The sequence below is a fragment of the Halobacterium sp. NMX12-1 genome (assembly GCF_040435975.1).
Lineage (GTDB): Archaea > Halobacteriota > Halobacteria > Halobacteriales > Halobacteriaceae > Halobacterium > Halobacterium hubeiense.
In genome coordinates, this window is sequence record NZ_CP159204.1 from 2228169 (window position 1) to 2332365 (window position 104197).

Annotated in this window: 133 protein-coding genes and 3 tRNA genes (1 of these 136 running past the window's edge); 68 read left to right on the forward strand and 68 right to left on the reverse strand. The window is 68.7% G+C overall.

The genetic code is table 11. The annotated features are described in order from the left end of the window. Positions 1–3: 3 nt before the first annotated feature. Entirely contained in the window at positions 4–486 is a 483-nt protein-coding gene (locus tag ABSL23_RS13490) for a DUF309 domain-containing protein (RefSeq protein ID WP_059057151.1), read from the reverse strand. A gap of 101 nt (positions 487–587) precedes the next feature. On the opposite strand from ABSL23_RS13490, the gene ABSL23_RS13495 reads away from it, so the two are divergent. After that, a complete protein-coding gene (locus tag ABSL23_RS13495) occupies positions 588–1424 on the forward strand; it encodes a succinylglutamate desuccinylase/aspartoacylase family protein (RefSeq protein ID WP_353634117.1) in 837 nt (278 codons plus the stop codon). Here the strand turns inward: ABSL23_RS13495 and ABSL23_RS13500 are convergent. Next, positions 1367–1813, reverse strand: a complete 447-nt coding sequence (locus ABSL23_RS13500) for a UPF0179 family protein (protein ID WP_353634118.1) — start codon at positions 1811–1813, stop codon at positions 1367–1369. The genes ABSL23_RS13495 and ABSL23_RS13500 overlap by 58 nt on opposite strands. A gap of 449 nt (positions 1814–2262) precedes the next feature. Here ABSL23_RS13500 and ABSL23_RS13505 point away from each other — a divergent pair, with 449 nt between their 5' ends. Beyond that, complete coding sequence (locus ABSL23_RS13505) at positions 2263–2724, forward strand: ATP-binding protein (protein WP_353634119.1); 462 nt, start codon at positions 2263–2265, stop codon at positions 2722–2724. Between the two features lies 1 nt (position 2725). On the opposite strand, the gene ABSL23_RS13510 is transcribed toward ABSL23_RS13505, so the two are convergent. Next, positions 2726–3109, reverse strand: a complete 384-nt coding sequence (locus tag ABSL23_RS13510; protein WP_353634120.1) for a DUF5820 family protein — start codon at positions 3107–3109, stop codon at positions 2726–2728. A gap of 193 nt (positions 3110–3302) precedes the next feature. Continuing rightward, on the reverse strand, positions 3303–3665 hold the full coding sequence (locus ABSL23_RS13515) for a helix-turn-helix domain-containing protein (protein WP_059057155.1): 363 nt from the start codon (positions 3663–3665) through the stop codon (positions 3303–3305). A gap of 142 nt (positions 3666–3807) precedes the next feature. On the opposite strand from ABSL23_RS13515, the gene ABSL23_RS13520 reads away from it, so the two are divergent. Both ABSL23_RS13520 and msrB read left to right on the forward strand, forming a co-directional pair. Beyond that, positions 3808–4443, forward strand: coding sequence for a dienelactone hydrolase family protein (locus ABSL23_RS13520; RefSeq protein WP_353634121.1), 636 nt, complete (start codon positions 3808–3810; stop codon positions 4441–4443). Positions 4444–4487: 44 nt separating this feature from the next. Next, the gene (gene msrB / locus ABSL23_RS13525; RefSeq protein ID WP_353634122.1) at positions 4488–4925 is read left to right on the forward strand and encodes a peptide-methionine (R)-S-oxide reductase MsrB; all 438 of its coding nucleotides are present in this window, start codon (positions 4488–4490) and stop codon (positions 4923–4925) included. Here the strand turns inward: msrB and ABSL23_RS13530 are convergent. Continuing rightward, the gene (locus ABSL23_RS13530; RefSeq protein WP_353634123.1) at positions 4922–5320 is read right to left on the reverse strand and encodes a MoaD/ThiS family protein; all 399 of its coding nucleotides are present in this window, start codon (positions 5318–5320) and stop codon (positions 4922–4924) included. The two genes, msrB and ABSL23_RS13530, sit on opposite strands and share 4 nt — an antisense overlap. A 100-nt stretch (positions 5321–5420) precedes the next feature. Between ABSL23_RS13530 and ABSL23_RS13535 the strand changes: the two genes are divergently transcribed. Further along, positions 5421–5780 carry a hypothetical protein gene (locus tag ABSL23_RS13535; protein ID WP_059057159.1) on the forward strand — a complete coding sequence of 120 codons (360 nt, stop codon included), beginning with the start codon at positions 5421–5423 and terminating at the stop codon, positions 5778–5780. Here the strand turns inward: ABSL23_RS13535 and ABSL23_RS13540 are convergent. From ABSL23_RS13540 to ABSL23_RS13550, 3 genes are read right to left on the reverse strand one after another with little or no spacing between them, the layout of a single operon-like run. Beyond that, positions 5777–6043, reverse strand: a complete 267-nt coding sequence (locus tag ABSL23_RS13540; protein WP_059057160.1) for a hypothetical protein — start codon at positions 6041–6043, stop codon at positions 5777–5779. The two genes, ABSL23_RS13535 and ABSL23_RS13540, sit on opposite strands and share 4 nt — an antisense overlap. Further along, positions 6040–6324 carry a ubiquitin-like small modifier protein 1 gene (locus ABSL23_RS13545; protein WP_059057161.1) on the reverse strand — a complete coding sequence of 95 codons (285 nt, stop codon included), beginning with the start codon at positions 6322–6324 and terminating at the stop codon, positions 6040–6042. Before ABSL23_RS13545 ends, ABSL23_RS13540 begins: the two co-directional genes overlap by 4 nt. Beyond that, on the reverse strand, positions 6321–6707 hold the full coding sequence (locus ABSL23_RS13550) for a hypothetical protein (RefSeq protein ID WP_353634124.1): 387 nt from the start codon (positions 6705–6707) through the stop codon (positions 6321–6323). Before ABSL23_RS13550 ends, ABSL23_RS13545 begins: the two co-directional genes overlap by 4 nt. A gap of 173 nt (positions 6708–6880) precedes the next feature. On the opposite strand from ABSL23_RS13550, the gene ABSL23_RS13555 reads away from it, so the two are divergent. The 3 genes from ABSL23_RS13555 to ABSL23_RS13565 all read left to right on the forward strand — a co-directional run bounded on the left by ABSL23_RS13555 (position 6881) and on the right by ABSL23_RS13565 (position 11250). Continuing rightward, positions 6881–8812 (forward strand): aldehyde ferredoxin oxidoreductase family protein, encoded by a 1932-nt coding sequence (locus ABSL23_RS13555; protein WP_353634125.1) that lies wholly within the window; start codon positions 6881–6883, stop codon positions 8810–8812. A 187-nt stretch (positions 8813–8999) separates the two neighbouring features. Further along, on the forward strand, positions 9000–10799 hold the full coding sequence (locus ABSL23_RS13560) for a DEAD/DEAH box helicase (RefSeq protein WP_353634126.1): 1800 nt from the start codon (positions 9000–9002) through the stop codon (positions 10797–10799). 52 nt (positions 10800–10851) lie between these two features. Continuing rightward, entirely contained in the window at positions 10852–11250 is a 399-nt protein-coding gene (locus tag ABSL23_RS13565; RefSeq protein WP_353634127.1) for a thioesterase family protein, read from the forward strand. Here the strand turns inward: ABSL23_RS13565 and ABSL23_RS13570 are convergent, their stop codons facing one another. The 7 genes from ABSL23_RS13570 to ABSL23_RS13600 form a co-directional block, all read right to left on the reverse strand. Next, positions 11251–11991, reverse strand: a complete 741-nt coding sequence (locus ABSL23_RS13570; RefSeq protein ID WP_059057166.1) for a DICT sensory domain-containing protein — start codon at positions 11989–11991, stop codon at positions 11251–11253. A gap of 61 nt (positions 11992–12052) precedes the next feature. Then, positions 12053–14113, reverse strand: coding sequence for a bifunctional UDP-sugar hydrolase/5'-nucleotidase (locus ABSL23_RS13575; RefSeq protein WP_353634128.1), 2061 nt, complete (start codon positions 14111–14113; stop codon positions 12053–12055). Positions 14114–14218: 105 nt separating this feature from the next. Then, complete coding sequence (locus tag ABSL23_RS13580; RefSeq protein WP_353635385.1) at positions 14219–15076, reverse strand: DMT family transporter; 858 nt, start codon at positions 15074–15076, stop codon at positions 14219–14221. 94 nt (positions 15077–15170) lie between these two features. Further along, a complete protein-coding gene (locus ABSL23_RS13585; RefSeq protein ID WP_353634129.1) occupies positions 15171–15644 on the reverse strand; it encodes an SRPBCC family protein in 474 nt (157 codons plus the stop codon). 46 nt (positions 15645–15690) lie between these two features. Further along, on the reverse strand, positions 15691–16119 hold the full coding sequence (lrpA1, locus tag ABSL23_RS13590) for an HTH-type transcriptional regulator LrpA1 (RefSeq protein ID WP_059057169.1): 429 nt from the start codon (positions 16117–16119) through the stop codon (positions 15691–15693). Positions 16120–16260: 141 nt separating this feature from the next. Then, the gene (locus tag ABSL23_RS13595; RefSeq protein WP_059057170.1) at positions 16261–17199 is read right to left on the reverse strand and encodes a thiamine pyrophosphate-dependent enzyme; all 939 of its coding nucleotides are present in this window, start codon (positions 17197–17199) and stop codon (positions 16261–16263) included. Positions 17200–17202: 3 nt separating this feature from the next. Then, positions 17203–19089, reverse strand: coding sequence for a 2-oxoacid:acceptor oxidoreductase subunit alpha (locus ABSL23_RS13600; RefSeq protein WP_353634130.1), 1887 nt, complete (start codon positions 19087–19089; stop codon positions 17203–17205). A gap of 209 nt (positions 19090–19298) precedes the next feature. Here ABSL23_RS13600 and ABSL23_RS13605 point away from each other — a divergent pair, with 209 nt between their 5' ends. From ABSL23_RS13605 to ABSL23_RS13615, 3 genes are all read left to right on the forward strand, one after another. Continuing rightward, positions 19299–20678 (forward strand): PKD domain-containing protein, encoded by a 1380-nt coding sequence (locus ABSL23_RS13605; RefSeq protein WP_353634131.1) that lies wholly within the window; start codon positions 19299–19301, stop codon positions 20676–20678. A 326-nt stretch (positions 20679–21004) separates the two neighbouring features. Next, positions 21005–22570 carry a hypothetical protein gene (locus ABSL23_RS13610; RefSeq protein WP_353634132.1) on the forward strand — a complete coding sequence of 522 codons (1566 nt, stop codon included), beginning with the start codon at positions 21005–21007 and terminating at the stop codon, positions 22568–22570. Next, entirely contained in the window at positions 22560–23492 is a 933-nt protein-coding gene (locus ABSL23_RS13615; RefSeq protein ID WP_353634133.1) for a hypothetical protein, read from the forward strand. The genes ABSL23_RS13610 and ABSL23_RS13615 overlap by 11 nt, the downstream gene beginning before the upstream one ends. Here ABSL23_RS13615 and ABSL23_RS13620 read toward each other — a convergent pair. Continuing rightward, complete coding sequence (locus ABSL23_RS13620; protein ID WP_353634134.1) at positions 23489–23704, reverse strand: hypothetical protein; 216 nt, start codon at positions 23702–23704, stop codon at positions 23489–23491. The two genes, ABSL23_RS13615 and ABSL23_RS13620, sit on opposite strands and share 4 nt — an antisense overlap. A gap of 9 nt (positions 23705–23713) precedes the next feature. After that, on the reverse strand, positions 23714–24757 hold the full coding sequence (locus tag ABSL23_RS13625; RefSeq protein ID WP_353634135.1) for an Mrp/NBP35 family ATP-binding protein: 1044 nt from the start codon (positions 24755–24757) through the stop codon (positions 23714–23716). 152 nt (positions 24758–24909) lie between these two features. On the opposite strand from ABSL23_RS13625, the gene moaA reads away from it, so the two are divergent. From moaA to rpsB, 14 genes are all read left to right on the forward strand, one after another. Continuing rightward, on the forward strand, positions 24910–25899 hold the full coding sequence (moaA, locus tag ABSL23_RS13630; protein ID WP_059057176.1) for a GTP 3',8-cyclase MoaA: 990 nt from the start codon (positions 24910–24912) through the stop codon (positions 25897–25899). Positions 25900–26056: 157 nt separating this feature from the next. Next, a tRNA-Ser gene (locus ABSL23_RS13635) sits at positions 26057–26139 on the forward strand. Positions 26140–26161: 22 nt separating this feature from the next. Continuing rightward, positions 26162–26671, forward strand: coding sequence for a 30S ribosomal protein S13 (locus ABSL23_RS13640; RefSeq protein ID WP_059057177.1), 510 nt, complete (start codon positions 26162–26164; stop codon positions 26669–26671). After that, complete coding sequence (locus ABSL23_RS13645; RefSeq protein ID WP_059057178.1) at positions 26671–27183, forward strand: 30S ribosomal protein S4; 513 nt, start codon at positions 26671–26673, stop codon at positions 27181–27183. The genes ABSL23_RS13640 and ABSL23_RS13645 overlap by 1 nt, the downstream gene beginning before the upstream one ends. A 6-nt stretch (positions 27184–27189) precedes the next feature. Then, complete coding sequence (locus tag ABSL23_RS13650) at positions 27190–27573, forward strand: 30S ribosomal protein S11 (protein ID WP_058983656.1); 384 nt, start codon at positions 27190–27192, stop codon at positions 27571–27573. Positions 27574–27576: 3 nt separating this feature from the next. Next, on the forward strand, positions 27577–28320 hold the full coding sequence (locus tag ABSL23_RS13655) for a DNA-directed RNA polymerase subunit D (protein ID WP_059057179.1): 744 nt from the start codon (positions 27577–27579) through the stop codon (positions 28318–28320). A 125-nt stretch (positions 28321–28445) separates the two neighbouring features. Further along, positions 28446–28530 (forward strand) — tRNA-Leu (locus ABSL23_RS13660). Between the two features lie 33 nt (positions 28531–28563). Next, positions 28564–28917 carry a 50S ribosomal protein L18e gene (locus ABSL23_RS13665; protein ID WP_059057180.1) on the forward strand — a complete coding sequence of 118 codons (354 nt, stop codon included), beginning with the start codon at positions 28564–28566 and terminating at the stop codon, positions 28915–28917. Next, positions 28914–29351, forward strand: a complete 438-nt coding sequence (locus ABSL23_RS13670; protein WP_353634136.1) for a 50S ribosomal protein L13 — start codon at positions 28914–28916, stop codon at positions 29349–29351. The genes ABSL23_RS13665 and ABSL23_RS13670 overlap by 4 nt, the downstream gene beginning before the upstream one ends. Next, entirely contained in the window at positions 29345–29743 is a 399-nt protein-coding gene (locus ABSL23_RS13675; RefSeq protein ID WP_059057182.1) for a 30S ribosomal protein S9, read from the forward strand. The genes ABSL23_RS13670 and ABSL23_RS13675 overlap by 7 nt, the downstream gene beginning before the upstream one ends. A gap of 12 nt (positions 29744–29755) precedes the next feature. After that, positions 29756–29956: a DNA-directed RNA polymerase subunit N gene (locus tag ABSL23_RS13680; RefSeq protein WP_058983661.1), complete on the forward strand. Its 201-nt coding sequence runs from the start codon at positions 29756–29758 to the stop codon at positions 29954–29956. Beyond that, entirely contained in the window at positions 29956–30135 is a 180-nt protein-coding gene (locus ABSL23_RS13685; protein WP_058983662.1) for a DNA-directed RNA polymerase subunit K, read from the forward strand. The genes ABSL23_RS13680 and ABSL23_RS13685 overlap by 1 nt, the downstream gene beginning before the upstream one ends. Before the next feature lies 1 nt (position 30136). After that, complete coding sequence (gene eno, locus ABSL23_RS13690; RefSeq protein ID WP_059057183.1) at positions 30137–31333, forward strand: phosphopyruvate hydratase; 1197 nt, start codon at positions 30137–30139, stop codon at positions 31331–31333. Further along, on the forward strand, positions 31330–32073 hold the full coding sequence (gene rpsB, locus ABSL23_RS13695; protein ID WP_059057184.1) for a 30S ribosomal protein S2: 744 nt from the start codon (positions 31330–31332) through the stop codon (positions 32071–32073). Before eno ends, rpsB begins: the two co-directional genes overlap by 4 nt. Before the next feature lie 54 nt (positions 32074–32127). Here the strand turns inward: rpsB and ABSL23_RS13700 are convergent, their stop codons facing one another. Further along, entirely contained in the window at positions 32128–32940 is an 813-nt protein-coding gene (locus tag ABSL23_RS13700; protein WP_353634137.1) for a VOC family protein, read from the reverse strand. Positions 32941–33025: 85 nt separating this feature from the next. Here ABSL23_RS13700 and mvk point away from each other — a divergent pair, with 85 nt between their 5' ends. Continuing rightward, positions 33026–34012 (forward strand): mevalonate kinase, encoded by a 987-nt coding sequence (gene mvk, locus ABSL23_RS13705; RefSeq protein ID WP_059057186.1) that lies wholly within the window; start codon positions 33026–33028, stop codon positions 34010–34012. Further along, positions 34009–34746, forward strand: a complete 738-nt coding sequence (locus ABSL23_RS13710) for an isopentenyl phosphate kinase (protein WP_353634138.1) — start codon at positions 34009–34011, stop codon at positions 34744–34746. Before mvk ends, ABSL23_RS13710 begins: the two co-directional genes overlap by 4 nt. Positions 34747–34748: 2 nt before the next feature. Here ABSL23_RS13710 and ABSL23_RS13715 read toward each other — a convergent pair whose 3' ends face one another. After that, positions 34749–34937, reverse strand: a complete 189-nt coding sequence (locus ABSL23_RS13715; protein ID WP_059058247.1) for an HVO_2922 family protein — start codon at positions 34935–34937, stop codon at positions 34749–34751. A gap of 224 nt (positions 34938–35161) precedes the next feature. On the opposite strand from ABSL23_RS13715, the gene ABSL23_RS13720 reads away from it, so the two are divergent. The 4 genes from ABSL23_RS13720 (at position 35162) to ABSL23_RS13735 (ending at position 39895) form a co-directional block, all read left to right on the forward strand. Continuing rightward, on the forward strand, positions 35162–36508 hold the full coding sequence (locus ABSL23_RS13720) for a ribonuclease J (protein ID WP_353634139.1): 1347 nt from the start codon (positions 35162–35164) through the stop codon (positions 36506–36508). Beyond that, positions 36509–37555, forward strand: a complete 1047-nt coding sequence (locus tag ABSL23_RS13725) for a polyprenyl synthetase family protein (protein ID WP_353634140.1) — start codon at positions 36509–36511, stop codon at positions 37553–37555. Between the two features lie 164 nt (positions 37556–37719). Then, complete coding sequence (locus ABSL23_RS13730) at positions 37720–38088, forward strand: zinc ribbon domain-containing protein (RefSeq protein WP_353634141.1); 369 nt, start codon at positions 37720–37722, stop codon at positions 38086–38088. A 49-nt stretch (positions 38089–38137) separates the two neighbouring features. Continuing rightward, entirely contained in the window at positions 38138–39895 is a 1758-nt protein-coding gene (locus ABSL23_RS13735) for a glutamate--tRNA ligase (protein WP_353634142.1), read from the forward strand. Here the strand turns inward: ABSL23_RS13735 and ABSL23_RS13740 are convergent. Continuing rightward, positions 39892–40365: a DUF456 family protein gene (locus ABSL23_RS13740; protein WP_353634143.1), complete on the reverse strand. Its 474-nt coding sequence runs from the start codon at positions 40363–40365 to the stop codon at positions 39892–39894. The two genes, ABSL23_RS13735 and ABSL23_RS13740, sit on opposite strands and share 4 nt — an antisense overlap. Before the next feature lie 23 nt (positions 40366–40388). Beyond that, positions 40389–42623, reverse strand: a complete 2235-nt coding sequence (tmcA, locus tag ABSL23_RS13745; protein ID WP_353634144.1) for a tRNA(Met) cytidine acetyltransferase TmcA — start codon at positions 42621–42623, stop codon at positions 40389–40391. 221 nt (positions 42624–42844) lie between these two features. Here tmcA and rpl7ae point away from each other — a divergent pair, with 221 nt between their 5' ends. Genes rpl7ae through ndk form a run of 4 tightly spaced genes read left to right on the forward strand, consistent with a single transcriptional unit; the run spans position 42845 to position 44105 of the window. Further along, the gene (gene rpl7ae, locus ABSL23_RS13750; protein WP_059057194.1) at positions 42845–43207 is read left to right on the forward strand and encodes a 50S ribosomal protein L7Ae; all 363 of its coding nucleotides are present in this window, start codon (positions 42845–42847) and stop codon (positions 43205–43207) included. 6 nt (positions 43208–43213) lie between these two features. Then, positions 43214–43441, forward strand: coding sequence for a 30S ribosomal protein S28e (locus ABSL23_RS13755; RefSeq protein WP_058983677.1), 228 nt, complete (start codon positions 43214–43216; stop codon positions 43439–43441). Continuing rightward, entirely contained in the window at positions 43441–43626 is a 186-nt protein-coding gene (locus tag ABSL23_RS13760; protein WP_059057195.1) for a 50S ribosomal protein L24e, read from the forward strand. Before ABSL23_RS13755 ends, ABSL23_RS13760 begins: the two co-directional genes overlap by 1 nt. Further along, positions 43623–44105 carry a nucleoside-diphosphate kinase gene (gene ndk / locus ABSL23_RS13765; protein WP_059057196.1) on the forward strand — a complete coding sequence of 161 codons (483 nt, stop codon included), beginning with the start codon at positions 43623–43625 and terminating at the stop codon, positions 44103–44105. Before ABSL23_RS13760 ends, ndk begins: the two co-directional genes overlap by 4 nt. Before the next feature lie 64 nt (positions 44106–44169). Here ndk and ABSL23_RS13770 read toward each other — a convergent pair whose 3' ends face one another. Together ABSL23_RS13770 and ABSL23_RS13775 are read right to left on the reverse strand one after the other, a co-directional pair. Next, complete coding sequence (locus tag ABSL23_RS13770) at positions 44170–45606, reverse strand: APC family permease (protein WP_353634145.1); 1437 nt, start codon at positions 45604–45606, stop codon at positions 44170–44172. Beyond that, the gene (locus ABSL23_RS13775) at positions 45603–45725 is read right to left on the reverse strand and encodes a hypothetical protein (protein WP_353634146.1); all 123 of its coding nucleotides are present in this window, start codon (positions 45723–45725) and stop codon (positions 45603–45605) included. Before ABSL23_RS13775 ends, ABSL23_RS13770 begins: the two co-directional genes overlap by 4 nt. 89 nt (positions 45726–45814) lie before the next feature. Between ABSL23_RS13775 and ABSL23_RS13780 the strand changes: the two genes are divergently transcribed. Further along, complete coding sequence (locus ABSL23_RS13780) at positions 45815–46087, forward strand: hypothetical protein (RefSeq protein ID WP_353634147.1); 273 nt, start codon at positions 45815–45817, stop codon at positions 46085–46087. 9 nt (positions 46088–46096) lie between these two features. On the opposite strand, the gene ABSL23_RS13785 is transcribed toward ABSL23_RS13780, so the two are convergent. Genes ABSL23_RS13785 through ABSL23_RS13820 form a run of 8 tightly spaced genes read right to left on the reverse strand, consistent with a single transcriptional unit; the run spans position 46097 to position 52127 of the window. Next, the gene (locus ABSL23_RS13785; RefSeq protein WP_059057199.1) at positions 46097–47158 is read right to left on the reverse strand and encodes a methionine synthase; all 1062 of its coding nucleotides are present in this window, start codon (positions 47156–47158) and stop codon (positions 46097–46099) included. Continuing rightward, positions 47155–48144 (reverse strand): 5-methyltetrahydropteroyltriglutamate--homocysteine methyltransferase, encoded by a 990-nt coding sequence (locus tag ABSL23_RS13790; RefSeq protein ID WP_353634148.1) that lies wholly within the window; start codon positions 48142–48144, stop codon positions 47155–47157. The genes ABSL23_RS13785 and ABSL23_RS13790 overlap by 4 nt, the downstream gene beginning before the upstream one ends. A gap of 54 nt (positions 48145–48198) precedes the next feature. Beyond that, complete coding sequence (locus ABSL23_RS13795) at positions 48199–48780, reverse strand: HemK2/MTQ2 family protein methyltransferase (RefSeq protein ID WP_353634149.1); 582 nt, start codon at positions 48778–48780, stop codon at positions 48199–48201. Then, on the reverse strand, positions 48773–49963 hold the full coding sequence (locus ABSL23_RS13800; protein WP_353634150.1) for a mechanosensitive ion channel family protein: 1191 nt from the start codon (positions 49961–49963) through the stop codon (positions 48773–48775). Before ABSL23_RS13800 ends, ABSL23_RS13795 begins: the two co-directional genes overlap by 8 nt. Continuing rightward, on the reverse strand, positions 49960–50799 hold the full coding sequence (locus ABSL23_RS13805) for a 16S ribosomal RNA methyltransferase A (RefSeq protein WP_353634151.1): 840 nt from the start codon (positions 50797–50799) through the stop codon (positions 49960–49962). The genes ABSL23_RS13800 and ABSL23_RS13805 overlap by 4 nt, the downstream gene beginning before the upstream one ends. Before the next feature lie 49 nt (positions 50800–50848). After that, entirely contained in the window at positions 50849–51412 is a 564-nt protein-coding gene (locus ABSL23_RS13810) for a DUF655 domain-containing protein (RefSeq protein WP_353634152.1), read from the reverse strand. A 51-nt stretch (positions 51413–51463) separates the two neighbouring features. Continuing rightward, positions 51464–51823 carry an RNA polymerase Rpb4 family protein gene (locus ABSL23_RS13815; protein ID WP_059057204.1) on the reverse strand — a complete coding sequence of 120 codons (360 nt, stop codon included), beginning with the start codon at positions 51821–51823 and terminating at the stop codon, positions 51464–51466. Between the two features lies 1 nt (position 51824). Continuing rightward, positions 51825–52127 (reverse strand): 50S ribosomal protein L21e, encoded by a 303-nt coding sequence (locus ABSL23_RS13820; RefSeq protein WP_059057205.1) that lies wholly within the window; start codon positions 52125–52127, stop codon positions 51825–51827. 286 nt (positions 52128–52413) lie between these two features. On the opposite strand from ABSL23_RS13820, the gene ABSL23_RS13825 reads away from it, so the two are divergent. Beyond that, positions 52414–52962 carry a hypothetical protein gene (locus ABSL23_RS13825; protein ID WP_353634153.1) on the forward strand — a complete coding sequence of 183 codons (549 nt, stop codon included), beginning with the start codon at positions 52414–52416 and terminating at the stop codon, positions 52960–52962. Here ABSL23_RS13825 and ABSL23_RS13830 read toward each other — a convergent pair. The 4 genes from ABSL23_RS13830 to ABSL23_RS13845 are packed head-to-tail and all read right to left on the reverse strand — an operon-like array spanning position 52959 to position 54727. Beyond that, entirely contained in the window at positions 52959–53111 is a 153-nt protein-coding gene (locus ABSL23_RS13830; protein WP_353634154.1) for a hypothetical protein, read from the reverse strand. The two genes, ABSL23_RS13825 and ABSL23_RS13830, sit on opposite strands and share 4 nt — an antisense overlap. A gap of 59 nt (positions 53112–53170) precedes the next feature. Next, entirely contained in the window at positions 53171–53401 is a 231-nt protein-coding gene (locus tag ABSL23_RS13835; RefSeq protein ID WP_353634155.1) for a hypothetical protein, read from the reverse strand. Positions 53402–53432: 31 nt separating this feature from the next. Beyond that, positions 53433–54404 (reverse strand): zinc-dependent metalloprotease, encoded by a 972-nt coding sequence (locus ABSL23_RS13840; protein WP_353634156.1) that lies wholly within the window; start codon positions 54402–54404, stop codon positions 53433–53435. Positions 54405–54451: 47 nt separating this feature from the next. Continuing rightward, positions 54452–54727, reverse strand: a complete 276-nt coding sequence (locus tag ABSL23_RS13845) for a hypothetical protein (protein ID WP_353634157.1) — start codon at positions 54725–54727, stop codon at positions 54452–54454. A gap of 91 nt (positions 54728–54818) precedes the next feature. Between ABSL23_RS13845 and ABSL23_RS13850 the strand changes: the two genes are divergently transcribed. The 5 genes from ABSL23_RS13850 (at position 54819) to ABSL23_RS13870 (ending at position 58814) form a co-directional block, all read left to right on the forward strand. Further along, entirely contained in the window at positions 54819–55877 is a 1059-nt protein-coding gene (locus ABSL23_RS13850) for a M20/M25/M40 family metallo-hydrolase (protein ID WP_353634158.1), read from the forward strand. Positions 55878–55962: 85 nt separating this feature from the next. Further along, positions 55963–56145 carry an LSM domain-containing protein gene (locus ABSL23_RS13855; protein ID WP_058983693.1) on the forward strand — a complete coding sequence of 61 codons (183 nt, stop codon included), beginning with the start codon at positions 55963–55965 and terminating at the stop codon, positions 56143–56145. Beyond that, a complete protein-coding gene (locus ABSL23_RS13860; protein WP_059057211.1) occupies positions 56142–56318 on the forward strand; it encodes a 50S ribosomal protein L37e in 177 nt (58 codons plus the stop codon). The genes ABSL23_RS13855 and ABSL23_RS13860 overlap by 4 nt, the downstream gene beginning before the upstream one ends. Before the next feature lie 234 nt (positions 56319–56552). After that, the gene (gene purF, locus ABSL23_RS13865; RefSeq protein WP_059057212.1) at positions 56553–58022 is read left to right on the forward strand and encodes an amidophosphoribosyltransferase; all 1470 of its coding nucleotides are present in this window, start codon (positions 56553–56555) and stop codon (positions 58020–58022) included. Positions 58023–58061: 39 nt separating this feature from the next. Continuing rightward, entirely contained in the window at positions 58062–58814 is a 753-nt protein-coding gene (locus ABSL23_RS13870) for a hypothetical protein (protein ID WP_353634159.1), read from the forward strand. Here ABSL23_RS13870 and ABSL23_RS13875 read toward each other — a convergent pair. Beyond that, the gene (locus tag ABSL23_RS13875; RefSeq protein ID WP_353634160.1) at positions 58808–59371 is read right to left on the reverse strand and encodes a DUF420 domain-containing protein; all 564 of its coding nucleotides are present in this window, start codon (positions 59369–59371) and stop codon (positions 58808–58810) included. The two genes, ABSL23_RS13870 and ABSL23_RS13875, sit on opposite strands and share 7 nt — an antisense overlap. Before the next feature lie 121 nt (positions 59372–59492). Here ABSL23_RS13875 and ABSL23_RS13880 point away from each other — a divergent pair. Next, positions 59493–59577 (forward strand) — tRNA-Leu (locus ABSL23_RS13880). Between the two features lie 416 nt (positions 59578–59993). Here the strand turns inward: ABSL23_RS13880 and ABSL23_RS13885 are convergent. The 6 genes from ABSL23_RS13885 to ABSL23_RS13910 form a co-directional block, all read right to left on the reverse strand. Continuing rightward, positions 59994–60194: a hypothetical protein gene (locus ABSL23_RS13885; protein WP_353634161.1), complete on the reverse strand. Its 201-nt coding sequence runs from the start codon at positions 60192–60194 to the stop codon at positions 59994–59996. Beyond that, positions 60178–60600, reverse strand: a complete 423-nt coding sequence (locus tag ABSL23_RS13890) for a winged helix-turn-helix domain-containing protein (protein ID WP_353634162.1) — start codon at positions 60598–60600, stop codon at positions 60178–60180. The genes ABSL23_RS13885 and ABSL23_RS13890 overlap by 17 nt, the downstream gene beginning before the upstream one ends. 102 nt (positions 60601–60702) lie before the next feature. Then, positions 60703–61350, reverse strand: a complete 648-nt coding sequence (locus tag ABSL23_RS13895; RefSeq protein WP_353634163.1) for a helix-turn-helix domain-containing protein — start codon at positions 61348–61350, stop codon at positions 60703–60705. 79 nt (positions 61351–61429) lie between these two features. Then, the gene (locus ABSL23_RS13900; RefSeq protein ID WP_059057217.1) at positions 61430–61885 is read right to left on the reverse strand and encodes a pyridoxamine 5'-phosphate oxidase family protein; all 456 of its coding nucleotides are present in this window, start codon (positions 61883–61885) and stop codon (positions 61430–61432) included. Between the two features lie 120 nt (positions 61886–62005). After that, complete coding sequence (locus tag ABSL23_RS13905) at positions 62006–62164, reverse strand: hypothetical protein (RefSeq protein ID WP_353634164.1); 159 nt, start codon at positions 62162–62164, stop codon at positions 62006–62008. A gap of 85 nt (positions 62165–62249) precedes the next feature. Then, positions 62250–63512, reverse strand: coding sequence for a hypothetical protein (locus ABSL23_RS13910; protein WP_353634165.1), 1263 nt, complete (start codon positions 63510–63512; stop codon positions 62250–62252). Between the two features lie 106 nt (positions 63513–63618). On the opposite strand from ABSL23_RS13910, the gene ABSL23_RS13915 reads away from it, so the two are divergent. The 4 genes from ABSL23_RS13915 to ABSL23_RS13930 all read left to right on the forward strand — a co-directional run bounded on the left by ABSL23_RS13915 (position 63619) and on the right by ABSL23_RS13930 (position 66194). After that, on the forward strand, positions 63619–64113 hold the full coding sequence (locus ABSL23_RS13915; RefSeq protein ID WP_059057219.1) for a multiprotein-bridging factor 1 family protein: 495 nt from the start codon (positions 63619–63621) through the stop codon (positions 64111–64113). A gap of 69 nt (positions 64114–64182) precedes the next feature. Further along, positions 64183–65307: an acyl-CoA dehydrogenase family protein gene (locus ABSL23_RS13920; RefSeq protein ID WP_353634166.1), complete on the forward strand. Its 1125-nt coding sequence runs from the start codon at positions 64183–64185 to the stop codon at positions 65305–65307. 42 nt (positions 65308–65349) lie between these two features. After that, positions 65350–65634: a hypothetical protein gene (locus tag ABSL23_RS13925; RefSeq protein ID WP_353634167.1), complete on the forward strand. Its 285-nt coding sequence runs from the start codon at positions 65350–65352 to the stop codon at positions 65632–65634. A 41-nt stretch (positions 65635–65675) separates the two neighbouring features. Beyond that, positions 65676–66194 (forward strand): HAD-IA family hydrolase, encoded by a 519-nt coding sequence (locus ABSL23_RS13930; RefSeq protein WP_353634168.1) that lies wholly within the window; start codon positions 65676–65678, stop codon positions 66192–66194. Here the strand turns inward: ABSL23_RS13930 and ABSL23_RS13935 are convergent, their stop codons facing one another. Further along, the gene (locus ABSL23_RS13935) at positions 66195–66431 is read right to left on the reverse strand and encodes a DUF5822 domain-containing protein (RefSeq protein ID WP_353634169.1); all 237 of its coding nucleotides are present in this window, start codon (positions 66429–66431) and stop codon (positions 66195–66197) included. A 91-nt stretch (positions 66432–66522) separates the two neighbouring features. Here ABSL23_RS13935 and panB point away from each other — a divergent pair, with 91 nt between their 5' ends. Continuing rightward, positions 66523–67335 carry a 3-methyl-2-oxobutanoate hydroxymethyltransferase gene (gene panB / locus ABSL23_RS13940; protein ID WP_353634170.1) on the forward strand — a complete coding sequence of 271 codons (813 nt, stop codon included), beginning with the start codon at positions 66523–66525 and terminating at the stop codon, positions 67333–67335. Here panB and ABSL23_RS13945 read toward each other — a convergent pair. After that, entirely contained in the window at positions 67332–68120 is a 789-nt protein-coding gene (locus ABSL23_RS13945) for an alpha/beta hydrolase (RefSeq protein ID WP_353634171.1), read from the reverse strand. The genes panB and ABSL23_RS13945 overlap by 4 nt on opposite strands. 139 nt (positions 68121–68259) lie before the next feature. Between ABSL23_RS13945 and ABSL23_RS13950 the strand changes: the two genes are divergently transcribed. Both ABSL23_RS13950 and ABSL23_RS13955 read left to right on the forward strand, forming a co-directional pair. After that, positions 68260–68511 carry a hypothetical protein gene (locus ABSL23_RS13950; protein WP_059057225.1) on the forward strand — a complete coding sequence of 84 codons (252 nt, stop codon included), beginning with the start codon at positions 68260–68262 and terminating at the stop codon, positions 68509–68511. Continuing rightward, positions 68508–70781 (forward strand): CDC48 family AAA ATPase, encoded by a 2274-nt coding sequence (locus tag ABSL23_RS13955; protein ID WP_353634172.1) that lies wholly within the window; start codon positions 68508–68510, stop codon positions 70779–70781. Before ABSL23_RS13950 ends, ABSL23_RS13955 begins: the two co-directional genes overlap by 4 nt. A 175-nt stretch (positions 70782–70956) precedes the next feature. Here the strand turns inward: ABSL23_RS13955 and ABSL23_RS13960 are convergent, their stop codons facing one another. The 5 genes from ABSL23_RS13960 to ABSL23_RS13980 form a co-directional block, all read right to left on the reverse strand. Next, on the reverse strand, positions 70957–71373 hold the full coding sequence (locus ABSL23_RS13960; protein ID WP_353634173.1) for a hypothetical protein: 417 nt from the start codon (positions 71371–71373) through the stop codon (positions 70957–70959). Further along, entirely contained in the window at positions 71373–72227 is an 855-nt protein-coding gene (locus tag ABSL23_RS13965) for a hypothetical protein (RefSeq protein ID WP_353634174.1), read from the reverse strand. Before ABSL23_RS13965 ends, ABSL23_RS13960 begins: the two co-directional genes overlap by 1 nt. Continuing rightward, positions 72224–73399 carry a DNA primase small subunit PriS gene (gene priS / locus ABSL23_RS13970; RefSeq protein ID WP_353634175.1) on the reverse strand — a complete coding sequence of 392 codons (1176 nt, stop codon included), beginning with the start codon at positions 73397–73399 and terminating at the stop codon, positions 72224–72226. The genes ABSL23_RS13965 and priS overlap by 4 nt, the downstream gene beginning before the upstream one ends. Positions 73400–73518: 119 nt before the next feature. After that, positions 73519–73767, reverse strand: coding sequence for a hypothetical protein (locus ABSL23_RS13975; protein ID WP_353634176.1), 249 nt, complete (start codon positions 73765–73767; stop codon positions 73519–73521). A gap of 73 nt (positions 73768–73840) precedes the next feature. Then, positions 73841–74323 (reverse strand): N-acetyltransferase, encoded by a 483-nt coding sequence (locus ABSL23_RS13980; protein WP_059057231.1) that lies wholly within the window; start codon positions 74321–74323, stop codon positions 73841–73843. An 87-nt stretch (positions 74324–74410) separates the two neighbouring features. On the opposite strand from ABSL23_RS13980, the gene ABSL23_RS13985 reads away from it, so the two are divergent. From ABSL23_RS13985 to ABSL23_RS14000, 4 genes are read left to right on the forward strand one after another with little or no spacing between them, the layout of a single operon-like run. Then, positions 74411–75175, forward strand: coding sequence for a DUF502 domain-containing protein (locus tag ABSL23_RS13985; RefSeq protein WP_353634177.1), 765 nt, complete (start codon positions 74411–74413; stop codon positions 75173–75175). Then, entirely contained in the window at positions 75172–75588 is a 417-nt protein-coding gene (locus ABSL23_RS13990) for an archease (RefSeq protein WP_353634178.1), read from the forward strand. The genes ABSL23_RS13985 and ABSL23_RS13990 overlap by 4 nt, the downstream gene beginning before the upstream one ends. A gap of 46 nt (positions 75589–75634) precedes the next feature. Next, a complete protein-coding gene (locus ABSL23_RS13995; RefSeq protein ID WP_353634179.1) occupies positions 75635–76654 on the forward strand; it encodes a DoxX family protein in 1020 nt (339 codons plus the stop codon). Between the two features lie 45 nt (positions 76655–76699). After that, positions 76700–78199 (forward strand): RtcB family protein, encoded by a 1500-nt coding sequence (locus ABSL23_RS14000; protein ID WP_353634180.1) that lies wholly within the window; start codon positions 76700–76702, stop codon positions 78197–78199. On the opposite strand, the gene ABSL23_RS14005 is transcribed toward ABSL23_RS14000, so the two are convergent. Further along, positions 78200–78577 (reverse strand): hypothetical protein, encoded by a 378-nt coding sequence (locus ABSL23_RS14005; protein ID WP_353634181.1) that lies wholly within the window; start codon positions 78575–78577, stop codon positions 78200–78202. It abuts the gene before it with no gap. Between the two features lie 84 nt (positions 78578–78661). Here ABSL23_RS14005 and ABSL23_RS14010 point away from each other — a divergent pair, with 84 nt between their 5' ends. Next, a complete protein-coding gene (locus ABSL23_RS14010) occupies positions 78662–79108 on the forward strand; it encodes a hypothetical protein (RefSeq protein ID WP_353634182.1) in 447 nt (148 codons plus the stop codon). A 60-nt stretch (positions 79109–79168) separates the two neighbouring features. Further along, the gene (locus tag ABSL23_RS14015; protein WP_353634183.1) at positions 79169–80020 is read left to right on the forward strand and encodes a translation initiation factor eIF-2B; all 852 of its coding nucleotides are present in this window, start codon (positions 79169–79171) and stop codon (positions 80018–80020) included. A 6-nt stretch (positions 80021–80026) separates the two neighbouring features. Here the strand turns inward: ABSL23_RS14015 and ABSL23_RS14020 are convergent, their stop codons facing one another. The 4 genes from ABSL23_RS14020 to ABSL23_RS14035 all read right to left on the reverse strand — a co-directional run bounded on the left by ABSL23_RS14020 (position 80027) and on the right by ABSL23_RS14035 (position 83564). Then, positions 80027–80224, reverse strand: coding sequence for a hypothetical protein (locus tag ABSL23_RS14020; RefSeq protein WP_353634184.1), 198 nt, complete (start codon positions 80222–80224; stop codon positions 80027–80029). Between the two features lie 60 nt (positions 80225–80284). Beyond that, positions 80285–81343 (reverse strand): TrmB family transcriptional regulator, encoded by a 1059-nt coding sequence (locus tag ABSL23_RS14025; protein ID WP_353634185.1) that lies wholly within the window; start codon positions 81341–81343, stop codon positions 80285–80287. Between the two features lie 76 nt (positions 81344–81419). Continuing rightward, complete coding sequence (locus ABSL23_RS14030; protein WP_353634186.1) at positions 81420–82178, reverse strand: PAC2 family protein; 759 nt, start codon at positions 82176–82178, stop codon at positions 81420–81422. A 39-nt stretch (positions 82179–82217) separates the two neighbouring features. Beyond that, on the reverse strand, positions 82218–83564 hold the full coding sequence (locus ABSL23_RS14035; protein ID WP_353634187.1) for a 5'-nucleotidase C-terminal domain-containing protein: 1347 nt from the start codon (positions 83562–83564) through the stop codon (positions 82218–82220). 107 nt (positions 83565–83671) lie between these two features. Here ABSL23_RS14035 and ABSL23_RS14040 point away from each other — a divergent pair, with 107 nt between their 5' ends. Together ABSL23_RS14040 and ABSL23_RS14045 are read left to right on the forward strand one after the other, a co-directional pair. Further along, positions 83672–83908, forward strand: coding sequence for a DUF5816 domain-containing protein (locus tag ABSL23_RS14040; RefSeq protein ID WP_059057243.1), 237 nt, complete (start codon positions 83672–83674; stop codon positions 83906–83908). A gap of 119 nt (positions 83909–84027) precedes the next feature. Further along, positions 84028–84336 (forward strand): hypothetical protein, encoded by a 309-nt coding sequence (locus ABSL23_RS14045; protein WP_058983725.1) that lies wholly within the window; start codon positions 84028–84030, stop codon positions 84334–84336. 80 nt (positions 84337–84416) lie between these two features. On the opposite strand, the gene ABSL23_RS14050 is transcribed toward ABSL23_RS14045, so the two are convergent. Both ABSL23_RS14050 and ABSL23_RS14055 read right to left on the reverse strand, forming a co-directional pair. Then, a complete protein-coding gene (locus ABSL23_RS14050; protein ID WP_353634188.1) occupies positions 84417–84824 on the reverse strand; it encodes a hypothetical protein in 408 nt (135 codons plus the stop codon). A 61-nt stretch (positions 84825–84885) separates the two neighbouring features. Continuing rightward, on the reverse strand, positions 84886–86076 hold the full coding sequence (locus tag ABSL23_RS14055) for an alanine--glyoxylate aminotransferase family protein (protein ID WP_353634189.1): 1191 nt from the start codon (positions 86074–86076) through the stop codon (positions 84886–84888). An 87-nt stretch (positions 86077–86163) separates the two neighbouring features. Here ABSL23_RS14055 and ABSL23_RS14060 point away from each other — a divergent pair, with 87 nt between their 5' ends. From ABSL23_RS14060 to ABSL23_RS14080, 5 genes are read left to right on the forward strand one after another with little or no spacing between them, the layout of a single operon-like run. Further along, the gene (locus ABSL23_RS14060; protein ID WP_059057246.1) at positions 86164–86715 is read left to right on the forward strand and encodes a mechanosensitive ion channel domain-containing protein; all 552 of its coding nucleotides are present in this window, start codon (positions 86164–86166) and stop codon (positions 86713–86715) included. Positions 86716–86769: 54 nt separating this feature from the next. Next, a complete protein-coding gene (locus ABSL23_RS14065; RefSeq protein ID WP_059057247.1) occupies positions 86770–87699 on the forward strand; it encodes a metal-dependent hydrolase in 930 nt (309 codons plus the stop codon). Positions 87700–87751: 52 nt separating this feature from the next. Beyond that, on the forward strand, positions 87752–88396 hold the full coding sequence (locus ABSL23_RS14070; protein ID WP_353634190.1) for a hypothetical protein: 645 nt from the start codon (positions 87752–87754) through the stop codon (positions 88394–88396). Then, the gene (locus ABSL23_RS14075; protein ID WP_353634191.1) at positions 88393–89058 is read left to right on the forward strand and encodes a hypothetical protein; all 666 of its coding nucleotides are present in this window, start codon (positions 88393–88395) and stop codon (positions 89056–89058) included. Before ABSL23_RS14070 ends, ABSL23_RS14075 begins: the two co-directional genes overlap by 4 nt. A 50-nt stretch (positions 89059–89108) precedes the next feature. Then, complete coding sequence (locus ABSL23_RS14080; RefSeq protein WP_353634192.1) at positions 89109–89309, forward strand: dodecin; 201 nt, start codon at positions 89109–89111, stop codon at positions 89307–89309. Here ABSL23_RS14080 and ABSL23_RS14085 read toward each other — a convergent pair. From ABSL23_RS14085 to hisD, 4 genes are all read right to left on the reverse strand, one after another. Beyond that, positions 89306–89671, reverse strand: coding sequence for an iron-sulfur cluster assembly accessory protein (locus tag ABSL23_RS14085; protein WP_059057251.1), 366 nt, complete (start codon positions 89669–89671; stop codon positions 89306–89308). The genes ABSL23_RS14080 and ABSL23_RS14085 overlap by 4 nt on opposite strands. Positions 89672–89737: 66 nt before the next feature. Continuing rightward, on the reverse strand, positions 89738–90424 hold the full coding sequence (locus tag ABSL23_RS14090; RefSeq protein ID WP_353634193.1) for a hypothetical protein: 687 nt from the start codon (positions 90422–90424) through the stop codon (positions 89738–89740). Continuing rightward, positions 90421–91647 carry a PQQ-binding-like beta-propeller repeat protein gene (locus ABSL23_RS14095; protein WP_353634194.1) on the reverse strand — a complete coding sequence of 409 codons (1227 nt, stop codon included), beginning with the start codon at positions 91645–91647 and terminating at the stop codon, positions 90421–90423. Before ABSL23_RS14095 ends, ABSL23_RS14090 begins: the two co-directional genes overlap by 4 nt. Positions 91648–91686: 39 nt before the next feature. Beyond that, complete coding sequence (hisD, locus tag ABSL23_RS14100; protein ID WP_353634195.1) at positions 91687–92964, reverse strand: histidinol dehydrogenase; 1278 nt, start codon at positions 92962–92964, stop codon at positions 91687–91689. Between the two features lie 140 nt (positions 92965–93104). Between hisD and ABSL23_RS14105 the strand changes: the two genes are divergently transcribed. Next, positions 93105–94391, forward strand: coding sequence for a methyl-accepting chemotaxis protein (locus ABSL23_RS14105; RefSeq protein ID WP_353634196.1), 1287 nt, complete (start codon positions 93105–93107; stop codon positions 94389–94391). Here the strand turns inward: ABSL23_RS14105 and ABSL23_RS14110 are convergent, their stop codons facing one another. The 4 genes from ABSL23_RS14110 to ABSL23_RS14125 form a co-directional block, all read right to left on the reverse strand. Then, a complete protein-coding gene (locus ABSL23_RS14110) occupies positions 94392–95882 on the reverse strand; it encodes a M23 family metallopeptidase (RefSeq protein ID WP_353634197.1) in 1491 nt (496 codons plus the stop codon). It lies immediately after the preceding gene. A gap of 224 nt (positions 95883–96106) precedes the next feature. Continuing rightward, positions 96107–96766: a hypothetical protein gene (locus ABSL23_RS14115; protein WP_353634198.1), complete on the reverse strand. Its 660-nt coding sequence runs from the start codon at positions 96764–96766 to the stop codon at positions 96107–96109. Positions 96767–96807: 41 nt separating this feature from the next. Next, entirely contained in the window at positions 96808–98733 is a 1926-nt protein-coding gene (locus tag ABSL23_RS14120) for a cation-translocating P-type ATPase (RefSeq protein WP_353634199.1), read from the reverse strand. A gap of 11 nt (positions 98734–98744) precedes the next feature. Then, positions 98745–98957: a heavy metal-associated domain-containing protein gene (locus ABSL23_RS14125; RefSeq protein WP_059057257.1), complete on the reverse strand. Its 213-nt coding sequence runs from the start codon at positions 98955–98957 to the stop codon at positions 98745–98747. Between the two features lie 186 nt (positions 98958–99143). On the opposite strand from ABSL23_RS14125, the gene ABSL23_RS14130 reads away from it, so the two are divergent. The 3 genes from ABSL23_RS14130 to ABSL23_RS14140 all read left to right on the forward strand — a co-directional run bounded on the left by ABSL23_RS14130 (position 99144) and on the right by ABSL23_RS14140 (position 100444). Continuing rightward, positions 99144–99668, forward strand: coding sequence for a helix-turn-helix domain-containing protein (locus tag ABSL23_RS14130; RefSeq protein WP_353634200.1), 525 nt, complete (start codon positions 99144–99146; stop codon positions 99666–99668). Positions 99669–99829: 161 nt separating this feature from the next. Further along, on the forward strand, positions 99830–100117 hold the full coding sequence (locus ABSL23_RS14135) for a hypothetical protein (protein WP_353634201.1): 288 nt from the start codon (positions 99830–99832) through the stop codon (positions 100115–100117). A gap of 3 nt (positions 100118–100120) precedes the next feature. After that, positions 100121–100444, forward strand: a complete 324-nt coding sequence (locus tag ABSL23_RS14140; RefSeq protein ID WP_353634202.1) for a hypothetical protein — start codon at positions 100121–100123, stop codon at positions 100442–100444. A 440-nt stretch (positions 100445–100884) separates the two neighbouring features. On the opposite strand, the gene ABSL23_RS14145 is transcribed toward ABSL23_RS14140, so the two are convergent. Continuing rightward, positions 100885–101112, reverse strand: coding sequence for a hypothetical protein (locus ABSL23_RS14145; protein WP_059057266.1), 228 nt, complete (start codon positions 101110–101112; stop codon positions 100885–100887). A 101-nt stretch (positions 101113–101213) separates the two neighbouring features. Between ABSL23_RS14145 and ABSL23_RS14150 the strand changes: the two genes are divergently transcribed. Continuing rightward, the gene (locus tag ABSL23_RS14150; RefSeq protein WP_353634203.1) at positions 101214–102161 is read left to right on the forward strand and encodes a D-2-hydroxyacid dehydrogenase; all 948 of its coding nucleotides are present in this window, start codon (positions 101214–101216) and stop codon (positions 102159–102161) included. Here the strand turns inward: ABSL23_RS14150 and ABSL23_RS14155 are convergent. The 3 genes from ABSL23_RS14155 to ABSL23_RS14165 all read right to left on the reverse strand — a co-directional run. Then, positions 102158–102970: a hypothetical protein gene (locus ABSL23_RS14155; protein ID WP_353634204.1), complete on the reverse strand. Its 813-nt coding sequence runs from the start codon at positions 102968–102970 to the stop codon at positions 102158–102160. The genes ABSL23_RS14150 and ABSL23_RS14155 overlap by 4 nt on opposite strands. A 45-nt stretch (positions 102971–103015) precedes the next feature. Beyond that, complete coding sequence (gene asd, locus ABSL23_RS14160; RefSeq protein ID WP_353634205.1) at positions 103016–104047, reverse strand: aspartate-semialdehyde dehydrogenase; 1032 nt, start codon at positions 104045–104047, stop codon at positions 103016–103018. A gap of 81 nt (positions 104048–104128) precedes the next feature. Beyond that, positions 104129–104197: the end of a 30S ribosomal protein S17e gene (locus ABSL23_RS14165; RefSeq protein WP_059057270.1), read on the reverse strand. 111 nt of this gene lie beyond the right edge of the window; only the last 69 of its 180 coding nucleotides appear in the window; the start codon falls outside the window, past its right edge; it ends in the stop codon at positions 104129–104131.

A 104197-nucleotide genomic window follows, 5' to 3' on the forward strand; every position in this document is an offset into this window, starting at 1 on the left:
GAGTCACTCCAGTTGCTCGACGTACTCGTAGTCCGCGGGGTACGCGGTCGGCGCGGCGTCGTCCACGCGGATGCCCCAGCCGTCGAGCGCGCTCGGGTCGTCGAGCGCCGCGCGCAGCGTCGCGCGCACGTCGTCGACGTCCACGCCGTAGTAGTCGCCGGGCACGCCGTCGAGGTACTGGAGGGCCGTCCGGAAGAGGCTCCGCATCCCGTCGTCGTTCTCGAAGTCGTAGTGCTTGTACGCGCCCGCCGCCACCTGCACCATTCCGTGAAGGAATGCCGACTCCGTGGTGCCGCTGCCGTAGTTGTACCACTCGTCCTCGAAGCAGTCGTGGGACTCGTGGAACTCCCCGCTGTTGTAGAGGCGGACGCCGTGCTCGGTCGCGCGCCGCAGCGTCGCGTGCTCCCACACCCGGCGGTCCGCCAGCCAGCCGGTCGGGTTCCCCAGCGGCGGCGCGACGCTCGGGTCGCGGGTGTGGTCGTCCATCACGCGGTGGTTCGGGCTGGCGGGCCGTAGTCCCGTCGGTGGGCGCGCCACGATAGCCGCAACGGCAACCCCTATGCGTCCGCGTCCGCTACGACGTGACGATGCGAGTCGAACAGCTAGGCGACGGCGAACCCGAAGTCGCAATCGTCGGGAGCGTCCACGGCGACGAGCCCTGCGGCGCGCGTGCGGTCCAGCGACTGCTCGACGCCGACCTCGACGTGCTCGAACCGGTGAAACTCGTCGTCGCCAACGAGCGCGCGCTCGAAGCGAACGTCCGCTACCTCGACGCCGACCTCAACCGCTCGTTCGGCGAGGACGTCCCCGAGGACGCCCACGAGGTCGAACTCGCCCACCGCCTCGCCGACGAGATTCGTGGGTGTACGGTGCTGTCGCTGCACTCCACGCAGTCCCACGCCGACCCGTTCGCCATCACCGCGGGCTTCGACGGCTCGATTTCGGACATCGTCCCCCGGCTCCCGGTCGTCGCGACCGTGGACACGCAGGGCTTCGGCGAGGGCCGGCTGTTCGCGTCCGACGCGGACATCATCGAGGCCGAAGCCGGCCTCCAAGGGACGGAGACGGCCGCGGAGAACGCGTTCCGCCTCGCGCGCGAGTTCCTCACCGCGGTCGGCGCGCTCCCCGGGAGCGCGGTCGAACGCGAGATTCCCGTCTTCGAGATGGGCGAGTCGATTCCCAAACCCCCGGCCGACGAGTACGAGGTGTTCGTCGAGAACTTCGAGCGCGTCGAGCGCGGCGAGACGTTCGCCGCCGCCGACGGCCACGAACTCGTCGCCGACGACCCCTTCTATCCCGTCCTCCTCTCGCCGTACGGCTACGCCGGCCAGTTCGGCTACCGCGGCCAGCACCGCGGCACCGTCGGTCAGTCCTCGGACGGCGCGAACTCCACGAGCGTCAACTCCCTGTCCAGCGCGCAGTAGTCGTGGGGCGGGTCGCCGACTATCTCCTGAATCTGGTACTCCTCGTCGAACGCGGCACCGGCGGGTTCGCAGTACTCGTGGCTCGGGCACTCGGTGTGCGGGCACGGCCCCGCTAGCTTCCCCTTGCTCCCGGCGTACGCGCCCTTCGACGGCACGTTCGCCTTCACGGACGTCGGCTCCACGTCCACCGCGACCACGCCCTCGTCGTGGACCGCGCAGTCGAGTACCTGCCCGCCCTCCCGGACCTCGCTGACCTCGTAGCGCACGCCCTCTTCGAGTGTCAGGCACTGCTTGCGGTACGGGCACCCCTCGCAGGCCGACGACTCCCCGCGGTAGACGAACTCGGTGCCCGGCTCCGCGAGCCGCGACCCGAGCAACGTGATAGACATGCCCGGGGATTCGGCTCGCGCGTGGTTAAGCCCCTCGCCAGCAGGACGAGCAGGAAACGTTTGGCGTGAACGTACTCGACGCGATACGGCGGCCCCAGAAGACACCACCTCGAAAGCCCCGGGTCGCTCGACTCGTGCGCCTCGCTGCGCGCCTCGTTCGCTTCGCTCTCTCGGTGCTTGCTTCGGCGTACTTCGCCGAGCGACCCGCCCCTTTCAGTCCGCCCGTAGCCGGTTGGCCAGCCGGTAATTGGGTGGACTGAAAGGGGCGGGCCGGTCGGCTGCTCCCGGACGAAGCAAGCACGCGAGCACAGCGAGCGCGCGCAGCGAGTCCCGGAGCACCGAGCGGCCCGGGGCTTTCGAGGTAGTGTTGTCGGCCACTCCTGCGAACGCTCGCACGAAGACTAGACCTAGCCCGAACAGCTACCCGACCGAGCACCGACAGCCTAGGTGTGATACTAGTCGTGTGCGGGCCGCCGGGCGCGGGGAACACCACAGTCACACTAGGCCTAAATCGACACCTCGAAGCCGACCGCTACGACTTTCGGGTGATTCACACGGACGACCTCTCGACGCCGGTGTACGACCACTTGTTCGAGCGCGTCGCCGAATCCCCCGAAGCGAACTGGCTGCTCGACGGGACGTTCTACGAGGCGCAGTGGCAACAGCGAATCCGGGAGTTCCCGGACGTGAACGTGATTCTGGTGACCGCGGACCGGGACACCTGCATCCGCCGGAACCACGAGCGAGACGGCGTCTCGGAGCGCGCGGTGAAGGTGATTTACGACGAGTTCGACTGGCCGGACGCCGACTTCACCGTGGACACCGACGTCCTGCGCGTGGAGACCGCGGTGGACCTCGCGTACGAGCGCGTGCAGTCGTGGCTCGTGGAGGCCGATACAGTCGAGAAGTGAGTCAGCCCGTGAGCTCGTCGAGCTCGTCGAGGTAGTCGTCCCGGGGGAGCTGGTAGGCGTCCCGGTAGTCGACGTCGCCCGCGTCGAAGCGCGCCGCGAGGTCGATTGCGCCGGCGTCGGCGGCGTCCCGGGTTTCGTAGCGGGCGTCGGCGTCCTTCACGCGGACTTCGGGTTCGAGGCGGAGGGAGACGAACCAGCTGTCGGGCGCGGAGTGCGAGCGGCGCTTGCGCTCGGTGGGCGGGCGGCGCGCGACGCGAATCGTCGGGAGGCAGGGCGCGGGGAACTGCTGGGTGTCGAAGACGTCGGGCCGGTAGACGAGAATCGCGCCGTCCTCGTCGTCGTTCCACACCCGCCAGCCCTCGGGGAGGTCGTCGAACGCGGTCATGGGCGTCCTACCCCGCGAGCGCCGTAAGGTCTGCCGGTTCGCGGCAACGGAGCCGCAGGTGAAAGTGGAGCCGCTCGGAGTCGTGGTTGATCCAGCTCTTGCAGGCCGCAGAAGCGTAGAAATGGCGGGATTTACGTCGCAACTCAGGTCGTTTCACTTTCACTCCGCACCCCCGCCGTTCGCGGTCGCGGAGTCAGGAGTCGGCCAGCGTCGCCGCGGCTTCGACGCTGTCGGCGTCGTCGCCGAGCCACTCCTCGGCCCACTGTTCGATGGCGTCGAAGACCGGGAACAGCGACTCGCCTTTCGCGGTCAGCGAGTAGTACGTCGCCACCGGGGACTCCTCTTCGAGGCGGCGGTCGACGAACCCCATCTCCTGGAGGTCGTCGAGCACCCGGGAGAGCGTCCGCGAGCTGGCGTCCGTCGAGCGCTTGAGTTCGTTGAAGCGCTTCTCGCCGTCCTGGAGGTCGTGGAGCACGATGAGCCGCCACTGGGAGCCGATCTGCTCCAGCGAGTCGATGACGCTGCAGGCCTCCTCGCTGTATCGCTCGTCTGCCATGCTCGACCGTACGCAGCGGGCGCCCATAGTGGTTCCGACTGGAATCAGGTGTCAGAGTGACACTGCCGGGGGTGACGCCACCGTCACCGGCTGGCCCCGAGGTTAGCTGAACGGTTTACGTGTGGGCGACCTAGCGGGTGGTATGACTGACGCCGACCCCCACGCCGGACAGCCAGTCGAGTCCCGCGGCCCAGCCCTCGAAGACGCCGACAGCGCCGTCATCCTCCTGCACGGCCGCGGCGCTCGCGCGCAGGGAATGCTCGGATTCGCCGACGACCTCCCCAGCGAGGGCACCGCGTTCGTCGCGCCGCAGGCCGCCCGCGCGACGTGGTACCCGAACAGCTTCCTCGAACCGACCGAGGAGAACGAGCCGTGGTTCAGCTCCGCGCTCGGCCTCGTCAACGACGTCTTCGAGGACGTCACCGAGCACGTGCCCGCCGAGCGCGTCGCCCTCCTCGGGTTCTCGCAGGGCGCGTGTCTCGGCAGCGAGTTCCTCGCGCGCAACCCCCGCGAGTACGGCGGGTTCGTCGCGTTCTCCGGCGGCCTCCACGGCCCCGAGGGGACGACGTACGACTACGACGGCGACCTCGACGGCACCCCGGTCTTCCTCGGATGCAGCGACCGCGACCCCCACATCCCCGAGGAGCGCGTCCACGAGACCCGCGACGCCTTCGAGGCGATGGACGCCGACGTCACCGAGCGCATCTACGAGGGGATGGGCCACACCGTCAATCAGGACGAACTGGAGCACGCCGCCGACATCGTCGGCGGGCTGTAGCCGCGACCTGTACGTTTACCCGCGGCCGGCCGCTACCAGTGAGTATGAGCGACGCCAGTGACAGCGCCGATACCGGCAGTGCGGACGCCAGCGACCTCCCCGAGACGGAGGCGGAGTGGCGCGAGCGACTCGGCGACGCCGAGTACGAGATTCTGCGGAACGCCGGCACCGAGCGCCCCTACTCGGGGGAGCACGTCGACCGCGACGAGGACGGCGCGTACCGGTGTGCGGGCTGTGGCGAACTGCTGTTCGACGCGGACACGAAGTTCGACGCGCACTGCGGGTGGCCGAGCTTCTGGGACGCCGCCGACAGCGACGCCGTCGAGCGCCGCCCCGACCACAGCAACGGCATGGAGCGCACGGAAGTCGTCTGCGCGACCTGCGGCGGCCACCTCGGGCACGTCTTCCAGGACGGCCCCGAACCCACGGGAGAACGGTTCTGCATCAACTCCGCGGCGCTGGACTTCGACCCCGAGGACTAGAAGCAGTACGAGAACGGATACGTGAGCGCGACGCGGTCGCCGTCCTCCAGTTCGGTGGCGAACCCGTCGAGCAGTTCGTTGAACCGGCCGTTCACGAGCACGCGAGCGTACGCGCGAGTGCGCTCGCCCTCGGGGTTGCGCTCCCAGCGCCCCGGTGGGTCCCCGGGGTAGTTCGCCCACGTCGCGGCCGTCTCCTCCTCCTCGCTCTCCGCGAGCAGCATGTCTTCGAGGCCGTACTTCTCGAAGAACGCGTCGAGGAACTCCCCGAGCGTGTCGCCCTCGAAGGTGAACTCTATCTCGTGCGTCCCGAGTTCGCGGCGGACGTGCCCGGTCGCGCCGACCTCCACCGTCGTCTGGGTCGTGGCTTCGGCTCGGTCGCTGTGCTGGACGCTCATACTGACGCGTTCTCCCTTCACGCCGGTAAGCCACGTCCCGAACGTGTTCGCGCTTCCGGGACTGAAACGCCTATGGCGCTCCCGGGCGACGCTGGAAGTGATGGACGAGGACCGCGAGTTCGCGCTCGAATCCCGGCTCACGAACCACGGCTGCTACCTCCGCGAGGTCGCCGTCGACGACGACACCTACTTCGTCACCTACCAGTCTGCCGCCGCCGACGCGAACGGCGAGATTCCCCACCAGCAGGTCGGCGACGTCGTCAACGACTTCCGGAAGCTGTTCGACCGCCGCGACTGGCCGGTGCGCAGCGTCGAAGCGACAGTGACTGACCTCGACGACGACCCGCTGGGCAGTTGGCGCGCCGAGAAGTCGTGGTTCGTCGCGCTCGCCGACGGCGACCTCACCGAGGTCGAGTTCTCCCGACGCCTGATTGACAGCCTCGAAACGGTCGAACGTTAGCCGCCCGCGCGCATCGCCTTCCGGCGGAAGTCCTCGATTAGCTCGTCGAAGGCGTCCTCCCCGAACGCCTCGTCGGCCTCGAAGGCGACCGTGACCTCCGTGAGTTCCATCGACGGCCCGATGGCGACCTTCTCCGCGGACAGCTCCGCGCGCCAGCCGTCGCCCTCGACGGTGTGGTCGTCGACGGCCGTGCCGCCGAGGCTCTCGAGGTAGTTGCGCGCGAGCCGCACCGAGATGCCGCGGAACTCCTTCTCGCGTCTCATCGGTGCCCGCCCGCCACCGGCGGGAAGATGCTCAACTGGTCGCCGTCCTCCAGTGCCGTCTCCATGCCGTCGAGGTGGAGCACCTCCCGCCCGCTCTTGAGGACGTTGATGTGGGGGCGCAGGTCGTCGTTCTCCACGAGCTGGCCCTCCAGTCCCTCGTACTCGGCTTCGAGTTCGCGGAGCACGTCGCCGACGGTCGTGCCCGCGTCGTACTCGCGCTCGACGACCTTCGTGCCGACGGCCTGCCGGAACGTCGCGAAGAAGCGCAGTTCGACGTTCATGCGCTCCCGAACCTGATGCCGTCCTCGACGAGGCGCTGGTTGCGCTCGCGGTCCAGCGCCGCGCCGAGCTCGTCGTGGTCGTAGAGCTGGGCGACCAGCTCCGCGTAGAGGTTCCGCCACGAGATGGCGTAAATCGGGGACTGGCCCCACGCGCGAAGCTCCGGGATGAACTCGTCGAAGCGCTCCAGCCGGGACTCCAGTCGCTCGACGGCGTCGACGACGTACGACACCGCCTCCTCGTCGGAGTCCGCGGCCTCGATGGCGTCGTTGATGCGGCGCTCCCAGCCGGCGACAGCCTGCTGCATGTCCTTGCGCGTGTCCTCGCTGTCGGCGGGCAGCGAGTCGAGAATCGGTTCCGGGACGCCGAGTGACACCGTTTCCATGGTTCGTCGTGGCGCGCCGACGAGCATAAATCCCCCGCTGGTTCCGACGACTGCCGGAACCGAGAGTCGGAGACGGCGGTCGGGTCGATGCCGCAATTGTAACCGGTACCGTTCACGCTGTCGTGGGAATCACTATGACGCAACAGTCCGTATGTAACGATAGAGCACTAACTATGACCGACCTAGGTGGGTATCAGGACAACGTCGCTCGCGTGGACCTCAGCGCCGGCGACATCGACTACGAGAGCATCGACGACGAGGACGCCCGCGAGTACATCGGCGGGCGCGGCCTCGGCGTGAAGTACGTCTTCGAGAACGGCCCCGACGTCGAGCCGCTCTCCGAGGAGAACCTGCTGGCGTTCATGACTGGGCCGCTGACGGGCACGCAGACCCCGATGAGCGGCCGAATCGCGGTGGTCACGAAGTCCCCGCTGACGGGCACCGTCACCGACTCCCACCACGGCGGGTGGAGCGGCGCGCGCCTCAAGTGGGCGGGCTTCGACGGCCTGCTGTTCGAGGGGAAAGCCGACGACCCCGTCTACGCGGTCGTCGAGGACGGCGAACTCGAACTCCGCGACGCCAGCCACCTCTGGGGGCAGGGCATCCACGGCACGCTCGACGACCTCGAAGAAGAGGTCGAGGGGTCGTACGGCAAGAACCTCTCCGCGATGGCCATCGGACCGGGCGGCGAGAACGAAGTCCGATACGGCTGCATCATCAACGAGGACGACCGCGCCTCCGGCCGCGGCGGCACCGGCGCCGTCATGGGCTCGAAGAACCTCAAGGCGGTCGTCGTCAAGGCCGGCACGGACATGCCCAAGCCCGCCGACCGCGAGACGTTCATGGAGGGCCACAAGGCCGCGATGCAGGCGATTCAGGAGTCCGACGTCACCGCGCCCAACGAGGGCGGCCTCTCCGTCTACGGGACGAACGTGCTGATGAACCTCACCGAGGAGATGGAGGGCCTCCCCACGCGGAACGGCCGGTTCACGTCCACGACGACGGAAGCCGACGCCGAACCCGACGAGCCCAACATCGACTCGGAGAAGGTCTCCGGGGAGAACGTCGAGGAGAACATCCTCGTCGACGACCCGACGTGTCACTCCTGTCCGGTCGCCTGCAAGAAGGAAGTCGAGGTCGACGTCAACCACAAGGGAGAGGACCTCAACGTCCGCATGGAGTCCTACGAGTACGAGCCCGCGTGGGCGCTCGGTCCGAACTCCATGAACGACGACCGCGACATGATCGCGGTCATGATGGACCGCTGTAACGACCTCGGCATCGACAGCATCGAGACCGGGAACCTCCTCGCGTTCGCGATGGAAGCCACCGAGAAGGGCTACATCGACGGCGAGGGCATCGACTGGGGGGACCTCGACGCGATGACCGAGATGATCGAGAAGATCGGCGAGCGCGAGGGCGACCTCGCGAACACCCTCGCGGAGGGGCAGAAGCGCGCCGCCGAGGAGCTCGGCGCCCACGACTGCCGCCTCGACGTGAAGGGGCAGTCCATCGCGGCCTACGACCCGCGCGGCCTGAAGGGCATGGGCATCGGGTACGCGACCTCGAACCGCGGCGGCTGCCACCTCCGCGGGTACACGCCCGCCGCCGAGATTCTCGGCGTCCCGGAGAAAGTCGACCCCACGGACTGGGAGGGGAAGGGCGAACTCACCGCCACCTTCCAGGACCTCCACGCCATCTCGGACTCCTTCGACATCTGCAAGTTCAACGCGTTCGCGGAGGGCGTCCAGGAGTACATCGCCCAGTACAACGGCATGACCGGCCGCGACGTCGGCGAGGAGGACCTCCTCGAAGTCGGCGAGCGCATCTACAACCTCGAACGGTACTACAACAACCTCGCCGGGTTCGACGGCGACGACGACACGCTCCCGGACCGCTTCGTGGAGGGCGCCGAGGACGCGGTGCCCGCGGGCGGCGGCATCGAGGGCGAGCTCTGCGAGCTCGACAAGATGAAAGACGAGTACTACCGCGACCGCGGCTGGGTCGACGGCGTCGTCCCCGACGAGAAGCTCGACGACCTCGGCATCGACTTCGGCCCCGGCACGGGCGTCTCCGCGGGCGGTGCGGCCTCGGCGGACGACTAACACTCTACCCGACTTTCACGTTCTTTTGCTGTCCGACCTACCGACGTAGCGACGAGTGCTCAACGGCCGTTCCCTGGTGGATTGAAAGGGCGAGGGCTTTCAGGTGTCCGAGTAGCAGATGAACTAATCGAAGACGCCGACACCTAGACCCGAAACCCGTTTTTTCGCGCGCGCCGTACCTCGCGTAGTGACTGACATCTCCAAGGAGGCGTTCCACGACGCGCTGGAAGCCGTGGGTCGCCCGGTCGCGACCGCCGCGCAGGTCGCTCGGGAACTGGACTGCACGCAGGCGGCGGCCGCGGAGGCGCTGGCGGAACTCGCCGAGTCGGGCGACGTGGAGCGCGCGGACGTGGAGAACGACCCCGTGGTGTGGTACCCGCGGGACTGGCTGGAACTCACCGACCGCGAGCGCGTGGTGCCGTTCCCGGACCGACGGGAAATCGTCGTCGACCAGCCCGCGCAGTTCACGCGCGCGCAGCTGTCGCGGTTCGCGCACCTCGCGGACACGACGCGCTCGGGGAGCTACCGGTACGTGGTGCGCGAGGAGGACGTGTGGGCGGCGCCGTTCGAGAGCCTGGACGACCTCCTCGACGCGATGGACCGCGTGCTCCCGCGGGACTGCCCCGGCCTCAAGGACTGGGTCGAAGAGCAGTGGACGCGCGCGACGCGGTTCCGCCTCGTCACCCACGAGGACGGCTACGTCGTCCTCGAAGCGAAGACCGAGAGCCTGCTCGGGAACGTCGCCGACCAGCACCTCGCCGACGACGTGATTCGCGCGCCCATCTCGGACACGGAGGCGTGGGTCGCCGAGAACAAGGTCGCCGAATTGAAGCGCACGCTCTACGAGGCCGGCTACCCCGTCCAGGACGAGCGCGACCTCGAATCCGGGGAGCCGCTGGACGTCGACCTCGACCTCGACCTCCGGGACTACCAGCAGGACTGGGTCGAGCGGTTCGTGGACGCGAGTTCGGGCGTGCTCGTCGGGCCGCCGGGGTCGGGGAAGACCGTCGCCGCGATGGGCGTGCTCGAAGCCGTCGGCGGCGAGACGCTGATTCTGGTGCCGAGCCGCGAACTCGCGGCGCAGTGGCGCGAGGAACTGCTCGCGCACACGAGCCTCGAACGCGACCAAATCGGGGAGTACCACGGCGGCACGAAGAACGTGCGCCCGGTCACCATCGCGACCTACCAGACCGCGGGGATGGACCGCCACCGCCACGTCTTCGACGACCGCGAGTGGGGGCTGGTCGTCTACGACGAGGTCCACCACATCCCCGCGGAGGTCGCGCGCCGGTCGGCGGACCTCCAGAGCAAGCACCGCCTCGGGCTCACGGCGACGCCCGTCCGCGAGGACGACAAGGAGGAAGACATCTACACGCTCGTCGGGCCGCCCATCGGCACGGACTGGGACGCGCTGTTCGACGCGGGCTACGTCGCCGAACCGACCGTCGAGATTCGGTACGTGCCGTGGCGCGACGACGACGCCCGCTACGAGTACGCCGCCGAGAGCGGGCACACGCGCCGCCGGCTCGCCGCCGAGAACCCCGCGAAAGACGAGGAAGTGAAGCACTTGCTCCGCCAGCACGCCGACAAGCAGGCGCTCGTGTTCGTGGACTACCTCGAACAGGGCGAACGGCTCGCCGAAGCCATCGACGCGCCGTTCGTCAGCGGGGAGACGCGGCACGCCGAACGCGAGGCGCTGTTCGACCGATTCCGCACGGGCGCGCTGGACGCGCTGGTCGTCTCCCGCATCGGCGACGAGGGCATCGACCTGCCGGACGCCGAGCTCGCCGTCGTCGCCTCGGGACTTGGCGGGAGCCGCCGGCAGGGCGCCCAGCGCGCCGGCCGGACGATGCGGCCGGGCGGCCAGTCGCTTCTGTTCGTGCTGGCGACCCGCGGCACCGAGGAGGAGGACGACGCCCGCAGCCGGATGCGCCACCTCGCCGCGAAGGGCGTCCGCGTCACGGAGTCCGGGAGCGAACAGGCCTGAGCGGACTGCCCCAACCCCGGCCATTAAGCCGCCGGCAGGCGCACTCCCGACGATGACCGAGTTCCCGTTCGCGACCGCCGTCGACGTGCGCTACCAGGACCACGACACGCTCGGACACGTCAACAACGCCGTCTACGTGACGTACATGGAGGAAGCCCGGGTGGCGTACCTCTCGGAGTACGCGGGGCTGGCGATGGACGACATCTCGATGGTGGTCGCGCACCTCGACGTGGACTTCCGGCGGACCGTCGAGTACGCCGACGAGGTGGAAGTCGCGGTCGGCGTCACGGACGTCGGCGGGTCGAGTTTCACGATGGCCTACGAGGTCCGCGACGGCGAGACGGTCGCCGTCGAGGGCGAGTCCGTGCAGGTCACCCTCGACCCGGAAACCGGGGAGAGCCAGCCGGTCCCCGACGAGTGGCGCGACTCCTTCGAGCCGGTCGAGGGCTGACTACGCGGGCCCCGTCGCGGGGAACGCCCGGAGGCGGGCGAGAATCGCATCGACGATTTCTGCGTCGTACGTCCAGAACCCGTAGAACTGTCCCCGTTCGTGTTCTTCGGCCAGCAGCGCGCGCTTGTCGTCGTCGGCGTCGGCGTCCAGCACGACGAACCACGTGTCCGTGATTTCGTCGTCCTCGGAGGCGTGAATCGCGTGGGCGTCCGTCGGCACGTCCCAGTTCGGGCGCCCGTAGATGTGCGTCTCGACGCCCGCGGCCGCGAGCCGCTCGTAGAGCCGGTACTGCGGCCGCAGATTCGACAGTCGCTGGAAGCCCGCGTGCAGGACGCCGCCGAGCTGGTGGGCGCTGGACTCGATTTCGCGGGACGCGACGACCATCCGGTCGCGGCCGTAGTCGGTGAACACCGACTGGTCGATGTGGCGGAACAGCTCCGGGTACTCGATTTCGTCGGGGGCGGAGACGTCGATGAGCGGGGAGTCGGGTCGCACCACCCGGTACAGCGACTGCAGCGACGACGACGCGAGGAACTCTTGGCCGTCGTGGAGCACGACGAAGTTCCGCGGGATGCCGTCGTCGGTGGCGGCGCGCCGCAGGTCCACCGACTGCACGTCGAAGTACGATTGGATGTCTCGCAGCACGGACCGCGGCACGTCGACGTTGTACAGCGTCAGCGTGAGCGCGCGCTCGTCGACGCGGTCGATGATGTCCGGCAACGAGGGTGCGTCGTCAGCCATCACTACGTACGTTGTCCGTGTCGGTCCCGCCGTATAAATCGGGTGGCGGTGCGGGCGCCGCTCAGTGGCGGCGCGTCGCGAGCAGCGCGGCCGCCAGCACCGCGAGCAGCGCGGCGCCGGCGCCGAAGCCGGGCGACGTGCCGCCGGTCTCGTCGCTGGCGGTCGTCGCCGCAGTCGTCGCGGCCTCCGTCGTCGCTGTCGCAGTAGCCGTCGCGGTGGTCTGCTGGGCGACGTTCGCGTTTACCTCCGCGTTCAGCACGGAGGACTCGAAGTACGGCCGCTCGTTGCCCTCGATGCTGTAGTGGCCGTACACCTCGACGTCGCCGCTCTCAGCGAGCGTCCGCAGGTCGGCGTCCGCGAACGTCGCGGTGACCGTGCCGTCCTCGACGGACGCGTCGGTCGCGTTCACGCGCTCGTTGCGGCTGTTCAGCGCGTAGAGGCTGTCCGCCTCGACGCTCGTGGCGTTGTCCGCGGTCGGCGCGTCGAAGGAGACGGAGACGTCGCCCTCGCCGTCGAGTTCGACGCTCCCCGCGTCGGTCTCGTAGTCGATGCGGCGGATGCGGTCCTCGCCCTCGGGCGAGACGGACCCCTGACTCTCGACGTAGTTGTAGACGACCTCGCCGTACATCGTGTAATCGACGTTCGTGCGGGTCACGTTCGCCAGCGGCGAGCCGTCCCAGCCCGCCATGTAGGAGTTCACCGTGACCGTGTACGTCGCCTCGGGTTCGAGCGGCTCGCCGTTCACGTACGTCGAGCGAATCTGGTCGTCGGTGCGCTCGTGGCCGAGCCACTCGTAGGTGACGCCGCTGACCTGCAGTTGGGCCTCGGCGTCGTACTGCTGGCCGGTGTCGCTCTCCGCGGTGACGACCTGACTCTGGAGGACTTGCTCCAGCTGCGCGCCGGTCAGCTCCACCGTCACGAGGTGGTTGTTAAACGGCAGCACGCTGAACACGTCGCCCGCGGTGAGGTTGCCGGGGCCGTACTGGGCGTCCGAGCGGATGCCGCCGGCGTTCGTGATGGCGACGTCAGCGCCGGACTTCCACCGGAACGCGTCGGTGATGAGGTTCCCGAAGTTCGTCTCGTCGTGGTAGTTCGAGGAGAACCGCGCGTCCAGCTGGACGTCGGTCTGTCCGGCGACCTGCGAGAGCTGTTCGCCGCGGGCCGTCTCGATGACCTCCGAGACGTTCTCGTCTTTGGTGACGTTCTCCGTGGTCGGAATCAGGCGGCCGTTCCAGTCGGTGACCTCGCCGCCCTGCACGGTGAGGTTGAGTTCACCGAGGAACGCCGCGCGCCCCGCGGCCTCGCTGATGACCACGCCGTCGGTCGCCTGCGGCGGGTACTCGATTTCGTCGTCCCCGACCAGCACGGCGTCGACGTTCTCGGTGCTGTTCGCGAACTGCTCGGCGACCGGGACGCCGAAGTGGCCCAGCGCCACGACCACGTCGGCGTTCTCCTCCTCTTTCAGCTGGGTCGCGTACTCCGAGCCGACCTCGGAGTAGTTCTGGAGCTCGTAGCCCTGCTCGGCGAAGTCGACGGCCGTCTTGGACTTGATTTTCTCGTCGACGAGCCCCATCACGCCGACGCGCACACCGTCCTTCTCGACGACGGTGTACGGCTCCGTGCCGGGCACGTGCTCGCCGGTCTCGCTGTCGACGACGTTCGCGAGCAGCCACGGGAACTCGGAGGCGTCCGAGAAGTTCTCGACCGCGTCGAACCCGAAGTCGAGGTCGTGGTTCCCGATGCCTTCGGCGTCCGGGTCAAGTTCGTTCAGCACGTCCACGGGCGTCCGCCACTGGGAGATGGGCGACAGCGAGTGCGGGCTTACCTCGTCGCCGGCCCCGAACAGCACCGTCGGGTTGTCGTGGGCGGCGCGGCGCTGCTCGACGAGCGTCGCGAGCCGCGGCATCGTGCCGTTCTGTGCAATCGCTGTCTGGATGTCGTTGTACGACAGAATCGTGACCGTGGTGCCGTTGTCCTGTGTCGCGTTCGCCTCGGCGTCGACGCCACCGACTGCGGGTGCGTCGGCCGCCGCGGTCGAAGCGTCCGTGGGGGCTGCTGCGGCCGGCGCTGTCGCCGCCACCAGCAGGACACAGACAACGAGCGCGGTGTGTACGCGTCCCATGCAGGTCAGCCAACCGAAACCACCCACAAAAGCGTTACTCGTTCGTGCTCAAATCACGCGAACTCGACCGTAATCTAGGGAGAACTATACACGTCTATGGATTCGTCAGGTGGCGCGGCCGGTCGTCGTCACCGCGATGCCCGCGAGCACGACGACGCCGCCCGCGACCGTGAATACGCCGGGGACCTGCCCGAAGACCGCCAGCGCGAGCAGCGTGCTCCCCACCGGCTCGCCGAGCAGGGAGACGCTCACGACGCTGGACTCGACGTACTTCAGCGCCCAGTTGACGACCGTGTGCCCGAACAGCCCGGGGCCGACCGCCATCCCGACGAACAGCGCCCACTCGTGGACCGGATACTCCACGAGCGGCAGTCCGAGCGCGACCGCCACCGCGAACAACACGACCGTGCAGACGCCGTAGACGGCGAACACGTACGGCGCCAGCGAGAGCCGCTGGCGCACCGACCGCCCCGCGAGCACGTAGCCGGCGCCCGCGACTGCGCCGATGACCGCGAGCGCGTTCCCGAGCGTCGGCGACGGCCCGACCGCGCTCCCCGTGAGGAAGTCGCCCATCGAGAGCAGCACGGAGCCGGCGATAGCGACGAGGATACCGCCGACGATGCGCGCGCCGACCCGCTCGTCCAACAGCAGCCACGCGCCCACCGCGACGAACGCCGGCTGCGTCTGGACGAGCGTCGTCGACGCCGCGATGCTCGTGAACTCGATGGACGCGAACCACGACGCGAAGTGCACCGCCAGCAGCACGCCCGCCGCGCTCACGACCAGCCAGTCACTCCCGGAGACGGCCGCGTACTCGCGGCGCTCCCGGAACGCGAACGGCGCGACGAACGCCGCCGTGAACAACACCCGGTAGCCCGCCTTCAACACGCGGGGCGCGTCGCTGAGTTCCACGAGGATGGCGCTCGTGCTCACCGCGACAACCGCCACGGCGACGGCGGCCATCGGCGGCACCACGGGGTCGTCGGCGCTCACGGCTGGACGTTGCCGGCCGCCCGAAAAGGAATTGCGCTCGCGGCGAGCTACCCGGCCGTCGGCGCTACCCGTCGAGGATGTCCCGCGTCCGCCGATGGCGGTACCAGAACATCGGCGCGAGCCCGACCCGCGCGAACTCGTCGGCGACGCCGCCGACCGGCGCGCGGTACTCCACGCGGTCCCGAATCAGCGTCCCGTCGCCGTCCGCGTAGAACAGGTGCGTGTGCTCCCACTCCGGGAACGGCCCCTCCTCCATCACGTCCACGAAGTGCGCGGTGTCCTCGCCCTCCTCGCGAGCGGTGATGTGCGAGACCCACGTCTGCCGCGGCCCCACGCCGAACGGCCGCACGGACGCGTGAATCCGCGTCCCCTCGGTGAGGACGTGGGTCTCCGGCTCGTCGTCCGGCCGCTCGATCTCCTCGACGCGCAGGTTCAGCCAGTCCGGCGTCAACGACCGCAGGCCGTCGATGGTGGAGTGGAACGCCCACACGTCGGCAAGCGGCGCGCGAACCCGCAACTCCCGCTCGAAGGTCGCCATACTCTCCGTTGGCGGGGCGCGTGCAAAACTCCAGCGGCGGCCGCGACTACTTGAGGCGCTCCTGCAGGAACGAGGGGTGGGCGGCGGTGACGCCGTCGATGCCGTGAATCTCGTCGCTGATGACTTCCCCGAGCGCGTCCCCGTCGGCGGCGCGGACCTCGGCCATCAGCATGTGGTCGCCGCTGGACGTGTACAGCGCGTGGACCGCGTCTAGCTCCTTCAGGTCCCGGGTCGCCTCCACGTACCGCTCGGAGGCCACGTCGATGCCCACGAGCGCGATGGACTGCCCGGAGAGCTTCTTCGGGTCGACGTCCGCCGAGTAGCCGACGATGACGCCTTCGTCTTCGAGTTTGTCGATGTACTTCCGGACCGTCGGCTTCGAGACGTCCGCGCGGGCGGCGATGTCGGCGTACGACGCCTGCGCGTCCTCCTCGAGCGCGGCGAGGATTCGGTCTTCCGTCGATTCGGTACTCACACCCCCCGTTTTGGTGGCTGTGAAAAAATATCTTCCGAATGAGAAAGTCACGGCGGCGTCGCTCGGAAACGTCGTGGTCGCTGGCCGAACCCGTCGGCTACTCGGCCGGTCGCGCGAAAGAAAGCGGCGTTGAGGCGAACGCTACTTGTGGCGGTCGATGACGTCGTACGAGCGCTCCCACTCGTAGTCGTCGTCGAAGTACCGCTCCGCCAGCGGCTCCTCGGGCATGTCGCCGCGCTCCTGCTTCTCCTCCTGGTAGGAGTTGCGGTCCTCGTCCTTGTAGTAGCGCCCGGTGAGGACGGTGCCCTCGTAGAGGGCGTCCTCGGTCTCGTGCATCAGGTCGGCCGCCTCGCGGCGGTCGGTGATGTCGAAGTCGTAGTCGTCGCTGTCCTGCACGTCGACGTAGGGGACGTACTGCTTGGCGTCCTTGTTCCACGTCGGGCACTGGGTCAGGAAGTCGACGTGGGAGAAGCCGTCGTGCTCGATGGCTTCCACGATGATCTCCTGGGCCTGGTTCGGGTTGACGGCCGCCGTGCGAGCGACGTAGGAGGCGCCCGCCGACAGGCTCATCGAGAGCGGGCGAATCGGGTCCTTCGCCGACCCGTGGGGCTGGGTCTTCGACTTGTGGCCCTTCGGGGACGTCGGCGACGTCTGCCCCTTCGTGAGACCGAAGACCTCGTTGTTGAACACGATGTAGGTCATGTCGTGGTTCTCCCGGGCGGTGTGCATGAAGTGGTTCCCGCCGATGCCGTAGCCGTCACCGTCGCCGCCCGCCGCCACGACCTCGAGGTCGTGGTTCGCGAGCTTCGCGGCGCGGGCCACGGGCAGGGAGCGACCGTGAATCGTGTGGAACCCGTAGCTCTCGAAGTAGCTGTTGAGCTTCCCCGAGCAGCCGATACCGGTGCACAGAAGCACTTCCTCGGGGTCCTTGCCGAGTTCCGCCATCGCACCCTTCAGCGCCTTCAAGACGCCGAAGTCACCGCAGCCAGGACACCACGTCGGCTGCGGCTCGATGCCGGGCGTGAACTCGTCCCGTTCGACCTCCCGTTCCTCTTCGATTGCGCTGAACGCTTTGCTCATGGATTAGTCACCTGCCGCAGGTTCGAGGGTAGTCTGGGCGGTCGGTTCCCCGCCGCCGTCCTGTTCGAGCTCGACCGCTTCGACGATTTCGGCGGGCTCGAACGGGTTGCCGTTGTACTTCAGGAGACTGGAGAGCTTGCCGTCGACGTTCCCGAGCTCCTTCTGGATGAGCCCGCGGAACTGCTTCGTCGAGGACATCTCCACGACGATGGCTTCGTCGACGCTCTCGATGAACTCCCGCACCTCCTCGACCGGGAACGGCGAGAGGTCGCTGACGCCCAGCGCCTTCACGTCGTTCCCGTCGTCGTTCATTCGCGCGACGGCTTCCTCGACGGTGCCCTGCTGGCTGCCCCAGACGATGAGCCCGAAGTCCGCGTCCTCGTCGCCGTAGACGACCTGCTGGTCGCGGTCGTCGAGGTCGTCGCGGATGGCGTCGAGCTTCTGGAGCCGGCGTTCGACCTGCGCGACGCGGTTGTCGGGGTCCTCGGCGATGTGGCCGGTCGGCCAGTGCTCGTTGCCGGACGCGAGGAAGCGGCCGCCGGACTGACCGGGAATCGAGCGCGGGCTGACGCCGTCCTCGACGCCGTCAGTCCGGAACCGCTCGAACTTCCCGGTGTCGTCGTGGGGCGCGTCCTCCAGTTCCGCCTCGGTGAGCGTGCTCCCGAGGTCCGGCTTCGGGTCGCGGTCGAAGAACGACGCGTCCACGTTCCGGTACTCGCCGGAGAGCTTCTGGTCGTAGACGACGATGGCCGGAATCTGGTACTCGTAGGCGATTTCGAACGCCGTCCGCGTCTGCTCGTAGCACTCCTTGGGGTCGCTGGGCCCGAAGGCGACGCGGTGGCTGTCACCCTGACTCGTGTACAGGATGTGCTCGAGGTCGGCCTGCTCGGGCTTCGTCGGCATCCCCGTGGAGGGACCCGCGCGCATCGCTTCCAGCAGGACCAGCGGCGTCTCGGTCATCTCCGCGAGACCGAGCGGCTCGCTCATCAGCGCGAACCCACCACCGGACGACCCGGACATCGACTTCACGCCGGAGTGGCTCGCGCCGACCGCGAGCGCCGCCGCCGCGATTTCGTCCTCGACCTGCTCGGAGATGCCGCCCATGTCCGGCAGGAGGTTCGTCATGATGGTGAACACGTCCGTCCACGGCGTCATCGGGTAGCCGGAGATGAACCGACAGCCGGCGTCGATGGCCGCGTACGCGATGCCGTGGCTGCCGGAGACGAGGACCTGCTCCTCGTCGTGTTCGCCCTCGGGCACCGTCAGGTCGTGGGACTGCTCCATCTCGTTGACCTGTTCGTAGGCGTCGTGGAGGACCTCGAGGTTCTGCTCGAGAATCTCGCCGCCCATCGCGTCCGACATCAGGTCCTCGATGTGCTCGAGGTCCATGTCGATGAGCGCGGCCGTCGCGCCCACGCCCGCGGTGTTGCGCATGACCTCGCGGCCGTGCTCCTTGGCGAGGCTGCGGAGGTCCAGCGGGTAGACGTGCCAGTTGTTCTCCTCGGCGCGCTCCTCGAAGTTCGGGACGTCCCCTACGTCGAGGAGGCCCTCGTCGTAGACGATGACCCCGCCCTCGCGGAGGTCGTCGAGGTTCTCGGAGAGCGGCTTCACTTCCTCGTCGCCGTAGACGGCGTTCTCGCTGGGGTTGCGCGCGAACGAGTCCCCGAGCGCGAGCAGGAAGTTGTAGCCGTCGCCGCGCGACGTTACGTTGCCGTCCCGCGCCCGAATCTCGACGTACGTGTGGCCGCCGCGGATTCGGGACGGGTAGTGTCGATGCGTGAAGACGTCGAGTCCGGACCGCATCAACGCCTTCGCGAAGTTCTGACTCGTGGAGTCGATTCCGTCGCCGGAACCCCCTGCCACTCGCCAGATGAGTTCGTCATCAGTCATAGTGTAACCCTCTGGCCCGTGCTCGGACCGTTAGTAGGGTGTTCGTCGGACCCACACTAAATCGTTTGCCATCCATTAACAATAGAAGATGATTAAGGAATGCTGTAGGCGGTCTCGGGCGACAGCTCACCGAGACTACCGCGATTATAATACTTGAAATTTAGTTGTGAAATTTTATATACTAGGTGGTAAGTTCAACTTCGAGTAGTGTGAGAGTAGCTTGCCTGTTCGCTGCGTGCCTGGTTCTTGCCACCGTAGCGACACCCGGCATCGCCGCATCGAACGAAGCCCCGCTCGCCGACGCGGGCCTCGACCAGAACGTCACGCGAGGAACGACCGTCTACCTGGACGCTGGCGGTTCCCGAGACCCCGACGGCGCCGTCGAACGCTACCGCTGGACCGTCGCCGCCGAATCCGGCGACGCGACGAACGCGACGACAACGCAGTGTCGGCGCTGCCAGCAGACAACCTTCCAAGCGGAAGCGACTGGCACGTACCGCGTCACGCTCGAAGTCACCGACGACGACGGAGCCACGACGACGGACACACTGTACGTCACCGTCGAACCCGGCGACCCGCCCGCAGCGTCGCTCGCCGGACCGACAGAGACCACGACTGGCGACCCCGCACGGTTTACCGCCGACGCCAGCGCCGGCAGCGCGCCGCTGGACCGACTCCGCTGGCGAGTCGACGGCGAACACGTCGCGACCGAGACGGTCTCCGGTGACGCCGAGAGCGCGACACGAACCGTCCACTTCCCGACGCCCGGAACACACACCGTCTCTGTCACCGCCATCGACGCGGACGGCCAGCGGGACAGCACCGAAACGTCCACCTCGGTCGTCGAAGCCGCCGATACAGTCCCGACGGGCGCTAGTCCACCCGAGACTCCGGAAGACGCCGACGTCGTCGGTCCGAAAGTCGTCACCGGTCGCGGAGAACTCACCGCCGAGTACGAACTCACGAACGACGTCTCCGGCACGTGGCACCAAGACGACCGACACGTCGCAACTGGCTCCGGGACCTCGCGTTCGTTCACCGCGGGCGTCCACGAGCTCTACGCCGCAATCGACGGCGGCGTCGCCACGTTCCCGGACGGCAGCCGAACTGTCGTCGCCGACCCCGCGCCCGAACTGACCACCGTCGAAGTCGAGGACAGCAGTGTCGTTCCCGTCACCGTCGACGCCACTGACGACTACGAGAACCTCCACACCGTGACCGTGAACGTGGACGGAGAACCGGCCGAGACACTCACCACGGACGACCTCGGTGGCCGTGTGAACGGAGACAGACTCACCGCGACGACACACCTCGAATCCCTCGAACCCGGCAACCACACAATCACGGTTCGAGCCCGCGACGCCCGCGGACAAACTGACGTCGCCATCCGTACCGTCGAGGTGCCCGGTCCACCAGAAGTCCTGTCCGCCGGATTCGTTCAAGACGGCCCACTCGACCAGTACCATCCGCGAATCGACGAGTCCCGTTACACGGCGACGTACCGCGTGAAAGTAGATTTGAATGGGGTAGATCCGAAGTATATTAAATCACTTATGAGAATAACTGGGGTGGTAGAGACTCAAATATAAGCAAATCAGTTGATGAAAATGGTATTTTAACTCTAGAACAGTCCTCATACCGAGAGAGGATAGCGAATATTGATGCATTCTCCGGAATCCAGTGGCTTGGTGGCGATTATATTAATAAAACAAATAAGTCGATTCAAGTTACACCATCTCCGCCAGAGATCCACCTCGAAACGATCGACCCACAGAGAGAACACGACGCGCTTAGGGGGATCACGTTCGATGCGAGGCGGTCTTTTGATCCGGATGGAACTTCAGTAGAGTACCACTGGTCCGGGCTTGACGCGAGCAAGGAACAGTCGAGAGTAACGCTGTCCGCGAGCAGCATCGTGCGGCTGCAACTAGTCGACCAGCAGCACCAGAAGACGAATTCGTCCTACCTACTGGACTGGTTTGCACCGGAGCTCGCTGACGCGAAGATCGAGGACAACGGTCCGTTCTATCCGAACGAGACTGTCCCCATCACGATTACCTCTGAACGCTATTATCTGACGAAGGAGACGTACAACGAGAGCTTGTCGTTCAACATTCGTCCAGAACACGGTTCCGTAGTCAACCGAACACTCCACAAAGAGAAACCTGGCCGAGTCGACGACCCGGAACCAGAGGGGAGAGGTAGACGCCATCAGTGGAAGATAGAAGTGCCAGCGAAGGCGTTCCGTGACGGAGCAATCAACGTCTCGTCGTATCCGACGGCACACCCCCACGTGGAATACAACATCACGGTACCTCAACCGACAGTCTATGCCTCCGCGTACAGCGAGGTGACCGACATTTCGACGTCGATCTCGTATTTAGTCGAGCGCCCCCGGTACACCGTCAAGCATACGACGAGCGAACAGGTCCGTGACGACCTCCTCGACGCCGGATACGAAGTGCGTCGGGTCGACGACGCAGGTCACGCGTACGGCCTCGAGAAGTACGTGAAGACCGACCCCGTAGAGTACGACGTCGACAGACGGCGGTTCTACGAACCGGAACGACAGCAGTTCTTCTTGGAGTCGAATCCCGAGTGGTCGGCCAATGGAACGACGACCGAGACGCAAACGTGGACGACCATGGAGAGTGAGTGGCGCTCGGATCGAGGCGGTGCTGGTACGTTCACTGGAGACACTCGACGAAAGCAGGTCCGCGACGCCGAGTACCGAACTGAGAAGGAGTTCCGCTACGAGACGACTGAGACGTACGAAACGACGGAAACCTACGAGGACACGTACACGACGACGGAACAAGAGATCAAACTGCAAGAGAAGTGTGGGATGTTCGGGTGCAGAATATACCGGACTACCGTATCGACGACAAAGACGCACACGGTAACTCGGACGAGGGAAGTCACGCGAAGCCGAACCGTCCACAGAACGTACTGGTCGACGCGACCACATAGCCATACCCACGAGTATACTGGCGACATCCGGCGGGTGACCGTCCGTGAACCGGAGTACGAGCGCCAATACGAGTACAAAGTCGAACAGCAGCACTCCGAAACCCGGCGCGTGTACTTGGCCGAACATCGAACGCTCGTCGATCCGGCCTCGTACGAGTGGCAGTCTTGGAAGTCAGTCCAAAGTCAATTCCAAGCGGAGAGTGCCGCTAGATCCGCAAACGTCCGAATCAGCAGTATCGAACCGAGCAAGCGGTGGGCGTTACGAAAACAGGCCGGAACAGGAACGGTACGTACCAGTAGTCCTCGAACCGGAGAACGAGTGTTGAAAACGTTCGGTAGAGGGGACGTCACCCTCACGAAGTACTTCGCGCGAGAGGACACGAAGCAACTACCAGAAATGGAGAGCCGTGAAGTCTATCGGACAGTCGAATACACCGGGGCGGGCATGATTGATACCGCCACGATTAAAGATATATTAATAGAGAAATCAAAAGAAAAGTATGACGAGTAAGAGACTCATTGTTATCATAGCTGTGGCGGGTCTCGTTTTTATGCCGGCAGTTACTGCTTTCGATGGCAATCAATCACAGAACACATGCAAGGGAGCGAAAGAAAACAAAGTAGTTGACAAAGATGAAGACTTTAGTTTCCACATTGAATACAACATTCAATTCTCGGAAGATAACAAGATGGCATGCATAGTGGTAGAAAATAAGGGAGAATTGGAGTTCCCTGCGACATTTACCCTATCCGTTGATGGAGATGGGTTTAGCCCAAAAATGCCTGACCTAGAGGGCGGAGAGTCAAAATCTGTCACGCTAAATACTACAAAATACATTGATGCGACCCGTGATAACCATTCGGTAAATATAGGCGCTGGTGGCAAAGAATCCGCATTTAATTTCACTAAGAAAGTAAACTCAACAAGCCCCAGTAGCTCAACGCCATATGTGGGAGATATACAAATAAACCGGAGTGGGACCCCAACAGAACTCATAGCTACAGTCCACAACCCGGGAAAACGAGCATACGCACTGCACGTACGAGCGGAGACGTTCGAAACGGAGGGGGCATTCGATATCGGTGCTCCACAGCCGGGGAATACGAGTGAGTTCCAGATACCACTCGACGAGGGGCCGAACGAGGTGGTCGCCGGCAAAGTGATGGTCTTCAACGATACCGGCAGTCCGGATGGGAAGTTCGACCAGAAGGAGTTCATGGCGAAGCCCAACGAGACCGCGAGCGCGTGGGACGACCACTTCGAACAGGTTCCAGGTGAGCGGGCGGACGTTAGTTACGACAACGAGACGGCACGGCAGTACCGCGAGGGGTACGTCGACGACGAGGCGCTGTCGCCGCTGGAGCGACGGGCTGGCGCAGTACTCGTCGTCTTCGCGTTGGTCGGCGCGGTTCTGTGGCGGCGGTCGCGCTAGCGCTCGATACCGCCCTGTTCGGATATCTGGAGGATGTTCCGCATGTTGAGGTAGACGTGCTGGGCGTCGACGTCCTCGTCCTCGTCGTAGATGTCGCTGACGCGGTGGACGATGGCGGCGACGCGTTCGGCTTCCTCGCTGTCCTCCTCGCGGAGTTCGTCGGCGACATCGCGGAGCACGTCGCGCTTCTCGGCGTCGTCGTAGTCAGACATGGTGAGTCGTCAGTGCTTGGCGGGTCGGCTGGCGTTGCGGCGGTGAACGAGGCCGACCATGTCTGCGGTTTCGGCGACGAACTCGCGGAGCGCTTCGCCGGTCTGGTTGTCGTCGTCGAGGACGACCGGCGCGCCTTCGTCGCCGCCCTGGCGGACGCTGGGGTCGAGGGGGATGGAGCCGAGGAACGGGAGTTCGTTCTCGTCGGCGAACTCCTGCCCGCCGCCGCTACCGAAGATGTCGTGGGTGCCGCCGCAGTCGGGGCAGACGAACCCGCTCATGTTCTCGGCGATGCCGAGGACGGTGGTGTCGTGGCGGCCGAACATGCGCAGTCCCTTGCGGGCGTCGTCGACGGCGACGTCCTGCGGGGTGGTGACGACGACGGCGCCGGTGAGCGGGACCGTCTGGAGCATGGTGAGCTGGGTGTCGCCGGTGCCCGGCGGGAGGTCGACGACGAGGTAGTCGAGGTTGCCCCACTCGACGTCCTCGACGAGCTGCGTGAGGACCTTGTGGACCATGGGACCGCGCCAGATGACGGGGTCGTCGTCGCCGACCATGAACGCCATGCTCATGAGCTTCATGCCGTGGCGCTCGGGCGGGACGATGGTGTCGCTCTCGGTGGCGCGCGGGTGGTCGTCGGAGTCGACCATCCGGGGGACGTTGGGGCCGTAGATGTCGGCGTCAAAGAGGCCGACGCGGGCGCCGCGGTCGGAGAGGCCGGCCGCGAGGTTGACGGCGACCGTGGACTTGCCGACGCCGCCCTTGCCGGAGGCGACTGCGATGACGTTCTTGACGCCGGGGAGGACGTCGCCGCCGTTGCGGTCGGGGATGGCGGCCGTGAGGTCAGGTTCGAGGCCGGCGTCGGAGAGGACTTCGCGGACGCGGCCGGCGATGTCGGTCTCTGTGGGGGAGTACGGTGCGCCGAGCGCGAGCGAGAGCGTGACTTTGTCGCCGTCGACGTCGAGGTCGTTGACGAGGCCGAGGGAGACGATGTCGTCGTCGAGGGACGGGTCCTCGACGTCGCGGAGGAGGTCCAGCACGTCGTCTTCGTTCATGCCCGCGAGTAGGAGGTGGTGCGCCGATAAGGGTTGTGTCGAACGAACGTGCGGCCGCAACCACACGTACCACCCGTAATGTAACTGCTCGGGGTTACGAAATCCCCGCTTACACCCACGAGTTTAAGCGTCTGTGCGTGCCACGTTTCGGCATGCTCTCGGACTCGTTCGGGCGCGAGGTCTCCGGCGTCCGGGTCTCCCTGACCGACCGCTGTAACTTCGACTGTGTCTACTGTCACAACGAGGGGCTGGGGGACACGCGCGGGCCGATGGACCCACGGGACCACGAGATGAGCGCCGACGACGTGGTCCGGTTCCTCGAAGTCGTCGAGGAGTTCGGCGTCGAGAAGGTCAAACTCACCGGCGGGGAGCCGATGCTCCGCGACGACCTCGAAGAGATAATCCGACGGACGCCCGACTCGATGGAGGTGTCGATGACGACGAACGGGACGTTCCTCCCCGGACGCGCCGAGGACCTCGTGGACGCGGGCCTCGAACGCGTGAACGTCTCGCAGGACGCGCTGGACGCCGAGGACTTCAAGGCGCTCACGAAGAGCGGCGCCTACGAGAAAGTTCTCGAAGGCGTACGCGCGGCCGTGGACGCCGGCCTCGACCCGGTGAAACTGAACATGGTCGTGTTCCGGAAGACGGCGGGCTACGTGCCGGAGATGGTCGACCACGTTGCGGAGAACGACGCGCTCCAGCTCCAGCTCATCGAGTACATGCCCGAAATCGCGGGCCATCCCGAGTGGGCGGTGGACATCGACGACGTCCACGACTGGCTGGAGGAACGCGCGGACCGCGTCGAACACCGCGAGATGCACGACCGACGGCGATACTGGGTGAACGGCGGCATGGTGGAAATCGTCGACCCCGTGGGCAACGAGGAGTTCTGCGCGAACTGCCATCGCGTGCGCGTCACGCACGAGGGCTACCTAAAGGGGTGTCTGAACCGCAACGACGACCTGCGTTCGATGGGCGAGATGACCAAGCCCGAGATTCGAGAGGCGTTCCGGGAGACCGTCGAGAACCGCGTGCCGTACTACGGCGAGTACATGGTCGAGGACGGCGACGGCGGCTGGGAGGTCAACGACGACTACGTGGAAGTGTACGCCGACGGCGGCACCGAACGCACCGACTGACGGGCGGCGGCGCTCCCGTGTGTCGTGGGAGCGGTTGGCGCGCGGGGCCCACGCCCTTTCGTGATGTTTAAGTACGGGCCGCGATTTCTCACGAACGCAGTCACTGTAGGGGCGCCGGGTCCCGAGTCCGAGAGGGCGAAGATACACCCGAAAGCGTGTCGTGGTAGCCTAGCCTGGTCAAGGCGCAGGGTTGCTAACTCTGTGGCGCAAGCCTCCGGGGTTCAAATCCCCGCCACGACGCCTTTCCACAACACATCAAAACATGAGTTCGGAAGAACAAGACGCGGACGAGGACATTCAGTACTTCGTCCGCATCGGGCAGACAGACCTCGACGGCACCAAGACCGTCGAGCGTGCGCTCGCGGAACTCGACGGCGTCGGCCGACGAGTCGCGCGAGTCGTCGCGGAGAACGCGGACGTAGACCGCACCGCGACGATTGGTCGCCTCGAGGACGATGTCATCGACGACATCAAGGCGGCCGTCAACGAGTTCGCGGACCACGCTCCGGAGTGGCTCGCGAACCGTCGGAACGACTTCTACTCCGGCGAGACCCAGCACGTCACCGGCAACGACGTCAACCTGACGCGCGACCAGGACATCAATCGGATGCAGATGATTCGGTCCTACAAGGGCATCCGACACGAGCGCGGACAGAAGGTCCGCGGTCAGCGCACCAAGTCCACCGGTCGTACGGAAGGTACCATCGGCGTCAACGTCGAGGCTATCAAGGAAGAACAGGCAGCAGAAGAAGCAGCGGGTGAGGAAGAATAATGGCGCTCCCAGGCGAGAACACCAAGTTCTACGAGACGCCGAATCACCCGTATCAGGGCGAACGCATCTCCGAGGAGAGCGACCTCGTCTCCCGGTACGGCCTGAAGAACAAGGAGGAACTCTGGCGAGCGCAGTCCGAACTGCGCAACTTCCGCCGCGAGGCGCGTCGCCTGCTCGGCCAGACGGAGACGGTCAGCGGCGAGGAGTTCGTCTCCCGCCTCCAGCGCATCGGCGTGCTCTCCAATCAGGAGAGCCTCGACGACGTCCTCTCGCTCGACGTGACGGACGTCCTCGAACGCCGCCTGCAGACGGTCGTCTACCGCGAGGGCCTCGCGAACACTGTCGGTCAGGCCCGGCAGTTCATCTCCCACGGCCACATCACGGTCGACGGGAGCCGCGTCACCGAGCCCTCCTACACGGTCGAGGTGTCCGAGGAGGACGCCATCGCGTTCGACGAACGAAGCGACCTCACAGACGAACTGCACCCGGCTCGCGCCGGTGCACAGGAGTAACACAACATGGCTGACGACACCAAATGGGGCATCGCGCACATCCACGCCTCGTTCAACAACACCATCATGACGGTCACCGACGAGACGGGCGCCGAGACGCTCGCAAAGTCGAGTGGCGGGACGGTGGTCAAGCAGAACCGTGACGAGGCGTCGCCGTACGCCGCGATGCAGATGGCCGAACAGCTCGCCGAAGACGTCTTAGACCAGGGCATCGACAAGGTGCACGTTCGCGTGCGCGGCCCCGGTGGCAACCTCCAGCGCAGCCCGGGTCCGGGCGCGCAGGCCGCCATCCGAGCGCTCGCTCGCGCCGGTCTCGAAATCGGCCGTATCGAGGACGTGACGCCCGTCCCCCACGACGGGACGCGTCCCCCGAAGAACAGCGGGTACTAAGCAATGAGCACGGACTTCGACGTCGAATTCATCGACCGCGACGACCGGGAAGCCCGGTTCGTCGTTCGCAACATCACGCCGGCGTTCGCGAACGGCATTCGGCGAGCGATCATCGCCGACGTTCCGACGCTGTCCATCGACACCGTCCGGTTCGTCGAGAACTCCAGCGTGATGTTCGACGAACAGCTCGCGCTGCGTCTCGGCCTCGTGCCGCTGACGACGCCCGAGGACTTCGCCGAGGGTGACACGGTCACGCTCGCGCTCGACGTCGAGGGCCCGGGGACGGCGTACTCCGGGGACCTGGTCTGTCAGGACCCCGAAGTGGAGGCCGCCGACGAGAACATCCCCATCATCGAGCTCAAAGACGACCAGCGCCTCGAGCTGGAGGCCGACGCGGAACTCGGCTACGGCCGCGACCACGCCAAACACCAGGGCGGCGTGGCTGTCGGCTACCGACACCTCCAGCGCGTGAACGTCGTCGGCGAACGCGACGAGTACGCCGACGAGGAGCCCCAGATGCTCCGCGGCGTCATCGAGGAGGACGGTGAACTCGTGCCGACCGACGACTTCGACAACGACCTCACGAACCGGTACCCCGGCAAGGAGCTCGAAGTCGAGGACGTCCCCGGCGCGTTCGTCTTCCACGTCGAATCCGACGGCTCGATGCCCGTGACAGAGCTGGTTCTCCGAGCAGTCGACTCCCTGGTCGACCGCGCGGACGAACTCGAACAGGCAGTCCAACTATAACATGATCGCTCCGACCCACACTACCGCGCCGATGCCCACTCCTGCCCCGGGAGCCTCGGGCCCGGCAATCGAAATCGGTAAAAAGGGTCGGGAGCTACGGAGAAGCGAAGCGCCATCGCGGCCGTGCAGGGATAGCCAAGTTAGGTCAAAGGCGCAGCGTTCAGGGCGCTGTCCTGTAGGGGTTCGCAGGTTCAAATCCTGCTCCCTGCACTCGACTTCTCACAACTTTCCAGGAGTACGAGCATGAGTAAGACAAGTCCGAGACTCAGCAGTCTCATCGCCGAACTGAAGTCCGTCGCCCGAGATTCGGGCACGGACGTCTGGCACGACGTCGCTGGCCGGCTGGAGAAGCCGCGCCGCACGCACGCCGAGGTGAACCTGAGTCGCATCGAACGTTACGCGAACGAGGACGAGACCGTCGTCGTCCCCGGCAAGGTGCTGGGGTCCGGCGCGCTTCGAAAGTCCGTCACCGTCGCTGCCGTGGATTTCTCCGGCAGCGCGAAGACGAAAATCGAGCACGCCGACGGCGAGGCCGTCCATCTGGAACAGGCAGTCGAACAGAACCCCGAAGGCTCCGACGTGCGGGTGATTCGATGAGTCTCGCGGAATTCGACGCCGACGTGATCGTCGACGCGCGGGACTGCATCATGGGCCGCGTGGCGAGCAACGTCGCCGAGCGCGCCCTCGACGGCGAGTCGGTCGCCGTCGTCAACGCCGAGCAGGCAGTCATCACCGGCACCAAGGAGGACATCTTCGAGACGTACAACACGCGAGCGGAGCTGGGCTCCGACAGCGGTCCGTACTACCCGAAGCGCCCGGACGGCGTGTTCAAGCGCGCCATCCGCGGCATGCTGCCGTACAAGCAGCAGGACGGCCGCGAGGCGTTCGAGAACGTCCGCGTGTACGTCGGTAACCCGTTCGACGAGGACGGCGAAATCATCGAGGGAACGTCGCTGGACCGACTCTCGACGATTCGCTTCGTCACCGTCGGCGAGGTCTCCAAGGAACTAGGTGCTAACGTCACATGGTAACCAACACGTCCGGTAAGAAGAAGACGGCCGTCGCTCGCGCGACGGTCAGCGACGGAGAGGGTCGCGTCCGAATCAACTCCACGCCCGTCGAACTCGTCGACCCGGAGATGGCGCGCCTGAAGATGCTGGAGCCGTTCCGCATCGCGGGCGACGACCTCCGAGACGACGTGGACGTCGACATCGACGTCTCCGGTGGCGGCTTCGCGGGCCAGGCTGACGCCGTCCGCACCGCCATCGCGCGCGGGCTGGTCGAGCATTACAGCGACGCCGAACTCCGGGACGCGTACCGGGAGTTCGACCGCAGTCTGCTGGTCAACGACGTCCGGCAGTCCGAGTCCAAGAAGTGGGGCGGTCCGGGCGCTCGCGCCCGCTACCAGAAGTCCTACCGCTGAGGTGACCAAATCATGATGGTACCAGTCCGGTGTTTCACGTGCGGTAACGTCGTCGGTGAATACTGGGAGGAGTTCAAGGCACGCGCCGAGACCCACGACGGCGACGAGGACCCAGCTGACGTGCTGGACGACCTCGGCGTGGACCGGCACTGCTGTCGACGCATGATGGTCTCCCACCAGGACCTCGTGGACGTCGTCTCGCCCTACCAGTAATGAGCGACACACAACACTTCAATCGGTACGAGAAGGCCCGCATCATCGGCGCGCGAGCGCTGCAGGTGTCGTACGGGGCGCCCGTGCTGGTCGACACCGACCAGACGGAGCCCATCCTCATCGCGGCCGAGGAGTACGACGCGGACGCGCTCCCGTTCACTGTCCGGAGGGACAACTGAGATGACGCGCATCGAGTCCGTCCGATTCCGGCCGATTCTGGACTCCCGCGGCAACAAGACCGTGGAAGCCGAGGTCGTGACCGAGGACGGCGGGTTCGGCCGTGCGGCGGCGCCATCCGGCGCCAGCACGGGCGAACACGAAGCCGTCGAACTCCCCGTCGAGGAGGCGATTGCGGCAGCACGCGAACACGTCGCGCCGCGCCTCGAAGGCCGGGAGTTCGCCGGCGACCAGCGCGGCGTCGACGCCGCACTGCACGCCGCCGACGGCACGGAGGACTTCTCCGACGTCGGGGCGAACAGCGCCGTCGCCACGAGCATGGCGGCCGCGAAGGCCGCCGCGGACGTGCTCGGTGCGCCGCTGTACCAGCATCTCGGCGGCGCCTTCCGCGGTCGGAACTTCCCCGTGCCGCTGGGGAACGTCGTCGGCGGCGGCGAACACGCCGCCGACGCGACCGCGATTCAGGAGTTCCTCGCTGCCCCCGTCGGCGCGCCGAGCGTCCGACAGGCGGTGTTCGCGAACGCCGCCGTCCACGAGCGCGTGGGCGAACTCCTAGAGGAGCGCGGCGAGGCCGCCGCGAAGGGCGACGAGGGCGCGTGGGCGCCGTCCATCGACGACGCCACCGCGTTCGAAATCGTCGACGAGGCCACCAGCGACGTCGCCGAGGAGTTCGGCTTCGACGTCCAGTTCGGTCTCGACATGGCGGCCGCCGAGCGCTACGAGGACGAGGCGTACGTCTACGGCGACGAGGTTCGCTCCACGGAGGAGCAAATCGAGTACGTCGTCGACCTCGTCGAGGAGTACGACCTCGCGTACGTCGAGGACCCCCTCGACGAGAACGACTTCGCGGCGTTCGCGGCGCTGACCGAGCGCGTCGGCGACGACACGCTCGTCTGCGGGGACGACCTGTTCGTGACGAACGTCGAGCGACTCCGCGACGGCATCGAGGTCGGCGCGGCAAACAGCATCCTCGTGAAGCCCAACCAGATCGGGACGCTCTCCGATGCGTTCGACGCCATCGAGCTGGCGACCCGGAACGGCTACGAGGCCGTGGTCTCCCACCGCAGCGGCGAGACCGAGGACACGACCATCGCACACCTCGCCGTGGCGGCCGACGCCCCGTTCATCAAGACGGGGACGGTCGGCGGCGAGCGAACCGCCAAGCTGAACGAACTCATCCGCATCGCGGACGAAGCATGAGCGAGAACGAATCCGACACAGAGGCCGACCTCGAGGACGCCGCGGAGCAGGCAGCCGAGCCTGCCGCCGAGGCCGCCGAGAGCGACGCCCAGACAGACGAACAGCCCACCGAAGAGGAGCCGGGAGCGGCGGCCACCGAGGACGTCATGTCCGACGAGGAGGCCGACCTGCTCATCCCCGTCGAGGACTACCTCGGCGCCGGTGTCCACATCGGTACCCAGCAGAAGACCAACGACATGGACCGGTTCATCCACCGCGTCCGCACGGACGGCCTCTACGTGCTCGACGTCTCGAAGACGGACGAGCGCATCCGGACGGCCGCCGACTTCCTGGCGAACTACGACCCGGAGCAGATTCTGGTCACGTCGTCGCGCCAGTACGGTCGCTTCCCCGCGGAGAAGTTCGCGGAAGCGGTCGGCGCGCGCGCCCGGACGGGCCGGTTCATCCCCGGCACGCTGACGAACCCGCAGTACGACGGCTACATCGAGCCGGACGTCCTCGTCGTCACCGACCCCATCGGTGACGCGCAGGCCGTCAAGGAAGCCATCACGGTCGGTATCCCCGTGATTGCGATGTGCGACTCCAACAACCAGACGAGCAACGTCGACCTCGTCGTCCCGACGAACAACAAGGGGCGGCGCGCGCTGTCGGTGGTCTACTGGCTGCTCGCCAACGAGACGCTCGACCGCCGCGGCGCCGAGCCGACGTACGCCCTCGAAGACTTCGAGGACGGCCTGTAACGCGGCTTCCGCTTTCGTACCTGTACTTTTCAGAACGCGAGCGAGTAGCGACGGCTACAGCGAGACGACGCCGAGGTGGCCGTCGAGGCCGTCGACGAAGCGCACGCGCCGCCCGAACCACTCGCGGCCGCCGTCGAGGGGGTGGCGGTGGCGCGCGTCGTCGATGTCCGCACTCAGGAGGACGGAGACGGGACCGGGACCGAGCCGGTCGAGGCGGTCGCAGACGCGACCGCTCGCGGGCTCGCAGAGGACGATATCTTGGCCGGGGAAGTGCGCGAGGTCGCCGTAGGTGTCGTCGTAGTCACGCTCCGGTTCGGGGAGCCGGTAGAGCCGCTGGAAGCGCTCGATAGCACTGGTGAGGTCGTCGGTCGCGAGGACGACCCACGAGATGCCCGAGACCGGCGACCCGTAGAGGTTGCTGTCGGGGACGCGGTACTCGCGGGGCGTGCGGTCGCTGACGACGAACGGGAGGAGAGTGTCGTCGCCGCCGAGGAACGCCTGGTCCCACTCCACGAGCGTGCCGTCCGGGCGCTCGCGGCGGCCGTGAATCGGGCCGTGGACCGTGACGTCGTGGTCGATGACGCGCTGGCACTCGGCGTGGACGCTGCCGGTCTCCACGCACCAGTCGCAGGGGCCGGCGACGGGGTCGGCGGCGTCGAAGTACGCGGGCCAGCGGTCGGGGTCCTCGCGCGTGGGCGCGACGAGTTCGAGGTAGGAGCCGTCCGGGAGCACGAGCGCCGCCATCTCCGTGCCCGCATCGGGGTGGGCGCCGCCGTACGTGGGGTCGAAGCCGGCGGCTTCGAATCGCTGTACGAGGGTGTCGAGGTCGCTGGCGGCGAACGGCACGTGGTCGATGACGGGGCGCATAGCCGCTCGTTTGGGAGCCGCACGCAAAAGCCTGCGGCGGGGGCGTTCCGGAACTTCTGTAACGGCGTGGGCCACACCGGGAGATATGACCACGACTTCGAGTGCCCCCGGGAAGGTCTACCTGTTCGGGGAGCACGCCGTCGTCTACGGCGAGCCCGCGGTGCCGTGCGCCATCGAGCGCCGGGCGCGGGTGACCGTGACGGCCCGCGACGACGACCGCGTGCGGGTGTCCGCCGACGACCTCTCGCTGGACGGGTTCACGGTGGAGTACGGCTCCGGGAGCGACGAGCAGCCGGACGTGGACGTGCCGACGCCGCTCATCGAGGCGGCGATGGGGTACGTCGAGGAGTCGCTGGAGCAGGCCCGCGACGCCGCCGACCGGCCCGAAGCGGGCTTCGACGTGGAGATAGAGAGCGAGATTCCGCTCGGCGCGGGGCTGGGGTCGAGCGCGGCGGTCGTCGTCGCGGGCATCGACGCCGCGACGCGCGAACTCGGCGTCGAACTGACGCCGGAGGACGTCGCGGAGCGCGCGTACCGCGTCGAGCACGAAGTGCAGGACGGGCAGGCCTCGCGCGCGGACACGTTCTGTTCGGCGATGGGCGGCGCGGTCCGCGTGGAGGGCGACGACTGCCGGGCCATCGACGCGCCCGACCTGCCGTTCGTCGTCGGCTACGACGGCGCGAGCCACGACACCGGCGAACTCGTGGCGGGCGTGCGGGACCTCCGCGACGAGTACGACTTCGCCGCGGACACCGTCGAGGCAGTCGGCGACCTCGTTCGGGAGGGCGAGCGGGCGCTCGCGGACGGCGACCTCGACACGCTCGGCGAACTGATGGACTTCAACCACGGGCTGCTGTCGGCGCTGGGCGTCTCAGCGCGCTCGCTCGACAACCTCGTGTGGGCGGCCCGGGAAGGCGGCGCGCTCGGCGCGAAACTCACGGGCGCGGGCGGCGGCGGTTGCATCGTCGCGCTCGACGAGGGCGACGGCGTGGAGACCGCACTGTCGCTGGCGCCGGAGTGCGAGCAGTCGTTCCGCGCCGAACTCGCGACGGAGGGCGTGCGCGTCGAATGACGGTCGTCGTCAAACTCGGCGGCAGCGTCGTCACCGAGAAGGACCAGCCCGAGACCGTCGCCGCCGACCGCCTCGCGGACCTCGCGGGCGCGCTCGGGGACGCGAACCTCGACGACCTCGTCGTCGTCCACGGCGGCGGGAGCTTCGGCCACCCGCACGCCGCCGAACACGGCATCTCCAGCAGCGAGGGGAAGCGGGACGCGGCGGCCGTCCGGGACGTCGCGGGCGCGATGGCGGAGCTGAACACGGCGGTCGTCGGCGCGCTCGCGGACGCGGGCGTCCCCGCGGTCCCCGTGCATCCGTTCTCCGTCGGCTACCGGACCGCCGACGGCGACCTCCGGTTCCCGACCGACCAGCTGGCGGCGATGCTCGACGAGGGGTTCGTGCCGGTGCTGCACGGCGACGTGCTCACGCAGGTCGGGGCGGGAGCGACAATCGTCAGCGGCGACGAACTCGTCACGCACGTCGCCAGCGAACTGAATGCCGACCGCGTCGGCCTCTGCTCGACGGTGCCGGGCGTCCTCGACGAGTCCGGGGACGTCGTCCGGGAGATTACGGACTACGAGGACGTCGCGGCGGCACTCGGCGGCAGCAACGCGACCGACGTCACCGGCGGGATGGCCGCGAAAGTCCGCGCGCTGCTGGCGCTGGGCGCGCCCGCGTTCGTGTTCGGTCCCGACGCGCTCTCGGCGTTCCTCGCGGGCGAGGACGCCGGGACGCGCATCGAGGGATAAGGCTACTCGTCGACTTCCTCGACGTCGGCGTCCGGCGCGTTCTCCTTGACGCTGTCCAGCCCCTGTCGGGCCTTCTGTTTCGAGGCGTACCCCTCCCCGGAGTCCGCGATGATGTTGCCGTTGTCGTGGACGAGCCGCCAGCGGTACTGTCCGACCTCGTCCTCGTAGATTTCGAACGTGGCGTCAGCCATGTCGCCGACCACAGCACGCATCGACAAGGAGATTGTGGCCGACGGCACGACGCCGCGGCAATCCCCGCTGTTTTTAACACCGCGGGACGTAGGGCTGCCAAGAGCAGCGTCGCGCGCGTTGACGCGACGGCGGCCGATGGCTGTAAGACGCCGCGGCCGCCGCCGCCAGCGCGCGGCTGTTTCAGACACGACTCCCCACACCGGGGTTTCAGTGCTTCAAAACCATGGAAATCGAAATCGCAACAATCGGCGGATACGAAGAAGTCGGTCGGCAGATGACTGCCGTCCGAGCCGGTGACGACATTGTCATTTTCGACATGGGCCTCAACCTCTCGCAGGTCCTGATTCACGACAACGTCGAGACCGAGAAGATGCACAGCCTCGACCTCATCGACATGGGCGCCATCCCGGACGACCGCGTCATGTCCGACCTCGAGGGCGACGTGCAGGCAATCGTGCCGACGCACGGCCACCTCGACCACATCGGCGCAATCAGCAAGCTCGCACACCGATACGACGCGCCCATCGTCGCGTCGCCGTTCACGCTCGAACTCGTGAAAGGCCAGATCGAGGGCGAGCAGAAGTTCGGCGTGGACAACGACCTCGTGGAGATGGAGTCCGGCGAGACGATGCAGATCGGCGAGGAGTGCGAACTCGAGTTCGTCCACGTCACGCACTCCATCATCGACGCCATCAACCCCGTCCTCCACACGCCGGAGGGCTCGGTCGTCTACGGCCTCGACAAGCGCATCGACCACGACCCGGTTCTGGAAGACCCCATCGACATGGAGCGGTTCCGCGAAATCGGGCGCGAGGGCGAGGGCGTCCTCTGTTACATCGAGGACTGCACCAACGCCGGCCGGAAGGGCCGCACGCCCTCCGAGAGCGTGGCGCGGCGCCACCTCAAGGACGCGATGCAGAGCATGGAGGACTACGACGGCGGCATCATCGCCACGACGTTCTCCAGCCACGTCTCCCGCGTCTCCTCACTGGTGGAGTTCGCGAAGGACATCGGCCGCGAGCCGATTCTGCTCGGTCGCTCGATGGAACAGTACTCGGGCACCGCCGAGCGCATGGGCCGCGTGAACTTCCCGGACGACCTCGGGATGTTCGGCCACCGCAAGAGCGTCGACCGCGCGTTCAAGCGCGTGATGAACGAGGGCAAGGAGAACTTTCTGCCCATCGTCACAGGCCACCAGGGCGAGCCGCGCGCGATGCTCACCCGCATGGGCCGCGGCGAGACGCCGTACGACATCGAGAACGGTGACAAGGTCATCTTCTCGGCGCGCGTCATCCCGGAGCCGACCAACGAGGGCCAGCGCTACCAGAGCGAGCAGCTCCTCCGCATGCAGGGCGCGCGCATCTACGACGACATCCACGTCTCCGGCCACCTCCGCGAGGAAGGCCACTACGAGATGATGCAGGCGCTCCAGCCCCAGCACATCATCCCCGCCCACCAGGACATGAAGGGCTTCGCACCGTACGTCAGCCTCGCGGAGAGTCAGGGGTACAAGGTCGGTCGCGACCTCCACGTGACCTCGAACGGCAACACCATCCAGCTCGTCGAGTAGATGTCCAAGAACGCCCGCGAACAAGCGGTGCTCGGCGCGGTCCGCGAGCGCCGCGAGAAGGTCAACGCCGCTATCGACGAGGACCTCCCGGCGCAGCGCCCCGAGCGCCTCTACGAGGCGGCGCGCTACCTCCTAGAAGCCGGCGGCAAGCGGCTGCGGCCGGCGGTCCTGCTGTTGACCGCGGAGGCGCTGGCGGACGTCGAGCCCGGGAGCACGGACTACCGGGAGTTCCCCGACCTGACGGGCGGCGACGTGGACGTGATGTCGGCGGCGGTCTCCATCGAGGTCATCCAGTCGTTCACGCTCATCCACGACGACATCATGGACGACGACGACCTCCGGCGCGGCGTGCCCGCGGTCCACCGCGAGTACGACACGGAGACGGCGATTCTCGCGGGCGACACGCTCTACTCGAAGGCGTTCGAAATCATGCTCCAGACGGGCGCGCCGCCCGAGCGCGGGATGGGCGCGATGCAGACGCTCGCGGAGACCTGCACCCACATCTGTGAGGGGCAGGCCCTCGACGTCGACTTCGAGACGCGAACCGACGTCCTCCCCGACGAGTACATGGAGATGGTCGAACTGAAGACCGCGGTGCTGTACGCCGCGGCGGCGTCGATTCCCGCGGTCCTGCTGGGCGCCGACGACGACACCGTCGAGGCGCTGTACGACTACGGCGTCAAGGCCGGGCAGGCGTTCCAGATTCACGACGACGTCCTCGACCTCACGGTCCCGTCCGAGCAGCTCGGCAAGCAGCGCGGCTCGGACCTCGTCGAGGGCAAGAAGACCGTCATCAGCCTGCACGCGGCCGAACACGGCGTCGACGTCGAGGACCTGCTGGACGCCGACGACCCCGACGAGGTCACCGACGCCGACGTCGAGGCCGCCGTCGAACAGCTTCGCGATGTCGGCAGCATCGAGTACGCTCGCGAGTGCGCGGACGAACTCGTCGCCGAAGCCAAGGCGCACCTCGACGTCCTCCCCGACAACGAGGCCCACCACCGCCTCGAACAGGTCGCGGACTACCTCGTCGAGCGCGGCTACTGACGTACCTTTTTTGCGCTCGGGGTTCGCCTTCGGCGAACCGCTCGCGCAAAAAATCTACGCTAAAAAAGACCGCGCGGCGAAGCCGCGCGGATGCTGGTGTTTCCCGATTGCGACTCCGATAACGCGCAACAACTGTTATCCCGCGCGCTGTCGCAGTCGTGAACATGAGCACCGACGATTCGAGCGAGACGGCCGAGGAGACGCCGGGCATCGACGAGGTCTACTGCCGGAACTGCGGCGAAATCATCGACGCGCAGGCGGAAATCTGTCCGGAGTGTGGCGTGCGCCAGCGCTCGCCGGACACCGGCGCCGGAAACGACGCCGGCATCGCGGCGGTGGCGTCGCTGCTGATTCCGGGCGCGGGGCAAATCTACCTGGGGCACCTCGGGCGCGGCCTCGGCTTCATCGTGGGGTCGTTCGTCGCCGGCCTGCTGTCCATCTTCCTCGTCGGCATCCCGCTGCTGCTGGGCATCTGGGTGTACGCCATCTACGACGCCTACCACCTCGCCGAGGACCCCGAGCGCGGCGCGTAGTCGGCGCGAATCCCAACGGATTTGCCGCCCTCGGAGTAACACACGGACAATGGACGACGAACTCCGCGAGCGCGTGCGCCGCGAGGCCGAGACCGCGGCGCTGTTCAACGCGCTCAAGCACGGCAGCGACGCCCAGGTCGGCGCCATCATGGGGCCGCTGATGGGCGAGAACCCGGACTTCCGACCGCACGGCGACGAGATTCCCGGCGTGGTCGCGCCCGTCATCGAGGACGTGAACGCGATGGACCGCGAGGAGAAGCGCGAGCGCCTCGCCGAACTCGCGCCCGAGCGCGTCGAGGAACTCGACGCCGAGGACGACGAGGACGACCAGGTGCTGCCGGACCTCCCGAACGCCGACGACTACGACGAGATTCGGATGCGCTGTGCGCCGAACCCGAACGGCCCGTGGCACATCGGCCACGCGCGGATGCCCGCGGTCATCGGGACGTACGCCGAGGAGTACGACGGCGAGTTCATCGTGCGCTTCGACGACACCGACCCCGAGACCAAGCGCCCGCTGCTGTGGGCGTACGACGAGATTCTCGAGGAAATCGAGTACCTGGGCTTCGAACCCGCCGAAGTCTACCGCGCGAGCGACCGCCTGGAGACGTACTACGAGCACGCCCGCGAGCTCATCGAGCTGGGCGGCGCGTACACGTGTAGCTGTCCGGCCGGCGAGTTCTCCGAGCTGAAGAACAGCGGGGAGGCGTGCCCGCACCGCGAGAAGGACGTCGAGACCGTCCGCGAGGAGTTCGCGGCGATGGTGGACGGCGAGTACGACTCCGGCGAGATGGTCCTGCGCGTGAAGACCGACATCGAGCACAAGAACCCCGCGCTCCGGGACTGGGTGGCGTTCCGCATCATCGACACCCCCCACCCGCGCGAGGAGGCCGAACAGTACCGCTGCTGGCCGATGCTGGACTTCCAGTCCGGCGTCGACGACCACCTCACCGGCGTCACGCACATCATCCGCGGCATCGACCTGCAGGATTCCGCGAAGCGCCAGCAGTTCGTCTACGACTACTTCGACTGGGACTACCCCGAGGTCATCCACTGGGGCCACGTGCAGGTCGACGCCTACGACGTCTCGATGTCCACGTCGACCATCCGCGAACTCATCGACGCGGGCGACCTCGACGGCTGGGACGACCCGCGCGCGCCGACGCTCCCGAGCGTGCAGCGCCGCGGCATCCGCGGGGAGGCCATCGTGGACGCGATGGTAGAGCTGGGGACGTCCACGAGCAACGTCGACCTCGCGATGTCCTCTGTCTACTCGAACAACCGCGACCTCGTGGACGACGAGGCGCCCCGGCAGTTCTTCGTCCGCGACGGCTTCGACGACCGCGGCAGCGGCGCCGACGAGGCGTACGCCGCTATCGAGGTGCCCGTGGAGGGCGGTCCGGACAGCGCGAGTCCGCCCGTTCACCCCGAGCACGAGGACCGCGGCGAGCGCGACATCCCCGTTGGAGACGGCGTCCTCATCGAGGAGGACGACCTGCCGGCGGTCGGCGAGCGCGTCTGGCTGAAGGGGTACGGCCCCGTGCGCTACGACGGCGAGCGCCTGGCGTTCCTCGACGCGGACATCGACGTCGTCCGTGAGGAGGGCGTTGACGTCGTCCACTGGGTGCCCGCCGATGACAACGTCCGCGTCCGCCTGCGGACGATGGACGGCGACGTGACGGGCTACGCCGAACCCGGGTTCGCGGACGTCGACGCGGACGAGGTGGTGCAGTTCGTGCGCGTCGGGTTCGCGCGCTGTGACCGCCACGACGCCGACGAGTCGGTGGCGTACTACGCGCACCCCTAGGCGAACTGGAGCCACGCGACGACCGCGAACACGGTCGTCGTCAACACGACCTGCATTCCTGCGGACGCGAGTACCCCGACAGTCGCGTAGCCGGCGCGCCGCGCGCTCCCGGGGAGGTCGTCGCTCGCGCGGAACTCGACGGCGAAAACAGTCGCGGCGACGCCGAGCAGGAGTCCGAGCGGGCCGCCGGGGAGCATGAGGACGAAGCCGACGACGCCCGCCAGCGCCGCGGTCCGCGTGTCCGTCCCACCGGCGCGAGCGCCGACGAAGCCGGCGAGCCAGTCGACGAGCGCGGCGACGACCGCGAGGCCGACGAGCACGGCGAGCAAGAGGAAGCCGGGCTCGCCGGTCGTCCACCAGAAGACGAGCACGCCGGCCAGCGAGAGCAGGCCGCTCGGCAACAGCGGGAGGACACTCCCCGCGACGCCGGCGGCGAGGAGCACGAACGCGACAGCGACCAGCGGGTCCATAGTGGTGGTACGCGAGGGCGTCGTTAGTCTTCGTCGGTGAAGCGCGCGAGTTCCGCCTGTGCGGCGTCGGTGCCGTAGGCCTCCACGAGCGGGCGGAGCGCGTCGCCGAGCGCGCGCATCGCCTGACTCGTGGAGTGGAAGCCGAGACTGTCCTCGACGGCGTCCCACGGCCGCGCCTGCAGGAGTTTCGCGACGAGCAGCCGTTCCTCGCGTGCGTCGAGCAGGTCGGCGTCGCCGGCGACGAGGTGGTGGCGAGCGAGCCGCCGGAACGGCGCGGGGTCGACGCTGTACATCCCGGGGCCGTGGGCCGCGCCGGCGACGACGCGCCACGACGACGCCGAGAGGTCGAGCGTCTGGTCCGCATTGCAGGCGCGGAGCGCGGCGCGCGCGACGTCCGGGTCGAGGTCGTCCAGCGCGTCCGCGAGCACGTCGGGGATGCGGTGGGCGAACCACTGGGCGTGGCGGTCGTGGAGTCGCTCACCGAGGTGCGAGAGCGGGTCCAGCATCACCGCGGAGTACTCGCCGCTGGTGTCGTTGCGGGTGGTCGAGAGGTGGACCGTCGCGTAGCCGTTCGCGCGCCAGAACGACAGTAGTTCGGGCGTCGCGCCGTAGCCGACGCCGAGCCAGTCGGCGTCGCGCTCGAACTCGCGGCGGACCTCGCCGAGCAGTCGCGAGCCCAGTCCCCGCGAGCGGGCGGCGTGGTGGGTGGCGATGCGCATCACGCGGTAGCCCACGGGAATTGCGGCGTCCTCGTCGCGGAGCTGGCTGGTCAGGACGTCCGGTATCATGTTCCCTTTCACGCGCTCGCCCTCGTACATCGCCGCGCGGAGGTCCGCGTCGAGGCCGCCCTCGCGCGCGAGCAGTGCGACGGAGACGACGTGGCCGTCGTGGAGGAGCGCGCGCACCGCGAGGTTCGGGGCGTCGAGCAGGCGCGCGAGGTCGTTCGGCTCGGTGCGGTAGTGGGCGTACACGAGCAGGCCGAACGTCTCCCGGAGCAGATTCTCGTCCGCGAGGAGGTCCTCGGGAGTGAGTGTCTCGTAGGTGACGCGCTCCGTCGTCGCGTCCGCGACGAGCGGGTCGACGGCGGGCCGGGCGTCGAGGCCGAGCGCGCGGAACGCCCAGACCTCGACGGGGTCGCCGGCGGCGTACCGAATCGGCTGTGCGAGCGTCGCGTCGGTGACCTCGTGGTCGGTGTCGGCGAGCCGGTCGCGGAAGCGCACGTCGAACCCGCGGCCCGCGCCCTCGTAGCCGTGGACGGTCGTGGTGAACGCGAGGCGCTCGCAGTCCAGCAGCGATTCGAGCAACCGCACCGGAATCGCCGCGGCCTCGTCGGCGAAGACGGCGTCCGGGTCGTCCGGGAGAGCTGCGGCCTCCGGCGGTTTCGCGAACCGAATCCGTCCGCCCCCGTCCGTCTCGATTGGCTCGTCGTCGGCGGCGAGCGCGTCGAGGTCCGCGAGTAGTTCGCGTGCCCTCGCGAACAGTTCGCTGGCGCTGCGGCGGCCCGGCGCGGTGACGAGCACGTCGAGCCCCTTGCGCGCGAGACACGCGGCCGCGAGGCCGGCCGCACTGGACTTCCCGCGGCCGCGGTCGGCTTCCGCGACGACTGCTGCCGGTGGGTCGCGCAGTTCTTCGAACGCCGCGAGCGCGTCCATCTGGTCGCCCGTGAGACACGCCGCGTACGCCTCGCGGGGGAACGCGCGGTCGGCGGGCGGCTCGGGCTTCGCGTCGGCGACGCGCGGCGCGGGATTCGTCAGGCCGTCGCGGTCGAACGTGTCGGTGTCGGCGTCGTAGATAGCGATGCCAGGGTGGGTTCGGAGCGTCTCGACGAGCCGGCGGCGGAAGCGCCCGGCGACGTCCGCGACGTCGAACGGCGGCACCGCCAGCCCCTCGTCGAAGCCGTCGCGGCGCGCGGGCCACTCGGCCAGCGGCGGCGCGAGCACGAGCAGGAGGCCGCCGCCGTCCACGGCGCCGACGACGCGCCCGAGCGCGTTCGGTCGGCAGTCCTCGTGTGCGTCGAAGACGACGGCGTCCCGCGTGGTGCCGAGGAGTTCGTCGGCGTTCCGCGGGCCGACCTGCTCGCAGGCGAGCGCGTCGCGCGCGGAGACGAGCGTCGTCCCCGTCAGCGGAATCGGGAGCGCGTCGAGGACGCGGTCGGCCGCCGACAGGCACGCCTCGCGGTCGCCCGCGAGGACGAGCACGCGGCGCTCGTTGACGGAGCGAGCCTCTTCGTGGAGCCTTCGCGCGGCCTCGACGACCATCGGTCGTGTTTCGGCGACCCGCGGGAAGGGCGTTTCGTCCCGCGGCACCCGGCGTCGGCCCTGCGCCGGCGTCGCACGGCGACACACATTGAAAGCGCTTTTAACTGAGGGACCCCCAGATGTAGGATACAGTCCACGGGGGTCGATGATGCTCCTAGCCGTCAGGGATTCCGCACCGGCAGGGGAGCGCAAGCCCGTCCGTGGAACTAGGTGAACAATACATGCCAGTGTACGTAGACTACGACGTTCCAGCAGACCTCCAGGAACGAGCCCTCGAATCGCTCGAAGTGGCTCGTGACACGGGTACAGTCAAGAAGGGTACCAACGAGACGACCAAAGCCGTCGAGCGCGGCAACGCGGATCTCGTGTTCGTCGCGGAGGACGTCTCCCCCGAGGAGATCGTGATGCACCTCCCCGAGCTCGCCGAGGAGAAGGGCATCCAGGTCGTCTTCGTCGAGACGCAGGACGAACTCGGCAACGCCGCCGGCCTCGAAGTCGGCAGCGCCGCCGCGGCCGTCACGGACGCCGGTGACGCCGAGGGCGACGTCGAGGACATCTCGACCAAGATCGAGGACCTCCAGTAACCACCCATGAGTGCAGAGGAAACTGAAGAAGAGGGCTCCACGCCCGCCGAAGTCATCGAGGTCGTCGGCAAGACCGGGATGCACGGCGAGGCGATGCAGGTGAAGTGCCGCATTCAAGAGGGCTCCAACCAGGGACGCATCATCACGCGAAACGTCCTCGGTCCCGTCCGCGTGGGCGACGTCCTCCAGCTCAAGGAGACGGCCCGCGAGGCGGACTCCATCGGTGGTCAGTAATGGTCCAGACACGCACCTGTGACTACTGCGGCGACGACATCGAACCCGGCACGGGGACGATGTTCGTCCACAACGACGGCAGCACAACCCACTTCTGCTCCGCGAAGTGCGAGAAGAACGCGGACCTCGGTCGCGAACCGCGCGACGTCGAGTGGACCGAGGAAGAGGCAGAGGTCGAAGAATGAGCCACCACGACGAGCGCACGTTCGTGATGGTCAAGCCCGACGGCGTCCAGCGCGGCCTCATCGGCGACGTCGTCTCGCGGCTCGAGGACAAGGGCCTGAAGATGGTGGGCGGGAAGTTCATGCAGATTAGCGAGGAGCTCGCCCACGAGCACTACGGCGAACACGAGGGCAAGCCGTTCTTCGACGGCCTCGTGGAGTTCATCACGTCCGGCCCCGTCTTCGCGATGGTCTGGGAGGGCGCCGACGCCACCCGTCAGGTTCGCCGGATGATGGGCGCGACGGACCCGCAGGAGGCGGCTCCGGGCACCATCCGCGGCGACTACGGCAACGACCTCGGTCAGAACATCATCCACGGCAGCGACCACGAGGACCCCGGCGCGAACGAGCGCGAAATCGAGCTGTTCTTCGACGAGGACGAACTCGTCGACTACGAGCTCGACGCGGCGACGTGGGTCTACGAGGACGCCGGCGACCACTAACTCCGGCCGTCTCTCTGCCTCTGCGGTCTTTTCCGCGACGCATCACTCGTAGCCGTAGCGCTCGCTACTCCGTTCCGCCCGTCGTCACGCCGAGTTGCTGGAGCACGACGCCGACGGCGACCGCGATGACGCCGAGCGCGAGGCTCTCGACGCGCACGTTCACGAGGAGCGCGAGCGTGCTGAGCGCGCCGATAGCGGGGAGCCACGGCACCAGCGGCACCTCGAAGCGCCGCTGGGCGTCCGGGCGCTTGCGCCGCGAGTAGACGACGGCGACGTTGACGCCGACGAGCCCGGCCAGCAGCATGAAGTCCGCGAAGTGGGTGAGCGCTTCGACCCCGAGCGCGCCGACCAGCGGAACGCCGGCGGGCAGCGGGGACGACTGAGCGAACAGGACGCCGAACGCGAGGAAGAGACCGGCGCCGAGCGCGCCAGTGAGCAGGACCGCGCGGTACGGCGTGTCGAAGCGGCGGTGGCGCTCCGCGAGGTCGCTCGGGAGTTGGTCGCGGCGCGCCATCGCTTGCTTCACCCGGGACCCCGCCATGACGGTGGCGTTGGTCGCGGACACCATCGAGAACAGCGCGCCCGCGACGACGACGTAGAACCCGACGCGGCCGAGGAAGTACCACGCCGCCTGCCCCATGACGAGTTCGCCGTTGGCGGCGAGGAACGACCGGACGTTCGCCGCGCTCGCCAGCTCGGTGTGCTCGACGAGGAACGCCACGAACGCCGGGTCGTTGACCGCGAAGACGACCGACAGGACGACGAGCACGTACAGCGCGACGACGACGCCGATGCTGAGGAAGATGGCCCGCGGGACGGTGCGCTCGGGGTCGCGGATTTCGCCGGCGTTGGTCGCGATAGCTTCGAACCCGAAGAACGTGATGAACACGAGCGCAGCCGTCGACAGCGTCTCCCCAAACGCGGTGGCATGGTCGGCGAACGAGGCGACGACCACGTCCGTCTGCCACGCCCGCAGGCCGCCGTAGACGAACACGACGACGAGCGCGACCTTCAGGACCGTGACGACGATCTGGAAGACGCCGGTCTCCTTCGTCCCGAGGACGTTCAGTGCGACGATGCCGGCGAACACCGCGAGCCCGAGCGCCCAGCCGGGCAGCCACGCGGGCACGCCGAAGATGTCGTAGAGGAACCGCTCGGTCCACCGGGAGAAGCTCACCATGTAGAAGGCGGCGCTGGCGGGGTAGCCGAGGCTCATCGCCCAGCCGACGAGGTACGTCCACTCGCCGTCGAGGGCGTGGTAGACGTACGTGTACGCGCCGCCGTTCTCGGGGTAGACGGTGGCGAACTCGGCGTACGCCAACGCGGTGACCGAGCCGACCAGCGCCGCGAGCACGAACGAGACGACCGCGACCGCGCCGACGTTCGCGACCGCCAGCCCGGAGAGCACGAACACGCCCGCGGCAATCATCGTGCCGACGCCGATGGCGGTCGCCGCGAGCAGTCCGAGTTCGCCGGTCTGGTCGGCGTGCTCGGTGCTCATCTGCCCTTCCGGGCGGGCGGCAGTCGGCCCGGCGGCGCCGCGGGCGTCATCGAGTCGGTTCGGGGGAGCGCGCGCGGTTCGTCGACGGTGCCGGAGTCGGCGGCGCGACGACTCGACATTCACTCGCGGGTTCGACGCACGCGGGCATCAAAGTTGTCGCCGAACCCGACATCCGTGGGTTCTCCCGTGGCGAGCCACAGGGGAGCACATGGACTGCGTCGTCTGTAACAGAACCGGCACGGCGTACCGGCTCGTGGACGAGCCCGCGGAACCGCTGGCCGTCTGCGAGCAGTGCGTCGCCGAGCACCTCGCGGACGCGGCCGACGGCGCGTGCGTCTACTGCGGGACAGCGGGCGGCTACGACCTCGTGGAGGACACGAGCGCGGTCGTGGCGTCCGAGTCGCAGGCCGAGCGCGTCGTCGTGACGCCGGGCGTCGTCTGCCACGACCACGTCGGCACCCTCCGCCGCGAGAACACGTGAGCGCCGGCGTCAGTCGTCGGCGGGCGCGGCGGGGACGTCGATGGAGCCGTCGTCGAGGTCGGCTTCGACGTTGCGCGCGGCCTCGACGAGGTTCGCCATCTTCCCGTAAGCGACCTCCCGCGGGAGCAGTTTCACGCCGCAGTCGGGGCTGACCGTGAGCCGCTCCGGCGGGACGACCTCCAGCCCTTTCCGGATGTTGCGTTCGATTTCTTCGACGGACTCGACTTCGGCGACGTGGGCGTCGACGACGCCGAGCGCGAGGTCCTTCGAGAACTCGGGGTCCGTGAAGACGTCCAGTTGCTCGTAGTCGCCGTTCGCGAGTTCGAGGTCGAACTCGTCCACGGGGAACTCCAGAATCTCGGGGTAGATGCGGGAGTAGTCGCCGTAACAGACGTGCAGGCCGATGCGGACGTCGTCGGGGATGCCCGCGGCGATGCGTTCGAGGCACTCGCCGACGATGGCGTGGTCGTCGGGCGTCGTCGCGAGCGCGGGCTCGTCGATCTGGATGTAGCGCGCGCCCGCGTCCACGAGCTTCTCGATCTCCTCGTTGACGAGGTCCGCGAGGTCGTAGGCGAGTTCGTCGTCGCCGTCGTAGGCCTCGTTGAAGCTCCACGACGCGAGCGTGTACGGGCCCGTAATCGGGACCTTCACGGGGCTGTCCGCGACGCCGGCGGTGAACTCGTACTCGTCGACGAGCCACGACTCGTCGTAGGAGACGTCGCTGACGACGCTGGGCTTGTCGAAGTAGTTGTGGCCCCACACCTTGACGGGGCCGTTGAACTCGTAGCCCTCGATGCGGTCGGCGAAGAACTCCACCATCTCGTTGCGCCGCATCTCGCCGTCCACGACCACGTCGAGGCCGGCGCGCTCGTGCTCCTCGGTGATGAGGCGGGCGGCGTCGTCCTCGGCTTCCGCGAGTTCCTCGTCCCCGAAGTCCGCGTCGGGGTCCTCGTGGAGGTCGTTCGCGCGGTCGAGCCACTTCGGCTTCGGGTACGAGCCGACGACGGTCGTCAGCAGGAAGTGGTCGTTGTCGTGGCCGTCGGGACGGAACTGCTCGCGGTTCGAGCTCATGCTGTCACCTCGCGGGTGGCGTCGGCGAGCGCTTGCAGTTTCTGCTCGAAGCGGTTCACGGGCAGGTAGAACAGCCCGGTGTTCGCGGTGACGTACGCGTCGTCGAACTCGATGGCCTCGGGGACGGACTCCCGGAACCAGTCCACGCGCTCGCGGATGGTCTCCGGGGACTCGACGAGCGTGTTCTGCCCGTCGACGACGCCCAGCGCCACGGAGTCCTTGGTGCCGTACTCGGTGACGTTGTAGAGGTTGTCCTCGTGGTTCGTGACGAAGTCGTAGCCGATGGCGTCCACGCCCGCGTCGAGGAGGTGGGCGTGGACCTTCTCTTCGAGCGCGCCCCAGTAGGTGTGCGCGACGACGTCGGCGTCGGCGGCCTGCGCGACGGTGTCGATGGCGTCGCTGGCGCGCTCGTCCTCGCCCTCGGCGGGCGGGTCCGTGACCAGCGACGGTTCGAGGACGAAGACGGTCTCGACGTCCGGGAACGCCTCGACTTCGCCCGCGAGGAACTCCGCGACGGCGGCGAGGAACTGCTCGTCGTCGCCGTAGTGCTCGTCGGTGGCGAGTTCCGACAGCGAGTACGGGCCGGGGACGACCGCCTGCAAGTCGTCGGTGAGTTCGCTCGCCGCTTCGAGGTCCGCGGCGAGGTCGCCGGAGAACGTCAGTTCGCCCTCCACGATGGGGTCGCGGTAGAAGTTGTTGTTGTCGTAGTAGCGGACGATACCACCAGTTTCGACGTTCTCGTGGACGGTCAGGGGATGGGCGAGCATGTCGTCCCAGCGGCCCTGTCCTTCGACCACGCGGTCGAGGCCGGCGTCGCGCTGGAGGCCGACGAGCTCCTCGCGGACGTCGTCGTAGGCGGCTTCGATTTCGGGGCCCTCGTCGCCGCTGACGAGGTCGTGTTTCTGGTGGCCCTTCAGGTCCGACAACGTCTCCTTGGCGTCGTCGGGGAGGGGGTACAGGCCGGGGGTCGTCGAGATTCGGTTCATGCCCGACGCTACGCAATGCCCCTGTTTAATATTTGCTGTCGAATAATATGCTCTTCAGTTATTCCAGAGCTTGAGGACCGTCAGCGTCTCGAAGGAGTGAGACTCCTCGCGGACCGCCGCCGCGGAGAACCCGCGGTCGCCGGCGTACTCCACGACCTCCTCGACGCCCGTCAGCGTGCTCACGAGCAGGAGGGCGAAGCCCTCGGGCGCGAGCACGCGGCCCACGTCGTCGAGGAACGGCTCCACGACCTCGCGGCCCGTCTCCCCGCCGGAGAGCGCGACCTCCATCCAGTCGTCGCGCGCGGCGTCCTCGTCCCGCGGCAGGTACGGCGGATTGAACAACACCGCGTCGAAGGCGTCCTCGCGGAACGGCGAGACGAGGTCCGCCCGCACCACCGGCACGCCGCGGTCCCGTGCCTGCGCGCACGCGTACGGATTCAAGTCCGAGCCGACCACGCTCGCGCCGACCTCGTCGGCGACCGTCGCCGCCACGTACCCCGACCCGGTGCCGACCTCCAGCACGCGCGCCCGCGAGCCGACCTCCTCCACGGCGGCCTCCGCGAGCAGCAGCGAGTCCTCTGCGGGCTGGTAGACCGTCGTCTCCGTGCCGCGGCGGTCCGCGAGGTTGTCACTCATCCGTCTCGTCCTCCTCGTCGGCGTCGTCCGCGTCTCCCTCGCCTTTACTGTCCTTGCGGACGGCCGACCCCGGCTGGTCGGCGTCCTCCGGCTCGGTCGCCTCCACCGTCGGCTGTTCGCTGACGCGGAAGCCGCCGGTCTCGGCGCGCCCGGAGACCTCCCGCTGCGGGAACGGAATCTTCACGCCCGCCTCGTCGAACGCCGACTTCACCGCGGAGATGACCGCGGTCTGGGCGCGCCACTTCCGGCGCGCGCTCGGCTTGTCTATCCAGAACCGCAGGTCGAGGACGACCGCCGAGTCCCCGAACTCCTTCAACACGACCTGCGGCCGCGGCACCGTCAGGATGTCGTCGACGTCGCCCATCGCGTCTTTCGCCAGCGACATCGCCTCATCGACGTCGGCGGTGTAGTCGATGCCGACCTCCACGTGGATGCGCAGCCGGCCCTTCCGCGACCGATTCACGACCTCGTCGGACCCGACGAGGTCGTTGGGCAACATCACGTACTCGCCGTCGAACGTCTGCAGGCGCGTGTTCACGATGGTGATGTCCGTGACGATGCCGTCCTTGTCGCCGATTTTCACCCAGTCGCCGATTTCGAACGGCCGCGAGAACATCAACACCAGCCCCGCGATGACCGCGCCCAGCGTCTGCCGGGCGGCCATCCCGAGCACGATGCCGGCGAACCCCGCGCCAATGAGCAGGCCGCCGAGCTCGATGCCCCAGAGGTTGAGGACGATGACCAACGCGATGACGTACACCGAAATCTGGATGATGCGGTACGTGATTTCGGCCTGGTGTTCGCTGATGCCCTCCGTGCGCTTGACGAACCGGCTGACCGCGCGGTGGATGACGCCGGTGCCGACGTAGACGCCGACGAGGAACATCACGGAGAGGAACGCGCGGACGAGCATCGTCGCCTGCACCTGGAAGCTCGCGACCGCCGCCCACGCGATCGTCTCCGCGTCCCACGCGACGACCACGACGACGGTCGTCACGACGACGACGGCGAACGCACCGACGGCCGCGGCGACCGTCGATAACCGGGACTCCCGGCGCGCCGATTCGCGCCGCGAGAACAGGACGGCGGCGACGAGAGCGGCCAGCGAGACGACGGTCACCGCGACGCGCTCGACCGTCGAGAGGTCGTTTATCGCGACGTCCACGAACTCCGGCGCGCTCACGGCTCCCGTCCCTCCTGAACGCCGAGCGCGACGTTCGCCAGCGCCGCGAACGTCTCGGGTGCGAGGTCGCCGGGCCGCTTCGAGAGCACGTCCTCCTCGACGGCGTCCACGACCGCGTCGCCGTCGTCCAGCCCGGAGATGTGGACCGTGTTCCGGATGGCGTTGCGCACGGTCTTGCGGCGCTGCGTGAACAGCGCCTTCACGAAGTCGAAGAAGAACTGCTCGTCGGCGACCTCGTAGTCGGGCTCGCGGGGCGTCAGCCGCACCACCGCGCTCTCCACGCGGGGCTGTGGGTCGAACGCCTCCGGCGGGACGGTCTCGACGACCTCGACGTTCGCGTAGTGCTGGGTCGCCACCGAGAGCCGGCCGTAGTCGCTCGTGCCGGGCTCTGCGGCCATCCGCTCGGCGAACTCCAGCTGGTACATCAGCACGGCCGGCTCGCGGTCGGGCAGCAGCCGGAACGTGACCTCGCTGGAGACGCCGTAGGGAAGGTTCGAGACACAGCAGGTGTAGTCGGGGAACTCGACGTCGAGGGCGTCGCCCTGCACGACGACGAGGCGGTCCGCGGCGATTTCCTCGCTGAACTCCTCGCGGAGGAACTGCGCGTACCCGCGGTCGCGCTCGACGGTCGTCACGCGGTCGGCGTGCGCCAGCAGCCGGTCGGTGAGCGCGCCCGTCCCGGCGCCGATTTCGAGGACGTGCGAGCGGTCGAACGCCTCGGCGTACGTCGGAATCCGGTCGAGGACGCGGTCGTCGACGAGGAAGTGCTGGTCGCGGTCTGGGTCGGGGCGGCCAGCGCGACGAATCAGCGCGTCCGGGTCCCGAGAGTCAGTCATTGGCAGGTCTATCCCCCGCCGTTCCCTAAAGGCTACCTTCTGGTGTTGGCTACGCCTGCACGAAGTTCTGGTACTTCAGGTCGTCCTCGCGCATCTCGTCGAGGATGCGCTCGACGATTATCTCCTCGGGGTTGTGGAGGCCGTCGACGCGCTCCTCGACGTCCTCGAAGCTCTCGAATGGGCCGTTGCGCTTGCGCTCGTCGAGGATGTTGTCCCGGAGCTTGTCGCCGATGCCCGGCAGGAGGTTCAGCTGGTGGAGCCGCAGCGAGATGGGCTGGGCGTCGTTGTAGAAGTCCACGAAGCGCTGCTCGTTGGCCTCCACGACGTCCTCGACGACGTAGTCCAGTTCCGACCGCGCGCCGTCCGAGAGGTCGTCGTAGTCGACGACGTGCCCGCGCTGGATGCCCGCCTCGAAGTCGGGGCGGATGCGCACGCGGTCCAGAATCGAGATGTCCGCGTCCGGTTCGAGGCTCAGCTCGTAGAGGACGAACCGGTCAGTGGAGACGGCGTACGCGAGCGGGCCGTCGCCGTAGCCGCCGTTCGAGCGGCCGTGCGCGAGGAAGTCGAGGACGACAGCGTACTCTTCGTCCTCGGTCGAAGACGAATCACTCATACGAACCGGTACGCCCAGCCGACACTTAAACGGTCGGCCACTCGACCCGAGTCAGGCGTACTTCGCGACGACGTCGAGAATGTCGTCGAGCTCGTCGCCGGAGAGCGCGTACCGCTCCTGAGCGAACACCGCGCGCAGCTCCGTGCGGGTCCGCGGGAGCAGGTCGGCGATCTTGTACGCGACGGCCTCGTCGCTGACGTGTTCGAGCGCGAGCAGGTCCTCGACGAGTTCGCGGGACTCCTCGGGCTCGAGGACGGCGAACCGGTTGACGTGCTCGACCGCGCGCGCCAGCTCGAAGCGGAGTTCGCGGTCCTCCTCGGCGGCGCGCTCGGCCTCGACGTCCGTCAGCAGCTCCTTCGCCTCGGAGACGGTGAGGAACTCCTCGTCGAGCGTTTCCTTGAAGATGGTCATGCTAGTCCTGCTCGTCCGGCTGTGCGCGGAGGTGCGCTGCCGCCGCGATGACGACCTTGTCCTTGCCGTTGTCGTTGATTTCGACCTTGAACGCGTCGCCCTGCTTGCCGACGACTTCGCCGGTGAGGCCGTCGAATCGAGCGTGGAAGCGGCCGTTGGCCGTGGACGGGTCCGTCTTCAGGTGGACCTTCTGTCCTTCGTCGAACTCGGCGATGGCGCGCTGGGGCGGGGACGTACCGCGGTCGCGGGGGTCGTTCGAGAGCTTCTCGCGAGTGCTGTTGAGGGGTCCGTTGGAGCTCGGCATAGTCGTACGCCCGATTACTCCCGTCGCGGTTATAAAACGCACGTTACGTGCGCGGGTGAGCGGAGCGAACCCGCGTAGTTGCGAGCGGCGACCGGAGGGAGCCGTGAGCAGCGTGGCCGAGCGAAGTGAGGCCACGCTGATGCGAGCGCGGAGCGCAAGCGACCCGTGAGCCGCGCAGGTGAGCGGGACCACGTTTCAGCGACCGAAGGGAGCTGCGCGGCCCCTGAAACTGCGAGCGCGGCCGCCGCCGACGCACTCAAGTCGGCCTGCGCGCTAGTCGCGGGTGATGCGAGTACGGGACTGGGAGGACATCGTTTCGGACGTCGTGGAGTCGAACGCCGACCCCGAGGGGTGGCGCGCGCTCGCCGGCGACCGGGCGTCGGGCGTCGGCGAGGACTTCTACCTCGGCCATCCCTCGCAGGGCGTCTACCACTTGAAGACGTACGCGAAGAACCCCTTCGAGGTGCGCGGCGTGGGGACGCGGGTCGCGCGGAAGGTCGACGACGGGCTGGCGGACCTCCTCCCGGACGGCGACAGCGGTCGGTTCGCCGTCCAACAGCCCGTCGAGGACGAGGACGAGGCCGAGGAGCGCGCGAGCAAGCTCGAACAGGTCGTGCAGGCGCACGCGGACGCGCCGACGACGCCCGAGGACTTCTTCGACGACGTGATGGACGCCCTGGAGAGTCCGGCGTTCGGACCGATGGAGTACGACCCGTACGGCCGTCCGGACGCGATGGACGACCTCCGCGAGGAGTTCGCGGACGCCGAGGAGCTACTGGACGCGGAGCTGGACGACCTCGTCGAGGAGGACGACGTCGGCCGCGGCTTCCACTAGTTCTCGAACAGCGGCGCGAGTTCGTCCTCGTAGCACGGCCGGCAGACGTAGTAGTCGACCACGCCCGCGTCAGTCTTTGTGTGGATGGTGGCATGGACGGCGTGCCCGAGCGGCACGTCGTCCTCGCAGACGCCGCACGTGGCCGGCAATTCCCCTCACCAAGAGAATAAGTTGGCGCGTCTACACTTATAGCCGGTGGCGGGGAGCGTCAGTCCTCGGAGCGCGAGACGACGTCCGCGTCGGGCTTCCGGTTCTTGACGTCGTCGACCACCGAACTGACGTCGACGCTCTTCTCGCCGACGGTCGCGCCGACGAGCGCGCCGACGCCCGCGCCGGTGCTCGCGGCGTTCCGGCTGACGATTCCGCCGAGCGCGCCGCCGACGGCGGCACCGATAGCTGCGTACTTCGCACGACTGAACACTCGCTTGAGTCGGCTCATGTCCGACAGTTGGGCGCGGAGACGGATAAAGCTACTCGGCAGTCTCACCGGCGGAGTCGGGGACGCGCGCGAGCCAGACGTGCGGCGCGTCCAGTTCCGCGTCGGTCGGGAGGTACTCGGGGTCGTCCCAGACGCGGCTGGCGCCGGCGAGCCCGCGTTCGGCGGCGACCGTCTCGAAGAACGCGCGGCCGCGCTCGTACTGCTCGCGCTTCAGCTGGAGGCCGAGCGCGCGCTTGACGAGGTTCGTCAGCGGGCTGCCGCCCCGCCGGCGCGCGTCGAGTTTCGCGCGGAGGTCGGCGTACTCGCCGTCGAAGGCCTCGTCCATCAGCAGTTCCGCGTACCCCTCGACGGCGGTCATCGCGACGTGCAACTCCGCGAAGGCCTCGCGTCGGACCTCGCCGTCGGCGAGGGCGGCCACGCCGGCTTCGAGGCGGTCTTCGAGGTGGTCGGCGAGCCACGGCGCGGCGCCGAACTCCGCGGCGTGGGTGACCTCGTGGAACGCGATCCAACGGCGGAACCGCGGGAACGCGACGTCGAGGCTGTCGGCGGCGCCGACGACGTTCGGGTGGACGAAGTAGAGCGCGTGGTCGGACGTGTCCGCGAGCAAGAGCGGGTCGTACTGCCCGAGGACGTGCCGGGAGACGAACGCGAGCGCGCCCGCGGTGGTCGCCGTGTTCAGCGAGCGCGCGACGCCGGGGAGGTAGCTGGCGCGCTCGTTCAGCGGCTCGAACACGCGCCGGAACGTCGCGACGTTGGCGTCCACCCAGTGGTGGCGGTTCTGAATCTCGACGGTCTCGGGGACGTCGAACTCCAGCCCGGAGACGTCGCGGAGTTGCGCGCGGGCGTCCCGCACGTCGGCGGCGTACGCTTCTGCCTCGGCCTCGGAGAGGTCGAGGTCGCCGGGGTCGGTGGCGGCCTTCGCGGCCTCGGAGACGGCGTCCCAGTCGATGGCGCCGTCGCCGCCGGCGTTCGCGACGGCGCGCGCACTCTCGAAAAGCGTCATACGTGGAGTCGGCGGCGGACGGCCAAAGCCCTTCTGCCGGTCGCGGCCTACGCTTCGAGTTCGACGTCCTCGTCGTCGCCGCCGCGGCGCTTCAGGCCGACGAGCGCGGCGAACACCACCAGCACGACGAGCGCGACGAGCGCGCCGACCCCCGTCGAGCTACTCGACTCGCTTCCCTCCTCGCTCCAGCCGGCGCTCTCGACGTCCTCGTCGTCGCCCTCGCTGTCGGCGGCTTCGAGCGCGGTTTCCTCGTCGGCGCCCGTGGTCACGGACGGCGAGAAGTCGAACTTCGACTCGTGGAAGTGTAACTCGATGAGTCCCATACCCGTCAGTTCGCCGAGAGGCCATATATCCGTTGTGGGGTGGCCGCCGCGCTCTCGGAGGATTCTTGTCCGCGGCTTCGACAGGTGGCGTATGGACGAGCCACGAGAGTCGTTCCTGCGCCGCCTGCTCGACGCGCCCAGCCCCTCCGGCTTCGAGACGGCGGGCCAGCGCGTGTGGGTCGATTACGTCGAGGCGTTCGCCGACGAGGTTCGCACGGACGCGTACGGGAACGCGGTCGCCGTCTACGACGGCGGCGACACCGAGGTCGCGTTCACGGGCCACGCCGACGAACTGGGATTCGTCGTGACCGCAATCACCGACGACGGCTTCCTTCGCGTGCGGCCGCTGGGCGGCGTCGACCGCTCGGTCACGGAGGGCACCCAGATTACGGTCCACACCGACGACGGCCCCGTCAACGGCGTCGTCGGTCAGACCGCGGTCCACCTCCGAGATGCGGGGGAAGACGACCCGGCGAACGTCACCGAGCAGCACCTCGACGTCGGTGCCGACGACGGCGAGCACGCCCGCGAACTCGTGGATGTCGGCGACCCGGCGACGCTCGCGGCGGGCGTCCACGACCTCGCGGGGTCCCGCATCGCGGGCCGCGGCCTCGACAACCGCACGGGGTCGTGGGTCGCCGCGGAAGCGCTCCGGCGCGCCGCCGAGCGGGACGCAGACTGCACGGTGTACGCCGTCAACACCGTCCAGGAGGAACTCGGGACGCGGGGCGCGAGCATGGTGGCGTTCGACATCGACCCGGACGTGGCGCTCGTCGTGGACGTCACGCACGCCGCGGACAACCCCTCGTACCCCAGAGACCACGCCAGCGAGGTCGAACTGGGCGGCGGGCCGACCGTGACTCGCGGCGGGTCAAGCCACCCCGAGGTGGCGCGCGCAGTGCGGGACGCGGGCGACGCGGCGGACATCGACGTGCAGGTGGAGGCGATGTCCACGACGACGGGGACGGACGCCGACGCGTTCTTCGAGGCGCGCGGCGGCATCCCCACCGCGCTCGTCGGCATCCCGAACCGGTACATGCACACGCCCGCGGAGGTCGTGGACCTCGCCGACGTCGAGGACGCCGCGGACTTGCTGGCGGCGTTCGCGGTGCGGGAGGCCGACCGGGAGTCGTTCGCCGTGGACGTCTGAGCGCGCGACCGGCGCCAGCGGCCGCGTCCTCGGGTCGCGACCGCGGTCCGGTACGCTTATAGACGCGACACGTCCCCGTTGGTGTATGAGCGGCCGACCACTCGACGTACTCGAGGAGTCTCTTGAGGAGACCGTCACGGTCCGACTCAAGGACGGCGAAGAGTTCACTGGCGTCCTCACGGGCTACGACCAGCACATGAACATCGTGCTGGAGGGCGAAGACACAACGATTATCCGTGGCGACAACGTCGTAACCATCAAACCATGACGGGAGCTGGGACCCCGAGCCAAGGGAAGAAGAACACGACGACGCACACGAAGTGCCGCCGCTGCGGCGAGAAGTCCTACCACACGAAGAAGAAGGTCTGTTCGAGCTGTGGCTTCGGCAAGTCCGCGAAGCGCCGGAGCTACAACTGGCAGGGCAAGACCGGCGACAACTAACTCCGTTTCTCCTGCGTTTCTCGCGATTCCGTAGCGACGCGACTATTCTGCGTTCCGAACACTCGTAACTCGGAGCGTGCGCTCTCGGAGTGGCCGCGCACTCTGCCACAGCCTTTGGCTCGTGGTAGCACACAACCCTACATTTGGCACGTTCGTGCATACAACGACGGTGTGTTTCGGCGAGTTCGACACGGTTGCGGAAGTTTTACCCTGCCCGCTGGGGTAGAGGCGTCCATGTCACCCGGGCGCGAGGACGGCCCCGAGTTCGACCACCCCACGGAGAAGTGCGGCGTCGTCGGCGTCTCTCTCGCCGAGCGCGACGCCGCCTTCCCGACGTACTACGCGCTGTACGCGCTCCAGCACCGCGGGCAGGAGTCCGCCGGCATCGTCACCCACGACGGCTTCCAGCAACACCAGCACGTCGAGATGGGACTGGTCGGCGACGCCTTCGACGAGTCCGACATCGAGGAGCTCGTCGGGAGCGCCGGCATCGGCCACGTGCGCTACCCGACCGCGGGCAGCGTGGACAAGTCCTGCGCGCAGCCGTTCTCCGTCTCGTTCAAGGGCGGCGCGCTCGGGCTCAGCCACAACGGCAACCTCGTCAACGCCGACGAGATTCGCGACGACCTCGCCAGCAGCGGGCACGCGTTCACCAGCGACGGCGACACCGAGGTCATCGCCCACGACCTCGCGCGCAACCTCCTCGACGAGGACCTCGTCGCCGCCGTCGAGACGACGATGCACCGCGTCCACGGGTCGTACTCGCTGACTATCATGCACGACGACACCGTGCTGGGCGTCCGCGACCCGCTCGGGAACCGCCCGCTCGTCCTCGGGGAGCTCGACGACGGCTACGTGCTCGCCAGCGAGTCCGCGGCCATCGACACGCTCGGCGGCGAACTGGTACGGGACGTCCGCCCCGGTGAGCTCGTCGTCCTCCACGAGGACGGCGAGGGCTACGACTCCCACCAGCTCGTCGAGGCCGAGAACACCGCGAACTGCTTCTTCGAGTACGTCTACTTCGCGCGCCCGGACTCCGTCATCGACGACGAGCTCGTCTACGAGGTGCGACGCGAGCTCGGCCGCCAGCTCTGGGCGGAGAACGGCGTGGACACGGACGTCGTGATGCCCGTCCCAGACTCCGGGCGCGCGTTCGCGTCCGGGTACGCTGAGGCCGGACAGAACGACGGCGCGACCGTCGAGTTCGCGGAGGGCCTGATGAAGAACCGCTACGTCGGCCGGACGTTCATCATGCCCACGCAGGAAGCGCGCGAGCAGGCCGTCCGCCTCAAACTCAACCCCATCAAGTCCACCGTCGAAGGCCGCACGGTCACCGTCATCGACGACTCCATCGTCCGCGGCACCACGAGCAGCCAACTAGTCGACCTCCTCTACGAGGCCGGCGCCGAGGAAGTCCACGTGCGCATCGGCGCGCCGCCCATCAGCGCGCCCTGCTACATGGGCATCGACATGGCGACCCGCGACGAGCTCATCGCCGCCGACAAGACAGCAAGCGAAATCGCCGACGAGATCGGTGCGGACAGCCTCTCGTACCTCTCGCTGGACGCCGTCACGACCGCCATCGGGCGCTCGCAGGCGGACCTCTGCGCGGGCTGCGTGACCGGCGAGTACCCCTACGACATCCCCGGCGAGGCCACCGACCGCGAAATCGAGCGCCCGGCCGAAGCGCCCGCCGACGACTGAGTCCAAGCGACTTTTACCGGCCCGAGCGACGCGACGAGTATGCGACCCGCCCTCCACGTCGCCGCAGTCGCCCTGCTACTGGTCGCCGGCTGTATGGGACAGGGGCCGGCGCCCGCCCCGGACTCGACCGAGACGACGCCGTACCCGCCCGGCGTGAGCGCGGACGGCGTCGCGAACGCGTCCGCCCTCGTGGACGCCCACAGCGACCACGTCACCACGCACGGCGCCGTCGTCACGTCGAACGGCACGACGACGGTGCGAATCGGCGGCGAACCGCGGACCGTCGAGACGAACGCGACGGCTCGCGCGACACCGAATCTGACTCGCATCCACGTCGTCTCGTGGGGCGTCCGCGTCAGCGGGAACGAGACCGCGCCGGAGCGCTACGAGGTGTACGCCAACGAGACGACGGTGCTGGAGCGAATCGCGCACGAGAACGAGACCTCGGTCCGTAGCGAGCGCCGCGGGGACGCGCCGATTGTCGTCGAGCGCGTCGTCCGCACACAGCCGCTCCGCGGGGTGCTCGGCGCGCTCGACTTCGAAGTCGCCGGGACCGAGCGGCGGAACGGCCGGACCGTGACGACGCTCACCGCGGACGAGACGGCGCTGGGCGACGACACGCCCTCGCGGCACGCCGCGACGCTGGAAGTCGCGGCCAGCGGGCGCGTGCTCTCGCTTTCCACCGTGCGCGACCGGAACACGACAGCCGTCGGCCAGCGGACGCTCGACGTGACGTGGGCGAACGCGACGACCGTCGAGCCGCCCGCGTGGGTCCGAGAGCGGCGTCAGTAGAGCACGTACAGCAGGAGGTAGACGACGATGCCGAGCGCGAACGACACCAGCCACAGCGACGCCGCGACGCGGCCGACCTTCGCGTGGTTGGTCGCGGGAATCTCCGAAATCTCGCGGGTGCCCGCGAGCAACAGCGCGTAGTAGACCAGCGGAATCGACACCATCGCCAGCCCCATGTGGATAATCAGAATCGGGAGGTAGACGTACGTGTAGACGGCCTCGGGGCCGCCGAAGCCCGTGGTCCCCTCGACGACGATGCGGTAGAGGTAGAACACGAGGAACAGCGCGAACAGCAGCGTCGATGCCAGCATCGCGGCCTTGTGCCGCCTGACGTTCCCGTTGCGAATCGCGCGCCAGCCGACGGCGATGGTGCCGATGGCGGCCGCGCTGAGCGCGGCGTTCACGGTCGGGAGCGCCTGCAGCACCGCGTCGGGCGCGTGCGGCACCGCGGACGCGGGGACGAACCCGCGGACCGCGGCGATTACGAGCGCCAGCGACGCCACCGAGAGCACCGCGGTCAGCGAGCGAACGTGCCGCCGCGCGAACCCGTCTGTCATGGGCGGCGGTTCGGCCGCGCCCCCCATAGCGGTTTCCGTGTCGGCGACTCGCAGGGGACGGCCAAATCGTAGGGGTTTTAATTGGGCGGCGGGTACGGTGGATTGCAAACGCACGTAGCGAGCGTGGGTAGCCAAGCTAGGCCAAAGGCGCAGCGTTGAGGGCGCTGTCCTGTAGAGGTTCGCCGGTTCAAATCCGGTCCCACGCATCGCTTCGGCGTGAGAATCGCCAAACGCGATGCACGGTGATTCCCTCCCAAGGGACATCACCCACGCACAATCCTTTCCGTTCCAACATCCGACAGCGACGCTTCTGTGAATGGATTTGAACCCTGCGAGGAACGCGCAGCGAACGCAGTGAGCGAGCATTTCTCGCAACGGTTCAAATCCGGTCCCACGCATCGCTCGGGCGGCGCTACGCGCCGCCGAACGCCGAGACGGCTTCGCCGTCGAGGCAAAACGGCGATGCACGGTGATTTCCCCCTCCGGGACATCACCCACGCACAATCCTTTCCGTTCCAACATCCGACAGCGACGCGTCTGTCGTCGCACTCGTCACTGAATCCGTCAGCTACGGCGCTGTCGCTGGCGCTCGGGGCGACTGGTGACTATGTCGAGAAGAGCGTCAGTTGTCGGTCTCGGGGTCGTCGATGGCGTCGTCGAGGCCGCTCTGCTGGGAGGCGTCGGCGACGTAGTCGGCGACGTCGCGTTCGTCGGCGGCTTCGACGCGCCGGGAGTCGGCGTCGCGCTGGGATTCCGTTATCGTGTCCGTGCCGGTGACGTCGACGAACAGCGACGCGAAGTTCCGGTCAGTCGTCTGCGACATTCGTCTGGGTGGACAGGGAGTTGGCGAACGTGGCGGACGGTTCGGTGTCGGCGTGGTCGACGGTGAGGGAGACGCCGTCGGCGCCGACCGAGAGCGTGACGTCGTCGATGGCGCAGTCGTACTCGCTGACGTGCTTGCCGGAGCGGCGCACGCGCAGCGATTCGTCGAGGAGGCCGGCGTCCGCGAGGATGTCGACCTTGCGGTAGGCCGTGGACTGCGGGAGGTCGCAGGTCTCGGAGATTTCGCCGACCGTGAGCGTGGCGTCGCGGGTGGCTTCCAGAATCGTCCGGCAGTCGGCGTCGTCGAGTGCGTCGAGGACGTCCTGAACGTCCTCGGTGTCGGTGTGCGTGGTGGGGCCGTCGTCGCGGTCGGTGCGAATGCCGGCGGGCAGCTGACTCTGACTCATATTTCGTAGAATGCACTCCGGGGGGAGGAGTGTGAGACCCCTCTATCGAGGGTGGTTTAAGTAGGGGTGGGAAGGATCGAGGTCGTGTCGGGATGGTGGGCGTCAGGACCCCTCTTCGAGCACGTCCGCGAAGAGCTTGCGCTGGGCGGCGGTGAGGTGTTCCGTGAGCGTGGACGGCGTGATGTCGAGTTCGTCGGCGACGTCGGTGGCGTTGGCCTCGCGGGGCTGGGCGAAGTACCCCATCTCGTAGGCCGTCTGGAGCACTTCCAGTTGGCGCTCGGTGAGCTTCCCGCGGTCGACGAACACCGTGTCGCGAGAGGTGCCGCCAGTGGGTGCGCGGACGAGCCGCTGGATGTCGACCTCGGGGTAGCGGTCGCGGAACTCCCCGACGATGGTCTGGAGCTGGTCGAAGCTCTCGGCGTGGAAGACGACTTCGAGGTCGCCCGAGTGCGCGAAGAAGCGGTCCACGGGCGTCTCGAACTCGCCCAGACAGACGCAGGGGCAGTCGGCGTCCGCGTCGTGGGTGACGCGGTAGAGGTGGCGGTCGGCGTACTCGAACACCGGGTCGTCGTAGTCCTCGGGGACGGCGTCCGCGTCGACGAGGAACTCCGTGACGCAGTCGGCGGCGTCGGTGGCCGCGACGCTCGTGGAGACGTCGCTGATGGTGGTGTTCGCGCGCTCGGAGAGGTCGGCGACGGGGCAGACCGCCGGCGCGGGGAACTCGACGGTGACGCGAATCCCGCCAGACATTACTGGTCCGTTGGCTGGCTCCGCACTTGAGGGTGGGGGTCTACCGCAGCGAGGACGGCCCGGGAGAGAAGCAGCGTGCTCAGTCGTGGCGCTCGGAGAGCTCGATGTGGCGGCCGCTGATGGTGTCCGCGCGGAGCTCGTACAGCTTGATGTCGAGGTCGGGCTTGGATTCGCCCCAGATTTCGAACAGCGGGCGCTTCGCGTCGCCGTACTGTTCGACGTGCTCGACGGTCATCTCCTCGCGGGGAATCTCGGTGAGCGTGCCGGTGACGACGACGCTCTGGTAGGTGGGTTCGTCCTCCTCGTAGACGACGAGGCGGGCGTCGGGGTTCGAGGAGAGGAACTCGCGTTTCTCGCTGTCCGGCGTCGAGACGAGCCGGAGGTAGAACGTCCGGTCGTCGGCGTCGTACCCGTAGGAGATGGGAATCGCGTACGGGTCGTCGTCGCGGGCGAGCGAGAGCACGCCGGTTTCGTGGCGGCCGAGGAGCGCGTCGGTGTCCGACTGCGTCATCTCGGTCTGCTTCTCCAGGGCCATCGTAGACATGTCGTGCTTGTTCGGCAGTATCTTTATACTTGCCTATCTGGAGCGCGGAAAACCGGGAGACGCGTCACGGGCGCGCGCGATGCCAGCGAGGAGCGGCGGCGAGCGGCAGGACTATTCGGGCGCGTCGACGGGGGAGAACGCCCCGGTGGTGACCGAGGCCCCGCAGACGACGCACCCGTTCTCCACGAGGGCGTCCCGCATCGCGGGGTTGACCTCCATGGACTCCCCGCAACTCGGGCAGACGAAGGTGAACTCCTCACTGGCGGTCATCGCTACCTGAGCGTATGCTCGCTCCGGGTAAATGAACCCCCCTGTTTCCAAACGTCTGAGAACAACTTCCGCGCGAACCTACCTGTCAGCGGAACCGGCCGGCGAGCCCGGAGACGCGGCGTTTCAGGGCGTCCAGCCGCTGACCGACTGCGACCGTCGGAATCGACGGGACGCCACTCGGGGCGTCCGTCGGGCGCTCCGGGAGCGCGGCGCGGACGTGGTGGCGGGCGACGACGAGCGTCGCCGCCACGACGAGCACCGGGAAGCCGGCGAGCGCGACGCCCGAGAGCGGCTCGACGGACGGCGAAATCTGGGTGCCGAGGCCGTACGCGACGTAGACGCACCCGACGAGCACGGCGACGGTGGCGGCGGCGACGGCGAACCCGAGCCGCCGGGTGCGGGTCGCGAGGTGCGTGCAGAACGCCTCGACTTTCCCCGCGAGGTGGGTGGCGGCGTCGCCGGAGGTCTCGGTTTCGCCCGCGCGCCTGACTGCGGCGGCCTGTTCGCGCGTGAACGCCGCGAGTCCGGGGCGCGGCGCGACGGCGGCGTGGACGGCGACCCCGGCCGCGATTGCCGTCCCGACGGCGACCGCGGCGACGCCGGCGCTGACCGGGGTCGTGAGCACGATTCGGGAGCCGTCCGGCGGCCGGAAGACCGCGACGACCGCGAGCGTCGCGGCCAGCAGGAACGACGCGAGGCCGAGCACGCGCCACGCGACCGCGCGCACGCCGTCGAGCGCGTCGAGGTGGGCGTCCAGCACCGTCTCCGTCCCGGTGACGGCGGGCGCGCTCGCGTCGAACGATTCGGGGTCGGGCCGACGGTCGCCGGGCGTGCCGCCGGGCGGCACGTCGAACGCCAGCGGGTTCGCGACGGCGTCCTCGACGAGCCGGGCGGGCGTCGTGTACTCCGCGCGGAGGTCCGCGGCGACGGACTCGGAGAGTCGGTACAGCGAGTCGTCGCGGCGCGCGTCGTCCATCCCCAGTGAGAGCAACGAGACGTGGTCGAGGGCGAGCTGGACGTTCGTGAGCGTGACGACGCCCCACTCGCCGTCGGGCTCCTCGACGTCCGTGTAGCGGGCGACCTCGCTGCTGTCGGCGGTCGTCGACCACACTTGGCCGACGGCGCGCAGGCCGAACTCGCGGTGGAAGCAGACGTAGTCGCCGCGGTCGAGGGCCGCGAGAACGTCGGTGTCGCGGGTCGCCCACGCGTGCGTGTCGGCGAGGCTGCGGAGGAGGTCGGAGACCGCGGGCGGCTCCGCGGCCGTCGCGTACCCCTCTCCGAAGGCGTCGGTGAGGTCCTCGCTAGTCAGCGAGGCGAGGTAGACGCGGTCGGCGAAGTCGGCGGGCATACGGGAGCGCTGACGCCGCGGGTACTTAACTGTCGCCCGCGAGATTTCCCGCGTTTCCGGCCGGCAAGCGGGGTATTGAAATGGTGGCACCTCCATACGGCAGGGTATGCCGAAGTATTCGACCGGCGGCGCCAGCGGCGGCGGGGGCGGACAGACCTGCGAGCTCTGCGGGTCGACGTCCGACTCCCTCCGTTCGGCGGACGTCGCTGGGGCGGAGCTCACGGTCTGCCCCGACTGCGCGAGCAGCCACGACGAGAGCCCCGACCGGACGCCCGACGAGGACCAACAGCGCAAGCAGGAGGCCGCCCAGAACACGGCCCGCGCGCTCGACCAGGCGACCGGCGACTCCAGCCACTGGGAGGAGAACGGGACCGACTACGAGCGCGACCAGCTCCCGTACCTCGTCACGGACTACGGCGAGCGCGTCGTCCGCGCCCGACAGGAGGCGGGGCTCCAGCGCGAGGAGCTCGCGGAGGAGCTCGGCGTCGACGAGTCGGACCTGCTGGCGGTCGAGCAGGGCCGCGCGACGCAGGCGAGCGTCGGCGGGTCGGTCGTCGCGGCGCTCGAAGACCGCCTCGACGTGGAGCTCAGCGACGAGTAGCGCCGGCGGCCCCGGTCGCGGCCGGCCGGGAATCAATCATCTTTTTTCAGGCGGGAGCGAAGGTCGGGTATGGACCTCTCCGCCGAGCAGCGCCAGATTCGGGACGCCGTCCGGGAGTTCGCAGCCGAGGAGATTCGCCCGACGGCGGCCGACGCCGACCGCGAGCAGGAGTTCCCCGAGGGCGTCTGGGACGGCCTCGCGGAGATGGGGATGACCGCGATGACCGTCCCGGAGGCGTACGGCGGCCTCGACGTGGACAGCCTCACGTACAGCGTGGTCAACGAGGAGGTCGCGTACGGCGCGCTGTCGGTGGCGACCGCGCTCTCCGTGCACTGCCTCGCGACGTCCTGTATCGCGGAGTTCGGCAGCGACGACCTCAAGTCTGAGTGGCTGCCGGAGATGGCCGACGGCCGACCGGTGGGCGCGTTCGCGCTCTCGGAGCCCGACGCCGGCTCGAACCCCGCGCAGATGACCACCGAGGCCGTCCGCGACGGCGACGAGTACGTGCTGAACGGGAAGAAGCAGTGGATCACGAACGGGAAGCGCTCGGGGGTCGCCATCGTGTTCGCGAAGGTGGACGGCGACGACGACAAGATAACGCAGTTCCTCGTGCCCAAGGACACGGAGGGCATCGAGGTCGGGAAGAAGGAGGACAAGCTCGGACTGCGCGCCAGCGACACCACGAGCCTGCTGTTCGACGACTGCCGGATTCCCGCCGAGTACCGGCTCACCGAGGAGGGCAAGGGGATGTCGGCGGCGCTGCACATTCTGACTGGGGGCCGCATCGGCATCGCGTCGCAGGCGGTCGGGCTCGCGCAGGCGGGCCTCGACGCCGCACTCGAATACGCCGACGAGCGCGAGCAGTTCGACCGGACGCTCTCCGAGATTCAGACGATTCGGCACAAGCTCGCGGACATGGAGACGCAGACGCAGGCCGCGCGACTGCTCGCGCGGGACGCCGCCCGTCGGGCTGACGCGGGCGAGGACCACCGCGACGCCGCGGCGAAGGCGAAGTACTTCGCCAGCGAGGCCGCCGTCGACGTCACCAACGAGGCCGTCCAGATTCACGGCGGCTACGGCTACACGACGGAGTTCGACGTCGAGCGGCTCTACCGGGACTCCAAGATTACGACCATCTACGAGGGCACCTCCGAGATTCAGAAGGAAGTCATCGCGCGCGGCCTGCTGGACTGAACGGCCCCACGACCTTTGGGCGAGCGCGCCGACGCCCCGGACATGACTGACTCCGAGGACTGGGACCGCGACGTCGTCGAACCCGTGTTGCGCGTGCTCCACCAGGCGGGCGTCGCCGTCACCGCGGACGTGGTCGCGACGAACCTCGACGCCGTGCTGGACGACGCGCCGACCGCCGTCGAGGTGGACGCCGCGCTCGCGGAGCTGGACGAGGACAACTTCGTGCGGCCGTTCGCGGACACCGACGACTACTACGTGATTACGGACCGCGGCAGCGGCCACGTCAGCAACGAGCTCGACGAGGAAGGGTTCGGCTTCGTCAACTGACCCACCGAAGGTTCTAACCTCCGGACGGCCTACAAGAAGTCGTGACCGACTACGAAGCAGTCGTCTACGACCTCGACGGGACGCTCGTCCGGCTCGCGGTCGACTGGGAGACCGTCGAGCGCGAGGTCGCCGCGCGGCTCCGCGAGGCGGGCGTCGAGCCCAGCGCGTACGACATGTGGGAGATGCTGGACGCCGCCGAGGACGCGGGCGTCGGCGCGGAGATCCACGAGCTCATCGCGGGCCACGAGCGAGACGGCGCGACCCGCGCGGAGCGACTGCCGGGCGCGGACGAACTCGCGAGCCTCGACATCCCCGCGGCGGTCTGCTCGCTGAACGCGGAGGACGCGTGTCGCAGCGCGCTCCGGCGCCACGACTTGCTGGATTCGTTCCGCGTGGTCGCGGGCCGCGACACGGTGCCCGCGCGCAAGCCCGACCCGCAAGCGTTGACGTGGGTGCTCGACGAACTCGGCGTCGCGCCCGAGGACGCGCTGTTCGTCGGGGACTCGGCCTCGGACGAAGTGACCGCCGAGCGCGCGGGCGCGTCGTTCCGCTGGGCGTAGCTACTCCTCGACGTTCCGGCGCGCGTACCAGTACGTCGCCAGCGCCGTCACCAGCCAGACGACCGCGCCGACGCGCACCGCGAACGACACCCGAGCGGCCCACGACGGCAGCGTGTAGAACAGCGAGAGGACGACCACCGCGGGCGCGCCGACGACGATGGTGAGCACGAACGTCGTCTGCATCACCCAGCCGTAGTCAACGCCCTCCGGGTCGGTCTCCTCCTGTAGCTCCGGCACACGCGAGAGCACGGCGGCCCCCGGCATAACTTCCCCGTTGTGCGGCGCCGGTTCGCGTACGTTTATCAGGCCGCCCGCGCGACCACGGAGTATGCCGACCGTCCGAGACGTCCGCGGGAACGCGGGCGACGAGCCGATTACGATGCTGACCGCGTACGACGCGCCGACCGCCAGCGTCGTCGACGACGCGGGCGTCGACGTGATTCTCGTCGGCGACAGCATGGGCAACGCGAAGCTTGGCTACGACACCACGCTCCCGGTGACCGTCGACGAGATAGCGAGCGCGACCGGCGCGGTCTCCCGAGTCACCGAGGACGCCGTCGTCGTCGCGGACATGCCGTTCCTGAGCTTCGGGGTCGAAGAAGGCGAGAGCATCGAGCACTGCGGCCGCATGCTCAAGGAGGCGGACGCCGACGCGGTGAAACTCGAATCCGGCCCGCACACAGTCGAGCTCACCGAGCGGCTGACGGACCTCGGGATTCCCGTGATGGCCCACCTCGGGCTGACCCCCCAGCACGTCAACCAACTGGGCGGCTACTTCCGGCAAGGCACCGACCAGAGCGCCGCCGAACAGCTGCTCGACGTCGCGCGCGAGCACGAGGACGCGGGCGCGTTCTCACTCGTGCTCGAACACGTCCCCGCGAACGTCGCCAGCGACGTCACGGACGCCCTCGACATCCCGACCATCGGCATCGGCGCCGGCCCCGACACGGACGGGCAGGTGCTCGTCGTGGACGACGCAATCGGGCTCTCCGAGCGCAGTCCGCCGTTCGCCGAGCAGTTCGGGGACGTCAGAGCCGAGATGGAGAACGCCGTCGAGGGCTACGTGGACGCCGTCGAGTCCGGGGAGTTCCCCGCCGAGGAGCACAGCCACGTCGAGGAAGACGTGGATTCGCTCTACTAGAGGCCGCGTTCGTCGAGGAACGCCGAGAGTTCGTCGTTGAACGCTTCGGGTGCTTCCAGCATCGAGAGGTGCGCGGCGTCCTCGACGGTCGTCCACGCCCCGTCTTGCACGTGTTCTGCGACGTACTCGTGGTACTGCGGGGGCGTGAGGCGGTCGTACTCGCCCGTGAGCGCGAACACGGGCGTCTCGACTTGGTCGAGGCGGTCGCGGACGTCGAAGGTGTGACAGGACATGAAGTCGCGCTCGACGACCTCGCGGCCGGCTTCGCGCATCGCTTCCTTCGAGACGGCGAGTTCGCGCTCGCTGGGGTCGTGGAAGAGGAAGTCCTCGCGGTGGAGGAACTCCACGGCACGGGAGAAGCCATCGCCCTCGCCGGCCAGCCAGTCGCGGAGTTCGTCCAGCACCGAGAGCTTCGCGCCGGAGCCCGCAAGCACCACGGCGTCGGCGTCGAAGCCGCCGTCGAGGACTGCCGTGAGGGCGACAGCGCCGCCGAGGCTGTTCCCGACGAGCACGCCGGCGTCCACTTCGTCGGCAACGGCCCGAACGTCCTCGACGTACGCGGTGAGCGTCTCGGGGCCGGGGTCGGTGTCGACGTCGTCGCTCTCGCCGTGGCCGCTGAGGTCGAGGGCGGCGACCGGCCGCGTGCCGGAGAGCCGCACGAGCTGGGCCTTCCAGACGCCGTGCGTGCCGCCGCTGCCGTGGGCGCAGAGCAGCGGCGTGGCGCTGCCGTCGCGGTCCTCGGCCCGGTAGGCGGTGGTGCGGCCGTCGTGGGTGACCGTCTGCATGGTTGCGGCGAGGACGACCAGCGCCAAAACACCTACGGCGGTGTGAACCGCAATTCTACCTGTCTCGTCGTCGCCGTACCGTCCCCCACCAATCGCCGATAAGCTTATAAGTGTGTGATGGTAACTTTACGTTAGTCAAATGAATCCGAAATCCTTCACCGAGCAACTCGACGCGCCGGCGCGGCGCTTCGACTACGGCGACGAAACCGTCCTCGTCGCGGACCTCGGGGTCAGCGACGACGCGGTCACCATCGACGTCGTCGACGAGACGGTCATCCTCGTCGTCGAGGCCGACGACGAGACCCGCCAGCACGAGTTCGACGTGCCCGCGGGCACGGTCGCGAAAGCGCTTATCAACAACGGCGTCGTCACCGTCGAGGTGGAACGATGAAACTCACGGTCAAGCCGCTCAAGCAGAAGGACGCGGGCCGTGGACTGGCCGCCATCGACCGCGCGGCGATGGACGAACTCGACCTCGAGAACGGCGACTACGTCGTCCTCAGCAGCGACCAGGGTCGCGCCGTCGCCCGCGTCTGGCCGGGCTACCCCGAGGACGAGGGCGAGGGCATCGTCCGCATCGACGGCCGCCTCCGCCAGGAGGCCGAAGTTGGCATCGACGACAACGTCGCCGTCGAACCCGCTGACATCAAGCCCGCGACCGCCGTCACGGTCGCGCTCCCGCAGAACCTCCGCGTTCGCGGGGACATCACGCCGATGGTCCGGGACCGCCTGAGCGGCCGCCCCGTCACCACCGGGCAGACCATCCCCATCTCCTTCGGTTTCGGCGGGATGAGCACGGTCTCCGGCCAGCAGATTCCCGTCAAAATCGCGGACACGGACCCCGACGGCACGGTCGTCGTGAGCAACGACACCGAGATTCAGGTCTCCGAGCAGCCCGCCGAGGAAATCGCCGCGGGCGCGCCCGCCGGCGAAGCCGGCGACAGCACGCCGAACGTCGCCTACGAGGACATCGGCGGCCTCGACCGCGAACTCGAACAGGTCCGGGAGATGATCGAGCTCCCGATGCGCCACCCCGAGCTGTTCCAGCAGCTCGGCATCGAGCCGCCGAAGGGCGTGCTCCTCCACGGCCCGCCCGGAACGGGGAAGACGCTCATCGCGAAGGCCGTCGCCAACGAGATCGACGCGCACTTCCAGACGATTTCGGGCCCCGAGATCATGTCGAAGTACTACGGGGAGAGCGAGGAGAAGCTCCGCGAGGTCTTCGACGAGGCCGAGGAGAACGCTCCCGCCATCGTCTTCATCGACGAGATCGACTCCATCGCGCCCAAGCGCGGCGAGACGCAGGGTGACGTCGAGCGCCGCGTCGTCGCCCAGCTCCTCTCGCTGATGGACGGGCTCGAAGAGCGCGGCGACGTCACGGTCATTGCGGCGACCAACCGCGTGGACGCCATCGACCCCGCGCTCCGCCGCGGCGGCCGCTTCGACCGCGAAATCGAAATCGGCGTCCCCGACAAGGACGGCCGCAAGGAGATTCTCCAGGTCCACACGCGCGGCATGCCCCTCGCCGAGGAAATCGACATCGACGCGTTCGCCGAATCCACGCACGGGTTCGTCGGCGCCGACATCGAGAGCCTCGCGAAGGAAGCCGCGATGAACGCGCTCCGGCGCGTCCGCCCGGACATCGACCTCGAAGCCGACGAGATCGACGCCGAACTCCTCGAATCCATCCAGGTCACCGAGGACGACTTCAAGGCCGCGCTGAAGGGCATCGAGCCCTCGGCGCTCCGCGAAGTGTTCGTCGAAGTCCCGGACGTCACCTGGGACCAGGTCGGCGGGCTCGAAGACACCAAAGAGCGGCTCCGCGAGACCATCCAGTGGCCCCTTGACTACCCCGAGGTCTTCGAGTCCATGGACCTCCAGTCCGCGAAGGGCGTGTTGCTGTACGGCCCGCCGGGCACGGGGAAGACGCTGCTCGCGAAGGCCGTCGCCAACGAGGCCAACTCGAACTTCATCTCCGTGAAGGGCCCCGAACTGCTGAACAAGTACGTCGGGGAGTCCGAGAAGGGCGTCCGCGAGGTCTTCGAGAAGGCGCGCGCGAACGCCCCCACGGTGGTGTTCTTCGACGAAATCGACTCCATCGCCGGCGAACGCGGCTCCAACATGGGCGACTCCGGCGTCGGCGAACGCGTCGTCAGCCAGCTCCTCACGGAACTGGACGGCATCGAGGAACTGGAGGACGTGGTGGTCGTCGCGACGACGAACCGCCCCGACCTCATCGACAGCGCCTTGCTCCGTCCGGGCCGCCTGGACCGCCACGTCCACGTCCCCGTCCCCGACGAGGAAGCGCGCCGCGCCATCCTCGACGTCCACACGCGCAACAAGCCGCTGGCCGACGACGTCGACCTCGACTACCTCGCCAGCGAGACCGCGAACTTCGTCGGCGCGGACATCGAAGCGCTCGTCCGCGAAGCCACGATGAACGCCACCCGCGAGTTCATCAACTCCGTCGACCCCGAGGAAGCCATCGAATCCGTCGGCAACGTCCGCATCACCGCCGAACACTTCGACGAAGCGCTCTCGGACATCACGCCCAGCGTCGACGAAGACGTCCGCGAGCAGTACGAAGAACTCGAAGAGAAATTCGAGAAGGCAGCCACCCCCGAGGAGGAGGAACGCACCACCCCCGGGGCGTTCCAATAGTACCTTTTTGCTGCGCTCGGGCGGCTTCGCCGTCCTCGCTGGCAAAAAGCTACGCTAAAAAGCGCTCCTCGTTCCCGTCGCGCGCCGGAGGCGCGCGGTGGTCACTCGTCGGCCCGCTCGCTCACTGCGTTCGCTCGCGGTGAGTGAGCTAGCCGGCGACCGCTAGTTCTCTCGGCTACGAGAGGTCGAGGTTCTCCTCGACTTCTTCCTTCCACTCCGTATTCTGTACCTGCGTATCGTCGTAGACCGTGTTCGAGAGTCCGATTAGCTTCCTCGCTGCAGCGTCTATCGAATCTCGTGGTGGGAGACTCCCAATACGACGTGTCCACCGATACATCGGCACTTGGTTGGCAGCGGCACGTAGTTGGGTTGAATCAGTCCGAAGCGCCTCGGATGCTTCGTCAAGGTCCGCTTGACTATTTACCTCGAAACCGGGGCTCGTGACGATGTGTGCGTAGTACTGCAAGTCGGCGTCCGTCTGGCTAATCACGCTCTTGACTTCGAATAGCGGCTTGAAGTAGAACCAGACGACGCTCGACGAGACGAGGCCGAGTGCGAAACTCGCAATCGGGACCAACAGCCCGAAGGCCATCAGTCCAGTTTCTCGGCGGCGTCCTTCTCCACGAGCGGCTTCGCGTTCTCCTCGGGCAGGGTCACGATGTCCTCGGCTTCGAGCGTGTACGGGCGCTCGTCCACGCCGAAAATCTCGCCGACGTCGTCCGTTACGCGCACTTTCGTCCGGGCCACGTCCTCGTCGGACTCTGTGTCCTCGGCTGCGTCTTCGTCGTCGGTGACGCGTTCGAGGTCCTCCGCGATGGCCTCGGGCGGCTCGGGGTCGGCGGGTATCTGGTCCGTGTCAGAATCCGGATCGCCTGCGTCGGGCTCGGGGGCTGGCTCCGCGTCCGCGTCGTCGAGGCCGCCGCCCATCGCGGCCGCCGCAGACGAATCCTCGGCGGGCTCGGCGTCCGGTTCGGGCGCCGGGTCCGTCGGCGTCCGGTCGGTCGTGTCGCCGAGCGGTCCCGCGTCGGAATCCTCCGATTCGGCGCTCGACGGTTCGGCGTCACCGGCGATGACGTCGAGGACGTGGTTCTTGTTCGCCTCGATGCGCTCGACGAGGTCGCCGTAGAGCGCGCGCTCCTCCTCGGTGAGGCCGCCGACGTCGTCGGGCATCCCCGCGGCCGCGAGGCTCGCCTGCTTGACGAGCTTGCCCATGCGGCGCTCGTAGATGGCTTCAGCGACCTGCTCGGCGGTCTCGATCTTGTCCGTCAGCTCCTGGACCTCGGGGTCGCCGAACGGGTCGTCGGCCGCGCTCGCGGCGGCCTCCCGCTGGTCCTTGAGGTCCGCGATGTACGCCGCGACGTCGCCGTAGAACGAGTCCCGAAGCTCCTGGAGGCCGTCGGTCGCGCGCTCGCGGGTCTGGGCCGCCCGTAGGTCTTCGAGGTTCATTGTTTGGCTTTCTCCGCGGTGCCGCGGGCCATCAGGAAGACGCCCGCGTACTCTGGGACCGATACGACGCCCGGTTCCACCGTAAGCGTTTCCCCGAGCAGTTCCAGCGTGCGCGCCTCCTTCACGTCCACGGTGATGTCGTGGCCGACGAACGTCTCCGGGACGGCGTCCACCAGCGGGTCGAAGTCGTCCAGTTCCTCGCGGGTGAGCCGCTGGACGTGCAGGCCGCTGCCGCCGTGCAGCGTCCCCGGCAGTCGAATCAGGCGGTTCGTGTCCGTCGTCACGGGCTCGTCGATGGGCGCGTTCTCGGCTTCGACGGTCTCCTCGACGTACTTCCGCGCGACCTTCAGGAACGCCGGGTGGACGTCCACGTTCCCGCGCTTGACCGCGTCGGTGTTGTTCGCGACGGCGTTGTAGATGGCGCGCGCGGACTTCTCGCCGACGCCCTCCATCCCAGAGAGGTACTCGACGGCGTCGTCCTCGCCGCGCTCCAGGAGGTCGTCGGCGAACTCGCCGAGGCGCTCGGTGACCCGCCGCCCCCAGCCGCCGTCGGCGGGCAGCACGCGCTTGTTCGTCGGGTTCTTCAGCCCGAGTCCCTCGACGGTCTCCTCGCGCACGAGCGAGTCCAAATCGAGTTCGTTCCCGCGCACGTAGTCGACGATTTCCCGGCGCTGCTCGCGTTCGAGGTCGTGGACGCCCTCGTCGCGGACGTGCACGTGGTAGCCGCGGCCGCCGGAGAACGTCACCGTCAGGTCCTCGAACCCGAAGTCGCGTTCGAGGAAGTCCAGCAGTCGGTAGAGGGCGTCCTTGCACTTCGCGAGCATCTGCGCGTACGTGTCCTCGCCGAGCGTCACGCTCGGCAGGTGGTCGGCGTCGAGGTCGAAGACAAGGTCGGAGCCCAGCCAGTTCTTCTGCTCCATCGTGGACGCGCCCGGCGTCTCGTAGAACCCCGCCGAGAAGTAGACGTGGCGGGGGCGCTGTCGTTCGAGGAACGCCGACGTGTTCCCCAAGTCGAGCGTGGACTTGTGCCGGACCATCGTCGTGTCCGGCCCCGACGTCCACGGGATGTACCCCCACTCGCGGTCGTCGGCGCGCGGCGGGAGCTGTACCTCCGAGCGGCGGTAGAAGTCGCCGAAGCGCCCCCGGAGATACGCGCGGGTCCGTTCCTCCATAGCGGGAAACGCGTACGCCGACCGCCGGTAAATGCGTGTCGTCTCCGTCGTCTGCGTGCGTTCGCGGCGCCCTCGAATCGCTGCTCGTTCGAACACCGAGGGCCGCGCAGTCCGGCGGATTACAGCGCCGACTGGATGCGCTCTCGAATCCGGGGGTTGCCGTACAGGCCGACGGCGACGACCAGCACGCTGACCGCGAACGCGACCGCGGAACCGACCGGACTACTCGGCGCTGTGCCGCCGGCGATGCGGAGCAGGGTGAGGACGACGCCCAGCGAGCCCAACAGCACGAGCACCCAACCGAGCGCGCCGGAGAGCACTCGGCCGCCGAACTCGGCGGCCGCGATGGCGGAGGACTTCTCGCTCATAGCCGACGCTATCGACGGAGAACAGATATGTTTTCTGGTGGGTTCGGGGCGAAACGTTCCGTCGTCGCGGGCGCTACCGGCTGCCGCGCAGCAGTTCGGAGATGCGGTCGCGGATGCGGGCACGGTCGCCCAGTCGGAGGTAGTAGGCGCCCTCGCCGTCCTCGTAGTAGTTGTCGATTTCGCGCTCGACGCTGAACCCGAGGTGCTCGTAGAAGGACACCGCGCTCTCGTTGCTCTGCCGGGCGTGACACGACGCCTTCCCGGCGTCCTCGGTGACGCGCGCGACGAGCCGCTCGCCGTAGCCCTCGCCGCGGTACTCGGGGGCGACCGCGAGAAACAGGATGTAGCCGTCCGAGCGCGCCGCCGCGAAGCCGACCATCTCGTCGCCGTCGAGGAAGCAGTAGACCGTCGAGCGCCGGTAGGCGTTCGCGAAGAAGCCGCGTCGCTGCTTGAGGAGGGCTTCGTCCTCCCGGATGCGCTCTTTGAGGTCCCACGCTTCGTCGAGGTGTTCGTCGCTCCCCGGCGGGACCACGCGCTCGTCGACTGTGACGCTCACTGAGCGGGTGTAGCAGGCCGGCGAATATAATTCCACCGTCGCCGGACGCCGTAACGCTTTCACGCGTCGTCGGCGTCTCGGCGAACGATGCTAGGCGGCAGCCGCCCCGACGGCGAGCGGATGCAGCGCGCCGGCGAGTCCGCGTACGACCGCGTCCGCGAGGCCGCGCTCACCGGCGTCACGGTGGTCGTCCCGCTGCTCGTGACGCTGTACGTGCTCTCCATCGCCGTCGGGGTCGTCGACGACCTCCTCGAACCGCTCGCGCGAGTGCTGGCGAGCACGAACGTCGCGCCGAACGCCTCCGAGACCATCGTCGACCTCGTCGGCGTGCTCGTGGTGGTCGCACTCACGCTCCTCGTCGGATTCGCGGCGTCGTTCCGGTCCGGGGAGCGCGTGCTGGCGTACTTCGACGCCGTGCTCGAACGCGTCCCCGGCGTGGGCGCCGTCTACAAGAGCTTCCGGCAGATGAGCGACGTGATGGTCGAGAGCGACGCGGACAACTTCCAGTCCGTGAAGCTCGTGGAGTTCCCGCATCAGGACGCGTACACGCTCGGGTTCCAGACGACGGAGACGCCGAGCGCGGTCGCGGACGCCGCCGGCCACGACGAGATGCTGACGCTGTTCCTGCCGCTGGCGCCGAACCCCGTGATGGGCGGCCACCTCACGCACGTCCCCGCCGAGCGCGTGATGGACGTGGACATGACCGTCGAGGAGGGGATGCGCGCGGTGGTGACGATGGGCGTCGCGGTGTCCTCCGAGGACGGCGCGACCGACGGGCTCTCGCGGGAGCGCCTCGAACGGCTGACCGGCGAGGAAATCGCGCAGACGCAGGTCTCGGAGGGCGACGAATGAGCTACGAACTCAGGGAGCACACCGCCGACGTCGCCGTGGAAGCGACCGCCGACAGCCTCGGCGCCGTGTTCGCGGCGGTCGCCGACGGCATGGCCGCCGCGATGACCGCGGAGACCCCCGACGCCGGCAGTCGGTTCACGTTCGAGGAGCGCGCGGAGAGCCAGGAGGCGCTGCTGTTCGACTACCTCGACCGGCTCATCTACGAGCGCGACGTGCGCAACGTCCTCCCGGTCGACCACGACGCCGCGGTCCGCGAGGCGGACGGCGAGTGGGTCGTCGAGGCGAGCGCGCGCGGCGTCCCGCTGAACGAGGTCCACGCCCGCGACCTGAAGGCGGTCACGTACTCCGAGATGGACCTCTCGGAGCGCGAGGGCGACGGCGGCTGGCACGCGTACGTCGTCTTCGACGTCTGACGGGGACTGGCCGACCTTTTTGCGTTCGCAGCACGTCGGCCAGCGTATGGTGACAGGCACAGCTCCCAGCCACGTCGACTACGTCGTCGACGGGGCGCCGACGGTTCGCGCGGTGGAGTTCCTCGCGGAGGTACTCTCGAACCCGCTGAACGCCGTACTGTTGCTCGGCGGCGGGTTCTCGGTGGTCGCGGCGGCGGTAGTGTACCTCAAGTACCAGCCGGCGGCCGCGGACGTGCGCGCGCTCCGCGGCACGCTCGAAGAGTACCACGCGTTCCTGCCGTGGATGCTCCGGCTGGCGGTCGGGCTGCCGCTGGTCGGCGCGGGGTTCGCGGGCTACTTCTTCTCGCCGTCGGTCGCGGCGCCGACGCGGGTCTTCCAGGTCCTGCTGGGGTTCTTCCTGCTGTTCGGGCTGGCGACCCGCGCGGTCGCGCTCGTCGGCCTGCTGGCGTACCTCGGCGGGCTCGTGCTCCGCCCCGAGCTCGTGATTGCCAGCGAGTACGTCGGCGGGTTCCTCGGCGTCCTCCTGCTCGGCGCGGGCCGCCCCAGCGCCGACCACTTGCTCCAGCAGGTCGCCGAGGCCGAGGGGTCGGTGTACGGCCGCTTCGACCCGCTGCACCCGCTGGTCACGAAGTTCAACGACGTGGTCGGCCCCTACGAGCAGTACGCGCCGACGGTCATCCGGCTCGGCGTCGGGTTCAACTTCGCGCTGCTGGGGTTCTGGGAGAAGCTCGCGAACCCCGGGATGGCGCTGGCGGTCGTCGAGAGGTACGACCTCACGTCGGTCGTCCCCGTGGACCCCGGGATGTGGGTCGTCGGCGCCGGCCTCACGGAGCTGGCGGTCGGCGTCCTCCTGTTCGTCGGGCTGTTCACGCGCGCGACCGCCGCGGTCGCGTTCGTCGTGTTGACGACGACGCTGTTCGGCCTGCCGGACGACCCCGTGCTCGCGCACATCACGCTGTTCGGGCTCTCGTCGGCGCTGTTCGTGACGGGCGCCGGTCCGCTGTCGCTGGACGAGCGGCTCGCCGCCGTCAAGGAGTACTCGCCGCTGGCGACCGCCACGGAGTAGCGCCCAGACGAAACGTATTCACGGGCTCCGCGCCCACCGCAGAGTATGAACACGTTCGACGCCGACGGCGTCACGCTCCGGGAGGTCGAGGACGACGTCTGGGAGCTCGAACGCGACGACGAGATGCGGGTGCCCGCCCGCGTGTTCGCCAACGAGACGCTCCTCGAGGACATCCAGAACGACAAGACGCTCGAACAGCTCCGGAACGTCGCGTGCATGCCGGGCGTGGTCGCGCCCGCGCTCTGCATGCCCGACGGCCACCAGGGGTACGGCTTCCCGGTCGGCGGCGTCGCCGCCTTCGACGCCGAGGACGGCTACATCTCGCCCGGAGCAGTCGGGTTCGACATCAACTGCGGCGTCCGGATGGTGAAGACGAACCTCACGTACGAGGACGTGCGCGGTCGCGAGGAGGAACTCGTTGACGCGCTGTTCGACGCCGTGCCCTGCGGACTCGGGGGCGGCGGCGTCCACGACGTCAGCCACACGAACCTCGAAGCCGCGCTCGAACGCGGCGTGGACTGGTGCGTCGAGGAGGGGTACGCGGTGCGCGAGGACCGCCTGCACTGCGAGGACGAGGGCCGCCGCCCCGACGCCGACCCCTCCGCGGTCTCGAAGAAGGCCAAGGACCGCGGCGCCAACCAGATGGGGTCGCTGGGCTCGGGCAACCACTTCCTCGAAGTCCAGCGCGTCACCGACGTCTACGACGACGAGACCGCCGACGCGTTCGGCCTCGACGAGGACCAAGTGGTCGTCCTGATTCACTGCGGCTCGCGCGGGCTCGGCCACCAGGTCTGCTCGGACTACCTCCGGCGCATCGAGCAGGAGTACCCGGACCTCACCGAGGACCTCCCGGACAAGGACCTCGCGGCGGCGCCCGCGGGCTCGGAACTGGCCGACGACTACTACGGCGCGATGTGCGCGGCCATCAACTTCGCGTGGGTGAACCGCCAGCTCATCACGCACGCCGTCCGCGAGACGTTCGCGGACGTCTTCGATACGTCGTGGCAGGCCCTGGAGATGGACCTGCTGTACGACGTCGCGCACAACATCGCGAAGAAGGAGGCTCACGACGTCTACGTCACCGACGACGGCTACAGCCTCGACGGCGACGGCGGCCGCGTCCAGCGCGACCTGTACGTCCACCGGAAGGGCGCGACGCGCGCGTTCCCCGCCGGCCATCCCGACGTGCCGACGGCGTACCGTGATGTCGGCCAGCCTATCATCATCCCCGGGAGCATGGGCGCCGGCAGCTACATCCTGAAGGGCGGGTCGCAGTCGCTGGCGCGGTCGTTCGGCTCGACCGCACACGGCGCCGGCCGCCTGATGAGCCGCACGCAGGCGAAACGCGAGTACGGCGGCGGCGAAGTGCAGGCGGACCTCCGCGAGCAGAACGAAATCTACGTGAAGGCCGCCTCCGGCGAGACCATCGCCGAGGAAGCCCCCGGCGTCTACAAGGACGTCGACGAGGTCGTCGGCGTCTCCGACGCCCTCGACATCGGCGACCTCGTCGTTCGCACGTTCCCCATCGCGAACATCAAGGGGTAGCTACCGGGAGAATCCCGGGCCGTTCGGCCCCTGCGGGCCGCTCGGGGCCATCCCCTCGGCCAACTGCACGTACTCGGATTCGGGCTGGCCGCTGACTTCCTCGCCGTTCTCGTAGCGCACGAAGTTCAGGTAGAACGGCTCCCCGCAGCCCGGCTCGCCGTCCGCGTCTGACTCGGGCGGGTGCGACCACTCGGCGGCGTCCGCGCCGCAGACGAACTTCACGCCGTCGGCGTCCTCGCTCTCGTAGTCGTCACTGGGCGAGACGTACGTCCACCCCTCCAGCGGGAACGGCGTCACGGACTTGTCCGCGAGGTAGGGGTCGCGGTCCAGCTCGGCGACGGCGCCACAGCGCGGACAGTAGTACGACACGTCGACCATACCGCGAGTTGGGCGCCGACCCGCAAAACGCTCCCGGCGCCGGAACCGACACGACTAATATATTTCCTGTCACGTTCGTCGAGTATGCGACTGTCCCTCCGCGTCGCAGCCGCCCTCCTCGTCGGCACCGCACTGTTCGCGTTCCCGCTCGTCAGCCCGGTTCCCACGCCGAGCGAACAGCTCGAACTGGAAGTCGACGTGGCCCCCGACGACCGGAACTACCGCGCCGACCACGATTACCAGTCGCTGTCGGCGGACGCGAAGGCTCTGTTCGACGAAGCAAAGTCCGACGGCATAGTGACCGTGCCGCTGTCGGAAGCGCCCGAGCCGTGGGCGACGCAAGCCAACGAGAGCGAGCGACTCACCGCCAGCAGCGACGTCGTGGCGCGCGACGGCGACCTGTACCTCGCGTTCCCGATGCGCACCCTCCCGTCGCCGTCGCCGGTCCACCTGCTCGCGCGCATCGGGTCGCTGGCGGCGGGCGTCGCCGCGCTCGCGTACGGCGGCTACCGCGCCGTGAACGCGACGTAGGTCGCCGCCGGTACGGCCCACTCCGGAAAGCCTTTGCTTGGACCTCTGGATGCACCAGACATGATAGACGAGACTGCCGAGGAGATTCGCGAGATGCGGACCCACTCCTCCTCGGTCGTCGCCGTGAAAGCCGCTCGCGCGCTCGCGGACCTCATCGACAACGACTACCCGACCGTCGAGGAGTACGTGCGGGCACTGGAGCGCAACAGCAACGCGCTCCGGCGCGCGAACCCCTCGCACGCGTCGCTGGTGACCACGCAGCGGGAGGTCGTCGAGCGCGTGCGGGGCGCGGAGCCGGCGTCGGTCGCGGAAGCCAAGGAGGTGACCGCGGCGGCCATCGACGACGTCGTGGAGTCCGTCGAGAGCGCGAAACACGAGGCCGCGGCGACGCTGGCCGACCGCATCGAGGACGGTCAGACGGTGCTCACTCACGACTACTCCTCGACGGTGCTGGAGGCGCTGGAGACCGCTGCGCAGGGCGGCAAGCACCTCGACGTGTACGTGACGGAGGCCCGGCCGCGCCACCTCGGCCGGAAGACCGCACGCACGCTGGCGGCCATCGACCGCATCGAGCCGACGCTCATCGTGGACGGCGCCTCGGGGTACTACCTCCCGGAGTGCGACCGCGTCCTGTTGGGGATGGACTGCATCGTTGAGGACACGTACTACAACCGCGTGGGCACGTACCCGCTTGCCGCGGCGGCCAACGACGCGGGGACGCCCGTGACGGTCGCGGGGTCGAGCGCGAAGCTCGTCGACGAGGGGTTCCGCTTCGAGAACGACTTCCGGGACCCGAGCGAGGTCATCCGCGAGCCGCCGGAAGGCTTCGACGTGAAGAACCCCGCCTACGACGCGACGCCCACTCGCTTGCTGGACTCGGTGGTGACCGACGAGGGCGTCCGCGAGTACTGAGCGCGGTCACCGGCCGTACAGGAGGTACGAGAGCGCGAGGAAACAGGCGACGGCGCCGCCGACCAGTCCCACGAACGCGCCGTAGGGGACGTCGGCGTTCCCGAGTATCGCCGCGAGGACGCCGCCCGCGAGCGCCGACGCCAGCAGGAGCGCGGCGCCGGTCTGCCAGCGCTCGACGAACGCGACGGTGGTCTCCTCAGCCATAGGCGAGCGTTCCGGCGCCAGTCGAGTAAGTGTACCGGCGAGTCCGCGCAGGCGAGAACGCTACTTCCGCGGCGGGCTGTCGCGGGCGAGCGTGAGCTCGTGGGCTTCGACGTCCTCGTAGGCGGCGACGCGGCCGCCGACCTCGACGCGGCCCGAGTCGGTCTCGAGGACGAGCGTCGCGACCTCCTCGGTCTCCTCGAACTTCGTCTCGACGACGCGCCCGCGGTCGGTGCGCGCGTCCCCGGTGAGCACGTCCCGGCCGCGGACGGTCGCGTACACGTCGCCGTCGAACGTCCGGATGTCTTTCACGCAGCGCCGGATGGAGGCGTACGTCCGCGGGAGGTCGATGTCGGCGGCGTCGCTCGTGTGGAGGACGTCGTTGGCCGTCGACCAGATGACGGTGCCGAAAAAGCCGGAGACGAGGAAGCCCAGCGCCGAGCGGTTGAAGATGACGCCGTACTTCTCGGGGTCGTCGCGGACCGCGCCCTGCGTCGCGTACACGGAGTACTGGCCGTCGGCGACCGCGACGACGGGCGTGGTGACGCCGCGGCGGCCGCGCGCGGTGGTGGCGACCTCGCCGTAGTCGAACTCCTCGGGGTCGGGCGCGTCGCGGACCGGCGTCACCACGAGGTCGACGCTGACGCCGCGGTCGCGGGCGGCCGCGAGGTCGTCGGCGAACCGCTCCAGCAGGCCGGGCGTCAGCGAGCAGACCAGTTCGAACTCCGCGCTGTCGATGACGTCGCCGAAGTAGCGCAGAATCGTCGAGCGCGACTTGACCAGCGAGACGGCCTCCGTCTCGCGGGCGGGCGTGGTGTAGGCGTCTTCGAGGGCGGCGACCATCTCCGCGAAGCTCGTCTGGAGGTCCGCGAACGCCTCCTCGGGGTCGATGGCGACGACCTTCATCGGCCGGGACTCGCGGAGTTCCACGAGCCCGCGGTCGCCGAGGCTCCGCACCGTGTCGTACACCCGCGGCTGGGGGATGTCGGTGCGGTCGGCGATTTCGCTGGCCGTGAGTTCGCCGTGCTGCAGCACCGTGAGGTACGCCTCGATCTCGTACTCGCCGAGGTCGAACCCCGCGCCGACTCGTTCGACCGTCTCGCGGAGGTTCTCGTCGCTCATACCGCCACCCACGACGACCCTGCTCTTTTAGCCTGCGGTCGGCGGTCGGCTCTCCGACAGGTCCCGGCGTTGCTGCCTACATGTACATGCGGTCGTCGGGGCGCTCGTCTTCGGCGCGCTGGACGCGCTCGCTCAGCGCCTCGTAGTGCTGGGCGACCTCCGCGGCGAACGCTTCGAGGGGCCCGGTGTCCACGTCGAGGTCGTAGACGTCGCTGACGGTGTCCACGAGGCGAATCGCGGCTTCGACGTCCGGCGCCTGCGCGTGGACCGGCGTCGTGTAGACGCACGCGCGGCGGTCGCTGTCGATGCCCTGCGCGAGCAGTTCCGCCTTCAAGCCGTCGAGGAAGCCGTTGCCCATCGGCGGCACGTCCGCGCCGTCGAGGCGTGCCTCGCGGTAGTCGTCGGTCGCGACGTAGAACGTGCGGTGGCCGTCCGGCCCGTGCGCGACCGGGACGCCCGACAACACGGCGGTCTCCTCGACGTCGTTGTCGTCCAGCCACGCCGCGAGCGCGTCGCTGAACCCGGCGGAGACGCCGACCGGCACGAACAGTTCGCCGACGAGCACGGTGACATCGACGCCGGGCTTCGAGAAGAACCGCGTGTGGTGGCGCGGCGTCCCGTTCTCGAACGGCGTAATCGCGGGCAGGCCGTCGACGGCGACGTGGCCGGTCTGTTCGAGTTCGAGGTGGTCCACGAGGAAGTCCGCGGCCGTCAGGCCGGCGAGCCCGAACTCCGAGAACCCGCAGAGGAGCGCGTCGCTGGGCTGGGTGTCGTGCGTGAACTCGAACTCGGGGTCGCGGCGGTCCCCGGTGCGTCGCGGCGTGTCGGCTACCATACCGGACGGACGGCGACCAGCCCCTTAGCGGTTGCCCGCTCAGTCGTCGGCGTGCATCGTGACGCGGCCCTCGATTTCGGGGTCGATGCCGCGCTCGCGGGCGTAGTCGGCGAGCACCTCGTGCTGGACGTTGAGGCGCTGGACGCGGTGTGCTTCGTCGAGCGCGGGGAACTCGTCGTCCGTGTAGAAGAGGTAGTCGGTGGTCGCGAGCGTGTACGTCGCGCCGGGGTCCACGGGCTCGCCGGCGACCCGGACTTCCAGCAGTTCGTCGGTGGTCTCGTCCCACGTGAGTTGTGCGCCGGAGACGTGGGCGTGCCACCAGTCCGGCTCGGCGAAGCCCAGCGACCCGCCCTTCGCGCCGCGGAACACGTCCAGCAGTTCCGCGCCCGTGAGTTCGGCGACCGAGACCGGCTCCTCGAACGGGACGACGCTGACGAGGTCGGCGACCGTCACGTCCCCGTCGAGTGCGGGGCCGTCGCGGACGCCGCCGGAGTTCTGGAGCGCGACGTCGGTATCGGCGGCCCACCGGTAGGCGTCCGCGACGAAGTTCCCGATGCGGGACTCCCCGCGGAACAGCGTGGACTCGGTGCGCTCCATCGGCTCGGCGACGTGCCCCACAGTATCGTTCAGGCCGGTCGCGGCCATGCGCTCGCGGAGGCGCTCGGCGAGCGGCTCGTAGACGGGCGCGTCCGCGACGACGTGGCGCGTGACCTCGCCGGCGCTGAGGTCCACTTCCAGCACGACTTCGCCGCCGGAGCCCGGGCGCGTGAGCAGGGTGTCGTCGAGCCGTTCGACGCGCTCGGCGGGGATGTGGCCGCCCAGCACCGCGTCCACGTCCGTCGCGGCCGCGAGTTCCTCGTCGCCGCGCCCGAGGTGCGAGAGCGCGACCACGTAGTCCGCGCCCGCCTCGCGGAGCTGTTCGCTGGCCTCCCGCGTGGCCTCGATGGGGTCGGTGACGGTGAGGTCGCTGGCCATCGGGTTCAGCGACGGCGTGGCGTCGTCGAGCACGCCGAGGAAGCCGACGCGCGCGCCCTCGACCTCGACGATTGTCCACGGGGCGACGCCGGCGACGCGGTCGCCGTCCCGGTAGACGTTCGCGGACACCCACGTCTGCGGGGAGTCGGCGACGATTTCGCCGGTGACGTCGGCGCCGTAGTCGAAGTCGTGGTTGCCAAACGTCTCCACGTCGGGCTCGACGGCGTCGTAGAAGTCCAGCGCCTGCCGGCCCTCGGTCACCAGCGAGAGCACGCCCGGCGCCGTGTTGTCGCCCGAGCCCGCCGCGAGCGCGCTGTCGCGGTCCCGCAGCACGGACGCGAGCCGGCCGGCCTGCTCGGGGGAGTCGTAGACGTTCTCCAGGTCAGAGTAGTGGAAAATCCGGACCGCCATTACCGGAATCGAGGCCGGCAGCGGGGAAGAGCGCTTCGGTGAGCGGCGTCCTCGCCGCGACTGCGGGGACGGACAGGGCTAAATGCCACAGCGGGCTACGGGGCTGTATGTTCACGGTGACGACCGACGACGGCACGCTGCACGTCGCCGACGACGAGGGCGAACGCGGCCAAGATGCCCCGTTCTACGTGGTCTACCGGACGGCGGACCGCCAGCGGCGGTACGGCTACTACTGTTCGAACTGCGAGTCGATAGACGTCGCGATGGACTCGATGCGCCGCATCAAGTGCAACGACTGCGGGAACTTCACGAAGCCCGACGAGTGGGACTCTGCCCACGAATAGGTGGGTTTGCGAAACGTTCGGCCGCGTTATTCTGAAATTCCCGAACGCTCGTTTAGATTCTGCCCGGGAACGAGAACGGCAAGAAAGCTTATTACCTAGGCCCCCGACGGAGTAATTGCATGGGGACTGTTACCACCCCTCCCGACGAGCAGGCCCGGTCGATATTCGACGACCTCGGGTACAGCCTCGCAGGAGACGGCGCGGAGTTCTCCGCCACGCGCGACTGGAAAGAGATACGCGTGACAGCCGTCACAGACCGAGTCGAGGCCGACCACGACAGCGGCTATCGCTGTTTCGTGACGTGGGCCGAGAACACCGACGCGCTCGAACGGCAGTTGCGTCGGCTCGACCCGCCCTACGAGTGGGCGGTGATGGGCGTCGAGGAGGACGGTGACTACGAAGTGGCGCGCGCCCCGCCGGTCAGCTAGGGGCGCGGCTGGTTTTTATCGAGCGTCGCCAGCGTAACGCCGGTGCTCAGACGAATCTCCGAAGCTGGAACGAGTCGCGGTTACCGGAAAATCCTCAACTGGGCTCTGTAGACGAGGACGTAGGCGGTCAGGTGCGCAACAGCCACGAGCGCCGCCTGTGGCGCGCGATTCCCGCCGGCGAACGACACGCCCGACGCGAGGACGGCTAGCATTCCGACGACCCCCCACCCGATTGCCGACATGTGAAAGACGAAGATGTACTCGCCCAGCCGTCCGAGCGACCAGTCGCCCGCGACGACGGGGTACGAGCCGCCGAGCGCGAGCACGCCGACGAGGAGGTTGCACGTCGACGCCGAGAGCGGGGAGCCGAGCGCCGCGTTGGCGAGCGAGACCGTCGGGTACCAGACGACGACGAACCCGAAGACGGCGAGGAGGAGGTCGAGGGTCGCGGACAGCCACGAGTCCAGTCCCCGTTCGGCGGTGGCCATACCGGCCGTTCGTGTCTCCCGTACGAAACGTTTGTGGTGAGTAACGAAGTCGTACCGACCGCTACTGCTCGCGGAGCGCTTCCCGCGTCGCCGCGAGGCCGGCGGCCGCGTCCACGTCGGCGCCGAGCGCGTCGAAGGCGTCAGCGAGCGCGGCGACGACGAGCGTGACGTTCTCCGGGCGCGCGCCGTGGCCCATACAGCCGATGCGGAACACGTCGCCCTCCAGCGCGCCGAGGCCGGACGCGATTTCGAGGTCGTAGTGGTCGAGCACGTAGTCGATGACGTCGCCGTCCTCGACGCCCGCCGGGACGCGGACGGCGTTCAGGCTCGGCAGCCAGTAGTCGTCCTCGGGGTTGAGGCCCAGTCCCATCGCCTCGACGCCGGCCTTCAGCGCGCCCGCGACGCGCTCGTGGCGCCCCCAGCGCGCCTCGATGCCCTCCTCGGCGACCAGCCGGAGCGCCTCGCGGAGCGCGTACACGTTCGAGACGGGCGCCGTGTGGTGGTACGCGCGCTCGTCGCCCCAGTACCCCTCCAGCAGCGAGAGGTCCAGATACCACGACCGCGGGTCCTCCTCGCGGGAGAGCACCTTGTCCATCGCGTCGTCGTTCAGCGTCAGCGGGCTCGCGCCCGGCGGACAGGACAGACACTTCTGCGGGCCGGAGTACGCCGCGTCGATGCCCCACTCGTCGATGCGCAGTTCGACGCCGCCGAGGCTCGTCACGGTGTCCGCGACGACGAGCGCGTCGTGCTCGTGGGCGATGTCGGTCAGTTCGGGGACGTTCGTCTGCTTGGCGCCCGTGGACGTCTCGGCGTGCACGAACCCGAAGACGTCGGGCTGGTGCTCGGCGAACGCGTCCGCGACGTCCGCGGGGTCGAGCGGCTCGCCCCACGGCGCGTCCACGCGCACGACCTCGCCGCCCGCGCGCCGCGCCATCTCCGCCATGCGGTCGCCGAAGTAGCCGTTCGTCGGCGCGAGGAACGTGTCGCCGGGCTCGGTGAGGTTGCCGATGGCGGCCTCCATCGCCGCCGACCCCGTGCCGGAGACGGGAATCGTCCACTCGTTGTCCGTGCGGAACGCGTACCGCAGCAGCTCCTGCGTCTCGTCCATGATGTCCACGAACGACGGGTCGAGGTGCCCCACCAGCGGCGTGCTCATCGCCTTCAGCACGCGCGGGTGGACGGGGCTCGGTCCCGGCCCCATGAGGGTTCGCTGCGGTGGACTCAACTCACCGACGTCTGGCGCGTCCGTCATGTGGGATTCGGAGACGGGCGCCCGCAAGAAGGTTCGGAAATCGGCACCGGCGACAGGAGTTACGTACCCGGCCCACGACTGGCCGGTATGCAGTCAGAGTCGCCGTCGTCGCTGACCGACCTCCTGAACAGCACCGTCGACGAGTTCGTCGGCAACGTCGCCGGCGCGCTCCCGCGCGTCCTCACGGGACTGGTCTTCCTCGTGCTCGCGGCGGTGCTCATCCGCGTCGTCGCGACCGCCGTCCGCGTCGTCTTGAAGCAGGTCTACCCGGACCAGCCCATCTACGTCCAGCTCGGCGGCACGCTCGCGTCGGTCGTGCTGTGGTTCGGCGCGCTACTCGGATTCCTGTCGGCGGTCGGCCTCCCGGAAATCGCCGCGGCGCTGGGCACCGCCTCCGGCTTCCTCGCGCTCGGCGTCTCGTACGCGCTCTCGGGGATGCTCGCGGACGCCGTCGCCGGCATCTACCTCCTCCGCGACCCCGACTTCAACCCCGGCGACACGGTCGTCGCCGGCGACGTGACCGGGGTCGTCACCGCCATCGAACTGCGGAAGACCCGCTTCCGGGTCGGCGACGACACGGTCGTGCGCGCGAACGCCGACGTCGAGAAGAAGTGGACGAAGAAGGCCGAGAGCGAGTGACCCGCTAGCTCGCGCCACCCGCGAGTTTATCCCGCTTCGCGGAGTAACTGACGTATGTTCGTAGGGCACGCGACGTTCGCGTTCGGCGTCGTCGCGCTCGCTGCCGCCGGCCTGGGGGCGTCCAGAGAGCGCGCGCTCGCGCTCGGCGTCGCCGCCGGCCTGTTCGCGGCCGTCCCCGACGTAGACATGGCGTACGCCCTCGTCGGCCTCGTCGCCGTCGACCCCACCAGCCCGATGGCCGTGGCGCAGTCGTTCTGGGGCGCCTCCACGGTCGTCCACCGCGCGGTCACGCACTCGCTGGTCGTCGCCGTGCCCGCGGCCGCCGCGTTCGCGCTCGCGCCCACGCACCGCCGGCTCGCCGCCGCCGCGCTCGCCGCGCTCGTCGGCGTCGTCGTCGCGGCGTCCGGCCCGCTCCCCGCGGTCATCGTCGGCCTGTTCGCGGCGGGCGGCTGGCTCGTCGCGCGCGCCGCCCACGCCTACCGCGTCCGCGGCGCCAGCCTGTTCGCGGTCGCGCTGTTCGGCCTCCTGAGCCACCCGTTCGGCGACCTGTTCACGGGCGAGCCCCCGGAGCTGTTCTACCCGCTGGGCGCCAACGCCTTCGACGGCCGCGTCGCGCTCTCGGCGGACCCGACGGTCCACCTGCTGGGCGCGTTCGGCGTCGAGCTGTTCGCCATCTGGCTGGGCGTCGCCGCCGCGCTCTGGCTCACCGGCCACCGCTTGACGGAGCACGTGAACTCGCGGGCGGCGTTCGGCGCCGCGTACGCGCTCGCCGTGCTCGTGTTGCCGCCGCCGACGATCGACGCGTCCTACCAGTTCGTGTTCAGCGTCGTCGCGGTCGGCTTCGTCGGCGTCGTCCCGAACCCGCGCTTCGACGGCCGGCCGCTGTCTATGCCGTCGCTGCCCACCGCGCTCGTCACCGGGCTGGCGGCGGTCACGCTCGCCGGGCTCGCGTACGGCGTCGCGTACACCACTGGGCTCGCGTAACTGTTCTGCCGCGGCCTCAGCACTTGTTAGGCGGGCGCCACGACGTACGAACGTGGCCCGGAGTACACGCCTCGCCGCGCTCGTCCGAGCGGAGCGCGCGAACGCCGCGCTGTCGTGGCTGCTCGTCGCGGTCGTCGCCGCGTCAGTCGCCGCGAGCGCGCCCGGCGACCCCGTCTGGGTCGTGTTCGCGCTCGTCACCGCCGCGGTCGCCGTCCTCCCGCCGGTCGCGTTCGGCGACGCGCGCGCGATGCTCCCGTGGGAGGTGCTCGGACTCGCCGCGCTCCCCACCGTCGGCCGCGCGCTCGCGGCCCCCGGACTGACCAGCGACCTCTCGACCTACCTCGGCGTCGCGGCGCTCGCGCTCGTCGTCGCCGTCGAACTCGACGTGTTCACGCGCGTCCGGCTCGCGAACTGGTTCTCGGTCGCCTTCGTCGTCGTCGCGACGATGGCGACGGCGGGCTTCCTCGCCGTGCTCGGCTGGCTCTCGGACCTGCTCGCGGGGACGGCGTTCGTCCTCCCCGCGGAGCCGCCGCTGACCGCCGCACAGGAGCGCGCCGCCGTGACCGCGCTCGTGCAGGACTTCGTCGCGGCGACCGTCGCGGGCGTGCTCGCCGCCGTCGTGTTCGTCTGGTACTTCCGGCGGCGCGCGGACGCCCGGCTCCGGCTCCCCGCGGAACTGGAGGTGGTCGTCGAGTGAAGCTCCGCGACCGCCTCGGCGTCTCCGAGCGCCGCCAGCGGCAGGCGACGCGCGGGATGCAGCTCGCGCTCGTGGCGTTCACGGCCGTCGGCGTCCTCACGTGGAACGTCGCCGTCGCCGTCAACGCCGCCGCCGCGCTCGCGGTCACGCACCTCCCCGCGGTGCTGGAACGCGACTACAGCATCCCGATGGACGCCGCGCTCACGCTGTGGATTACGACCGCGGTGTTCCTGCACGTGCTCGGCACGCTCGGCGTCCCCGGCGTCACGCAGAAGTTCTACGGCCCGAACCCGCCAATCTGGTGGGACCACCTCACGCACTTCCTCTCCTCGACGGTGGTCGCCGCGGCCGGCTACGCCACCGTGCGTGCGCTCGACGAACACCACGACGACGTCGCGTTCCCGCCGAAGTTCACGGTCGTCTTCGTCGTCCTGTTCGTGATGGCGCTGGGCGTGCTCTGGGAGATACTGGAGTACGCCGCGTGGACGCTCGGCGACGCTGTCGGCGCCACCGTGCTCACCATCTACGGCGTCGACGACGTGGCGCTGGACCTCGCGTTCAACACCGTCGGCGCGGTCGTCGTCGGCGTCTGGGGGACCGCGTACCTCGGCGACGTCACCGACGCCGTCCGCGCCAACATCGAGGCCGCCGCCGACGAGTGACCTGTAGCCGGCGAGTAACTTTATCCGGGTCGCTGGCGAACTGTCAGGCGATGGTATTCAAGAAGATTCGACTCATCGGGACCAGCGAGGAGAGCTTCGACGCCGCCGCCGACGACGCAATCGACCGCGCGGAGGACACGCTGGACAACGTGAAGTGGGCGGAAGTAATCGAACAGGGCGTCGAAATCGCGGGCGTCGAGGGGCGACAGTATCAGGTCGAGGTCGAGGTCGCCTTCGAGCTGGAGAACTAGGTCCGGAAGGACTCGCCGCAGCCGCACTCGCTCTCGACGTTCGGGTTCTGGACGTGGAAGCCGGCGCCCTGCAGCCCGCCCTCGAAGGCGAGCTGGCTGCCGCCGACGTAGTTCAGGCTGGACTGGTCGACGAACAGCCGGATGCCGTTGCTCTCGAAAATCTGGTCCTCGGGCTCGGGCTCGGGCTCGAAGCGCATCCCGTAGGAGAGGCCCGCGCAGCCGCCCTGCTGGACGTACAGCCGCAGACCCGCCTCCGAGACGTCCATGTCTTCGCCCTCCATGAGGTCGCGGGCCTGCTCGGCCGCGGCCTCCGTGGCGGTGACCACCGTGTCTCCGTCCCCGTTCTCGACGGTCGCGCTCATGTCGAATACGTTCGGGTCCCGCAGTCATAAGCGTGGTGCCACCCGACAGGGCCGCCGCGACCCGAGTCAGTCCGCGCGGTAGACGCGTCGGCCGAGTTCCGCGTACGCCGCCGCGCCGCCCGCGGTCCCGAGGAAGCCGCCCGCGACGGGCGCGGAGACGAGCGCGTCCGCCAGCAACCCGACCACGGCGAGCGCGACGAGCACGCGGACGTACTGGCCCGCGACGACGTCGTTCGCGCGGCCGTAGGCTTCGCGGAGCGTCGCGCGCTCCGCGACGAGGACCGGCGGGACCGCGACCAGCACGGGCAACACCCCGAGGCCGACGACGAGCAGGTACGCGGCGGCGAGCAGGAACTCCAGTTCGACGACCCACGTCACCGGCCCGAGCAAGAGAGCCGCGCCCACGGAGACGGCGAACAGGCGGGCGTACGTCCGCGTTGTCGGCGGGTCGGCGTCCGGGAGGGCGTGCGCGAACGCGCGGCCCGCCGCCACCGCGGCCGCCGCGTGCAGGCAGGCGTACAGGACGAGCAGTTCGACCACGAACACGGGCCGCAGGCCCATCACGGTCCCCGGCCAGAGGGACGCGGCGTGGACGCCGGACGGGAACCCGAGCAGGCGGACCGAGAGGTCGCCCGCGTAGAAGCCGCCGATTTCCCGCACCGGCACCGGGTCGAGGCGGCGAACCGCGTCGAAGGCCGCGCCGACGACGCCGAGCGCGGCAAGCGGCGCGAGCGCACGGAAGCGCGGTCTCACGCCGACCCCTCCAGCGCGTACAGGCGTCCGCCGACCGTCGCGGCGTACGCGGTCGTCCCGACGACCGACAGCGAGGCCACGTGGCCGTCACCGCGGGTCCAGCGCCGCTCCCCGGTCGTGGCGTCGAGCGCGACCACGCCGTCGGCGTCGGGGACGTAGAGCGTGCCGTCGGCGGCGACCGGCGGCACCTCCTCGGTCCCCGCGGCGTGCGCCCAGTGGGACTCGCCTGTCTCCGCGTCGAACGCGACGACCGCCGTCCCGTCGTCGGTGTCCCCGACCGCGTACACGCGCTCGTCGTCAGTCGTCAAGGGGGTGCGAGTGTCCGTGAGCCGCCGCGCGGCGTCCTCTCGGTTGCCGCGCCACAGTTCGTCGCCGCTGGCGACGTCGAACGCGTAGACGAACTCGCGGTCGTGCGCGTAGACGACGTCGCCGGTCGCGGTCGGCGGGTAGACGTGGGTTTCGGCGACCGGGGCCGTCCAGCGGTGTTCACCGGTCTCGGCGTCCAGTGCGACGAGTCCCTCGCCGAACGTCGGCACGAACACGCGGCCGCCGGCGACCGCAACCCGGGCGTCGGTGGCGCGGTGGACCGTCGTCGACCACGCGGTTTCGCCGGTCGCCGCGTCGATGGCGGCGACGGTGGACTCGTCGGCGGTCGCGACCACGTAGACGCGGCCGTCGGCGACGACCGGCGGGACCGAACTCCGGGAGAACGCAAGCAGGCGGCCGAAGCGATCCGGCTCGACGCCGGTGCGCCGCCAGCGCGTCTCGAAGGTGCGCCGGAACCCGAACACGTCGAGGCCGCCGGACGGCGCTATCGCGGCGTACCCGTTCTGCGTGGCGACGACGGGCATCACGTCGCCGTACGCGGGCGCCGCCGCGAGCGCGCCGTCGAGCCAGCGACCGTTCTCGCGGAGCTGCCAGCGGCGCTCGCCGGTCGCCGCGTCGAACGCCGAGAAGCGGTCGAACGTGCCGAGGTAGAGCGTGTCGCCGCGCACGAGCGGCGTCGGCACGTCGAACAGCGAGCGGACGTCGCGGTGCCACGCGACGCCGGGGTCGGTTCGCGGCCCCGGCGAAGGAGTGTGGTTCGTGCCGCCGGGGTCGTAGCGGTCCATCGGCCAGGTGTCGGCGCTCGCCGGGTCGTACTCGGGCGGGGAGCCGAGACAGCCCGCGGCGGCGCCGGCCGCACACGCGGCGAGGAAGCCGCGGCGTCGGAGGGAGGGCATCGACTGACGCGTCGTGTCCGAGGGCCGAGGGGTTTTCGGTTAGTCGTCCTCGAAGCGCGCGTCCACGCTGGCCGCGTGCGCGTCGAGCCCTTCAGCGTCCGCGAGCGTCGTCACGGTCTCCCGGAGGTCGCCGAGCGCGTCCTCGTCGAGGCGCTGGACGGTCGTCGAGCGCAGGAACGTGTCCACGGAGAGCCCGCCAGCGACCTTCGCCTTGCCGTTCGTCGGGAGCACGTGGTTCGTGCCGGTGGCGTAGTCGCCCGCTGCGACGGGCGCGTACGGCCCGAGGAACACCGAGCCAGCGGAGTCGATGCGGTCCAGCAGTTCCTCGTCGTTGTCGGCCTGAATCGAGAGGTGTTCGGCGGCGTACTCCTCGGCGAACAGCACGCCCTCGCTCATCGAGCGCGCGACGAACACGCCGCTGGCGTCGTTGTCGAGGGCCGCCCGAATCGTCTCCGCGCGCTCGCGGTCTTCGATGCGGGCCTCGACTTCCGCGCAGACCGCGTCGGCGGTCGCCTCGTCGTCGGTGACGACCACGACGCTGGAGTCGGGGTCGTGCTCGGCCTGCGCGAGCATATCTGCCGCGACGTAGCCGGGGTCGGCGGTCTCGTCGGCGACCACCAACAGTTCGGAGGGGCCGGCGAGGAAGTCGATGTCCACGTCGCCCCGGACCTCCGCTTTCGCCGCGGTGACGAACTTGTTGCCCGGGCCGACGACCTTCTGCACGCGGTCCACCGTCTCGGTGCCGTACGCCAGCGCCGCGACGGCCTGCGCGCCACCGGAGGCGTACACGCGGTCCGCGCCCGCGACGTGCATCGCCGCCAGCGTCACCGGGTTCAGTTCCTCGGCGGGCGGCGTCGCGACCGCGACCTGCTCGACGCCCGCGACCTTCGCGGGAATCACGCCCATCAACACCGAAGAGGGGTACGCCGCGGTGCCACCGGGCGCGTACACGCCGACGCGCTCGATGGGGCGGAACCGCCGCCCGAGTTCGCGGCCCTCCGAGAACTCCCGGCGCCAGTCCTCGGGCACCTGCGCCTCGTGGAACTCCCGGACGTTCGCCGCGGCGTCCTCGATGGCCTCGCGGGTCTCGTCGTCGAGGTCCTCGTAGGCGCGCTCGGCCTCGTCGGTGACGTCGACGTTGCCCAGTTCGACGTCGTCGAACTCGCTCGCGTACTGTCGGAGCGCCACGTCGCCCTCCTCGCGCACGCGCTCGACGATGTCCCGGACCGTCGAACGGACCGACTCCACGCCGGCCGTGCGCTCGAACAGCGCGCGGCGGCGGTCCGGCCCGAGGTCCGCGACGGCTTCGTAGTCCATACCCGCCGTAGGGACGGCCGGCGAAAAGGCGTTTCCATCCGTGCGACCGCCCCGCACGTGAAACGATACTGACTAGTTAGCGCGCCGGAGCGTCGAAAATTACCGGAGCAACTTTGAGTCGGGTCCACCGAGACGGGCGTATGAACATCGACACCCTGCTTGCGGACGCCGGCGGCGCCGCGTGGCAGCCGCTCACAGAGCAGTTCTTCGCTGACTACCCCGAACCGCTGTTCGTCGTCGACGACGACGGCACCATCGTGCTGTGGAACGACGCCGTCGCGGAGATGACCGGCCTCCCGCGGGAGGAGGCGGTGGGCCTGCCGGCCATCGAAGTGTTCGGGACGGAAGGCCAGACCGAGACGCTCGCGGACGCGGTGATGAACTCCGGGGAGGCCGTCCGCGAGGACACGATTCGCTCGGCGGAGATGGGCGGCCGGCAGCTGCACGCGCAGGCGTCGGCGACGCCGCTACAGGGGTCGGACGGCGAAATCGTCGGCGCGGTCGAGGTGCTGACGCTCGTGACCGACGTGGTCGAGCAACGCGAGCGCGTCGAACGCGTCCAGGAGACGCTCTCCGAGGAAGTGGAAGTCGCCGTCGAGGAGCTGCGGGAGGCGAGCGAGGACGTCGCCGAGTCCAGCGAGGAGATTCACGACCTCGCGGAGGGGCAGGCCGACGATCTCGGCGAGGTCTCCGGAGAGGTCTCGACGTTCAGCGCGACCGTCGAGGAGGTCGCCGCCAGCACCGACGAGGTCCGCCAGCAGAGCAACGAGGCGATGGAGCGCGCCCGCGAGTCCCGGGAGGCCGCCGAGCGCGTGCTCGACGCCATCGACGCGTTCGCGGAGACCGCCGACACCGTCGAGGGCAACACCGAAGAGCTCCGCGACCGCCTCGACGAAATCGACCGCGTGGTCGACGTCATCACGGACATCGCCGACCAGACGAACCTGCTGGCGCTGAACGCGAACATCGAAGCGGCGCGCGCCGGCGAAGCAGGCTCCGGGTTCGCGGTGGTTGCCGACGAGGTGAAGGAGCTCGCCGAGCAGTCCCAGTCCGAGGTCGGGGAAATCGAGGGGCTGGTCGCGGACATCAAGGCCGACAGCCGGGAGACCGCCGACAGCGTCGCCGAGGCCACCGACCTCGTCGCGGACGCCCGCGAGGCCGCCGAAGCGCTCGTGGAGAACCAGCGGGAGATCGAGACGCTCGTCCGGGAGACCGCCGAGGGCATGGACGAAATCGCGAACGCGACCGACGACCAGGCCGCGAGCGCTGAGGAAATCGCGACCGTCGTCGACGACGTCGCCGACCGCGCCGAGCACGTCGCCGAGGAGACCGCGGACCTCGCGAGCGCCCACCAGCAACAGACCGCGATGCTGGCGAACATCGAGAACGCCATCCGAGACGCCGAGCGCGAACTCGACGACCAGTAGTCAGTCGCCGCCGCGCGCGAACGGGTCGCCGAGCAGCGCCAGCCGCGCGTACTCCCAGCCGGCGACGAACACCGCGAACCCGAGCAGGAAGACGCCGCCACCGAGCGGGAACGTCCTCACGGCGGGGAGCGCGTTCGAAGCGGTGACAGCGCCGACGACTGCCGCCGCCACTGCCACTCCCGCAACCGTGGCGACCGACCCGAGGCCGACGCCACTTCCGAACAGCCGCTTCCCGGCGAGTGCGGCGAACGCGGCGCCGGCGGCCGCCGCGAGCCCGAGCGCAATTGTCGCCGCCGACACGACGAACCCCGCGACGGCGGTGGCGAACCCGCCGACGGCGAACCCGTTGGCGAATCGAGCGGCCGTCCGAACGGCGCCGAGTCCGCCTGCGGACGTCGCGTCCTCGCCCGAGGCCGCGTCGTCGCGCTGCGGTGGCTCGCCGTCGAGGGCGTGCGTGACTCGCTGGCCGACGTGGACGGAGCGGCCCGCGCCGTCGTCGGGGTCGTCCCAGTCGGCGGCGACGTCCACGCCCGGCGTCTCGACGGCCACGTCGTCGAACCGGACGGGCAGCCCCGCGGCCACCTCGAAGGCGGGGTGGTCCTGCAGCTGGACGTGGAGGTGTGGCTCCGAGGAGTTCCCGGAGTGCCCGCACCGGGCGACGCGCTGGCCGCGCGAGACGCGCTCGCCGGGCTCGACCTCGATGCTCCCCGGAACGAGGTGGACGAAGCTGGTGTACTCGCCCGGCGCGTGCCGAATCGTGACGGCGTTCCCCGTGACGGTGCGCTTGAACGGGTGCGAGAAGCCGCCGGCGCGCCCGAGCTGCGGGTCGCCGTCGTGGACGTCCACGACGACGCCGTCCGCAGGCGCGAGCACGGGCCGGTCGTAGCAGTAGTAGTTCTCGACGCTCGCGTCGGCGTCCGCGGGCCGAGTGCGTCCCTCGTCGTCGGTGACCACGAGGTCGTAGGCGTACCGCTGGGTCGCCGGGAACCACGAGTGCGAGTGCTCCCGCATCGGGCTGCCGTTGACGACCGTCCACGTCCCCTCGACCGGGAGCCGGTACCGCGCGGACTGCGCGAACGTCTCCGGGGCGGGGAGCGACCCGCGGTACCGGGCCGCGGCGACGCCGCTGCCCAGCAACTGCATCACGTCCTGTCGCCCCAGCAGGGGGTTCACTACCGACAGCGGGACGCCCAGCAGGAACGCCGCGGCGCCGCGCCACCCGTCGCCCATCGCCAGCCAGTCCCGCGGCCCCGGCTCGGGCGCCTCGTCGCGGCGCCACCGTCGGAGTCCGCCGACGACCGCGGCGGCGAACGGCCACAGCAGGAACAACCAGAAGGCGTGGAACAACTGGAGGAGCTCCAGCCCGGGGACGCGGTCGCCGAGCACGCCGAGGAGACCGAGTGCCGCCAACCAGAACGGGTCCACGGATTTCAGCCGCTCGCGGAGCCGCGACCGCACCGACCCGGAGTCGCCGGGGGACGAGGAGGACATTACGCGGGCAGTCGTCCGCTCGCGACGTAAGCGTTCCGTGCACCCGGGTTCGCGCGCTGACGGGGCAGTGGCGGCGCGCTGGAGTGCGGGGTGCTCTTGGCCGAGCGTGTACCGCGCGCTGGCGGAGCCAGCGCGCACGTAAAAGGTCGAAATGTACGCCCGCGACACTACCGGGCGACAATCCACGAGTGGGGTCGGTGGCAGTGAATTCGGAGGTTCGATGGTTAGTGTTCGATGGTCGCCACGGTGAACAGCGAGTCATCCGAGAGGACACTCTGGACACGTCCGTGCCAGACGTCCGCGAACAGTTCGCGCTCGGCTTCGCTCGCGGTCCCCTCGATGATCTGTTGGAGGGTGCCGAGCGCCGGTCCGCCGTCCGGAACGTCGCCGACGTGGTAGACCACCTCGACGGTTTCGTCAGTGTCGGTCCGTCGGAAGCGGAACGTCGGGGCAGCACTATCGGGGTCGAACGCGTCGAACGTCAGCGTGTTTCGGCGACCACCGTAGCCGCCGGCGAGTCCACCGAAGCCGTCTGCCTGGGCCGCGCCGGTCACGTACGAGATGAGACGCCCCATGACGCCGTACGTGGCGTCGTCGCGCGGTCCCGCAGCGAGGACCTCGACCTCGCTCCGAACTGGGAGTTCGTCGGGATACAGCGCGTCGAGACCGACCTGAGCGATGCGGTAGGCTCCCGACGCGGTCGGACACGAGTGTCCCGCCGCCTTCACCACGTCCTCGTAGGTGACGACGAACGGGTCGCCGGGGTCGAGGACGGCGAGTGCTTCCGCGACGGGGTCGCGGATTCGAATCGGTTCGGCGTCGTATTCGACGGCCCAGTTCTCCTCGGAGCGGGTCGCGTCGGTCGGAGTCGTGTTCTCTGCCATCGTGAGTCGTGTGTAGTCGCTGGTTCGTGATTCGATGCTGTTCAGTAGCGCAGCAGCCGCATCCCGTTGCCGATGACCGCGAGGACGCTGGCCTCGTGGACGAGCATCCCGAGCGCGAGCGTGACGTAGCTCGTCAGGACCCCTGCAAGCAGGAGCGTCACCGTCAGCACCGCGAGGCCGACGTTCTCGAAGATGTTCCACCGGGTGGCCTTGCTGAGTTCGACGGCGTAGGGGATGCGGTCGAGGTCGTCCGCCATCAGCGCCATGTCCGCCGTCTCGATGGCGGTGTCCGTTCCAGCGGCGCCCATGGCGATGCCCACGTCGGCGGTCGCCAGCGACGGCGCGTCGTTGATGCCGTCGCCGACCATCGCCACGACGCGGCCGTCCTCGCGGGACTCCTCGATGACCGCCTGCTTGTCCTCGGGGAGCAGTTCCGCGCGGTAGTCGTCGATGCCGACCGCTTCGGCCACCGCGGCCGCGACGCGCTCGTTGTCACCGGTCAGCATCACCGTCTCGATACCGGCGTCCTGGAGCTCCTGGACGACGCCGGGCGCCGCCTCGCGGAGTTCGTCGCGCATGGCGATGGCGCCGACGACGACGCCGTCACGGACGACGTGGACGACAGTCTCGCCGCGCTCCTCGCGCTCACGGACGTAGTCGCCGACTTCCCCGGGAACCTCGACGTCGCGCTCGTCGAGCAACGAGCGGTTCCCGACGACGATTTCGCGGCCGTCGTGGCGTGCGACGACACCTTTGCCGGCGGCGACGTCGAAGCTCTCGGGGTCGGGGACCGAACGTGCGTCCGCGGGTGCTGACTCGGTGTCTGCCTGGACGGCTTCGGTCCCGCCATCGGTGACTGCGGCCGGGCGGACCTGGGCCGCTTCGAGGATGGCGTCGCCGAGGTGGTGTTCGCTCTTCTTCTCGGCGATGGCCGCGAGTTCCAGCACCTCGCCGGCCCCGGCGTCGAACCCCGCGACGTCGGCCACGGCCGTTTCGCCCTTGGTGAGCGTGCCGGTCTTGTCGAAGGCGACGAGGTCGATCTTGCCGGCCTGTTCGAGGTGCTCGCCGCCCTTCATGAGGACGCCCGAACGCGCTGCGTTGCCGATAGCCGAGACGACGCTGACCGGCGGCCCGATCACCAGCGCGCCCGGACAGCCGATGACCAGCAGCGTCAGTGACAGAATCGCGTTCTGTGTGACTGCGTAGGCGCCGACAGCCAGCGCGAGCACACCGGGCGTGTAGTACTTCGCGAACCGGTCGATCAGGTTCTCGGTCGGCGACTGGGCCTCTTGGGCCTCCTCGACCCGCCGGATGATCCGCTGGAGCGTGGTGTCGGTGCCGGAGCCGGTCGTCTCGACCTCCAGCGAGCCCTCCTGATTGATCGTCCCGGCGTAGACCTCGTCGCCGTCGGCCTTGTGGACGGGCGCGCTCTCGCCGGTCACCGGCGCCTGGTTGACGGCGCTCTCGCCCTCGACGACGGCGCCGTCCACGGGAATCTTCTCGCCGGGTTTGACGACCACGACCTCGCCCGCTTCGACCTCGCGGGCGGGGACCTCTCGCTGCTCGCCGTCGCGGCGCACGGTGGCCGTGTCGGGCGTCATCTCCAGCAGTTCTTCGAGGGCGTTGCGGGTCTTCCGCATCGTCCGGCCTTCGAGGTACGACCCCAGCGCGAACAGGAAGACCACCGCGGCGGCCTCCCAGTACGACCCGATGACGATTGCGCCGACGGCCGCCAGCGTCACGAGCGTCTTGATGCCGAGGGTCCGGCTCTCGACCTCGTGGTAGGCGGTCTTGGCAATGTCGTAGCCGCCGACGACCGCCGCGAGGACGAGGGCCGCGGCGCTCGCGGTATCGAGAGTGGTGAGGTAGCCGAGGGTCCAGCCGCCGGCGTACAGCAGGCCGCTCACCGCGACGACGATGGCCTTCCGGCGTTTGCGGTAGTACTGTTTGATTGATTGCGTATCCATGACCGTCCTCCTCAGGCGGGCTGGGGCGTGTAGCCCTGGTTCTCGATGGTCTGTTCGAACGTGGCGGGGTCGGCGACGCTGTCGTCGTAGTCGATTTCGACGCGACCGGTCGAGTAGTGGACCTCGACGTCTTCGACGCCCGCGACGTTCGAGAGGGCGCGTTCGACGGTGCTCGCACAGCTCGGGCAGTCGAAGTCCAGCACGCGGAGTTGGGTTTCGCTCATTACAGTTCTACGTAGCACCCATACACACTAAAGTATTTTTTAGATGATATGTTTGAATGGCTATACGGGGTGTTTGAGCGGACAGACGAGTCGTCTAGCGCTTCCACTGAATCGCCCGAGGGGGTGTCAAACAGGGTCTATGCAACTGTCGTTACTACTTAACGTACACGCGGCGTCGGTTCACGCATGAGCACGCCCGATGCCGGGAACGACCTCGAAGACGTCGCCGTTCGAGATACGCGGGTGTCGGATGCCATCGACGAACCGATGCGGGCGATGATTCTCGACATACTCGCGGACGAGACGCTGACAGCGAGCGACGTCCACGCCTGCCTCGCCGACAGGGGTATCGACCGGACGGAGAACACGGTGCGCCACCACATCAACGAACTTCGGGACGCCGGACTCGTAGACGTCGTCCGCTTCGAGGAAGGCCGTGGCGGGACGACGAAGTACTACGGGGCGAACACGACCGTCCTCTCGTACTCGCTTCCCGAGTCGGCCGACTCGGCTATCGAGGAGATGGTTGATTCCGTCCAACCGCAAGTCGAGGCTGCGCTCGCCACGCTGACTGACGAGTACGACGACGTGATCGACGACATCACGGCGGAGATGGAACCCTGCGAGCACTGCCGAACCCAGAAATACGAGACGTACGTGATGTTGACAGTCCTCCGACGGGCCTTCGTTCGAGCACAGCAAGACGGATAGCCCAGTCCGACCGGCCTCGCGTCTCGGCCGCACAGAGACCGTTCCTGCGCCCCACCGCGTCGATTCGACGATTGGACGCCAATCGTTTTCCAGCATCCGCTCGTCGATTCAGCCATGTCGAGGACGATTCGGTCGCTGGCGACCACGATGTACCCCGAGATATGACGGTCGCGATGCTCCTCGAACAGTACGTCAGTCTGGGCATCTTTCTCGTCGCGGGCGTGCTCAGCGGGCTGAGTTATCTGGCGTGGTATCGGGAACGGGACCGCCGAATGCGTGTCGTCACCGCCGGGTACGCGATGTTCGCCCTCTACGGGCTGGTCGTCTTCCTCGAATACCCCCTGCTCCCGTATCTCGGCGCGAGAACCGTCGAACTGCTCGAACACGGGAGTGCACTCCTCGTCCTCGCGGGCCTGTTGACGTTCTTCGTCGCGCTGACGAGAGACTGAGCAATGAACGAGGGAGACATCGAGGTGGAGTCTCGGCGAGCGATCTACCAGGAGATTGCCGACTCGCCCGGGATTCACTTCCGGGCGCTTCTGGACACGCTCCCGTACGCACAGGGGACGCTCCAGTACCACCTTCGCCAGCTCGCCGACGAGGACCTGATCGACGTCTCCGACGACGGCAAGTACACGCGCTACTACCCTGCTGCGGACTTCGACGAGGCGGAGCAGACGGTGATGAACGCGCTACGCCGCGAGTACAGCCGCCGCATTCTCGCGCACCTGCTCGCGGACGACCGCTCTCCTTCCGGGAGCTGGAACGCCTCGTAGACGTCGCCGTCGATCTCGATTGTCGCCATATCCGGAGGTAGGCGGACGTGATTGTTGAGTGTTTGACTGAAACGAAAACCGAACACAGCGAGCGCTACAGACTCGAAATGTACGCCCGCGACACTAACGACCGACCTCATCCGTGGGCGGCGTGCCCCGTCGGCCGGGAAACCCTCGTGGCGGGCGGGTGCTCCCTACGGGAGCACCGAATGCCGAGCCGGTGTGAACCGGCGAGGCGGGAGTGCTCGAAGAGCACTCCGAATGCCGAGGCGGTGAAACCGCCTCGCTGCGTGGTGTGTGACGCCACCAGCCGGGCAGCCGTCGGGCTGCCGGAGTGTCGCACGCCGGGGTTCTCCGAGCGGTCATCGCGTCCGCGTGGACAGACTCGGCCGGGGACAAACGGCGCGCGTAGCGTCGTAGGCGGCCGCGTAGAAAGAGGGTTACGCCTCTGCGCGCTCGGTGAGCGCGTACACCTGTTCTTTGGTCTCGCAGAGCCCGCAGACGCACTCGGCGAGGCCGGCGTCGTCGAGTTCCGCGAGCGCGTCCGCGGCGTCGGCTTCCGAGAGGCGCGCCTCCTCGGCCACTTCGGCCGGGGAGAGCGGACCGCAGTTGTCGAGCACGACGCGCGCGAGTTTCGCCGCGCACGACAGTGCTTCGGACTCACTCATCACTTCGGCGTAATCGACACGCGTCAAAAACCCTTCGTAAAGCGGCGAGTAGGGCGCCTGTCGCGCAACGCTTACTGTCGTCGGCGCCGACCGGCGAGGCGATGCCAGACATCACAGTCCTGCGGACGGGCGCGCACGGCACGCCGATGTCGGAGTACGCCGCGGCGCTGCGCGAACGCCTCCCCGAGTGCGACGTCGCGCTCGCGCGGACGCCCGCCGACGAGCGCGACCTCGTCGCGGACGCTCGCGTGGTGACGGGCGTGGACATCGACGAGGCGTTGCTCTCGGAAGCCGACGAACTGGAGCTGTTCGCGGGCGCGTACGCCGGCTACGAGCACCTGCCGCTGGACGCGCTCCGCGAGCGCGGCGTCGCCGTGACGAACGCCGCGGGCGTCCACGCGCCGAGCGCCGGCGAGCAGGTCTTGGGCTACCTGTTGACGTTCGCGCGACGCCTCCACGAGGGGTGGCGGCGCCAGCAGCACCGCGAGTTCCGCCACTACCGCGCGGGCGAGCTGAAGGGCTCGACGGTGACCGTCGTCGGTCTCGGCGCCATCGGGCAGGGCGTCGTCCAGCGCCTGCAGGGGTTCGACGTGGACACAATCGGCGTGCGGTACACGCCCGAGAAGGGCGGTCCGACCGACGAGGTCGTCGGTTTCGACGACGAGGCGCTCCACGACGCGTTCGCGCGCACCGACTACCTCGTGCTGGCGTGCCCGCTGACGGACACCACCAGCCACCTCGTGGACCGCGCGGCGCTGAACACGCTGCCGCCGGAGAGCGTGCTGGTGAACGTCGCGCGCGGCGGCGTCGTGGACACGGACGCGCTCGTCTCGGCGCTCCGCCGGGAGGACCTGCGGGGCGCCGCGCTGGACGTCACCGACCCCGAGCCACTCCCCGAGGACCACCCGCTGTGGAACTTCGAGAACGTCGTCGTGACCCCCCACACGGCGGGGCAGACGCCCGAGTACTGGAACCGGCTCGCCGACATCCTCGCGACGAACGTCCCGCGGCTGGACGCCGACGAGGAACTGCAGAACCGCGTCGCCTAGCCCTCGACGTAGCCGAGCCACGCGAACAGCCCACCGAACACGCACGCGAAGGCGGCGACGTAGACGCCGATGCCAACGGCGTCGCCGGACTCGTTGGCCGCGAAGTACAGGAACGCCGCGGCGAGCGCGAACGACCCGACCGCGAACGCGTACAGCGTCCGCGCAATCGTCGGGTTCCGGTCGCTTTCCGGCGGCTCGGCGTCGCTGGATTCGAGTGCGGCGCGGATGCGGTCGGCGTCCCCGCGGGGGACCGAGACGATTCGCGGGTCGGACGCGCCGCCGGCGCCGTCGTGGTAGCGAACGCGCAACACGGCGACCGGTCCGAGGTCGTAGCGGTTCACGCGGTCGACCGCCGCGAGGGACGCCTCGCGGTTGTTCACCTCGAAGCGGCCGTCCTCTGTGTCCACGGACCCCTCGCTGCGGAGCGCGGCGGCGACCGGGAGGCAAACGAGCACGGCAAGGAACATGCTCGCGAAGACGACCCACACGGGGGCATCGAGTACGACCGCGGCGGCGAAGACGACCGCCCACGCGACGCTCGGACCGACGAGTTCGCGCGCCGAGAAGAACCCACTCTCGACCTGCGCGAGGGCGGCGTGCGTCGCGAGCCGGCGCGCGCCGAGCAGCCCGAACGCCAGCAGGGCAGCGAGAATGGCGAACTCGCCGGCGAGCAGGGACACAGCGACGATGAACACCGCGGCCGCCGCTGCGAGCGCGAACAGCCCGCCGATGGCGCCGAACGCGACGAGTGCGAGCGTGCGCAGCAGCCGGCTCGTTTCGGCGGTGAACGTCCACTCGACGCGAGTCACGGCAGAGGGTTCGCGGAACCGACAGTTAAAACGAGCGGGGGCGTCTCAGACCCAGCCCTCGCTGGCGAGTAGTTCGCCGTTGAGGAGGCTGGCGCCGGCGGCGCCGCGGATGGTGTTGTGCGCGAGGCAGTTGTACTGGATGCCCGTGTCCGTCTCCTGGATGCCGCCGGCGGCGACGGCCATCCCGCCGCCGAGCATCCGGTCGAGGCGCGGCTGCGGCCGGTCGGGCTCCTCGAAGACGTGGACGAGCTGGTCGGGCGCGCTCGGCAGGTCCAGCGTCGGCGCGTCCTCGAAGGCTTCGGCGACCTCCTCGGGCGTCGGCTCCTCGCGGGTCTCCACGAAGACGTTCTCCAGGTGGCCGTCCAGCGTCGGGATACGGTTGCAGGAGGCGGAGACGCTGGCGTCGTGCCACGACACCTCCGAATCCGCGAACTCCCCGAGAAGCTTGCGGGACTCGGTCTCCATCTTCGCTTCCTCGCCGCCGATGTGCGGGACGGCGTTGTCGATGATTTCCATCGACGTCACGCCCGAGTAGCCCGCGCCCGAGACCGCCTGGAGCGTGGAGACGTGGACGCGTTCGAGGCCGAACTGCCGGAGCGCCGCGAGCGTCGGCACCATCGTAATCGTCGAGCAGTTCGGGTTCTTCACGAGCGCGCCGTCCCAGCCGCGCTCGTCGCGCTGCACGTCGATGAGGTCGAGGTGGTCGGCGTTCACCTCGGGAATCACGAGCGGCACGTCGTCGGCCGCCCGGTCGTTACTGGAGTTCGAGGAGACGACGAACCCCGCCTCGCAGAGCGCGGGTTCGACGCGCTCGCCGACGCTGGACGGCAGCGCGGAGAACAGGAGGTCGGTGTCGTCGGGAATCTCGTCGGGGTCGGTGTCGCGCACCTCGACGTCCGCCACGTCCTCGGGAATCGGCGTGTCGAGGCGCCACTTCGCCGCCTCGCGGTACCGCTTCCCCGCGCTCTCCGGGCTCGCAGTCAGCACTGAGAGTTCGAACTCCGGGTGGCCGTCCAGCAACTGGATGAATCGCTGGCCGACCGCGCCAGTCGCTCCGAGTACGCCGACAGATGTCATACCACCCTCTCAGAACCGGGTAGTGAAACCCCTTCGGGTGGTGGAAAATTCAGCACGTTCCCCGGCGGGCGCCGTGGGAATCTACTCGCGCTTGTGCGTGATGTAGCCCGCGATGCGGTTGCGGACCGGCTTCGACTCGACGTTCGTGAG

Coding starts and splice junctions, on each gene's coding strand:
- ABSL23_RS13860 (WP_059057211.1), top strand. CDS start 56,142: ATGACGGGAGCTGGGACCCCGAGCCAAGGGAAGAAGAACACGACGACG.
- ABSL23_RS14025 (WP_353634185.1), bottom strand. CDS start 81,343: ATGAGCGACGAGAACCTCCGCGAGACGGTCGAACGAGTCGGCGCGGGG.
- ABSL23_RS14005 (WP_353634181.1), bottom strand. CDS start 78,577: ATGGTCGACGTGTCGTACTACTGTCCGCGCTGTGGCGCCGTCGCCGAG.
- ABSL23_RS13735 (WP_353634142.1), top strand. CDS start 38,138: ATGGACGACGAACTCCGCGAGCGCGTGCGCCGCGAGGCCGAGACCGCG.
- ABSL23_RS13570 (WP_059057166.1), bottom strand. CDS start 11,991: ATGGCTGACGACGCACCCTCGTTGCCGGACATCATCGACCGCGTCGAC.
- rpsB (WP_059057184.1), top strand. CDS start 31,330: ATGAGCGAGAACGAATCCGACACAGAGGCCGACCTCGAGGACGCCGCG.
- ABSL23_RS13580 (WP_353635385.1), bottom strand. CDS start 15,076: ATGGCCGCCGTCGCCGTGGCGGTTGTCGCGGTGAGCACGAGCGCCATC.
- ABSL23_RS13955 (WP_353634172.1), top strand. CDS start 68,508: ATGAAACTCACGGTCAAGCCGCTCAAGCAGAAGGACGCGGGCCGTGGA.
- ABSL23_RS13920 (WP_353634166.1), top strand. CDS start 64,183: ATGGACCTCTCCGCCGAGCAGCGCCAGATTCGGGACGCCGTCCGGGAG.
- ABSL23_RS13495 (WP_353634117.1), top strand. CDS start 588: ATGCGAGTCGAACAGCTAGGCGACGGCGAACCCGAAGTCGCAATCGTC.
- ABSL23_RS13715 (WP_059058247.1), bottom strand. CDS start 34,937: ATGGCTGACGCCACGTTCGAAATCTACGAGGACGAGGTCGGACAGTAC.
- ABSL23_RS13600 (WP_353634130.1), bottom strand. CDS start 19,089: ATGACTGATGACGAACTCATCTGGCGAGTGGCAGGGGGTTCCGGCGAC.
- ABSL23_RS13975 (WP_353634176.1), bottom strand. CDS start 73,767: ATGAGCGAGAAGTCCTCCGCCATCGCGGCCGCCGAGTTCGGCGGCCGA.
- ABSL23_RS13490 (WP_059057151.1), bottom strand. CDS start 486: ATGGACGACCACACCCGCGACCCGAGCGTCGCGCCGCCGCTGGGGAAC.
- panB (WP_353634170.1), top strand. CDS start 66,523: ATGCCGACCGTCCGAGACGTCCGCGGGAACGCGGGCGACGAGCCGATT.
- ABSL23_RS14055 (WP_353634189.1), bottom strand. CDS start 86,076: ATGACGGACGCGCCAGACGTCGGTGAGTTGAGTCCACCGCAGCGAACC.
- ABSL23_RS13785 (WP_059057199.1), bottom strand. CDS start 47,158: ATGAGCTCGAACCGCGAGCAGTTCCGTCCCGACGGCCACGACAACGAC.
- ABSL23_RS13670 (WP_353634136.1), top strand. CDS start 28,914: ATGAGTCTCGCGGAATTCGACGCCGACGTGATCGTCGACGCGCGGGAC.
- ABSL23_RS14120 (WP_353634199.1), bottom strand. CDS start 98,733: ATGGATACGCAATCAATCAAACAGTACTACCGCAAACGCCGGAAGGCC.
- hisD (WP_353634195.1), bottom strand. CDS start 92,964: ATGGACTACGAAGCCGTCGCGGACCTCGGGCCGGACCGCCGCCGCGCG.
- ABSL23_RS14105 (WP_353634196.1), top strand. CDS start 93,105: ATGAACATCGACACCCTGCTTGCGGACGCCGGCGGCGCCGCGTGGCAG.
- ABSL23_RS13620 (WP_353634134.1), bottom strand. CDS start 23,704: ATGTCTGACTACGACGACGCCGAGAAGCGCGACGTGCTCCGCGATGTC.
- ABSL23_RS13945 (WP_353634171.1), bottom strand. CDS start 68,120: ATGCAGACGGTCACCCACGACGGCCGCACCACCGCCTACCGGGCCGAG.
- ABSL23_RS13555 (WP_353634125.1), top strand. CDS start 6,881: ATGACCGACCTAGGTGGGTATCAGGACAACGTCGCTCGCGTGGACCTC.
- ABSL23_RS14015 (WP_353634183.1), top strand. CDS start 79,169: ATGATAGACGAGACTGCCGAGGAGATTCGCGAGATGCGGACCCACTCC.
- ABSL23_RS13625 (WP_353634135.1), bottom strand. CDS start 24,757: ATGAACGAAGACGACGTGCTGGACCTCCTCCGCGACGTCGAGGACCCG.
- ABSL23_RS13655 (WP_059057179.1), top strand. CDS start 27,577: ATGAGCACGGACTTCGACGTCGAATTCATCGACCGCGACGACCGGGAA.
- ABSL23_RS14135 (WP_353634201.1), top strand. CDS start 99,830: ATGACGGTCGCGATGCTCCTCGAACAGTACGTCAGTCTGGGCATCTTT.
- ABSL23_RS13815 (WP_059057204.1), bottom strand. CDS start 51,823: ATGACCATCTTCAAGGAAACGCTCGACGAGGAGTTCCTCACCGTCTCC.
- ABSL23_RS14085 (WP_059057251.1), bottom strand. CDS start 89,671: ATGAGCGCGACCGTCGAGAACGGGGACGGAGACACGGTGGTCACCGCC.
- ABSL23_RS14095 (WP_353634194.1), bottom strand. CDS start 91,647: ATGCCCTCCCTCCGACGCCGCGGCTTCCTCGCCGCGTGTGCGGCCGGC.
- ABSL23_RS13530 (WP_353634123.1), bottom strand. CDS start 5,320: ATGAGCGTCCAGCACAGCGACCGAGCCGAAGCCACGACCCAGACGACG.
- ABSL23_RS13685 (WP_058983662.1), top strand. CDS start 29,956: ATGAGCGACACACAACACTTCAATCGGTACGAGAAGGCCCGCATCATC.
- ABSL23_RS13585 (WP_353634129.1), bottom strand. CDS start 15,644: ATGGCGACCTTCGAGCGGGAGTTGCGGGTTCGCGCGCCGCTTGCCGAC.
- ABSL23_RS13520 (WP_353634121.1), top strand. CDS start 3,808: ATGACTGACGCCGACCCCCACGCCGGACAGCCAGTCGAGTCCCGCGGC.
- ABSL23_RS13565 (WP_353634127.1), top strand. CDS start 10,852: ATGACCGAGTTCCCGTTCGCGACCGCCGTCGACGTGCGCTACCAGGAC.
- ABSL23_RS13700 (WP_353634137.1), bottom strand. CDS start 32,940: ATGCGCCCCGTCATCGACCACGTGCCGTTCGCCGCCAGCGACCTCGAC.
- ABSL23_RS14020 (WP_353634184.1), bottom strand. CDS start 80,224: ATGGCTGAGGAGACCACCGTCGCGTTCGTCGAGCGCTGGCAGACCGGC.
- ABSL23_RS13985 (WP_353634177.1), top strand. CDS start 74,411: ATGCTAGGCGGCAGCCGCCCCGACGGCGAGCGGATGCAGCGCGCCGGC.
- ABSL23_RS13550 (WP_353634124.1), bottom strand. CDS start 6,707: ATGGAAACGGTGTCACTCGGCGTCCCGGAACCGATTCTCGACTCGCTG.
- ABSL23_RS13775 (WP_353634146.1), bottom strand. CDS start 45,725: ATGTCGAGTCGTCGCGCCGCCGACTCCGGCACCGTCGACGAACCGCGC.
- ABSL23_RS14035 (WP_353634187.1), bottom strand. CDS start 83,564: ATGGCGGTCCGGATTTTCCACTACTCTGACCTGGAGAACGTCTACGAC.
- ABSL23_RS14050 (WP_353634188.1), bottom strand. CDS start 84,824: ATGGCCACCGCCGAACGGGGACTGGACTCGTGGCTGTCCGCGACCCTC.
- ABSL23_RS13925 (WP_353634167.1), top strand. CDS start 65,350: ATGACTGACTCCGAGGACTGGGACCGCGACGTCGTCGAACCCGTGTTG.
- ABSL23_RS13725 (WP_353634140.1), top strand. CDS start 36,509: ATGTCCAAGAACGCCCGCGAACAAGCGGTGCTCGGCGCGGTCCGCGAG.
- ABSL23_RS13845 (WP_353634157.1), bottom strand. CDS start 54,727: ATGGGACTCATCGAGTTACACTTCCACGAGTCGAAGTTCGACTTCTCG.
- ABSL23_RS14145 (WP_059057266.1), bottom strand. CDS start 101,112: ATGAGTGAGTCCGAAGCACTGTCGTGCGCGGCGAAACTCGCGCGCGTC.
- ABSL23_RS13650 (WP_058983656.1), top strand. CDS start 27,190: ATGGCTGACGACACCAAATGGGGCATCGCGCACATCCACGCCTCGTTC.
- ABSL23_RS14115 (WP_353634198.1), bottom strand. CDS start 96,766: ATGGCAGAGAACACGACTCCGACCGACGCGACCCGCTCCGAGGAGAAC.
- ABSL23_RS14125 (WP_059057257.1), bottom strand. CDS start 98,957: ATGAGCGAAACCCAACTCCGCGTGCTGGACTTCGACTGCCCGAGCTGT.
- eno (WP_059057183.1), top strand. CDS start 30,137: ATGACGCGCATCGAGTCCGTCCGATTCCGGCCGATTCTGGACTCCCGC.
- ABSL23_RS13805 (WP_353634151.1), bottom strand. CDS start 50,799: ATGACTGACTCTCGGGACCCGGACGCGCTGATTCGTCGCGCTGGCCGC.
- asd (WP_353634205.1), bottom strand. CDS start 104,047: ATGACATCTGTCGGCGTACTCGGAGCGACTGGCGCGGTCGGCCAGCGA.
- ABSL23_RS13665 (WP_059057180.1), top strand. CDS start 28,564: ATGAGTAAGACAAGTCCGAGACTCAGCAGTCTCATCGCCGAACTGAAG.
- ABSL23_RS13890 (WP_353634162.1), bottom strand. CDS start 60,600: ATGAGTCAGAGTCAGCTGCCCGCCGGCATTCGCACCGACCGCGACGAC.
- ABSL23_RS13840 (WP_353634156.1), bottom strand. CDS start 54,404: ATGACGCTTTTCGAGAGTGCGCGCGCCGTCGCGAACGCCGGCGGCGAC.
- tmcA (WP_353634144.1), bottom strand. CDS start 42,623: ATGGTCGTCGAGGCCGCGCGAAGGCTCCACGAAGAGGCTCGCTCCGTC.
- ABSL23_RS13740 (WP_353634143.1), bottom strand. CDS start 40,365: ATGGACCCGCTGGTCGCTGTCGCGTTCGTGCTCCTCGCCGCCGGCGTC.
- ABSL23_RS13755 (WP_058983677.1), top strand. CDS start 43,214: ATGAGTGCAGAGGAAACTGAAGAAGAGGGCTCCACGCCCGCCGAAGTC.
- ABSL23_RS13875 (WP_353634160.1), bottom strand. CDS start 59,371: ATGACAGACGGGTTCGCGCGGCGGCACGTTCGCTCGCTGACCGCGGTG.
- ABSL23_RS14150 (WP_353634203.1), top strand. CDS start 101,214: ATGCCAGACATCACAGTCCTGCGGACGGGCGCGCACGGCACGCCGATG.
- ABSL23_RS13870 (WP_353634159.1), top strand. CDS start 58,062: ATGCGACCCGCCCTCCACGTCGCCGCAGTCGCCCTGCTACTGGTCGCC.
- ABSL23_RS13640 (WP_059057177.1), top strand. CDS start 26,162: ATGAGTTCGGAAGAACAAGACGCGGACGAGGACATTCAGTACTTCGTC.
- ABSL23_RS13645 (WP_059057178.1), top strand. CDS start 26,671: ATGGCGCTCCCAGGCGAGAACACCAAGTTCTACGAGACGCCGAATCAC.
- ABSL23_RS13780 (WP_353634147.1), top strand. CDS start 45,815: ATGGACTGCGTCGTCTGTAACAGAACCGGCACGGCGTACCGGCTCGTG.
- ABSL23_RS13500 (WP_353634118.1), bottom strand. CDS start 1,813: ATGTCTATCACGTTGCTCGGGTCGCGGCTCGCGGAGCCGGGCACCGAG.
- purF (WP_059057212.1), top strand. CDS start 56,553: ATGTCACCCGGGCGCGAGGACGGCCCCGAGTTCGACCACCCCACGGAG.
- ABSL23_RS14030 (WP_353634186.1), bottom strand. CDS start 82,178: ATGGTAGCCGACACGCCGCGACGCACCGGGGACCGCCGCGACCCCGAG.
- ABSL23_RS14110 (WP_353634197.1), bottom strand. CDS start 95,882: ATGTCCTCCTCGTCCCCCGGCGACTCCGGGTCGGTGCGGTCGCGGCTC.
- ABSL23_RS14010 (WP_353634182.1), top strand. CDS start 78,662: ATGCGACTGTCCCTCCGCGTCGCAGCCGCCCTCCTCGTCGGCACCGCA.
- ABSL23_RS14060 (WP_059057246.1), top strand. CDS start 86,164: ATGCAGTCAGAGTCGCCGTCGTCGCTGACCGACCTCCTGAACAGCACC.
- ABSL23_RS13995 (WP_353634179.1), top strand. CDS start 75,635: ATGGTGACAGGCACAGCTCCCAGCCACGTCGACTACGTCGTCGACGGG.
- ABSL23_RS13835 (WP_353634155.1), bottom strand. CDS start 53,401: ATGAGCCGACTCAAGCGAGTGTTCAGTCGTGCGAAGTACGCAGCTATC.
- ABSL23_RS13595 (WP_059057170.1), bottom strand. CDS start 17,199: ATGAGCAAAGCGTTCAGCGCAATCGAAGAGGAACGGGAGGTCGAACGG.
- ABSL23_RS13730 (WP_353634141.1), top strand. CDS start 37,720: ATGAGCACCGACGATTCGAGCGAGACGGCCGAGGAGACGCCGGGCATC.
- ABSL23_RS13905 (WP_353634164.1), bottom strand. CDS start 62,164: ATGACCGCCAGTGAGGAGTTCACCTTCGTCTGCCCGAGTTGCGGGGAG.
- mvk (WP_059057186.1), top strand. CDS start 33,026: ATGACCACGACTTCGAGTGCCCCCGGGAAGGTCTACCTGTTCGGGGAG.
- ABSL23_RS14000 (WP_353634180.1), top strand. CDS start 76,700: ATGAACACGTTCGACGCCGACGGCGTCACGCTCCGGGAGGTCGAGGAC.
- ABSL23_RS13915 (WP_059057219.1), top strand. CDS start 63,619: ATGCCGAAGTATTCGACCGGCGGCGCCAGCGGCGGCGGGGGCGGACAG.
- ABSL23_RS13855 (WP_058983693.1), top strand. CDS start 55,963: ATGAGCGGCCGACCACTCGACGTACTCGAGGAGTCTCTTGAGGAGACC.
- ABSL23_RS13535 (WP_059057159.1), top strand. CDS start 5,421: ATGGACGAGGACCGCGAGTTCGCGCTCGAATCCCGGCTCACGAACCAC.
- ABSL23_RS13515 (WP_059057155.1), bottom strand. CDS start 3,665: ATGGCAGACGAGCGATACAGCGAGGAGGCCTGCAGCGTCATCGACTCG.
- ABSL23_RS14080 (WP_353634192.1), top strand. CDS start 89,109: ATGGTATTCAAGAAGATTCGACTCATCGGGACCAGCGAGGAGAGCTTC.
- ABSL23_RS13895 (WP_353634163.1), bottom strand. CDS start 61,350: ATGTCTGGCGGGATTCGCGTCACCGTCGAGTTCCCCGCGCCGGCGGTC.
- ABSL23_RS13680 (WP_058983661.1), top strand. CDS start 29,756: ATGATGGTACCAGTCCGGTGTTTCACGTGCGGTAACGTCGTCGGTGAA.
- ABSL23_RS13820 (WP_059057205.1), bottom strand. CDS start 52,127: ATGCCGAGCTCCAACGGACCCCTCAACAGCACTCGCGAGAAGCTCTCG.
- ABSL23_RS13790 (WP_353634148.1), bottom strand. CDS start 48,144: ATGAACCGAATCTCGACGACCCCCGGCCTGTACCCCCTCCCCGACGAC.
- ndk (WP_059057196.1), top strand. CDS start 43,623: ATGAGCCACCACGACGAGCGCACGTTCGTGATGGTCAAGCCCGACGGC.
- ABSL23_RS13965 (WP_353634174.1), bottom strand. CDS start 72,227: ATGAACCTCGAAGACCTACGGGCGGCCCAGACCCGCGAGCGCGCGACC.
- priS (WP_353634175.1), bottom strand. CDS start 73,399: ATGGAGGAACGGACCCGCGCGTATCTCCGGGGGCGCTTCGGCGACTTC.
- ABSL23_RS13545 (WP_059057161.1), bottom strand. CDS start 6,324: ATGAACGTCGAACTGCGCTTCTTCGCGACGTTCCGGCAGGCCGTCGGC.
- ABSL23_RS13675 (WP_059057182.1), top strand. CDS start 29,345: ATGGTAACCAACACGTCCGGTAAGAAGAAGACGGCCGTCGCTCGCGCG.
- moaA (WP_059057176.1), top strand. CDS start 24,910: ATGCTCTCGGACTCGTTCGGGCGCGAGGTCTCCGGCGTCCGGGTCTCC.
- ABSL23_RS13810 (WP_353634152.1), bottom strand. CDS start 51,412: ATGAGTGATTCGTCTTCGACCGAGGACGAAGAGTACGCTGTCGTCCTC.
- ABSL23_RS13540 (WP_059057160.1), bottom strand. CDS start 6,043: ATGAGACGCGAGAAGGAGTTCCGCGGCATCTCGGTGCGGCTCGCGCGC.
- ABSL23_RS13575 (WP_353634128.1), bottom strand. CDS start 14,113: ATGGGACGCGTACACACCGCGCTCGTTGTCTGTGTCCTGCTGGTGGCG.
- ABSL23_RS13720 (WP_353634139.1), top strand. CDS start 35,162: ATGGAAATCGAAATCGCAACAATCGGCGGATACGAAGAAGTCGGTCGG.
- ABSL23_RS14065 (WP_059057247.1), top strand. CDS start 86,770: ATGTTCGTAGGGCACGCGACGTTCGCGTTCGGCGTCGTCGCGCTCGCT.
- ABSL23_RS14130 (WP_353634200.1), top strand. CDS start 99,144: ATGAGCACGCCCGATGCCGGGAACGACCTCGAAGACGTCGCCGTTCGA.
- ABSL23_RS13910 (WP_353634165.1), bottom strand. CDS start 63,512: ATGCCCGCCGACTTCGCCGACCGCGTCTACCTCGCCTCGCTGACTAGC.
- ABSL23_RS13615 (WP_353634133.1), top strand. CDS start 22,560: ATGACGAGTAAGAGACTCATTGTTATCATAGCTGTGGCGGGTCTCGTT.
- ABSL23_RS13710 (WP_353634138.1), top strand. CDS start 34,009: ATGACGGTCGTCGTCAAACTCGGCGGCAGCGTCGTCACCGAGAAGGAC.
- ABSL23_RS13850 (WP_353634158.1), top strand. CDS start 54,819: ATGGACGAGCCACGAGAGTCGTTCCTGCGCCGCCTGCTCGACGCGCCC.
- ABSL23_RS13885 (WP_353634161.1), bottom strand. CDS start 60,194: ATGTCGCAGACGACTGACCGGAACTTCGCGTCGCTGTTCGTCGACGTC.
- ABSL23_RS14140 (WP_353634202.1), top strand. CDS start 100,121: ATGAACGAGGGAGACATCGAGGTGGAGTCTCGGCGAGCGATCTACCAG.
- ABSL23_RS13900 (WP_059057217.1), bottom strand. CDS start 61,885: ATGGCCCTGGAGAAGCAGACCGAGATGACGCAGTCGGACACCGACGCG.
- ABSL23_RS13510 (WP_353634120.1), bottom strand. CDS start 3,109: ATGACCGCGTTCGACGACCTCCCCGAGGGCTGGCGGGTGTGGAACGAC.
- ABSL23_RS14040 (WP_059057243.1), top strand. CDS start 83,672: ATGTTCACGGTGACGACCGACGACGGCACGCTGCACGTCGCCGACGAC.
- rpl7ae (WP_059057194.1), top strand. CDS start 42,845: ATGCCAGTGTACGTAGACTACGACGTTCCAGCAGACCTCCAGGAACGA.
- ABSL23_RS13760 (WP_059057195.1), top strand. CDS start 43,441: ATGGTCCAGACACGCACCTGTGACTACTGCGGCGACGACATCGAACCC.
- ABSL23_RS13770 (WP_353634145.1), bottom strand. CDS start 45,606: ATGAGCACCGAGCACGCCGACCAGACCGGCGAACTCGGACTGCTCGCG.
- msrB (WP_353634122.1), top strand. CDS start 4,488: ATGAGCGACGCCAGTGACAGCGCCGATACCGGCAGTGCGGACGCCAGC.
- ABSL23_RS13825 (WP_353634153.1), top strand. CDS start 52,414: ATGCGAGTACGGGACTGGGAGGACATCGTTTCGGACGTCGTGGAGTCG.
- ABSL23_RS13795 (WP_353634149.1), bottom strand. CDS start 48,780: ATGAGTGACAACCTCGCGGACCGCCGCGGCACGGAGACGACGGTCTAC.
- ABSL23_RS13990 (WP_353634178.1), top strand. CDS start 75,172: ATGAGCTACGAACTCAGGGAGCACACCGCCGACGTCGCCGTGGAAGCG.
- ABSL23_RS14045 (WP_058983725.1), top strand. CDS start 84,028: ATGGGGACTGTTACCACCCCTCCCGACGAGCAGGCCCGGTCGATATTC.
- ABSL23_RS13950 (WP_059057225.1), top strand. CDS start 68,260: ATGAATCCGAAATCCTTCACCGAGCAACTCGACGCGCCGGCGCGGCGC.
- ABSL23_RS13960 (WP_353634173.1), bottom strand. CDS start 71,373: ATGGCCTTCGGGCTGTTGGTCCCGATTGCGAGTTTCGCACTCGGCCTC.